We start from the raw sequence: 110,106 nt of genomic DNA, 5'->3' as shown, positions 1-110,106 counted from the left end.
CCAGCGGGCCGACGAAGGACTCGAAGATCTCATCGACCGGCTCGCCGGCCTGCGTCGCCCGGCGGAGGTCGGCGCGGGCCTGCTCGTCGGCGGCGGAACGGGGCCGGTCACCGCACCCGGGCGCGTCGATGGCGGCCACCGCGTAGCCGGACGCCGCGGAGTGCCGGGCCCGGGCCACCAGCCGGGATGCCCCCTTGGGCAGGCCGTTGTTGTGGGCCATCAGGATCAGCGGAGCCGGTGCGGATCCGGGCGTCCACAGGGTGCCGGGGATCTCGCCGAGGGTGAATTCGCGTTCGAGGACGCCGTCGTCGAGGCGCTTTTCAGAAGTGAATTGCATGGTCGTGCCTTTCGGGAGTGCTCAGAGCGGCGCTCCCGGACGACCTATCGCCCGACCGTGACCCCGGAGGGGAGCACCCATGTCGATACTGCGTTCACGGGTACCACCTCCTCGTTCTCTCGCACGGCGTCCGGAAAGGTAGCAGTGGTCGCCGTGGTCCGCCAAACGGGTTTTGCTACCGCATCCCCGGCCGCCGAAACCACCCACCATCAGAGCCTGCATGCCTGGACCCTCCTCAACGAGCACGGCCCGGGCCCCAACCCTGGAGAGCGGCTGACCGCCCGGGTCGACGGCCGTACCACCGGAAACCACCAGGCCCGGGGGCATGCCACCATCCAGCACGTGTTCCCGGGAGGCCATATCGCTCAGGTCGAGATGAGCATCGACTCCTCATCACCGACGGCCCAGCCGTCACCGCGACCCTCCTCCGCGGTGAGCAGCGCCGGCACGGCCAAGGTTGGGCAAGAGCCTCGACCAGCCGCTGCTGCAGCCGGCTACGTCACCCTTGGCGCGAAGGGGGCGGACCGTCAGGCATCAGTGCGCACAAGCCTGTAGGCGGCCCCGCCCAGTGTCAGCACCGTCCAACACAGGAGTACGGTGGCACCGGTCGCAGGCGACAGGGCGGGAGCAGCCGGCGCCAGCGCGTACATCGACTCGCCGGCGTTGCTGGGCAGGTACGGGCCGACGTCCTGCTCCCAGGAGGCCGGCAGCAGCGCGACCAGCCCCGGAACCAGGAGCAGCACGGCGACCAGCACCGCGATACCGCCCGAGGGCGAGCGCAGCAGAGCGCCCAGGGCGATACCGATGACGCTGACCATGGCGAGGTAGAGTCCCGCCCCCAACAGGCTGCGCACCACTCCCGCGCTCGACAACGACAGCGCCAGGGGCGTGCTGGAGAGGAATCCGCCGCCGATCACGAACGCGGCGAATGCGCCGACACTGCCCACGACCAAGGCGGCCAGGCCGCAGACCGCCGCTTTGGACCACAGGACCGGAAGTCGGCGCGGGACCGCGGCCAGCGTCGAACGGATCATGCCCGTGGAGTACTCCCCGGCGGTGACGAGGACACCCAGCACACCCAGCACCAGCTGGCCGAAGTTGATCCCGAACAGGGAAAGGCTGACGGCGGTGGCGCCTGCGAGGCGCCCCGCGGCCGGTTGGCCCCCATCGCTCAGGGCCGCGTAACGGGCCGAGGCGATCAGCCCGAACGCCAGCACGAAGATGAGCGCCAAGCCAAGGGTGATCCAGGTGGACCGCAGGGACCAGAACTTGGACCACTCCGAGCGCAGGACCCGCAGGGTCGTCACCCTGTAGGTCGCGCGCGTACGTCGCTCGGGAGCCTTCGCGGAGGTGGGTGTACGGGTGATGCCGCTCATGCTGCGCTCCCGGTCCTCTCGGTGGCCTCCGGTTCGACGACGGCGCTCTGGGACAGGGGGACGCTGGTGTGGTACTCGACGGCCCCGCTGGTGATATCCATGAACGCCTCCTCCAGGGAGACGTTCGTGGGGGTGAGTTCGAACAGGGCGATCTCGGCCTCGGCGGCCTTGATCCCGATCGTGCGCGCCGGCACGCCCGTGACCCGCAGCTCCTCGGAGCCGGCGCCGCCGGTGATCTCGACGCCTGGACCGGCGAGAAGTTCACCCAGTCGGGCGGGGTCGGAGCTCGCGACCTTCACGGTCTCGCCACCTGCCTGGCGCAGCAGGTCGCGCACAGTGGTGTCAGCGAGCAGCCGGCCTCGTCCGATGATGACGAGGTGATCGGCGACGAGCGAGATCTCGCTCATCAGATGCGACGAGACGAAGACGGTGCGGCCCTCGGCGGCCAGACCAGTGAGCAGATTACGGATCCACAGCACGCCCTCGGGGTCCAGACCGTTGACGGGTTCGTCCAGGACGACCGTGGCCGGGTCGCCGAGAAGCGCGGCGGCGATGCCGAGCCGCTGGCCCATGCCCAGCGAGAACGCGCCCGCCTTCTTCTTCGCCACCGACGACAAGCCCGTCAGCTCGATGAGCTCCTCCACCCGGCGGCGCGGGATGCCGTGGGTGTATGCCTGAGCCATCAGATGCCGGAAGGCTGAGCGGCCGGGATGGATCGATTTCGCCTCAAGCAGCGCACCGACCTCCTGCAGCGGAGCGGGGTGCTGTGCGTACCGGCGGCCGTTGACTCTGACCGTGCCGCCGTCCGGGGCGTCCAGGCCCAGGATCATCCGCATGGTCGTGGACTTGCCCGCGCCGTTGGGGCCGAGGAAGCCGGTGACCGCACCCGGCTTGACGGTGAAGTCCAGGCGGTCGACTGCCGACTTCCGGCCGTACCGTTTGGTCAGCTGCTGCGCTTCGATCATCGAGTCTTCCCTCGGTTCTGACCGCGCGGGCCCTCCCCGGCCGGCGCAGGGGTCCTCCGCGGTCCTGCGGCCGGGGAAGTCCCGGCGGGACTTCCCCGTGAGGTTCCGTTCCGCCGGCTCCGCGGTTTCGCGCCCTTGCTCCCCGCCCCGGCGCGCGGTGCCGACCGGTCGGGTGTGGTCGTCAGCGCCGGTCGAGTACCGATGCGACGGCCTCCCGCAACGCAGCTTCCGGATCCGCCGACGGTCCTTCGGACCGCCACGCGACAAACCCGTCGGGGCGCACGAGCACCGCACCGTCTGCGGTGACGCCGTGGACCTCTGCCCAGTCCATGTCGGTCTCGGGGGTCAGCTCCGCGTCCGCTTCGCTGCCGATCCGGTACGAGTCGAGGGGCACGGACAGCCGTTCCGCCACGGCAGACGCGGCGGCGTGCCATCCCCCGGCGCCGCCCGCGGAGCTCAGGATCACCAGTGACCGCTCATACAGGTCGAGCGTGGAGATCCGGCTGCCGGAGCGGACCAGCCACATGTGGGGCGCCCGGCTCCCGGGCTCGCCCGTCAACCGCACACCGTCGGGCACGACCGGCATGGCCGGGTCGGTGCCAAGGACGGCGCCGTGCGGATAGCGGTAGGCCAGCGCCACGTTGAGGATTCCGCCCTTGTTGCCACCGGGCCGGCCGGCGCTGGGGCCGGGCGTGTATCCGGGGTGGCTGTGCTCCACCGAACGGGCCGAGGCGCGGGCGCTCGTCACCTCCGCCACGGGCCGGCGCTCCTCGTCGTAGGACTTCAGCAGCCCGGGCCCTGCCCAGCCTCCCAGTACCGCGGCCAGCTTCCAGGCGAGATTGTGCGCGTCCTGGATACCGGTGTTGGATCCGAACGCCCCGGTGGGGGACATCTCGTGGGCCGAGTCGCCGGCGAGGAACACCCGGCCGGCCGCGTAGCGTTCGGCTACCCGCTCGGCGGCGTGCCAGGCGGCTCTGCCGGTGATCTCCACATCGAGATCCGGCACTCCGGTGGCCCGCCTGATGTGCTCCGCGCACCGCTCGTCGGTGAACTCCTCGATCGTCTCGCCGTGTTCTGGGTGCCAGGGCGCGTGGAAGACCCACCGTTCCTGGTTGTCGACCGGCAGCAGCGCCCCGTCGGCGTCCGGACTGGTCAGGTAGCACACGATGAAGCGCCGGTCGCCGACAACGCCGGCGAGGCGCCGGGAGGTGAAGGTGATGCTCACGTTGTGGAACAGGTCGCCCGGTCCGCTCTGTCCGATGCCGAGCGCCTCGCGGACAGGGCTGCGCGGACCGTCCGCCGCGACGAGGTAGTCCGCGCGAATCGTGGTGTGCTCACCTGTGTCCCGGTTCTTGACGCGTGCCGTCACCCCTTGCGGGTCCTGCTCGAACGACATCAACTCCGTGGAAAACCGCAGGTCTCCGCCCAGCGCCCGTGCGCTATCCAACAGCACCGGCTCCAGGTCGTTCTGGCTGCACATGCACCATCCGCTGGGGCTGAAGCGCGCGAGCCCACCGCCGGGATCGATCTCCTTGAACAGCCACTCGCCGGCCTCGCCGACGAGGCTGGGCGTCTGCAGGATGCCGTGGTTGTCCGCCAGGACGGCAGCGGCCTCTTCGACCAGCCGCTCGACTCCGGCCACCCGGAACAACTCCATCGTGCGCACGTTGTTTCCGCGCCCGCGTGGATGGACCGAAGTGCCCGCGTGGCGTTCGACCAGCATGTGCCGCACGCCGAGACGCCCCAGGAACAAAGAGGTGGCCAGGCCCACCAGAGAGCCGCCGACGACAAGTACCGGCGTGTGGTGATCGATCTCGTCGGCCTGTTCCGGTCGGGTCATTGATTTCCTCCAGAGCCTCTGCGACGCGAGTGAGCGAGCGGATGCAGGTTCCATGCCCCTTGAGAGCTGGTTCGCGCGCCCGGACACCCGGATGGCGCAGTTCACTCGTCCGCCCCGATGGGCTCGCGGTCACCGGGCCTCGCGTCAACGATCGGCTCATGGCGACCGACTCCCTGAGTTTCGGACACGGCGGTCGTCCCTGGTTCCACGAAGAAAAGGAAGGGTGTACCGGATGACCAACGCGGGACGCGTATCGCAGTCGGCGTTCGACGGCTCCAGGCTTCGGGTGATCCTGCTGCTCGATCTCTACGAAGGGACCCAGCAGCAATTCCTCGACGCGTACCAACTCATGTGCAAGCAGGTCGCGTCGGTCCCGGGCCACATCAGCGACCAGCTCTGCCAGTCGATCGAAAACCCGTCCCAGTGGCTCATCACCAGCGAGTGGGAGAGCGCCCCACCCTTCCTGGCATGGGTCAACAGCGAGGAGCACGTCGAGACCGTCAAGCCGATGCACAGCTGCGTCCGGGACACCCGGTCGATGCGCTACAGCATCCTCCGGGAGACCAGCCCCCATCAGCCGCTCACGCCGGAGACGGCAAGAACCGCCGTACAGGTGCAGCCCCGCGTGGGCGACGGTGTGGCACGCCATGCCCTCACCTTCACCGTCAAGCCCGGCTCCGAGTCGAAGGTCGCCGAGATCCTGGGTGGATACGACTCGCCCGAGGCCCAGGTCGACGACAACACGCGGCTGCGCCGCACGTCGCTCTTCATGCACGGCAATCGCGTCGTGCGCGCCGTTGAAGTGCAGGGTGACCTCCTCGCGGCACTGCGTCACGTCGCGCGTCAGCCCCAGGTGCGGGCGGTCGAGGAGGCCATCAACCCCTACCTGGAACAGGACCGGGACCTGACCGACCCCGACTCGGCGCGGGTCTTCTTCACCCGGGCCGCACTCCCGGCCGTGCACCATGTGGTCTCCGGCCAGCAGGAACCCGCCGAGCTGCGGCGTCACGCGCTGTACTACCCGGCCAAGGAAGGCCGCGGAATGGAGCTGGCCCGGCTGCTGGCGGATCAGGACAAGGCCGCGGCGGACGACCCGGACAGCCCGGTGCACTCCAGCACCGTCTTCCAGCGCGACGACGTCGTGGTGCGGCTCATCGACATCGCCGGCGAGCTCGACGCGGACCCCGCTGCTTCCCTCGGCATCAAGGGCTCCAAGCAGGCCACAGCGCTGGAGCGCCTGCTCGACGGTGGCGCAATCGGTGTCGAGGGCTCTCTGGAGATGGAACGCAACGTCAACCGCCTCCTTTCGCACTCCGACATGCTCCCCATCACCGATCGCACCGCACCGAATTCCTGACGGACGCCAGCGTCCCGCGTAGGCGGCCGTTTCACGCCGCCGTCACTTCGTACGGGAGGTACCTACCATGATCAACCAACGCCCACGCATCGTGGACCTGAGCGAGACGGAACCGAACCGCAGACGAGGAGGCGACCTGCGGGCCATGCTCACGCCCGCCACAGTGGGCTCCACCAGCGGCTTCATGGGGCTGGCGATCGTCCAGCCCGGCGAGCGCATCGGGGAGCACTACCACCCGTACTCCGAGGAGTTCGTGTTCGTCGTCAGCGGCGCGCTCGAGGTGGACCTGGACGGTGAAACGCACGCGCTGCGGGCCGAACAGGGCCTCCTGATCCCGATGCACGTGCGGCACCGCTTCCGCAACGTCGGCGATGTGGAGGCCCGCATGGTCTTCCACCTCGGCCCCCTTGCGCCGCGCCCGAGCCTCGGGCACGTCGACACGGAGGAGAGCGACCGCGCCGAGGCCGCCGGGCTGCATCTGACCGGGCCGGACCACGGACAGGCGTCCGAGCGAAGCGGGGCCATAAAGTGACCCGGCGGGTGGCCGTCACCGGTATCGGCGTGGTCGCCCCGGGAGGCATCGGGGTGCCGGCGTTCTGGGATCTCCTCGTCAACGGCCGTACCGCGACGCGTGGCATCACGCTGTTCGATCCGGCGGGGCTGCGCTCGCGGATCGCCGCCGAATGCGACTTCGATCCGCTCGCGCACGGCCTCGGTCCGGAGCTGAGCGACCGCGCCGACCGGTACATCCAGTTCGCCGTGGTCGCCGCCGGGGAGGCCGTACGCGACTCCGGGCTCGATACCAGCAGCGAGGATCCCTGGCGCATGGGAGTCTCCCTGGGCAGCGCCGTCGGCGGCACCACCCGCCTGGAGCACGACTACGTGCTGGTCAGCGAAGGAGGGCAGCGGTGGGATGTGGACCATCGGGCGGCCGACCCGCACCTGCACATGGCGTTCTCGCCCAGCACCCTCGCCTCGGTCGTCGCCGAGCAGTTCGGAGCCCACGGCCCCGTGCAGACGGTCTCCACCGGCTGCACTTCCGGCCTCGACGCGGTCGGCTATGCCTTCCATGCCATCGAAGACGGCCGGATGGACGTCTGCATCGCCGGCGCGTCGGACTCGCCGATCTCGCCGATCACCATGGCGTGCTTCGACGCCATCAAGGCGACGTCGCCCAACAACGACGACCCTGAGCATGCCTCCCGGCCCTTCGACGCCCATCGCAACGGCTTCGTCATGGGCGAGGGCGCGGCGGTGCTCGTCCTGGAGGAGTACGAGCACGCCCGTGCCCGCGGCGCACACGTGTACTGCGAGATCAGCGGCTACGCCACCTACGGCAACGCCTACCACATGACCGGCTTGACCAGCGAGGGGCTGGAAATGGCCAAAGCGATCGACGCCGCCCTCGGCCAGGCCCGTCTCTCCCCCACGCTCATCGACTACGTCAACGCCCACGGATCGGGCACCAAACAGAACGACCGGCACGAAACCGCCGCCGTGAAACGGTCCCTGGGTGCCCACGCCTACGACACGCCCATGAGCTCCATCAAGTCCATGGTGGGGCATTCGCTCGGCGCGATCGGCGCGATCGAGGTCGTCGCCTGTGTCCTTGCCCTGAAGCACCAGGCAGTGCCACCGACGGCGAACTACGAGACCCCCGACCCCGAGTGCGACCTGGATTACGTGCCACGCACCGCACGCCCACGGAGGCTGAGAAACGTGCTCTCCGTCGGCAGCGGATTCGGCGGCTTCCAGTCGGCGGTGCTTCTGAGCGGGCCCAGCGGGAGGACACCATGAGTGATCAGCGCCCCCGGCGCGCGGCCGTCACGGGTATCGGTGTGGTCGCGCCCAACGGATTGCGGACGGACGCGTACTGGAAGTCGGTCAGCGAAGGCGTCGGCGTTCTGGACCGGATCACTCGCGAGGGGTGCGGCCAAGGGCCCCTCCGCGTCGCGGGCGAAGTCCGGGGCTTCGACGCTTCGGTCCTCATTGAGGAGCGTTTCCTGGTCCAGACCGACCGCTTCAGCCACTTCGCTCTGGCGGCGGCCGCCCTCGCCCTCGATGACGCGGCGCTCGTGAGCGGTGACCCGGCCGAACCGTACTCGATCGGTGTGGTCACCGCCGCCGGCTCCGGAGGCGGCGAATTCGGACAGCGGGAACTTCAGAAGTTGTGGGGGCAGGGGTCCCGATTCGTCGGCCCCTACCAGTCCATCGCCTGGTTCTACGCCGCCAGCACCGGCCAGATCTCCATCAGGAACGGGTTCAAGGGGCCGTGCGCAGTGGTCGCGAGCGACGAGGCCGGCGGCCTGGACGCCGTCGCGCACGCCGCCCGGACCGTAAGACGAGGAACGGGCGCGGTCGTCGTCGGCGCGACGGAGGCCCCGCTCGCCCCCTACTCGATGGTCTGCCAGCTCGGATACCCGGAGCTCAGCACGGTCGACGACCCCGACCGCGCCTACCGCCCCTTCACGACCGGAGCCTGCGGTTTCGTGCCCGCGGAGGGCGGCGCCATGTTCGTCGTGGAGGACGAGAACCGGGCCCGCGATCGCGGAGCGGCCATCCGGGCGACCGTGGCCGGCCACGCCGCCACGTTCACCGGCGCCTCTCGCTGGGACCGGTCCCGGGAGGGACTCGCCCACGCGATCCGCGGCGCCCTCGACGAGGCCGGTTGCGCCCCACAGGAGATCGACGTCGTGTTCGCCGATGCCCTGGGCGTACCGGAGGCGGACCGCGCCGAAGCCCTGGCCATCGCCGACGCCCTGGGGTCGCACGGCACCCGCGTGCCCGTTACGGCACCCAAGACCGCAATAGGAAGGGCCTACTGCGGAGCGGCCGCGCTGGACATCGCGGCCGCGGTACTCGCCATGGAGCACGCCCAGATACCCCCCACGCCCAACGTGTTCGACGTGTGCCATGACCTCGATCTGGTGATGTCTCGTGCTCGAACCGCTGAGCTGCACACGGCCCTGGTCCTCAGCCGAGGACTCATGGGTGCCAACGCGGCGCTGGTACTGCGCCGCGGCGCCGACTCCGCCCGGTAGGACCGGGCGGGAAGGAGAACACACACATGAGCACTGAATTGACCGTCGGTGAACTGGCCACGCTGATGAAGAGCGCCGCGGGCGTCACCGTCGACTCGCAGGAGCTGGAGCGTTTGTCGGAGTCCCCCTTCGACTCCTTCGGCGTCGACTCGCTCGGCCTTCTCGGCATCGTCGGCGAGCTGGAGAACCGGCACGGCCAGCCGCTTCCCACCGACGCGGAGCGCTGCAAGACGCCCCGCGAGTTCCTCGACCTCGTCAACAGCACCCTCAAGGCTGGAGCCTGAAGTGGCAGGGCACACGGAGAACGGCATCACCATCGACGCACCTCTCGAGCTGGTCTGGGACATGACCAACGACATCGAGAACTGGCCGCAGCTCTTCAGCGAGTACGCGTCCGTCGAAGTGCTCTCCCGCGACGGCGACGCGACGACCTTCCGCCTGACCATGCACCCGGACGAGTCCGGCAAAGTCTGGAGCTGGGTCTCGGAACGCGTCCTGGACCGCGAGAGGCGGACCGTCCGGGCGCGCCGCGTCGAGACGGGCCCCTTCGCGCACATGAACATCCGGTGGGACTACAAGGAGACCCCGGACGGCACCTACATGCACTGGGTACAGGACTTCGCGATGAAGCCCGACGCTCCGGTCGACGACGCCTGGATGACGGACAACATCAACCGCAATTCCGGCACACAGCTGGCTCTCATCCGAAACCGGATCGAGCAGGTGGCCCGCGAGCGTCGGACCGCACCCGTCACGCCCGGCTGACGCACAGGCTCAGGAAGGACAGTTGATGCACCACGCACTGATCGTCGCCCGTATGGCGCCAGGTTCCGCGCCGGCGATCGCCGACGTGTTCGCAAGCTCCGACCGGGGAGAACTCCCGCACCTGGTCGGCATCAGCCGGCGAAGCCTCTTCCAGTTCGGCGACGTGTACCTGCACTTCATGGAAGCCGACCAGGACCCCGCACCCGCCATCGCGCAGGTGGCCGGACACCCCGAGTTCCGCAGCGTCAGCGAGAAGCTGTCGGCGTACGTCAGCGCGTACGACCCGCGGACATGGCGCAGCCCCAAGGACGCCATGGCGCAGTGCTTCTACCGCTGGGACCGCGACGCCGGCTCCTGAGTGAGAGCTGAAAACCCGAGGCCGCCGGCTCCGCGACTGTCGCGGAGCCGGCGGCCTCGGGTTTCGTCCCGGTCAGCCCGGGATGGTGCACTCGAAGGCGTGGAGATACGCGTTGACCGGGCGAATCTCGTCGATGACCAGACTCGCCTTCGTCAGCCGTTCGACCATGCTCTGCCGGGTGTGCTTCGCGCCACCGACATTGAGGAGCAGCAGCAGGTCCATCCCCGTCGTGAACTTCATCGACGGCGTGTCGTCCACGAGGTTCTCGATGACGATGACCCGGGCACCGGGCCGCGCCGCCTTCACGATGTTCGCCAGCGCCCTGCTGGTGCTGTCGTCGTCCCACTCCAGGATGTTCTTGACGATGTACACATCAGCCTGGACCGGGATCTCCACGCGGCAGTCCCCCGCCACGATTCGCACCCGCGAGGCAAGTGCGCCTCCGTCCCGCAGGCGCGGGTCAGCATTACCCACCACCCCTGGCAGGTCGAGCAGCACGCCGTTCATCTGAGGATGCTTTTCCAGCAGACTGACCAGCACCTGTCCCTGGCCGCCGCCGATGTCCGCGACCGAGGAAACACCCCGCAGGTCCAGAAGGTCCGCGACGTCCTGCGCCGACTGTCTGCTGGATGTCGTCATGGCCCGGTTGAACACCTGCGCCGACTCGGGGGCTTCCTGGTTCAGATAGTCGAAGAACTCCCTCTCGTGCACGTCCTCGAAGACGTTCCGCCCGGAGCGCACCGCCTCGTCGAGCTTCGGCCAGACATTCCACGTCCACGGCTCGGTGCACCACAAAGCGATGTACCGCAGGCTGTGAGGATCGTCCTCGCGCAGGAGCCGGGACATCTCCGTGTGCGCGAATGTGCCGTCGGGGTGCTCCCTGAAGACGCCCTGGCAACACAGGGCGCGCAGCAACCGCCGTAGTGTCTGGGGCTGGGTCTTCACCGCCGCCGCCAGGTCCTCCACGCTCATGGGCGTGTCGCTCAATGCGTCGGCCACACCAAGTCGCGCGGCCGCGCGTACGGCGGCGGCGCAGGCCGCCCCGAAAACGAGCTCCCTCAGCCGCATGGGCGGCGGGGGAGCCGGATCAACAGCTGTCATGTGCGGCCTCGTCCTTCCTGAGGTGCTGTGCTGGTGGGCTGAGCATGTGAGTGACGGTCAGCACAGTCCGGCGGGTTCGGAGACCGTGCAGGTGTTGCCGTGGAACGTGTTTCCCTTGCCGGTGTCCCGATTGGCCAGATCGGCCGTGCCGTTGTTCACCAGCACGTTGTCGCGGATCTCGTTGCGCTGATTGAGAGCGCCCACGAAGCTCTTGAACAGCACGATGCCGCCCGACAGCGGGGATTTGCCCACGTTGCCCTCCACTCGGTTCTCCGTCACGAGCGTGTCCTCGGTGCCGGTGAGGACGATCCCGGAGCCCTGCAGGAAGGGAAGGCGGGGGGTCTTCGGGCAGTACTTGTTGTTGGCGTGGATGTGGTTGCGACGCACACTCAGGGCCCCGGCGCGCGGCGTGGACTCGTCACCGACCACGAACATCGCGGCGCAGTTGCCGGTTGCTTCGTTGTCTTGGATGCTCAGGTTTCTCAGACGCCTCACTGTGATGCCGATCCGGTTGCCGACGATACGGTTGTGACTGATCACCGTCCCGGCGGTGTCCCGGGCCCCCTCCTCGGTGTCGATGGTGTTGGAGGTGAAGAGCCCTGCGTCGGCATTGTTTGCGGCGGTGTTGTGATGGAACACGCTGCGAACAGACCTCTCTTGGGCGATGCCCCACCGGCCATTCTTCTCGGAGGTCACCCGCTCCACCGTCAGCCGATCGGTCCCCGACGCCCACAGACCGTCCTTGGGGAAGCCTCTGAGAGTCAGTGATCGCAGGGTGACACGCGTGACAGGACGACTCTTGGTCCCCGTCACACAGATGCCATTGCCGGCCTTGGCACACGTGTCTTTGCTGGCGGCGGCCTTGCCAGGGGTGATCACCGTCCCTCGATCGCTCGAGCCCCGCAGGGTGAGGTCCGATGTGGTGATCCGGATGCTCTCGTGGTAGGTGCCCGGGGAAAGGACAATGGTGTCCCCCGGCTTCGCCGCGTCCACGGCCTTCTGGATCGATTCACCCGGACTCACCCGGTGCGTCGTCGGGACATCGGCCATCACAGCAACACCGAGCCCCGACGCCACGACAGCCGCAGTACACGCGAGGTTGGCCATCTGTCGTTTCGTCATAGCTCGAAGCTATGAGTGGGTGATCCCACCCGCCACCTCTGATCACCCAGGCGTGCAGCCCCGGCAGACCTCCGCCTCCCCGGTGCGCTCAGCTGGTGAGGGTCCCCATACGCGCGCCTGCATCTGCACCGGCCCCTACATTTCTGAACGTATTCACATCCCTTCCGTCCCGCACCCCTCCCCGTGCGGGACGGGCCTCTGTGGTCGGGGGCCACGGCGGACGCCGTCACCGTCAGGTGGTCGACCGGATCCTCCGCTGATCGCTTCGATCGGGTATCGCGGTCACCCCGGTAGTATTGCGGGGGCCGCAGCGGCGGCCCGCAGCTCGGAGACCGGTGGCGCATCGACGTGGGGGTGGCCCACGTGGCCGCGCGATGCGATGGCGACCTGGACGAGGAACGGCACGCGGAGAAGTTCGGCCGTCTGCCGGCCGCCAGGCTCCGCGCGTACGTGGGGGAGCGCGGCGCACCGCCCGCGGACGGAATGGTCGGCCGTATCCAGGCGTCACTGGAAGGGTGATCGTGCGCGAGAGCGTCAACTACTACATATCGGCAACGGTGTTGGGGATCACCCTGCTGGCTAAGTTTCCGGCGTTGCTGAGGGGGTGGCGCAGCCCCATGGTCCGGATGGTGAACGCCGCCCTCCTGATGTCCTGGGCGACTTTCTTCCTGTCGGCTCCCCCCACGATCACACGCGTCAACCAGGCCACCGGCATCAGCAACCTCGCGGCCCTGCTCCTGCACTGCAGCTTCTGTGGCTACTCCTGCGCCTGCCTCGTGTTGGTGGAGTACTGGCGAGGAGACTCGCACGGGCAGGCGCGCACGCTGCGACGTGTGCGCGCCTGGATCCTCGGCTACAGCCTGGTGGTCCTGTCCATGGTCGTTTGCTTCGCCCTGGGTGAGACACCGGTCGAGCGGCCCTCGGACTTCGACACGTACTACGCCACCACCCCCTTCATCCGGGAGACGCTCGTCCTCTACCTCCTCGCCTTCGTCGTGGCCGGCTTCGTCACCATGAAGGCGTGCTGGAGGTGGAGCGTCGACATCGGGGGTTCCGGCGGGAACGCCGGTATGTCCACAGGCGGCGGCTCGCTGCGGGTCGGGCTGCTCCTGCTTGCTGTCGTCTCGCTATGTGCCGTCGTGGGCGGGGCGTTCAGGCTCACGGCGATCCTCGCACGCTGGACCGGTCACGACTGGGACCGGCTCAACGAGGGCGTGACGCGGGCCACGTCCCTCATCGGTATGGTGATCAGCTTCGGTTTCCTCGTACCGGCCTTCGGTCCCCGGCTCACCGAGCAATTCTGGCGCCCGCTGCTGACGGTCCTCGCCCTGCGTCCCCTGTGGCGCATCGTGCGCCACCCGGTCACTGGGGCAGGCAACAAGCTGCTCCTGACCACGCCGTGGTACGCAACTCCCGGGCAGCGGTTGGTGTCGCAGATCACCAGCATCCACGACTGGATACTGAAGCTGCGCGCCTACTGCAGCGACGAACTGCGCGCGGCGGCCTACCTGCGGGCCAAGGAGAACGGAGAGCCGGAGCGCGAGGCCGTGGCCATAGGCCTCGCCGTCATGCTCCGGGCCGCGGCGGACGACCGCGCGTGCAAGGCGCCCGCTGGTGAGGAACAGAGCGCCAGGGCTGCCCTGGCGCTCCGCTCGGCCGAGGCCACGTACCCCGACCTCCTCGTACACATCTCCCGCGCGCTGCCCCTCGCACCCGAACCACGCGGCCCGGGCACGGTGCCGGACATGCTCTGCCCCGACCGCCCCCCACCGCCCGCGGCCGCTTCGGCGTGAGAGGGCGGGCGCGGGTCACATCAGCCGCCGGGATGATGGCGCGGCTGAAGTTCGCGTTGCCGTCACCGAGCCACACCCCGAGGCTTCCGGTGGAGTCGCGGGCGTCGAGTGCGCTCCTGCCGTCGCCGGTGAAGACTCCTGCTGCCGCCTGGGTGTAGTTTCAGCCGTCGCTGAGCTGGGGCAGGCCGGGATTTTCGACATCCAGAGCGTCGCCCAGGCCGAGCGGGACACGCGGCGGGACGTAATGGCCCAGGCCGAGACGCTGGAGGGCGCCGAGCGCCTCGCCTCCCACTCCGTCACGGCGATCACCAGCGAGCAGGCCGACCTGTTTCGATTGGTGGCAGGCCCATGTGCGTCGGCGCCGACTGCACGGGCCCGGTACGCCTGCGGCTCAGGGGCCCTGTGCCGCGCGGCCGCCCTGCCCGTCGAAGAAACGGGGCGAGCCGCGCCGGCTCCCGGCTCCTCACGGGAGGCTTGGCACATGCCCAGACACCGTGGGATTCGGTGACGTGGCAATGGCCGCAGCCTGGTTCGTGGCGGTATCGAAGTGCTTCACCAGCATCAGAGCCCTCCACAGTGCCCAGCCACGGGCCACCACCCGCCCTGTTCTGCCGACGGTGAAGACCGGTCCGACAGGACTCGACGATCACTACAGTCCAGTCTCATGACGACGGTTACCACGCGAACGGTCGAGTACCCGGCCGACGGCCTCACGATGATCGGGCACCTCGCGCTCCCGGCCGGTGTCGACCGCCGGCCCGCGGTCCTGATCGGGCCCGAGGGGCCGGGGCTGAACGACTTCCAGCGCCGCCGGGCCGACGCCCTCGCTGAGCAGGGATACGTGGCGCTGGCTTTCGACATCAACGGCGGGCGCTGGTTCACCGACCCCGAGGAGATGCTGGCGCGCGTGACCCCGCTACTCGCCGACCCCGACCGGATGCGGGGCATCGGCCACGCGGCGCTCGACGTGTTGCGCGCCGAACCGCGGACCGACCCCGACCGGATCGCCGCCGTCGGCTACGGCACCGGGGGTGCGATCGTGCTGGAACTCGGGCGCGACGGCGTCAACCTGCGCGCGATCGGGACAGTCAACGCACTGACCACGGGGCGACCGGGAGAGGCGGCGCGCATTCGCTGCCCGGTGTGGGCCGGGGTCGGGTCGGAAGACCCGATCATGCCGCCCGCGCAACGGGAGGCGTTCACCGCCGAGATGCAAGCCGCGGGCGTCGACTGGCGCCTCACGGTCTACGGCGGCGCCTTGCACGCCTTCCACCACCCGCCGGTCGACCAGACCGTGCTCCCCGGCGTCGGCTACCACCCACGGCACGCGCAGCGGGCCTGGCGCGACGTCGTCGACCTGCTCGCCGAGTGCCTGCCCGTAGCGGAGTCGGCCAGAGCGTCGGGACTGCCGTCGTCATGACACGACAGTGGCTGGACGTTCGTCCCGCTGCGCCGGCTGAGGCTCCCCGCTCGCCTTCAAGTCCCGCCTTGAGGACTGCACCACGGCGACGAGGAGCTGTGGCGTGCGCGACTGGACATGCCCGGGCTCACAACATCATCGCTATCCTGCGCAGCCAGGTGGCCGGTATGGCCGGTCAGCTTCCGGGCTTGTGTCCTCCAGAGGGCGGTGGCCGGAACTCGGTGAGCAGGAGAGCGATGTCGTCGGCTCGGTATGAGGAGCCGCGGGCGTTGTGCAGAAGCCGGTCGGCGAGTTCGTCCAGTGAGTCCGCACGGGCGTGGGCCAGGGAGGCTCGTAGACGCTCGATCCTCGCGCCGATGTCGGTGCCGGGTTCCTCGACCAGTCCGTCGGTGTAGAGGGCGAGGACGGATCCCGACGGGAGGGTGATCCGGGTTTCGGGGTAGGCGCTCGTACGCTCTACGCCAAGGAGAGGGCCGACGTCCAGGTCGAGGACGTCGGTCGTCCCGTCGGGGCGGCGGAGCAGAGGTGGGGGGTGGCCGGCGGTGACGCCGTAGGCGTGGTCGCCGTGGGGGGCGATGTGGATACAGCAGCAGCTGGCGAGCAGCCCGGGGTCGAGGTCGATGAGGGTTCGGTTGACGCCTGTCATCACATCGCCGGGCGCGTGACCTACGGCCGCGAAGGCCCGCACCGCACTGCGCAATTGGGCCATGGTGGCTGCGGCGGCGATGCTGTGCCCCTCCACGTCTCCGATGACGAGACAGACCCCGCGGTCGGTGGGGATGATGTCGTACCAGTCGCCGCCGATGTCCATTCCGCCGGTGCCGGGCAGATAGCGTACGACGCTGCGGATGCCCGGGACCACTGGCAGCCGGTGCGGCAGGAGCGCCTGCTGCAGGCCTCGCGCGAGGGCGAACTCCGAGTCGTAGAGCCGCGCTCGTTCCAGTGCCTGGGCGATCAGTCCGGCGAGCGCGGTCAGAACGCCGCGGTCCCTCTCCGTGAACTGATGGACCTCGTCGAAGCCGAGTACGCAGGTGCCGACCGGGCGGCTGGAGGCGATCAGCGGAAGATACGCCCACGAGCTCACCCCGCCGGGGGGAATGCCTGGGTAACCGCGGGAAAGGTCCTTCTGCGACTCGATGAAGAGCGGAGCGCCGGACGTCAGGGTCTCCGTGCCGGGCAGACGGGCGTGCAGCGGTACGCCCTCCAGCCAGTCCAGGAAGTCTTCGTGGTGGCCGGTGTGAAAGAGCAGGTGCATCGTTCCGTCGCGGACCACATAGATCGCCAGCTGCTGACCTCCGAAGGCCGGCAGGAGCTGGTCGGAGACGGCTTCACAGACGTCGTGGGCGGTCACCGCCTCGGTCAGCGCGCTCCCCAGCTGCAGGACGTGGTACATGACCCCCAGGCGCGCCGGCGCGGTGGCGGGCGCCGCAGCTGCCGAGGAGGCAGAAGGCATCGATTCCGGGGGCGGCCGACCGACGGCTACGACCCGGCCGGTCACTCCGTCCGCCTGCGGATGAAGGGAGAAGGAGAGCCATCGGTCGGGCGGGCGGCAGACGAGGAAGGAGGCCGGCGCCTGCGAGATCATCGCGGACCGGTGCCGGTGCTCGACGTCGGGATCGGACAGCCACGGCAGCACATCCCAGAGGAAGTGACCCACCAACTCGTCGCCGGTCGTGCCCAGCAGTCGCAGGGCACTGTGGTTGGCGTAGGTGATCCGTCCGTCGGGGGCGAGGGAGACGATGCCGTCCCGCAGCCGCTCGACCGCTGCGACGGCCATGTGCCCGGCCCGGGAGTCGACGACCGCGCCGAGCATGTGAATACCTGCCCCCGTGTCGTCGGCGTCGGGCACGCGGCCCCACAACTCGACCGTTCGGTACACCTCGCCGCGGTGCCCTTGATCCAGCAGCCGCAGGCGCCTACTGGTGGTCCTGCCGTTCATGGCCGCGTCCCGGGCGCAGGCTCGGAAGGAAGCAAGATCGCCGGGGTGAAGGCGGTTGGCAAGCGTTTCGGCTCTTCCGTCGAAGGCACGAGGGTCGAGACCGAAGATCGCGCAGAGCTCGTCGTCCGCGATGAAGGTGCCGGTGGTGAGGTCCCACTGGAACAAGCCGACCCGCACGGCAGCTCCCGAGGGAGCCGGGATCTCGACGGGGGCCGTTCCCGGGTCGCATTCCACAGGATCGCCGGTACGGGCGCGGAGTGCGGCCAGGGAGTCGCCAAGCCGGTTGGCGACGCTGCGCAGGTGGCGGCGCTGGGCCTTGGTCAGCCCTTGGCTGCCTGGGGACGTCGCCCAGACGATCGCCAGAGAGCCGAAGGTCTCCTCGCCTGTGCCCACGGGCACGGAGCAGGAGCCGAAGGCGTACGGCAGGGCCACGGCGAGCTGGGGATGACGGCGCATCGTCTCTTCCGCGTTGGCCAGGTGAACCGTGCGCCCGGTGCTGTACGCCGTCGCGACCGGGATGGGACTCGTCACCGAGATGAGGCGCCAGCCACCGAGCAGGGAGGGGGTAACGCCGCAGGTCGCGGCGAGCACGATCGACCGGCGGTCGCGGGAGCGCAGAAAGGCACTTGCCGCGTAAGCGCTGGTACTTTCGACGGCTTCGACGACGGCTGCAGCAAGCAGATCCTCACGCTCCGCCGTCGCGCCGGCGGTCATCCCCTGCATGCTTCCAGTGTGCGCAGTTCAGCACAGGTCAGCTCGGCGGCAACCCAGAGTGATGGACTGGTTGCCAGTCGCAGGCTCTGCCCCTGGGTTCCATCGGGGAAGTCCCCGTGCCTTGGAAAGTGCTCCGGCGCACCGGCCGGTCCGAGGTCGGGTGGGGGTGTCGGCTTCACTGTGATCGACGACGTTCAGCAGGTCGACGGTGCTGGTGTGGTTCGTCGAGGGGGTGGACGCGACCGGGCAGGGACCAGGCGCCCGGGCGCACGGTTGCGGCGTCGGCCGGAACGGTGGCGTGAAAGGTGTACGGGGCGGGGGCGGCGAACAGGCGCGCGGCGACGAAGGCAGCGGCACCCGAGGCGGCACCTCGCGCGGGGCACGCGGCGGCCGGTAGGGCGGCGTTCGCCGTCCCCTGCGACCGGTACCGACGGCGAAGGCAATCGAGATCCTCCCACGGTGCACGAGATGCTGAAGCCCAAGAAGAAGTCCGCGGCCAAGAGACGCCGGCGAAGCAGACGGCCGGCAAGAAGACCACGTCGAAGAAGACGCCGGCACGCGAGCACCGCTCGGCCCAGGCGCTCGGCAGACAGGGCGTCCACGCGATCAGTGTCAGGCGGGCCGACGCTCTACCAATCCCTGCAGCGTCGCTCCAGATGGCCCCCGGATGTACCCCGACTACGCGCCGCTGTCACCTGACCGCCCGATCTGGCAAGACAGCCGTTCGTTTCCTCGGGCACGGTGAACTTCCCGGCGGGAGAGGTGGTCATCGGTCCCGCCTCACCTATGGGAGCACCATGCGCGGTTACTTTCTGCGTGCCGTCAGCAAGATCTGTCTGCTCACGGCCCTCCTCGGCCTGGCCCTTCCCACGGCTACCGCCACCGCCCAGAGTGTCCACCGGCGCACCGCAGCGCTGGCGCTCAGCGGCACCCTGTTCAACGGCCCGGAACCACCGCACCCGGTCCGGCCCGTCCGGATTCTCACGACCATCGCCAACGCCCAGGACGGGACCATCAACAGCATCGACGCCGAAGCCTTCGAACCTGCCGGCCCTGAGGTGTCCTCATCGCCTGGCCGAAGCCTCGGCTTGTCGATGCCGAGGCTGCCCCAGGGGGCGCACACGTCACACAGCTCGAGGTCGGGGAACTCCTCGAAGGTGATCTCCACGTGTGCGAGGTCGAGGTAGCCGAGCTGGGTCTTGAAAAAGCCGCAGTGTCCGCGGTGCAGCACGGGCTGGCCCTCCACCGCGCGGGCGGGTTGCTGCTTCCACAGATGCGTGGAGACCTCGATCGACAGCTCCCGCACCAAAGTGCGCAGCCGCTGCGCCTCAGCCCTCTGCTCGGCGGTGTAGCCAGGGCTGATCTCGCGGCCGCCGGTCAGCTCACCGATATGCGGGTGCACCGTGCTGGGCCGGCCCTTACAAGGCTCCGCCCACCAAGGGCAGGGTCCGGCCAAGGGCCTGGTAGTCACCCACGCCCGGTAGAGGCGGAGCTGCGCATGGATCAGATCAGGCGGGAGATTTCAGCCACGCCCGAATGATGTATTTGTTCGAATCCCGGCCGCACGAGGAGGCCGGAACACGCGAAAAGATCCGGCTCGATCCAACTACCTCGAAACGAGAAACGCCGGACCGAAGCTCCGGCCGTACACCTCACGGAGGCCATCATGGACATCCTGGTGCTGATCGGGCGCATCCTCTTCGCCCTGTTGTTCCTCGGCTCGGCCGTCAATCACCTCACCCACACCAAGGCCATGGCCGGGTACGCCACGAGCCGCGGTGTCCCGGCCGCCGCCTCGGCCGGCGTCACCGTGCTCAGCGGCCTGCTGATCCTGGCGGGGGCGGTAATGGTCGCCCTCGGACTCTGGGCGGACCTGGGGGCACTGCTGCTGGCCGTGTTCCTCTTTCCGACAGCCGTGATCATGCATGCGTTCTGGAAGGAGAGCGACACCCAGGACCGCCAGATGGAGATCACGCACTTCATGAAGGACATCGGCCTGGGCGGCGCCGCCCTGGTGCTGCTCGCCTTCTTCGCGTACGCCGGCCACGACCTCGGTCTCACGATCACCGGTCCCCTGTTCCACCTCGCCTGAGCTCGCGTCCTGGATGTCGTTGATGGTGATGGCCCGGGTGAAGCGAAGACCGTCGGCAGCCGCGCGTCAGGGACCAGAGATGACGACGATGATCTTTACGTGCCCCGGTTCACTGTCCTGCGGCGGGTGGATTCGGTAGAGCAGGGTGATCCGGTCGCCGGTGTCGCCGACTGGGCCGGTGGCGATTGGACGAAGGTCAGGGCGTTCAGCAGTCGCGGAGCGCGCGAATGCACCGTGTCCCGGGGTGCGAGTAGCGCTAGTGCTGTGGCAGGGACCGCTCACCGCGTGGACGTTGATCTTGCACTCGGCACGTTGCCGGTAGGGTCCGCGGCTATGAGTGTCGGCGGCTATCGGGAGATCGCCGCCTTGCGCAGCCGCAACACGGAAAGCCGGCGGCTGATTGTCGAGGGGCTGCCGTCAGACGAGTCGTGAACCAGGCCGCGTTGACCAGCGGACCACCACCCCAGCGGACGCCCTTCTCGCGGCGAACGCGCGCACGCTCTCGTCGTTGGGCTGGCGAGGAGGCCGGGGTGGCGGGCGTTGTCGTTGCGCGAGCGCAGGTAGGCGTGCAGAGCCCGGGTCCGTACGGTGGGGTTGCGGTGGTTCGAATGTGGCGACGGTGAACTGCCGCAGTGGCCCGAAGTGGGCCTCGATCGGATTGGCCCAGGACGCGTAGGTCGGGGTGAAGCGCAGCTCGACCCGGTTCTTCTTCGCCCAGCGGCGGATCGTCTCGCCCTTGTGAGCGGACAGGTTGTCCAGGATGACGTGGATCGGGGCGCCGTCCGGGCGGGCCGCACGGACCGACTTCAGCGCGGTCGGGGTGTTGGCGTTCTTGCGGCGGTTGACGCCCCAGAGGGGGTCGTCGCCGACGGAGTAGTAGCCGTGGAAGTACCGCACCCCGCGGGTGCGGTGGTAGGTCGCGGGGTGCCGCTCGGGACGCCCTTGTTCGGCCCACCACGGCTCGGCGGTGTTGCGGATGCCGAGCGCTCCGAACTCCTCGAACGCGCAGACGCGGTCGGGGAAGTGCTCCAGGACCTCCTCGATGCGGTCGGGCTTGGCGTCGCGCTCCGGGTCCGGGGACTCCTCCCAGAGGAGGGCTGGACCGGGCGGTTCAGGCGGTCTCTACGGCGCATTCTGGCAAAACAGCCCCGCCCCCGGCTGCCCGAATGACACCGGCCGCGGCGGCTTCGGCGGCCGGGCACCGCCCCGAACGCCGAACAGGAGGCTGGGCGTGAACGGCGGCCACGGCTGCATCGTGCTGACCTGCACCGCCAAATAGTCGCACCACCGCACGACTAAGGCGTTTCCGGTGGATCACCGCACCGATCCGGCCCCGTGGTGGCGCCACATGCACGGGAAGCGGCCGTCACCGCCTGCTGGCCGGCTCGTTACTGATGCGTGATCCACGGTGATGGCCGGAGAGCGTGAGCGGGTGTGCCATCCGTCGCCGTTCGCGTCCACCACGTCGAATCTCCAAGCGATGTGATGTCTGATCAGGAAGGTCCCCGTGCTGCAGCTGCCCGTCGAGGACATGGAGCTGGCCCCTGGACATGCCGTGGAATGGGCCGTGTCCGCTGCAGGAACCGCTGGGCACGCCGAAAGCTCCGATCTGGGCGCCCTCGCCTCCTACAACCAGAAGGACCACTTCTCGGTCGCCCAGAGCCTCCGCGCGGCGGACATCGGCTACTCCTCGTACATCGGTGGCTCCTTCGAGATCCGCGAAAGTGTCGACCTTGAGGCGCTGGAAGCCGCTCTGCTGCATTTCGTGCGTCGCCACGAGGTGCTGCGCTGCAACTTCAGGGAGACCGGGAAAACCGCGGAGGCACCCGGGCTGGAGGTCGTCCCACCACACGACGTGAAACTCGAACGCGTCGACGTCGGGCGGCTCGAAACCCCGGCCGAGGCCCGCTCCTACGTACAACGCTTTCTCCAGGGCACCGACACACTTCGAGGACCGTGGATCGTCATGGGCGCGATGATGCGGGACGACTCCGCCACCGTCTACCTCGCCTGCGACCACCTGCTGACCGACGGCGTCTCCACTCCCGTCGCGATTCGCGACATCGCCGTGGCCTACGAGGCGTACACCCATGGCCGGGAACCGGTACTTCCCGAGGCGAGCGGCTTCCTCGGCCACGCCGCCGCCGAGCGGCACCGTGGCGCGGCGATGGGCCCCGACGACGCGCTGCTGGATCACTGGAAGGGGTTCGTCGCACGCAACCACGGACAGCTCTTCCCGCGATTCCCGCTGGACCTCGGGATCGAGCCGGGCGTGGTGTATCGCGCCGTGAACGAGGCGGACACGCTGCTTCCGGCCGACCGTCTTGACGCGATGGACGCCCACTGCCGTGCGGTGGGCAGCAGGGCGTCGACTGGCGTTCTGGCCGCTCTCGGCGTCAGCCTGAGAAGGGAAGGCGGGCCGGACGTCTACCGGGCGCTCGTGCCGGTCAGTACGCGCGGCCGTGGACCCGGCGCACACAGCATGGGCTGGTTCGTGAACACGCTCCCGGTGGAGTTCCGGGTGGCCGACGACACGGACTTCGCGGGCGTCATGGCGGGTGCGCAAGCTGCCCTGGACGCGATGCGGCCGTACACCGAAGCCCCGTTCGTCCGCGTCTTCGATCTTCTGACGTGTGATCAGACCGGCCCGCAGGTCTGGCCGTACGCCGTCAGCTTCTTCTCCTACCTGGACTTCAGGAGGACCCCAGGGGCCCACAGCCACGAGGCGTGGAAGGCGCGCAAGTACGTCTCCACGTCGCACAGCAACGGCATCTTCTTCTGGTTCCACCGCAACCACACCGGACTCCACCTGAACTCCATCTTCGTGGACACCCCGCAGGCCCGCCGCACCAAGGCCGCCCTCGTCCGGCACCTCGTGCAGTCGCTGGACAACATCGCGCGTACCGGCCAGCTCTGACGGAAGCTCCGCCCAGGTGACGGGCGGACGCCCACCATCGAAAGGGGGCGCCGACCGGTGCTTCAACTCCCCAGCTCGGAGCTGGTCATCGCACCCGGGCACGCCGTCGAATGGCGCGTGCACACCTCCGCCGCTCGTACCACCGCACTGGGCGCCACAGCCGGACCCAGCGTCCCGGAGTCGTCCGGCCCCCTGCCCTCATACAACCAGGAGTACCACTTCGGCGCGTCCGCGCCTCCAGCCGACGAGGCCGACAACCATGACCGGAGCACGAGCCGCCACACCGACTCCTACGCCGGAACCTTCGAGATCCGCGGCAGGCTCAACCGCCCGGCGCTGGAAGCCGCCTTGCTCCATTGCGTGCGGCGCCACGCGGTACTGCGCTGCGCGTTTCGCCCGTCGCCCAGCGGTCTCAGCATCGAGGTCGCCGCGCCGGAAGACGTCAAACTCGAACCGGTCGACCGCGGACCCGTGGCCTCGCCCGCCGAGGCCCGCGCTCACGTGGAGAGGTTCCTGCGAATCACCGATACCCGCCGCGGCCCCTGGTTCGTCATGGGCGCGATGGTCCGCAAGGAGTCCACGACAGTCCACTTCGCCTGCGACCACCTCGTGACCGACGGCACGTCGATGATGATCGTCCTGAACGACATCGCCACCGCCTACGAATCCTTCTCGTCCGGCCGGCAACCTGACCTCCCCGTGGTGGGCACCTTCCTCGACCACAGCCGCGAGGAACGGCAGCGGACCGTGTCGACAAGACCCGACGACAGCAGGCTGGACTATTGGAAGGGCTACCTGGCCCGTAACGGCGGCCCGTTCCCCAGGTTCCCACTGGACCTCGGAATCGAACCCGGCGCCGGCGGCCCTGCGCGCAACACGACCGACGCGCTGCTGACCCGCTCCGGCGCCGCGGCCCTGGAGGCCCGCTGTCGGGAGGTCGGCGCGAGTCTGACCACCGGCGTCCTCGCCGCCGTCGGCGTCAGCATCAGGAAACAGGGCGGCCCCGACGTGCACCGCACCTTGATGCCCGTCGGCACGCGCGGCCGCAGTCACCACGCCCACAGCGTGGGATGGTTCGTCAACCTGCTCCCGGTCGAGTTCCCGGTAGCTGAAGGGTTGGACTTCGCGCAGACCGTGGCCGCCGCCCGGGACGCATCGACGCGGATGATCCGGGGCAGCCGGATCCCCTTCGTCGTCGTACTGCGGCTGCTGGCCCCCGAGCACTACGCACGCCCCTGGCCCCACGCCGTCAACTTCTTCTCGTACATGGACTTCAGGGACGCCCCCGGCGCAGCACGCCACGCCGCCTGGCATGCCAGCGTGTACACCTCGATCCCATCAGCAAACGGCATGTTCCTGTGGCTGCACCGCACCCACGACGGCATCCACCTCAACACCGTCCACGTGGACAACCCCCGGGCCTGCCACACCAAGACGGCCCTCGTCGGCACCCTGACTCGAACGCTGGAGAACATGGCCCACCACGGAACCCTGTGAGTCGCAGAACCTCCAGGGAGGCCGCCGAGGGCGGGCCAGTGCAGGGCTGGGTCGGCATTCAGCAGGGTGCGCTTGAAGCGTGCGACCTTGCCGTTGGTTTGCGGCCGGTAGGCACGCGCGGGGCGCTGACCTCGGACGGGAACTCCTTGGCCAGACCCTGGTAGCCGGAGTCGACCTCGGCGTGCACATCTGGGTGGAGGCGGAACTGTTCGGCGATGCCCTCGGTAACGCACAGCGGTCTGGTCGTGCATGCGGCCGGACGGACGCCGCCGGAGAACAGGGTGCGGCTCTGGTGGTCGCTGAATGTGGTGGTCTTGATCGTGTTCTGCTGCGTGCGGGCCGCCGCTCAGGGCAGGGCGAGTTCTTCGAGCAACTCCCCGAAAGGTGCGCCGGAGACCCCGGACAGGGCAGGATGCGTACAGGCCGTACGGGCCCAGGTCAGCTTCACACCTCGCCTAATCCGTAAGGCCCTTTGCATGTCACGGCCGACTCACTGCCGTCCTTCCCCCAAGGTCGTTAGGGTCGAGCCCATGGCTTCCATAGATGTCTCCCTGCGTCCTGTGCACCCCAGCGATCTGCCTGTGTTCTTCCGGCACATGAGCGACCCCGAGTCGAATCGGATGGCCGCCTTCACCGCCGAGGACCCGACGGACCGGGCCCACTTCGACGCGCATTGGAAGCGCATCCTCGCCTCGCCCGACGTCGTCACCCGCACCGTGCTCGTGGACGGCGATGTGGTCGGGCACGTGGCCGTGTACGGCGAGCCGGGCGAGCGGGAGGTCACGTATTTCATGGATCGCCACTACTGGGGGCGGGGCATCGCGACCGCGGCGCTGCGGGGGCTGCTCGCCGAGGTCCCCGAACGCCCGCTGCTCGCCCGGGCGGCGGCGGACAACACCGGATCGGTGCGGGTCCTGGAGAAGTGCGGCTTCAAGGTCGTCGGCGAGGACCGGGGCTTCGCGAACGCGCGGGGAGCGGAGATCGACGAGCTGGTGCTGCGGTTGGATGGATAATCTTCCCCACCTCGTAAGTGGCGCAGTTGGCCGGCCTGGCGACCTACGGCGCTCAGCCACGAACTGTGACTTTGCCGTTCAGTTGGCGCCAAAGCCACGCTTCGGATCGGCTGCCGCGGCCCGAAGTCCGCACGTGACGCCCTGCCTGCCCTGCCTTCCCTGCCTGCCCTGCCGATGATCGGGCCCCCCGTCAGGACCGACCGGATCGGGTGTCTCGGTCGGAGGCCGGCCAGACGTAGGGAAGATCGTCGGGCACCCCGGGGAAGAGGGGGAGGTAGATCTCCCGGGCCTTGCGCAGCAACGCTGACTGGTGGCTGCGGTGGAAGGCGGGGTCGCCGAGCCAGGGCGGCAGGTCGCCGTCTTCCCCGAGCCGGCGCTGGTCCCGGACGGTGGCCCCCGGACACCAGGCGAGGAAGTCCACCATGAGCGTGGCCGCACAGGTGTCGGAGCGCCCGTCGGCGGTCCAGACGCCGCATGCGTCGAGGCCATAGCGCACCAGGGCTTCCTCGTACCCGGCCCACATCCGCACCACGGGATGCCGGCGCCAGCCGTATCCGGGCACCGTGAGGCCCCGGAAGACCTGGAGTGCCTCGACGCGCTGCTTACCCAAACGTCTCGGATCCAGCACGGCGGCCGAGTCGATGAAGCCCGGATACGGCAGAAATGTCTGCATGCGGGAGACCTACCCGTCCAGGGCGTCCCTTCCTCCCCCTGCGTCCGCCGTCACCCGCCAGGCCCGCAACTCATAGTGGTTTCCCCACCGCACCGCCCCCTCCGGCGGGCGGCCGGTGATGCCGCCGGAGCACTGCCCTTCACGGCCCCCGCGGTCCGGTGCCTTCGATCTGGCAGTATCAACTCGCCTCGTGAGCAACTCAGTCGGCGCCAGGCGGTGTTGTCCAGGACCCCTGTCGGTGACTTTCCTGATATTGATCATTACTGGCCAGGAAGCGTCACGCGGTTGTCAACGTCCGTGTCTGAACCGGGAGTTACATGGAGACACCATCGCGTTCCCGTCTGCTGCTCAGCGCGGCTTGCAGGACTCGGCCTGATCGTCGGGGCACAGGGACAGGCCCACGCGTCGACGGCGGCCGCCGTGGCCCCGAGCAGCCGCGCCGCCCGGTGGCCACGGCGCGTACTGCGGCGTAGTGATGCACCACCCCTCGCGCGCCGGTGGCCAGGCGGCGGAATTCGCGCGGGAGAGCCCGAGCCGCGGGCAGCGTCACGCCCGCCGGGCACCCGTACGGTCGCTTCCGGGCACATGCGCCCGGGCTGTCGGCAGGTGGCTGATCAGCAGCACGACAACGGCGCCCGCGAGGATCGTCGCGCCGCCCGTACGCAGGACCGCGTCGTAGGCCTCCTCCGGACCCGTCTCGGGGGTGAGTGCGGTGATCGCAGACGCCGTGGCGGCGAGCGCGATCGCGCCGAGGACGACGAGTGCGGTGAGGACGACACCGGAGGCTTCGCCGGCGCGGGCGGGCGCGATGACCTGCTGGGTGGCGACGCTGGAGAAGGTCCAGCCGAGGCCGAGACCGAGGGCGCACCAGGTGAGGAGCGGGACGTAGAGCCACCAGGCCCACACGAGGCTCAGGCCGATCATGCCCGTCCCGGCGACGGCTGCGGCGAGGGCCATGACGGTGGTCGGCCGCATGCGGGACGCGAGCCAGGCACCGAGGGGGCCGGCACCGGCCACCATGAGCGCCGGCGCGAGGAAGACGGTCCCGGCGAGGAGGGCGGACAGGCCGCGCAGCTGCTGGAGTTGCAGGGTGGCGAGGAGGACGGTGACGACGTAGCCCATGTTGCAGACCGACCCCATGACGGTGACCAGGTCGAAGGGGATGTTGCGGAAGAGCCGCAAGTCGACCAGCGGGTGGCGGCAGGTGCGTTCGCGCAGCACGAAGAGGGCGCCGCTCACGACCGCGACGGCGAGCAGGATGAGGGTGCGCGCATGGTCCCACCCCCAGGCGCTGCCGCGTTCGATGGCGATCGTCAGCGCGGCCAGGCAGGTCACGATGGCCAGGCACCCGGGCAGGTCGACCTGGCGCGGAGCGGTGTCGTCGCGGGAGTCGGGGACGTACCACAGGGCGATCAGCAGGGCGATCGTGCTCAGAGGGGCCAGCAGCCAGAAGATCCACCTCCAGCCTGGGCCGTCCGTGAAGCCTCCGCCGACGAATGGCCCGGCGGCGGTGCCCACATTGGCGACGGCGAACATCGCGCCGAGCGCGCGGGCCCGGGTCGCGTCGGGAAAGGCGTTGGTGATCACGGCGACGGAGACCGGGAAGATGAGTGCCGCGCCGACGCCCTGGACGACGCGGGCCGCGACGAGGACGCCCAGGGTGGGGGCGAGGGCGCAGCCCACGGAGGCCGCGCCGAACAGGCCGATGCCGGTGAGCAGAACCGGGCGGCGGCCGAGCAGGTCGCCCAGACGGCCGCCGACCACGAACAGGCAGCCGACGGCGAGCATGTACGCGGACAGGGTCCACTGGGCGGCGGAGACGGTCACGTGCAGCTCTTCGGCGACGCCCGGGATGGCCAGGTTCAGCGCGAAGAAGTCGACCTGGATGCAGAACAGAGCGATCGAGACCGCGGTGAAGGCCCCGACCCGCTGCTTCGAGGCCGCCGGCGGAGCGTCCGCGGTCATCGCTTCCATCCTCCAAGCTGACCTTCAAAGCGGGCGGCCCGCCAGCCGGACCGGTCACCTGCCGGGCCTCGTGCCTCCTGATTTTTCGCCGGTGTCGGCCGCGGCGGCCCCACCGCCCCGGCGGCTCAGGCGTCCAGGGGCCGCCAAGGCGGTTTGCTTCCGCCCTGCCGCACGTGCGCGAACGCCACGCCGGCGAAGTGTGGACGCAAGCACCTCGGCGTCGGCTTCGGTGGTGGCGCGCCAGCCTGTCCGTCCTCCCCTCAGTGTCGTCCACCAGGAGCAGCACGGGGTCGTCGAAGCACACCCTGCGGCGATCGTCGACCGGCGCCCCTGCAACGGCAGCGTCATCGAGACCGGCACCGGCTCCTATCGCCTGGCCGGCAGCCGAGCCCGACCCGAACACGCAGCAGCTCGCTGACCAACCCCGCTTTACCGCCTCGCCGGCACATGTTGAAGGCCGGCCCGGCCGGCATCGTCCGAGCAGGACACGGCCCGCAAGCCGGGGACCCTCGCAGAACGATGTCGTCTGATGATCGCCGAAGAGCAGCTGGCGCCAGAGGTGGCCGCGAACAGGTGTGGCAGAACGAACGAGTCCGAAGTGGAGCGCGTGGCTGCCCAGCTGACGGCAATAGGTGTGCCGGCCCCCGGTGGCCGGCACACTCACCCACCGGCCAGGGGCTCCGACCCAGGCCGGGCCCCATCCAAGCCGTGGGGTTCGCTCAAGACCTCGTGATCGCGGAGCCGGACGCCTGGTACCCGAACCCTTTCGCGCTACGGCCGCGGGCCGACGGCGTTCGTCCGTTTCGGCAGGAGAACGTCCGGCTTCATTCGCTGACTGTCCACATTGCCGCGCTTCCTGACTTTCAAGTAAGAATTCGGTGGCATGAATGGCCGCGGTTTACCGATCTCTTGTTCCGTGCCGGAGTGTTGTGGAAAGCTGACCTCCCTCGCGTTCGAACGCGACGATGTTGCTCAACAGTTCGAATGACTCGGTGCGACCGATCGCCTCAAAAGGGCGTTGCTGACGCCGGTTTCCACATGACCCAAACCGCTGGGTCGCTTTGCGTGAAGCGTCACCCAAAAGGTACGTACCAAACGGGTGGACTCCCCAACTAGCCGCGCTCGTGCGCCTGTTGACCGCCAGGCGGATGACCCGGAAGCCCCCCACGCAGTACCCCGGAAGGAACCGATGCACAGCCCCCGAACCCCCGACTCCGACCCAGTCACCCCTGCCCCGTCGCACGCCCCCTCCGGAGACTCCGACGAAGCCCTCGCCATCAGACTGAAGGCGCACCAAGGGGCCGAGGACACCCTGCCTGTCGCCGTGTTGCTCGCACGCCACCGGCAGGCCGTATTCGACTACGCCTCCATCTGTGCCTCCTCGGCGAATGCCGCGTCGATGCTCACCGCGGCGGCCTTCAGCAAGGTGTTCGAGAGGCTTCGCCGCTCCGGGCCCACCGGCCCCCTGCGGCCCCAACTGCTGCTCACCACAAGGGATATCGCTCGTGCCTGGGCGGTGGACCCCACCATCTCCCAGATGCTGCCCGAACTCCGATGCCCTGACGCCGGTCCTGGCGGCAGGGCGGAGAAGGCTCTGCCCGCCGGCAGTCGGGTGCTTGCCTCCCGCTCTTTCAGGGCATTGCCGACTGCCGCGCAATGTTTGCTCTGGCATGCGGAGGTCGAGGCGGAAGGAATTTCCGTGCCGGCCGGTTTGCTGGCTATTGACCCCAGTGACGCCGCGGCCGAACTCGAAGAAGCTCTCGCGCAGTTCCGGGCAGGCTGCGTTCGGGCTCACCTTGAACTCGCTCCCGATAGGGAATGCCGTCACTACAACCGTCTGCTCGACATATCCCTTCGCCGCGGCGGGACGCTGCTCCCGGACATCCAGCGTCATATGGCGCAGTGCCGGCACTGCGCATTCGCCGCTGATCAGTTCAGTCATGCCGAGGGGCGCGCAGCCGTACTACTGGCTGAAGCGGTGCTCGGCCGCAGTGCCCGGAGCTATCTGAACTCGCGACCGGGCCGCGGCGGTGCCGCAGCGGATGCCGGCGCATCCGCTGTTCGCCGGACCGGCCGCCACTCGAGGGACGGTCGCCCGCGCACGCTGCCTCGGATCGGCGTCCCGTGGGCCACCGGCTCGTCGGTCACCTTCCCGACGGTCCCCGTCCGCCACTGGGCCACGGCCGCGGCCCGCCGGATGGTGTACGCCCGGGGCGGATCGCAAGTCGCCGTCGCCAGTGCGGGAGTGACCGTGGCGGCACTGCTCGTGGTCATGGTCGCGGCGAACCTGTGGGCGAGCGGCAGTGACAGTGACACCCCCGCGGCTCCGAGCGGCACGGTCAGCCGTACGGGTCCCGGCAGCACCTCCGCGGCGCCGAGCGCTCCCGCGACCCCTCCATCGGCCGCCGATGCCGTACTCCCGTCCACACCGCTGCACACGAGACTGCGGAACGTCGATGCCCAGCTCTGTCTGAACGTCCGCGGCCGGGAGTTGGTGCCGGGCTCCGAGGCGACGATGGCCGAGTGTTCCTCCTCGGAGGGACAGCGGTGGTCGTACGAAGAGGACGGGCTCCTGCGCAGCCTCGCCGCACCGGAACTCTGTCTGAACTCACGGGGGGAGGACGGTGTGCTTGTGCTGAGCGAATGCCTGGACGCGGCGACGCCGACCGGCTCGGACGTGCGGTACGACGTGACCATCCAGGGGCATGTGGTGCCGCGCTGGAACGACGTACTGGCCGTCACTCCCACATCCGCGACTCCGGGCGCCGTGGTCGTGGTGAAGGAACGTGACGATTCATCTTCCCAGAAGTGGGTGACCGACCCCTTGGGCGCAGACACCACGTCCGCGCCGGGTTCCCACGCCGAAAAGCCGTCCACGAAAGAGGTGAGCGTCTCCCCGCCGGCCGGCGGGAACTGCTCGGCACCAGCCTGTACTTCGCCGTCTCCCTCCGCGACCGGGAACGCTGAGCCCGATCCGCGGTGGACGGATTCGGCGGACGATCAGGGCAGGCCTCACCGGGGGTCCGACCGGGAGCGGGACAGTGGCCGCCGGTCCGAAGACGACCACCGCGGCACTCATGGCGTGGTGCGGCATGACCGGTGCGGGCGCGATCGCGATGTGCGCGCCGATCGACGGCCGGCCCCGGTCATCGTGCCCGCGGACCTCGTCGTCGTACCCCCGGTTCCCGCCGCCGTGACCGGTCCCGGCCAGGACGAGAGGCTGGTGAAAACGTTGTCAGGAAGGCACTCACAGATCTGAGCAGAGGAACGCGGGGAGGCCCCGGCCGGAGGGATCGGTCGGGCCTCCCGCTATCCGGTGATCAGTGGCGTGCTCTGAGTCGGCAACGCGCCTTGGTCCCAGCGAGGTGGCCTGTTGAACGGTCGCCGTGACGGGCCCGTACTACACGGCAGGCTGAAGGGACTGTCAAGGAGGTCTGCCGCGAATGGCCGCTCACCACATCGCCAGGGTCGCCGTCGCCGGCGTTGTTCCGCTTCTGCTCCTCGCCGCGGGGGCCGGCCCCGCGGAGGCTCACGGAGCACCGGTCGCGCCTGTCAGCCGGGCGGTCGCGTGCGGACCCGAAGGGCAGAACCTGAAGCGGTCGGCAGCCTGCCGGGCAGCTGTGGCCGCGAACGGCGGACGAGGGTTCGACGCCTGGGACAACCTCAGAGTGGCCGGCGTCGAGGGACGGGACCGGGACGTCATTCCGGACGGGCACCTGTGCAGCGCCGGTATCGACGAGTACCGGGGACTGGACATCGCCCGCGCCGACTGGCCCGCGACCCCCCTGAGGGCCGGCGCCGGCTTCACCCTCACCTACAGGTCGACGATCGCGCACCGGGGAACGTTCCGCGTCTACCTCACCAAGGAGGGGTACGACCCGTCCGTGCCGCTGCGGTGGTCCGATCTGGCGCGCGAGCCGTTCATCACTGCCACGGATCCCGAGCTGGAGGGCGGCGCCTACCGGATCTCCGGGCGTCTGCCGGCCGACCGTACCGGACGCCAGGTCCTCTATACCGTGTGGCAGAACTCCGGCAGCCCGGACACCTACTACTCGTGCTCCGACGTGGTCTTCGACGTCGCGTATTCGGAGTCCGGCAATACGCCGGGGCAGCGCTCGCCGAGCCGGCCCTCGGACGGGTGGTCGGAGAACGGGCAGCCGACCCCCGTGCCGACGGGGTCGGCACCGTCCCCGTCCGGACCGGCCGGCACGTCCGGCACCGCGACGGAGCCGGACGACGAGCAGTCCCTGTCTGCCCAGTCCGAGTCCCGGTCCCAGTCCTCCAGTGTTCTGCCCGCGTCGGCTTCCCGCGGTTCCGAGCGTGACGTCGCACCACTGCTCGCCGCCGGGGCCGCCCTCCTCGGGCTGCTCGCCGCGTGCGCCTCCGTGCTGCTTCGGCGGCGTCAACACGCACCGACGGCTGACCGTTCCTGAAGGAGAGTTCTGCCTTGCCCCAGCTCTCCCCGGGCCGACGCGTCTGTCGCGCCGACAGGCCCCCCGGCATACCCCCGCTGCCGCGCTGCCGCCCGGCCGCCCGGCCCCTCAGGACGGGCGGCGGGCGTGGACGTACAGGTGCTGCTCGGGTTCCGCGCCCTCGCCATGCGGGCGGTACAGGGCGGTGTCGTGGTGCACCACTTCGAGGCCGGCATCCTCCAGCACCCGCAGCTGGTCCTCGGTGGACAGGCTACTGACAGTGACCGTGTGGCCCATCCAGGCGATGTCCAGGCCCCTGATGTCGCCGGGCACGGTTGCCATCGCGAACGACCCGCCAGGTGCGACCCAAGAGGCCATCCTCGTCAGCGAAGCCGCCACTTCGGGCTGGTCCATCATCAGCAAGGGGAAGAAGGCGCACACGGCGTCGTACCCGGCGTCGGGGCCAGGGTAGGTCCGGACATCTGCCTGCTCGAAACGGGCGCCGGGCACCCGGTCGCGGGCGAGCCGGACCATTTCGGCCGACACGTCAATGCCGGTGACGGCGAAGCCTGCCCGGGTCAGGGCCTCGGCGGTCGGGCGGCCGGTGCCACTGCCCACGTCCAGGACGCGAGCGCCAGGTGACAGGCGGTCGGCGAGCCAATCCAGGGCCGCAAGTTGGCCGGGGACGTCGGCGAACACCTCCTCGTAGCGCGCGCCCACCTCGTCGAACACCTCGGCGGCAGACGCGCCCTGTGGCAGTGGCGCCTGGCTCACCTCACCAACTCCGTGTCGTAGAAGCAGTAGTGGCCGGCGATCGCGGCCATTTCCGGTTTCGGATCGAGGTAGGCCCAGACCAGATCGTCGGCGCCGGGCACCGACCAGTAGGAGGCGTCTCCCTTGAAGGGACAGTAGGAGGTCTTGGCGGAGCGGGTCAGCAGGTCCGTCCGTACGTCAGCGGGCGCCAGGTAGTACCGAACCGGGCATCCCGTCTCGCGCAGAACCAGGGGCCGCCGGCTCTCGGCGAGCAGCCGACCGTCCCATACGACACGGACATGGTCGGTACCCGGCTCGACCGTGATCCGGTGGCGCCCGTCCTTGCCCTGGGGCGCGTTCCGTGAAGGTGAGGTCATGACTGGATCAGCGTTCGAGCGGGGCCGGTTGTTCCCGTGCCCGCGCCCCGCCGCTCACCTCCGCGCCGGACGATCCGGCGCAGGATGGCCCTGGCCGACCAGGTCCGGACTGCCGGAGGCCCAGCCTTGCCCGGATGGCGTCGGCACGCTCACGACATTCGGGACGGGCCTGGAACCGGGAGGGCGATCGCGCTGGTCCACGCGGGGCGGCGGAACTCTACGAACCGGCCCTTGGCCCCACCAGATGAATTCATACATCCATTCGGCGGTCTCGGTGCTCGGCCGGAATGGAAAGATCTTACGTTTGACCCGGACTCCCGGCGGCCCCGCAACGGAAGGCTCCTCGATGGACGGTCAAATCGTGCAGGTGAAGATCCACCCTGCCATCGGTGTCGCCCGGGTCGGCAACAGCGTCGAAGCACCGTTCATCGGCCCGGAATCACCGGACCAGAAGCCTGCGGACCTTGGCTCCTACAAAGACAATTCCGGGGCGATCCGGAGGCAGGCCGCGCGATTCCGGGTGTACGGCTACAACGCCGCGGGGGAGGTCGTACGGGAGCTGAAGCCGGGTGTCGCGGGCGTGTCCGAGATCCAGTGGACGGTGCACCTGGCCAACAAAAAGGCCGCCTGGTACCAGTTCCTTCTGGCGCTCGACACCCCCGAGGGCCAGACCCTCGCGGCCGGGCGGCGGAACGCGGCCGTGGTGGGCGCCGACCGGAAGAAGCTGGTCAACGACCCCGGAAGCCGCACCGTTCGCGGCTCGATGACCGAGACGAAGAAGTTCGATTCCGGCAAGATCATGGACAAGGCGGTGTACCTCGGGGAGATCTCCACCCGTTCCGACGGCCGCCTGATGGTGCTCGGTGGCAGGGGAAACTCCGCCTCCTACAAGAACAAACCGATCACCGGAGTAGCCAACAACGACACCTGGTACGACGACGTGTCCGACGGCCCGGTGACGGCGAAGGTCCGTATCGACGGCAGAGAATTGACCGCCAGCCCGGCCTGGGTCGTGGTGGGGCCTCCGCACTACGCCCCCGGCGTGAAGTCCATCCGCACCCTCTACGACCTGCTCTTCGATGTCTTCGTCAAGGCCGGTTCACTGACCCGCCCGCAGCAGATTTCCTTCACCGATCACATCGAACCGATGCTGCGCCGGTTCTGCGATCTCCAGTGGGTCAACCATGGTTTCGCTACGCAGTTCGGCTGGAACGGCCCCAACTTCTTCCTCTCCCCCGCGATGCGAAAGCGGCTCGCCGATCCGTCCCAGCGGAACCGGGAACTGCGCCGCCAGACGTACGTCGCCCTGCGCGACTACGAGCGGGACGGAAAGTCCCCGCTGCCGTGGCCATGGGTCTACGGCGACGCCATGGCCAGTCGGCCCGACTCCGTGCGTCAGCACATCACGCTGTCCCCGACCCAGGACTGGATGCTGCAGCGCTGGGCAGACGGCGCGTTCCAGGCGGGACCATTGCGAGAGCCCCGTCCCACGGTGGACGACGCCCCTGTCGCCGAGCAACCGGGACTGCTGGACCGGGCGGCCCTGGAGAACTGTGCCGCCGACGCGTTCCACCCGGGTTACGAGGTCACCTGGCCGATCAGGCACCCGAGCATGTTCACCGAGCCCTTCCGCATCCTGCACCGCGCCCCGGGTACTCCGGACCCCGACTTCGGGCCCACCCTCACCCTGCAGGAGGCGACCGCCAAGAACGGCCCCCTGTACGCGCAGGGCCCCGGAGACCTCACCCGCTGGATGGCCGCCCCATGGCAGGCGGACACCGCGAGCTGCCGTTCCGGCTACGAGGTCCTGGCCGAACTCGGGCCGCGCTACAGCCCGTACCTGCCGACCTTCTGGCCCGCTCAAGTCCCCAACCATGTGCTCAAGCTGGAGGACTTCGAGAAGGTCAACACTCCGCCGACCGGCAGCGACGACAGCGCCCGGGAGGAGGCGTTCGAGCGGCGGGCGACCTGGCTGCGCGGCCTCACCGGCACCACGAACCAGCAGCGCACACAGATGGTCAGGGACTGGCCGAAGCTCGGCATCGTCGAGGTGCGCGACTACACCGTGGGCGACGGGAAGTTCCCCGAACGGATCGGGGTGGAGTCGCGCCCAGGGTCACCGCTCGACCAGGCGCTGGACACCGCGAACCTCGTCAACCTGCACGTGCCCGAGGCGGGTCCGGCCGTGCTGGCCGCCGCAGCCGGCACTTGGCCCGAGGGCAAGCCCAGCCCCGAAACCGTCGAGGCCGAGTACGTGGCACGGGCGATCAGTAGGGCAGTGGAGGTGACCGACTACCGCGAGGAGGAGATCGCCGCCGGATACCTCGAAAAGCTCGACCCCTTCCACGAGGCGCTGTGAGCCCCGCACCGGCCCCCGGCGCGGAAACCTACGACGTCGTGGTGGCGGGCGGCGGCCCGGCCGGCTGCGCCGCCGCGCTCACACTCGCCCGGGCCGGCCGTACGGTTCTGCTGGCGGACGCCGGCACCGGGCCGCCGAAGGTCGGCGAGACGCTCGTGCCCGCCGGGCGGGTCCTGCTCGGCGACCTCGGTGTACTCGACCGCGTTCTCGCTTCCGGGCACCTGCCCTGCTACGGCAATCTTTCGGCGTGGGGCTCGGCCGACCTGCACGCCGTGGACTTCATCAACGATCCGCACGGCCATGGCTGGCACCTCGACCGGCGGCTGTTCGACCGGCACTTGCGCGACGCCTCCCGCGCGGCAGGGGCCGAGGTCGTCGAGGGCACGGCCGTACGCGGAGCGGTGCGACAGCCGGACGGCGGTTGGACTCTGGCCCTGCGCGGCGGCACGAGCCCTGCCGATACCGGGGCCGGTGGCGAACGTACGGTGCGCTGCCGCTGGGTGATCGACGCCACCGGCCGCGCCGCCGCGATCGCCGTCCGGTGCGGCGCCCGGCGGCGGGTCCGGGACCGACTCACAGCCCTCCACGCGCTTCTGGAGGCGGACCCGCGGGACACCGACCGCTGTTCGCTCATCGAGTCCGACGAGGACGGCTGGTGGTACACCGCCCCGCAGCCCGCCGGCGGGCGCCTGGTCGCCTACTTCACCGACGCCGACCTGCCTGCCGCCCCGTACACCGCACGCCACTTCCACCGCCGGATGCTGGCCACCCGGCACGTGTCACGGTGGGCCCACCGGCACGGGCCCACGCGCACGCCACTCGCCGCGCCCCGCCGGGCCGCCGCACACACAGCGCACCTGGACCGGGTGTACGGAGACGGCTGGGCCGCCGCCGGGGACGCGGCGGTCGCCTTCGACCCGCTTTCCTCCCAGGGCGTCCTCACCGCCCTCTACACCGGGATGGGCGCGGGCCGGGCCGTCGACGCCCACCTGAGTCGCGTGCATGACGGTCCGGGTCGCGTGCATCACGGCGAGGACTCGGCCCTCGCCGCCTACGCGCACAAGGTCGCGGCCGCGCACACCGCCTACCTGCGCGGCCACCGTCTCATTCACGCCCAGGAGGCCCGCTGGATCCACCGCTCCTTCTGGGCGCGGCGCCTGGCCGACCTTCCCGACTCCCCCTTCTGACCGCAGGAAAGGCGCAGCACGTCATGAGCTTGGAAATGGAACACGGAGCCGGCTCCGAGAGCGGAGCCCTGCACGGTCTCCACCGGTTTCTGCTGATCGGCAAGAGACGGATCTTCTCCTACCACTTGGCGCTCTACAACGTGGAGGCGCATGCCTTCCAGGCAATCGTGACCCTCAGCCTCGCGGACGCCGTGCGCGACGCGTATCTCGCGGATCTGGAGAAGAACAAGGACAAGAGGGTCTTCTACAGCCTCTTCTCCCCCGACCATTTCCCGCTCGCGGACCTCCAGCAGGGCAAGACCTTCAAGGTCCAGCTGGAACGGGTCATCGTCAAACCTGACGGCTCAAGGGAATTCCAGAAGATGCTGAACGGCCAGCAGACCGACGCGGTCTGCAGGGCGGAGGACGTACGGTACTTCCGAAAGCTCGGAGGCCTGGAATACCCCGCTCACCTCACCTACCTGCTGTTCGGCGAGGACGACGAGGTCCACATCGCGCACCAGCTCGCGAAGAAACCGAACTGGGACGACGTCATCACCGTCACTGAGCCGCGAAACATCGACCCCACGCTCCTGAGCAAGGTCCCGGACATCACCATCGAGTCGATCGAGGACCCGCACGGTGTCGTGCCCGAGAGCCCCTTGAAGAAGGGGCAGAAGTACGACGCCAAGATCAACGGAGCCGGCGCGTCGATCAGCTTCAAGGCCGGCCGGCAGGGCTGGTGGAACCACACCAGCCTCAACAACTGAATCGGCGACGACGGCGGAACGCCGAGCAGCGTGACGGTGGGTAGGCGGCGGTGACGGTGCGGAGATCGCTCGGCCTTGCAGCCGGCCGGCCACGATCCCGACCGTCCCGATGCGAACCGCCCGCCCGGCCACGAAGCGGAACTCCCACCCAGCTGGCAGACCCGCCACCTGGTCCGAGGCCCAGCCCGGAAAGTATGATCAAGCGATGTCTGACATGACAGAGACCACGCCCGGCTGGCTGAGCACGGACGAGCTGGAGACGGCCAGGGCCCGCATGCCAGTCCTGTACGTCGAGGCCGTGCCCGTGCGCGTGGACGACAGCGGCGAGGTCACCAGCATCGGACTTCTCCTGCGGATCGGCGCAGACGGAACGATCAGCCGCACTCTGGTTTCCGGTCGTGTCATGCACCACGAGCGGGTCCGCGACGCGCTGCTACGCCACTTGGAGAAGGACCTTGGCCCGGTGGCCCTGCCCCGCGTCCCTGCCTCCTTGCAGCCCTTCACGGTCGCCGAATACTTCCCCACAGCGGGCATCACCCCGTACCACGACCCGCGCCAGCACGCGGTATCCCTCGCATACGTCGTGCCGGTGGCCGGCGACTGCCGCCCACGGCAGGACGCGCTGGATCTGGTGTGGTTCAGCCCGCAGGAAGCAGCCTCGGCAGCCGTGCAGGGCGAGATGCCGGGCGGCCATAAGGCGCTGCTGAAACAAGCACTCGCGCATGTGGGCTACACGTACTGAGGTCTGACTGCACGGCCGCCAACCAGCAGCACGCCCGCTGCCTTAGCAGACACTCTCATGACGTGTCAGCAGAGCCATCCGGCGAGGTGCTGTGGCTGTGCACCCGCTCGATCACCTCGATCGCCAGGCCGCCATGGCCTGTTGCGAAGCGATGACCGCGCTGCACAACGATGTCTGATTGCCGCCAGCAGGACCCGTCTTTGCTGATCATGCTGGCGGCATGACGATGTCAACCACTGACTCAGTGACAGTCCTCACCGGCATGTACGCGGCTGAGGCGGAGTACCTGGCGGCCGGAGGGCCTGGCGAGGCTTCGTTCGACCTGCTCGCCCCGTTCTTCGCGCCGGATGTCGAGCTGCATCAAGCGGATGCTCTGCCTTATGGCGGCACTTGGTGCGGGCACAGCGGCATGACGCAGTTCTTCCTCAGGATGGGACAAGTGTGGGAGTCGTTCGACATGGTCGAGCAAGAGTTTCTCGCCACCGGTGAGACTGCGGTCGTGCTCACCCAGGTCCGTGCGCGCGCCCGTGCGACCGGCCGTGAACTCAGTTTCCCGATCCTGCAAGCAATCACGGTCAAGAACGGGCGGATCACCGAGGTCCGTCCGTTCTACTGGGACACGCGGACCATCGCCGACGCCTGCGCCATGCCGTCACGGACAGACTGAGTTCGACCGCTGATTCGCTGGCCGCAGCCACTCGTCGAGGTCTGCGACCAGCGTGGTCGCCCCACAACGGACAACAAGCGTGTCGTACTCGCGGCCACGGCCCGGAGGCGCTCCGGTGGCGGCGCGCCCCGCTTTTGGGGTCTTCGAATGTGTGCTCTGCTGGAATTGTCCCCAGGAGAGGCCCATGCCCCACCTACACCTCATCGCACCGGCACCGACTCGACCGGGAGTGCTGCTGCCGAGGCGAGATCTGGCGGTCGCCTGGATCCTGATGGTGCTGATCGCGGTTCCGGCATGGATACTCACGGTCGGCCAGGCCCGCCACATGGGGATGGAGCCCGGCACCATGGGCCTGGCGCTCCCCCTGTTCCTCGGGCTGTGGGTGGTCATGATGGCGGCGATGATGCTGCCGTCGGTGGCGCCCGTCGCCATCACCTGGGTGCGGGGAATCAGCCGCCGCTCGAGCGGTTCCGCCCGCACGCTCCACATCGCCGAGTTCGTCAGTGGCTACCTGCTGGCCTGGGTCGGGTTCGGGATGGTCGCCTACGGGTTGCTGGCAGCAACGGGGCGCGTCGTGAACGACAATCCGCAGGTGGGGCGCTGGATCGGCGCCGGTGCCTTCCTGATCGCGGGACTGCACCAGTTCGGCCCTCTGAAGCGGGCTTGCCTGCGGCACTGCCGTAGCCCCATGTTCCAGCTGCTGCGCTACTCACGCTTCCGGCCGTGGGCGAAGGATCTGCGCGTGGGCGCCCACCATGGCCTCTACTGCGTCGGCTGTTGCTGGGGGCTGATGATCGTCCTCATCCCGCTCGGCTTCATGAACGTGGCGGCCATGGCGGGAGTCGCAGCGGTCATCTTCCTGGAGAAGCTGTGGCGACAGGGGCCCTGGCTCGCCTGGGCCATCGGTGCCCTGTTCCTCGTGCTGGCCGTGCTCGCCCCCTTCCAGGACTGGCTGCTGCCCGGCCTGGAGAACTCGGATCCCTCGATGGAGCACATGGACCACATGACGGGCCGGACGCGCTAGCGACCGTACACCGGGGGTCAGTTCGGGCCGCTCCAGTCGAACGGGAAGTGCTTGCTGGACCTGCCACTGCGGTTCCAGCTGAAACCGAACGCATCGGCGCGGTCAGTGGTGGCGCGACCCCAGGTGGCGACCTGCCCCGGACCCACCTCGGCACCGGGGGCGTTGTGTACCTGGACCCGCGCGCCCTCGGGAGTAGTGGGACCGGCGAGTGCCTCGGCTCGGGCACTGACCCGCCCCGGGATCTCGGCGCTCCACGACCCGAGGTCGTCGTCGATCTCTATGGTGATGGGAGCGACGTCCATTCCTCGCATCTCGGCGCCGAACACCTCGTTGAACTGCTGCGGCCAGCCACCCACCTCGCCCCCGAAGATGGCGCCGAGCGCGGCTCGCTGCTCCTCGTCGGCGCGCTCGTCGAGAAAGACGGCGGCGTACGCGTCCGAGTGCGTTCCGGCCCATACGTTGCCGGTGAATGAGCCCAGTATCAGGACGTTCAGCCCGTCGAGCCGGACTTCCCCGTACTGCCCCTCGCGGATGTGCCAGGCGAGCACACCGTCGCAATCTCCCTCGGTGGGGAGCTGGGCGAAGGTGCAGGGGCAGGGGATCGAGCACTTGCAGGTGTCGAACCAGTCGCCGGTGACATGCCAGCTCGGGCTCGTGGTCGTTTCGGTCATCTCACTCACCTCGTCCTTCCTCGCCGGCGAGGAAGGAGTCGCCTCACCTACCAGCATGCGCCCCCTCAGCGCGTTACGGGCGTCTGCGGCATCGCTCCATGGCCCCGGGGTACTTGCTGCGCGCGGGTGCCGCCTGTCCGCTTCATAGCCGCCGGCCGGGGCAGGTCGGGCGCTGCCGCACGGGCCGTATCGCGGCTTCGCGGGTCTCGGCCTCGGCGATCCTGGCCCCGGACAGGAACCACGAGCCAGGCCTCGAGGGTCCTAAGGGGCGATCAGGCGGCGGCAGGGCGGACCCTCGACCGCCACCCGCCCACCAACGCCTACTCGGGCAGGGGGCGGTCGTCGACGACGTGCTTCATCACGAGGGTGGACGTCAGGCGCTGGACTCCTGGCAGCCGGGCGAGCTGCTGGTCGTAGAGCTGCTGGAAGGCGGCCAGGTCGGTGGTGGCGACGCGCAGCAGGTAGTCGGGTTCGCCGAACAGGCGCTGGGCCTGCATCACGTGAGGAACGGCGGCCACGGCCTCCTCGAAGGCAGTGACCGTGTCGGGGTCCTCCCAGCGCAGGGTGGCGAAGACGAGGGCTTCAAAGTTCAGGCCCACGGCGGCCGGGTCCACAACGGCCCGATAGCCACGGATCGCACCCTCGCGCTCCAGGTCGCGCAGGCGGCGGTGGCAGGGCGAGACGCTCAGCTGCACGCGGGCGGCGAGTTCGGTGACCGTGAGACGGCCGTCCAGCTGCAGCTCGGTAAGAATCTTCCGGTCCAAGGCATCCATGGAGAAGATTCTCCCCCGAAAGCAGCGAGCATGAGGTAAATGGAGAAACACTTTCGGGCATATCTGGCCTAACCTTCCTCACGTATAGAAGCACGTGAGAGGGCTTGATCCATGGACACGACCACCCTGGCGGCATTCCTGACAGTGGACCTGCTGCTGGTGTTCACTCCAGGCGCGGACTGGGCGTACGCGATCTCGGCGGGGCTGCGGGAGCGATCGGTGGTCCCCGCGGTCGCCGGACTGATAGCCGGATACGCGGGCTACACGCTGCTCGCCGTCGCCGGCCTGGTCGTCATCGTGGCGAGCTCGCCGACCGTGCTCACCGCGCTGACCGTCGCCGGGGCCGGGTACCTGGTGTGGCTCGGCGTGGGTGTGTTGCGGCAGCCGACGGTCCTGGCGGCCTCCGAGGACGCCATGGGATCGTCCCGGGTGCAGGTCTTGCTGAAGGGCATGGGGATCAGCGGCCTCAACCCGAAGGCGCTGCTGCTGTACTTCTCGCTGTTCCCGCAGTTCATCGACCCGGCGATGAACTGGCCGGTCGCCGCGCAGACGGGACTGCTGGGCACGCTCCACATGACGGCCTGCGCCGTGGTCTACCTCGGCGTCGGCGTCCTCGCCCGCACCGTCCTGAAGACCCGGCCCTCCGCCGCCGGGGTGATCACCCGCGTCTCCGGTGCCATGATGATCGTCATCGGCGGCTTCCTGCTGGTGGAACGCCTGGCCGGCTGACGCCCCGCCTCCGCCCTGGCTCTTCAGTAGGCGGGGCCACCCAGGAGTACTGGGCGCGGGCGAAACAGGCCACCAGGCCCAGCTCCCATCGCCGAGCACAGACCCCGCGGACCGGGCCCGCACAGCAGCAGCGCCCCCCGATTGGCGCGGCAACGCGTCGGCCGCCCAGGCCAGGCGACCGGATTCGCGACGCGCCGATCTTGTCGGCGGTGGGGACGACGGTGTCAAAGAGAGCCGCACCCGTCTTCCCAGCTGGTCACCGGCTGAGCGTCCCGTTCGGAAGCCTCTGCTTGCGCTGCCCGCCACACGGGTAATATAGGTAGACCTACCTACCTAGTTGGGAGCTGTGGTGAGCGAAGCGCGTGCGAGCGGACGGCGGCGCCCAGCGCGGGAGCGGTTGCTGGCGGCGGCCGCCCGGCGCTTCTACGCCGACGGCGTCGCGGCGACCGGCATCGACACGATCACCGCCGATGCCGGCGTGGCGAAGATGAGCCTCTACAACAACTTCTCCTCCAAGGCCGACCTGGTCCGGGCCTACCTCGACGGCCGGCACGAGGAGTGGCTCGGCCTGTACCGGGCCCGTCTGGAGCACGCCGAGGGCCCGCGTGAGGGGGTGCTGGCGGTGTTCGACGCGTACGCCGACCACGCGGCGTTCGCGTACGAGCACGGGTTCCGCGGCTGCGGGCTGCTCAACGCCGCCGCCGAACTCCCGGCCGGGGACGCGGGTCGGGCGGTGGTGCGAGCCCACAAGGAGGAGGTCGAGCGGCTGATCGCCGGCCACCTGGAGGAGCTGTTGCCCCAGCGTCCTGCCGAGGTGCGGGCGACGGCCGAGCACCTCGCCTTCCTCCTGGAAGGCGCGATGGCCCGCGCCGGCCTGGAAGGCAGCGGCGACTGCCTCCAGCACGCACGCTCCCTCGCGGTCGGCCTGCTGGACCGGCTGTGACGGGCGCCGACAGCGGCCGTTCCGCGGGGATCGGCGCGCTGTGCGTGCTGGCTGCCTCCGTGCTGTGGGGGACGACGGGCACGGCCGCCACCTTCGCCCCGGACGTGGGCCCGCTCGCGATCGGCGCCGTCGCCATGGGCCTCGGCGGACTCCTGCAGGCCCTCCTCGCCGCCCCGCGGATCAGCCGCCACACACCCGAACTGCGCGACCAGCGCGGAACGGTGCTGCTCGGAGCCGTCTCGGTGGGGGTCTACCCACTGGCGTTCTACAGCTCCATGCACCTGGCCGGAGTCGCGGTCGGCACCGTGGTGTCCATCGGCACCGCCCCGCTCGCCTCGGCCCTGATCGAACGGGTCGCGGACGGCCGCCGGCTCACGCGCCGATGGATGCTCGCCGCCTCCCTCGGCCTGCTCGGCACCGTCCTGCTGTGCGTCGCCGAAGCCGCTCACGGCACCGATGGCACCGGCCCGGCTCCCTTGGCCGGCACGCTGCTGGGCATCGGCCTCGGGCTCGTCGCCGCCGTGACCTACGCCCTGTACTCCTGGGCCGCGCACGGTCTCATCACCCGACAGATCCCCTCCCGCGCGGCGATGGGAGCCGTCTTCGGGCTCGGCGGACTGCTCCTGGTGCCCGTCCTCGCGGTCACCGGCGCTCCGCTCCTCGGGTCCTGGTCGAACGCGGCCGTCGGCACCTACATGGCGTTGGTGCCCATGTTCGGCGGGTACGTCCTGTTCGGCTGGGGGCTCGCCCACGTACCCGCCAGCACCGCTACCACCCTCTCCCTGCTCGAACCGGCCGTGGCCGCCGTCCTCGCCGTCCTCGTCGTCGGCGAACGTCTTCCCGCCACCGGCTGGACCGGCATCGTCCTCGTCATCGCCTGCCTCGCCGTCCTCACCACTCCCACGCCCGCTTACCGTCGACCGCGGCGGCGGACTCCTGCGGGCCAGGACCGCGACACTCGTGCAACCCGCCTTGCCAGGCAGGATGGTTGAGCGTACGGGTCGGTCGCCGATTCGCAGCCCTGGCGGCGTCGAGTTCGGCGTTCCGCTCAATGAGCCGGCGCGTCAGCTCGTTGGCGCGTTGCGCGGGGCCGGTGATCGGGAGCTGCGCCTCGGCGATGACGGCCGGGGCGGGGAGGCCGGAGCTGGTGTCCGCCTGGTTGCCGAGGTGCCGGGAGAGACGGCCCCCGAGTTTCTGGACCCGGGCCGTCGGACGAGCGGCCCTGCATGGGCGCTGACGAGGTCAGCCTGCGGCGACGCCGCGGTGATGCACGCCAAGTCCGCCTGCTTCGGCGGCCGCTGAGCGATGAGTCCAGCATGAATTGCGGATGCTTCGGCGCTCAGTACTCGCCGCTCAGCGGCGCAGATGGGACTTTCGGCAGTGTCGGACGGCGCCCGACACCCGCACCCAGCCGGTGTGTCCCCTGACGCGCGTGGTCTCCCGGCCGGTGGCCCGATCCGGAGACGAACGCCCGGCGCCCGGGGCGTAGGACCGCGGACGGCGGGATCTGGGTCTCGGCCCCCCTTCGAGCCGCCGCTCAGGGCCCTCCACCTCGGTCGCGCGGCAGCCCACGCACGGGCGAGCTACTCGGCCCCGATCACGTCTGCCGGGACCTCGAAGACAATCGCGAACCCGTCGCGCTCGTTCCCCTGCTCGCCGACGCGCGTGAAACCGGCGCTCGCGATGGTGGCCAGGGAGGCCTGGTTGTCGGATCGGATCGTGGCCCTCACGGTCCGGACGCGGGGTTCAGCGGCGGCCCTGACGAGCAGTGCCTTCAGTATGGCGCGGGCATAGCCCTGGCGGCGGTACCCCGGCACGACGGTGTAGCCGACCTCGACCGTGCCGGCCTCGTCCGGCGGCCCGTGGAAGCCGGCGTCGCCGACGACGGCCCCGTCCGGCTCGGACACCACGGCCCGCGTGATCCAGGGCGCGGCAGACGGGTCCTCGGCGAGCTGGTCAGCGCGATAGCCGAAGATCCAGCGGGCGCGGTCACAGACGAAGTGTTCGTCAAGGGCGACCCCGGCCTCGGCGCTGCCACGAGCGAGGTCACCATCGGCAAGCGCCCGCAGCGCCTTTGCGCTGAGCTCGACGAAGCGGACGCGTTTGGGGATGGAGCGAAGTTCGTTGTTCATCGCGGAGATGCTCGCCCAGCTCCGGGAGGGTGTCCACCGCTTTACGGCCTCGGTGGGGCATGGTGATCGTCCAGGTGGGGCCACGACATGAGACGGGCGTCGGATTACACCGGAATTTCCTCAGGACGGTACGACTGATGGGGCTCAACTCCCTTGGCCGAGCCAGCATGTCGGCGAAATCGGGAGCGGTGCGACGGGGTGCGGAACACTTCGCCGGGTGGCAGCCGTACCACGGCAGCCGCGGGGACAGAGCCGAGCTCGGCATCGTGTGCGGTGCGGTAAGCACTTCGCGGTTCCTGCCTGAGCACTTCGACATGTACGCCGGCTACGGGCCGTACGGACGCCGCAGGGACCCATGCCGGAGAATGCGGTCAGGGCCCCCGCGTCTCTCAGCCGGTGTGGAGGATCCGGAAGCGATCGGGTTCCGCCGGATCTCGATCAACGACTTGGATGGGCGTCTCAGCCCATTGCCACACGCTGATGCCTGGCACCCGGGAGAACTGGATCTTCCCGCGCGTGCCTTCGACTGCAGTGCGCGGCCAGGCTTCGGCAATACGCGTCCGGTCCGCGCCGTGAGAACGCAGCACATCGGCAAGGACGGCGATCGTGTCGTAGCCCTCGAAGGTGACGAAGGAGGGCGCTTCGGCCAGCCGCTCGCGGAGGACTGTCTCGACGCGTGCACCGAGTGGGCTGAGGTGCTCGGGCAGGTAGCGCAAGAACGGGATCGCGGCGCCGTCGTCGCCCAGCAACGTCGCCCACTCGGCGAACTCCGGTTGCCCGGCCGGAGCACCCATCATGATCTCGGAAAGGCGCGGGTCGCGGCGGACAGACTTGACGATCGGCACTGCCGGCTCAGGGTGGCCGACCAGAAGAAGGAGGGCTGTCGCGCGATTCTCGACGAGTTCGTCGCACACGTCCGTGGGGGCGAGCGCGCGCATGTCGAGTTCGATGACGGTGCCGCCGAGTGGAGTGAGGTAGTCCCGCAGAATGCGGGCCCCAGCTGCCCAGTAGACACTCGGCTCGGCTGCTATGGCGATGCGACGGTGGCCCGCGCCGAGGAGGAAGTCCGCGTAGGTCTGCCAGCCGCGGGACTGCGGCGGGGAGAGGCGCGCGACCCATTCCGTTTGCTGTTCGGTGAGCCCGTCGAGAACCGCTGACGAGCAGAGGAACGGCAGGCCGAGGGCGTCGGCCCTGGCAGCAGCGGCGCGCGCGACGACGCTGTGATACTCCCCCACCAAGGCGACCACGCCCAGGCGAGCCAATTCGTCCACGGCCGCCGCGGCCCTCTGGGGATCAGCCGCGGTGTCTCGGACCACCAGCTCGAGTGGTCTTCCGGCGATCCCGCCGGCTTCATTGACCTCGCGAACGGCCAGCTCGAGTCCAGCCAGCAGGTGTCGGCCTGCCTGGACCCAGCCCGGTCGAGTCAGCGGAACGAGAGCGCCGATCTGAACGGATGATCCGTCAGTCGGTTCCGCTGCAGGGGTCGATGGTGGCGTGTTCATGCGTTGGCGTCTCCCGTGTGACGATGCGGTCGCAGTTTGCCTGGATCGCAGAGCGGCAAGCCCCGGTGGTACGCGTTCATCTCGTCCCGCCGTGGCGGGCGCACCGGGGCGACCATGCCGGACATTGCATCCGTCACATCGCCAACAGGCAACCGATTATTGTTCGCTGAGCTGCCAGGCTTCAAGGCAATCGATCATGTAGCCGTCGGACGTCCTCCGACCTACAGCCCGGCCCGGGGCCATCCCGCCACCCACGACCGTCACCACTCCGGCCGAGCGGGGCGCCGGTGTTCGGCGTGCCGTGACGGCTTCCCCGGCAGGCGGTGGAACCCGACGGTTCAGCTCATTGCCTCCGGCAGGGCGGAAAGCCAGCGGGCAAGCGTCTCGGCGCCCTGGACGAGCGCACGCACCTCGACGTGCTCGTCGCCACTGTGCCAGCGGTCCTCCAGAAGGCCGGTGCCGTAGAACACCACGGGCGCGCCGATGGCTCGGGCGAGTTGGGCGGCCGGAGCCGCGCCTCCGTTGCGCATGTGCACGACGGGGCCGCCGAGGGTGTGGCTGATCGCCTGTTCCAGCGCCTTGAAGGCGGGGTGGTGGGCGGGGGTGGTGTAGGGGTCGGACCGGCTGGAAGACAGATCGAGGTCAAAGGCGAAGCCGGGGCGGACGCGCTCCTCGACCCACTGTCGTACTCGCTGCGCGATGTCGTCCGCCATCTGGTCGGGCACCAGGCGGAACGCCAGTCCGGCCGCGGCCGTGGCCGGGATGACACCCAGCCCGGGAAGGTCGGGGTGGCCACCGAGCAGGCTGGTCACCTCTGCGGCAGGTCGGAGCCATACCCGTTCCAGGATCCCGAAGCCCGCCTCCCCCGGCGTGCCGAAGGTGCCGGTCCGGTCGGCCCATTGCTGCTCGCCGGGGGCGATGGCGTCGAGCTGTTCCCGTTCGTACGCGGACGGCTCCCGCACCCGCTCGTAGAAGCCGGGGACGGTGACTCGGCCGTTCTCGTCGTGGAGCAGGCCGATCACGCGGCACAGCTCGGTGAGCGGATTGCCGGCGGCTCCTGCCGCGGCGCCGTTGTGGATGTCTCGTACCGCCGCCTTCAGGGTGAGCTCCGCGCTGACGGACCCACGGACTCCAGTGCAGACCGCGGGCGCGTCCAACGACCACAGCATCGTGTCGGAGATCATGACGACATCCGCCCGGAGCTCGTCCCGATGCTGTTCCAACAGGCTGCCGAGGTGGACGGAGCCGACCTCTTCCTCTCCCTCGACGAGCAACTTGACCGTGACGGCAGGGTCGTTCCGCCCGGTCGCGGCGAGATGCGCGCGCAGCGCCCACAGATGGCACATCACCTGGCCCTTCGCGTCCGACGCGCCACGCCCGTGCAGTCGCCCCTCGCTCAGTGCGCCGGCGAACGGCCCGGACTCGTGCCACTCCCCGTCGATGACGGCATTGACGTCATGGTGGCTGTAGACGAGCACGGTCGGCGCGTCCGGCTCGGACGAGGGCCAGGACGCGTAGACGGCGGGGAGCCCGGACGTCTCCCACTCCTCGACCACAGGAAATCCCGTCTCTCGCAAGGAGGACATCAACCAGCGGGCCGAACGGGTGACATCCCCCGCCCTGTCGGGGTCGCAGGACAGCGAAGGGATGCGCACCCACTGTGCCAACCGGTCCAGAACGTCCTCCGTCTGCCGCCCGACGGCATCCCGGATCGACAGGCTGTTGTCCACTCCGCTCCCTTCTTCGCCGCCACCGGTCCTTACCGGTCCTCACCGGTCCTTACCGATCCTCACCGGCGATGACCGTCCGGGCGATGCGAGCCGGCGTCACCCCCACGCCCGTATACACGCTCTCCCCACGGGACGAGGGTCGATTCCGCCGTCGGCCGGTTCACCCCAAAGCCGGTTCGGTACGGACCCCACCCGTCCGGCCTGGCGTTGCATCGTTCGGGGCGAGGTGGTGGTGAGGGGGTCGCCGAACCCGATGGAGCTGCTGAACAGCGGGGGGCTTGAGCTGGGCACGGGCGGTGAGAGGGAGACGGTGTATCTGGCGGGCCCGAGCCGATGATGACGACCTCGCGTCTGTCGCCTACGCCGACGGCTCCGGGGCGATCTCGGCGATCAGGCCCTCGACGAGCTGCTTGATCTCGTCGCGGATGGGGCGAACCGATTCGACGCCCTGGCCTGCGGGGTCTTCGAGCTTCCAGTCGAGGTAGCGCGTGCCGGGGAAGACGGGGCAGGTGTCGCCGCAGCCCATGGTGATGCACACGTCAGAGGCCTTGACGGCGTCGACGGTGAGGACCTTGGGGGTTTCGGCGGACATGTCGATGCCGACTTCGCGCATCGCCTCGACGGCGGCGGGGTTCACGCTGTCGGCGGGCGCGGAGCCGGCGGAGCGGACCTCGACGCGGTCCCCGGCCAGATGGGTCAGCCACGCCGCGGCCATCTGGGAGCGGCCGGCGTTGTGGACGCAGACGAAGAGCACGGAGGGCTTGTCGGACATCAGAGGTCTCTCTTGTCTCACGACGGGAATCAGAGGCGATGCCCTCGTCACCCGGTCGTGTCAGTTAGCGCTGATGTGAAAGTATCAGTCCATGATGACGTCAGTCGACACTGATCTGATCAGGGTTCTGGCCGACCCGCTCAGGCTCAAGATCGTGACCCTCCTCGCCCAGGAGACCCTCTGCACCACCCACCTCGTGGAGGAGACGGGCGCGAAGCAGACGAACCTCACCAACCATCTGACGGTGCTGCGCAGGGCCGGGGTCGTCGAAACCGAGCCGTGCGGGAGGTTCACGTACTACCGCCTGCGCGCGGAGGTTCTCGAAAGCATCGCCGATCGGTTCGCCGACCTCGCCCGGACCGCACGCGCCACCGCCGACGCGAACCTCAAGCGGTCCTGCCCATAGCATTCCCCGCTCTGCCTCACCTGCCCGAGGAGCTCCCGTCTTGACCGCCACCGAGTCCGTCACCGCCGCCGTAGCCGAGAACGTCATAGCCGCCGACGCGCCCCGGCCGGCCCCCGGTGCCACCCCGCCTCGCACGCCGCTCATCGCCCGCGCCGCCGCCGAGCTGGTCGGCACCGCGGCCCTGGTCGCGGTCGTGGTCGGCTCCGGAATACAGGCCACCAAGCTCACCAACGACGTGGCCCTCCAGCTGCTGGCCAACTCCACGGCCACCGTCTTCGGCCTCGGCGTCCTCATCACACTGCTCGGGCCGGTCTCCGGCGCCCACTTCAACCCGGCAGTCACCCTCGCCGAGTGGTGGACCGCCCGACGCGGCGGCGCCGGCGTCACCGGCCCCGAATCGGCTGTCTACGTTCCGTCGCAGATCGTCGGCGCCATCACGGGCGCGATCCTGGCGGACGCGATGTTCGGCGAACCGCTGGTCAAGTGGTCCACGCACGACCGGTCCGCCGGGAACCTCCTCCTCAGCGAGGTCGTCGCCACGGCCGGCCTGATCCTGCTGATCTTCGGCCTGGCACGCACCGACCGCCTCCGCTTCGCGCCCGTCGCGGTCGCCTCGTACATCGGTGCCGCGTACTGGTTCACCTCCTCCACCTCCTTCGCCAACCCGGCCGTGACCATCGGCCGGGCATTCACCGACACCTTCGCAGGCATCGCCCCCGGCTCGGTCCCGGCGTTCGTCGCGGCGCAGCTTCTGGGCGCGGTCGTGGGCCTGGCTCTGGTCGCCCTCCTCTTCATGCGCGGCAGGACGGACTCGCAGACACCGGCCGCATGACGCAACGCACGGACATGGTGGTCATGGGAGGCGGCCAGTCCGGGTGCGCCGACGGCTACCACCTGCGCCACCCGGGCATCGAGCACGTCATCCGCGACGCCCAGAGCGCACCGGGCGGAGCCTGGCGGCGGGCCTGGTACTCCTGGCACCTGTTCTCCCTGACCTCGCGCCGGGCGGCGGCCATCCGCCCAACTGCGGCGGCTTCTGGCCGAGAAGGCCGGGCCTTGAACTGTCCTCCGCCTCGGTGTCGGCCCTGTTCACCAAGGAGCCTTGCCAAGGGCTGTCCCGTAACTGGCAGGACGAGAATCGGGCTCAGCCCCCCTCGTGGTCTGCTGCTGCGGCCCAGCGGCGGATGTGTAGGTCGGAATGGAGCCGGGCGGATGCGAGTGTGCTTTCAAACAGTTCGTGCAGGGATGGCGGGTACGCCGCAGGGGAGGTAGGCAGGCCCAGGAGGACCCGGTGGCGCATCTGCAGGTCGGTGGCTTCGGCGAACACCCGCATGGACGCCTCCATCCACCCGGCTCTGATGTCCTGTGACTCGTCCAGAGCGGGATCACGTACCCCACCGGGTCCGTACGCCGGGGAACGATCTGCACGTATGGGCACATGGGCGCTGTACCAGGCCCGCACGGCACCAGCTCGCTCAGCATCCGTGCCGTTCCTCAGGTAGTCGACCAATGCCGCCATCACACGGCGGCGTCCGAACGCGTAGACCGCCGGCTCGACGAACCAGCGGCAGAAACTGGGATCTGGGTCGTACACGGCTGCAGCCATCAGTGGGGCGAACAACTCCTCCGGCAGAGTTGCGCGTTCGAGCAGCGGCTTACGCACCGCATGGGCGAGGCGGCGGGCCTGGTCGTCCGGCTTCATGGCGACGTCTCCGACGCCCAGCTGCCGAGCCACCTCTATCGCGCATGTCAGGAATGAACGCGGTTCTATGCCGCTCTGCTCGTCTTCGACCACGGCAGCATTCTGGACTGGCCGTGTCGGCAGGCACAGCACCGGTGGCCACTGACCTTGCGGAAGGACACTCGCTCGACCTCCGCTGGCTGGAACGATCATGGTGTGGCTGGTGTGATCACGGCGTCGGAGCCGTCCTGGATAACCCCGTTCTCCGGGCTGAGCCCGCCTTCGGGAAGCCGGTGAAGGTTCTGCGGCGCCAGGGCACGGACACGGTCCGCAAGGGCCGGCCGTGGAGCCTTCCTCTGGAGGACCGGACACTGCTGGTCACGGCCTACTGGCGCACGTACCTGACCATGCGCCAGCTCGCCCCAATGTTCGGTGTGTCCAAGTCGGCGGCGGACCGAATCATCGACCACCTCGGGCTCCTGCGCCCTTCGGTCCCGCAAGCGGTTCGCCAAGGACGCTGTGCTCATCGTGGACGGCACCCTGGTCCCCACCCGGGACCACACCATCGCCGAGCGGTCGAAGAACTACCGGTACTCCACCAACCACCAGGTCGTCATCGACGCCGACACCCCACTGATCGTCGTGATCGGCCGGCCGCTCGCCGGGAACCGGAACGACTGCAAGGCGTGGGAGGAGCCGGCGCCAAGGCTGCCGTCGGCAAGACCCTCACGATCGCCGACGGCGGCTACCCGGGCACCGGACTGGTCATTCCGCACCGCCGCGAGCGCGCGGCCAGGCCGAGCTCCCGGCTTGGAAAGAGGAACACAACAAGTCCCACAAGCAGGCCCGAGCCCGCGTTGAGCACGTCTTCGCCCGCATGAAGACCTGGAAGATCCTCCGCGACTGCCGCCTTAAAGGCGACGGGGCACGCTCTAGTGGAGGCGAGCCAGCAAGTGGGCGTCGAGGAAGCCCCGCTCGGAGGCCGGATCGTGGAGCAGCCGGGCGAACGTGACGAGCCCGGCCCCGACCAGCAACTCGGCCAACCGGTCCACCGGCCAGCTATAGGCGGGCGTCACCTTGTGATCGAAGCGGACCGGCTCCGGTCCCTCGGTCCCGAAGAACGAGACCAGGAGCAGGCCCCCTGGCGCCAGGACACGCACCAGCTCGGCGAGCAGCGCGGGCAATTCCCCAGGCGGGGTATGGATCACCGAGTAGTGGGCCAACACGCCGCCGAGCGCGCCGTCCTCGACCGGCAGGGCCTCCATCCGCGCCTCGTCGAACCGCAGCGCCGGATGGGCCCGCCGAGCGTGGTCGACCATGGCCGGGGAGAGGTCGAGCCCGAAAGCGTCCAGCCCCAGGTCGTGCAGCATGGCCGTCAGATGTCCGGGCCCGCACCCGACGTCGGCTGCCCGCGTGTTCCCCGTCCCGCGCACGAGCTCGGCGAAGGTGCCGATCATGTTCCGCGAGAACGGCTGCGTCTCCAGCTGATTAGCGAACATCGACGCATACAGCTCGACGATCCCGTCGTAGGCCGCCCTGGTCTCGTCCTGGTGCTCCACCACGGGAAAAGAAGCTAACACCCGCGCCCGTTCGCAGCTTCTCCGGCCCCGTGCCGACCCCGCTCCCCTAGCGACTGACTGTCCGCCACATGATCATGGGGGCAGGTCCTAACAGCTCTGCACGTTCATCTGTACGCGGTTCTGCACTTCCGCTCGTACGCCGGCATTCGGTCTGTGAGAGGGATTCCAGGCAGCGGAGGACCCTACGGTGCACGGATCACACAACCTGAGCCAGAACCTCTGCCCGTGAACGAGAGCCAGACGCCGTCCACCGCGAGGGCGACTTACTGCGGGTCGAGACCGGAGACGGCGCCTGGCACGCCCGCGACGTGATCGGCGCCACCGGAACCTGGACCCGCGGCCGTTCCTACCCGGCGTCCCAGGCCGCCGCGAGGTGGACCGGTTCGGCCCCGGCCGGTATCGGCCGCCCGGCCCGGGACGCCGCCGTGAGATCGCCGCTGTTCTCGCGCTGAAGTCGGCGCCAGTCCCCGCTGCGCGAGTTCCCGTCACGGGGAAGCCCGGCCGGGCTCCGGTCAGTGACTGCTGAGTTCGCCGCTGAGCTTGCCGTGGAGGTCGGCGCTTGGGTTGTTCAAGCCGGTGATCTCGACGGTCTTGCCGCGCTGGTTGTACTTGGTCTCGATCGCGTCGAGCGCGGCGACGGACGAGGCGTCCCAGATGTGGGCGGAGGAGAGGTCGATGACGACCTTGTCCGGGTCGGTGGCGTAGTTGAACTGGCCGACGAGGTCGTTGGAGGAGGCGAAGAACAGCTCACCGGTGACCGAGTACACGACGGCGGTTCCGTCGGGGTCGGTAACGGAGGTGACGTTGGCCAGGTGCGCGACCCGCTTGGCGAAGATGACCATGGCCGTGATCGAGCCGACGACGACGCCGATGGCGAGATTGTGGGTGGCAACGACGCAGGCCACAGTGACGAACATGACGGCGATCTCACCCGGAGGCATCCGCTTGAGCGTCTGCGGGGCGATGGAATGCCAGTCGAACGTCGCGAACGACACCATGACCATGACGGCGACCAGGGCGGCCATGGGGATGTCGGAGACAACCGGGCCGAAGACGATGCACAGCACCATGAGGAACGCGCCGGCCAGGAAGGTCGAGAGGCGCGTACGGGCGCCGGAGACCTTCACGTTGATCATGGTTTGGCCGATCATGGCGCAGCCGCCCATGCCGCCGAAGAAGCCGGTGACGATGTTGGCGATGCCCTGGCCGATGGACTCGCGGGTTTTGTTCGAGTGGGTGTCGGTGATGTCGTCGACGAGCTTGGCGGTCATCAGGGACTCCATCAGACCGACGAGCGCCATCGCGAAGGCGTACGGGGCGATGGTGGTCAGCGTGTCGAGGGTGAACGGCACGTCGGGCAGGCCGGGCACCGGCAGCGAGGAGGGCAGGGCGCCCTTGTCGCCGACGGTCGGCACCGCGATGGCCGCTCCGACCGTGATGACGGTCAGGATCACGATGGAAACAAGCGGCGCCGGGACCGCGGTGGTGACCTTGGGGAAGAACGCCATCAGCGCCAGCCCGCCGATGATCAGCGGATACACGGCCCACGGCACGTTCCGCATCTCGGGTACCTGGGTCATGAAGATCAGGATGGCCAGGGAGTTCACGAAGCCGACCATCACCGAGCGCGGGATGAACCGCATCAGTTTTGCCACGCCCAGGGCGCCGAGGGCGACCTGGAAGACGCCGGCGAGGATGACGGCGGCGACCAGGTAGCCGAGGCCGTGCTCGCGGTTCAGGGGTGCGATGACGAGCGCGACCGCGCCGGTCGCGGCCGAGATCATCGCGCGGCGTCCGCCGACCAGGGAGATGACGACGGCCATGGTGAAGGAGGCGAACAGGCCGATCGCGGGGTCGACACCGGCGATGATGGAAAACGAGATCGCCTCGGGGATCAGCGCGAGAGCAACCACGAGGCCGGCCAGGACCTCGGTGCGCCAGACCTTCGGGTCGGAGAGCCAGTCGGGGCGCAGGCCGCGCAGCCGCGCGACCGGGGTGAGGGCGGAAGAAGACAAGGAAGCAGGTACCTGTCGCACTCAGGCACGCCCACGTCGGCAGTCGGGGCGTGCGTAAAGACGCGGAAGGGCCGGGCGGCACCCCGCGAGCGGCCCGCAAACTCGGGCCGGAAGTCATGAGGGACGGAGCGGGGTCGGCACGCACTGGGGCCGATGCTCTCGTCACTGGCCAAGCGTCACGGCGGGCAGGCGGCGGTGCCGGGCATCATGGGCTCGCGCACGCACGCTCCTGCAAGAACGGACTTTGGCCGGGGGCGTCATCGGCCCCGGCACGGCTGAAGCAGAGCAGCCGTACACCGCCCTCGCGCCAGCAACTCTACCCTAACGTTAGAGTAGAGATCGCTGAGGCCGCATCGGCCGCAGCCGACCGGGGACGAGAAGGCCAGAGGTCATACGCGTGAACGACAAGCACATGCAGATCGGCGAAGTCGCCGCGCGGACCGAACTGTCCTTGCGCACGATCCGGCACTACGAGGAGACCGGCCTCGTCGCCCCGTCCGCCCGATCCCAAGGTGGCTTCCGCCTCTACACCGAAGCCGACGTGCAGCGGCTCATGGTCATCCGGCGCATGAAGCCGCTCGGCTTCACCCTGGACCAGATGCGCGACCTCCTCGACGCCACCGACCGCCTCGACTCCGCGGAGACCGAGACCCGCGAGCACGCGCAGCTCCTTGAACGGGTGCGGGGCTACGAGCACGCCGCAGTCGCGAAGATCCAGGAGCTTCGAGTGCAACTGGCCCGCGCCGAGGACTTCGCGGCCACCCTCCGCGCCCGACTGGAACAGAACTCCGCCACGCGGGCCTGAGCGGCACTCGACCGCCTGCACCTCGGTCACCGCTTGGATAACGGCGGCCGACCGGCGGACGGTCGCGGAATGAGTCGAGACGCTCCGGTCTCCGCGCCGGCTCAGGCTGGGGGTGCGGCGGTGGTCAGCAGGGCCCCCATGGCGGCGAGTACGGCCGGTTCGACGCGGTAGTAGACCCAGGTCCCGCGCCGTTCGGAGGACAACAGCCCGGCTTCTTTCAGCTTCTTCAGATGATGGGAGACGGTGGGCTGGGAGACGCCGACGTCGGAGATGTCGCACACGCACGCCTCCCCGCCCGCGTGGGAGGCGACGGCGGAGAACAGCCGCAGCCGCACCGGGTCCCCGAGCGCTTTGAACATCTTCGCGGCGGTCTCGGCCTCCTCGGCGTTGAGCGGCCGCTCGTTCAGCGGCGGGCAACACGCCGCCAGGGCGTCCGGCTCCAGAAGCGGCAGCGCCTTCACATTCGACATGCATCTATGTTGACACACATCGAACCAAGGGGCACGGGCCAGCGGCGCACAAGCGTCCCTGCCGGATGCCAGGCTGACGGGGCCGCCCCCCCGGCCCCGATACCTCGCCAGGGAGTTCGACGACGGCCAGGTGGTCGCGGATCGGGAACCTTCGGCCACCCCACCGATCTCCCGCCTCCAGCCAGCTCGACGGTGAAGCCGGGGCCGTCGGCACAGCCTCGCTGACATGCGATCCCATACGGGCGTCGGCGCCCGGGCCGGCGGCGCGGGAGGCGAGGCAGGCCCCACCGTCGTGATGCGGGTACCGGTCCGGATCGCCGGGGAACAGCAGGCCGGGCAGCGCGCCGTACCTGGCCGGCGAGAAGAGCGGCCGCTGCCCTATGAGCGGCCACGACCCCGCCACACGCCACCCGCACCACCCGGCCGTACCCCTCCTCACCACAGGACGTGCGCCGACGGGCCCGGCCGACGACGACTTCGAACAGCTCCACGGATGACCCTCCTCTTCGATGAATGTCTATGTTGACGTCCATCGAATCAGGTGGGACGCTGAACGTGACAGGTCATCGACGAATGTCGAATCAACTTGGGGAGTCACCGTGAACGCGTCCACCACCGCCCTGCCCACCGTGGTAATCGGAGCAGGCCCCATCGGCCTGGCGGCTGCCGCACACCTCGTCGAACGAGGCATCACGCCACTGGTGCTCGAAGTCGGTGACAGTGCAGGCGCCGCGACCCGCCAGTGGGCGCACGTACGCCTCTTCTCCACCTGGGCCGAGGTCATCGACCCGGCCGCCGAGAAGTTGCTCTCCCCCACCGGCTGGACCGCGCCCGAAGGGAGCGCGTACCCCACCGGCGGCGACTGGGCCGAGCGCTACCTCCAGCCCCTCGCCGACGCACTCGGCGACAGCGTTCGCTGTCACACCACCGTCACCGGCGTCTCCCGCGCCGGCCGCGACCGCGTCGTGGACGCCGACCGCCACAGCCGGCCCTTCACCGTTCACGTCACCGGCAGCGACGGGAGCGAGGAGCGGATCCTGGCCTCGGCCGTCATCGACGCCTCCGGCACCTGGTCCACCCCCAGCCCGCTCGGCGGCGACGGGTTGCCCGCCCGCGGCGAGAAGACCGCGGCCGACCGGATCTCCTATCGGGTCCCCGACCTCAAGGACCCCGCGCAGCGCGCCCGCTACGCGGGCAAGCGCACCGCCGTCATCGGCTCCGGCGCCTCCGCCTTCACCGCCCTCGTCCACCTCGCCGAGCTCGCCAAGGAAGAGCCGGACACCCACGCGGTGTGGATCCTGCGCCGCGGCATCAGCGGATCGACCTTCGGCGGCGGCGAATCGGACCAGCTCCCCGCCCGCGGCGCCCTCGGCCTCGCAGCCAAGGCCGCCGTCGAGGGCGGCTACGCGGACGCCGTCACCGGCTTCCGCACCGACGCCGTCGAACGCGACAACCATGGGCGCCTGGTCCTGGTCGGCGAGGACGGCCGCCGCCTCGACGCGGTCGACGAGATCATCGGCCTCACCGGCTTCCGCCCCGACCTCACCTTCCTCGACGAGCTCCGCCTCCGGCTCGACGAGCGCCTCCAAGCCCCCGTCGAACTCGCGCCGCTCATCGACCCGAACCAGCACTCCTGCGGCACCGTCCAGCCCCACGGCGTGAAGGAGCTCTCCCACCCGGAGCAGGGCGTCTACCTGGTCGGGATGAAGTCCTACGGCCGCGCCCCGACCTTCCTCGCCATGACCGGATACGAGCAGGTCCGCTCGATCGCCGCCCACCTCGCCGGCGACCACGAGGCCGCCGAACGCGTCGAACTCACCCTCCCCGAAACCGGAGTCTGCGGCGGCGCCGGTCTCTTCGACCAGCCCGCACCGGCCGAAGAAGCGGGCGGCGGCTGCTGCGCCCCTGCCACGACCGGGCCGCAGATCAGCGTCGGCGCTCCGGCCTCCTCCGGCGGCTGCTGACCACCGTGCCGCACACCCAGGCCGGCGAGGCCGCGACCGGAAAGGGGGGCCGGTCGCGGCCTCGCGCCGTACTCCCCGCCCTGTGCGCCACCCAGATCACCAGTTGGGGGATCGTCTACTACGCCTTCCCCGTGCTCAACCCCACCATCACCGCCGACACCGGCTGGTCCCCGCTCGCCACCACCGCCGCGTTCTCCCTGGCCCTCACCATCTCCGGCCTGGCCGGAATCCCGATTGGCCGCATGCTCGACGCCCGCGGCCCGCGCGCCGTCATGACCGGCGGCTCGATGCTCGCCACCTTCGCCCTCATCGCAGTCGCCTGCACATCCAATCCGTACGCCTTCGCCGCCGCTTGGGCGCTGGCCGGTGTCGCGATGGCGGCCACGTTCTACCACCCGGCTTTCGCGGCCCTCACCCGCTGGTGGGGCCCCGACCGCATCCGCGCACTCACCATCGTCACCCTCGCCGGTGGCCTCGCCTCCACCGTCTTCGCACCGCTGACCGCATGCCTCGCGGAGCACCTTTCCTGGCGCACCACCTACCTCGTACTGGCCGCGATCCTGGCCGTAGTCACGGTGCCGGCACACGCCATCGCTCTCAACGCACCCTGGCCGCCCGCACCGGCCACCTCGCCGCAGCACGCGCCCCTCAATGAAGGCGCGGCGGCGACCCTGCGCAGCCGCCCCTTCCTCCTGCTGGCCATCGCCCTCACCCTGTCCGGCTTCGCCATGTACTCCGTCGTCATGGGCCTCGTCCCGCTCTTGACCGAACGCGGAGCCACCAGCACCCAGGCAGCCTGGGCCCTCGGCCTCGGCGGAGCCGGCCAAACCCTCGGCCGCACCCTCTACTCCACCCTCGCCCGCCGCACTACCGTCACCATCCGAACCGCCACACTCCTGGCCGCAGGCGGCGCCACCACCGCCGCACTCGCTCTCGTGCCCGGCCCCTTCGTCGCACTCACCGTGCTCGCGGTCACCGCAGGACTGATACGCGGCAACCTCACCCTCCTCCAGGCCACCGCGGTCACCGACCGCTGGGGAACCACCCACTACGGACGCCTTTCCGCCCTGCTCGGCGCCCCGACCACCATCGTGGCCGCCCTCGCCCCCTTTGCCGGAGCCGTCCTCGTCGGCCCCTTGGGCGGCTACCCGTCCTTGTTCCTGCTCCTCGCCGCCCTTTCCACTCTGGCGGCGGTCATCGCCTTGGGTACCCGCTGCGATTGACCACCCCGGTCGGCCACCGCGCACGGCAGCGCGGTTCGCACGCGATCGGGACGGGCACGAGGACGCCCCGTCCCCGGCCGGGGCGCCCGGACGGCCTCGGTCGGCCGGAGGCCGAGCGTCGCCCCGGGCTCAGGTCATGTTCATGTACGGGAGGGGGCCAGCCGGTTGGTAGGCGGTCACACGGCGGATGACGATCGCCAGGATGCCAGCACCTCCGCGTTGCAACGACAGCGGTGGAACCAGATCAGGAAGGCGATCCAGCAGGACGCTTGAAGCACGCCGAGGAAGACACCGCCGTCTGCGATCCAGGGGGAATCGGCGCCGCGGGTCAGCATGTCGTAGACGTCAGCCAGGACAGACGTGGCTATCAGTGCCTGAGCGAGAGTGCCGGTCGCTGGGTCGCGGAACCGATAACGGGGCCCGCGTACGGCCGCCGGCCCAACGGGCACGTTGAACGAGTCCATGGACGTCCCCCCCGAGGTGTGGTGCTGCTGCCGAAACCGTCCACGGCGTGACAGTGATCTTAGGCATCGTAGGTGTCCACCAGCGCGGTCTCCAAGAGACCGGTGGATGGGCAAGAGTCCGGGCCGACATCAGCCGGCAGGCCGGCTGCCCGACGCGGTCGGCCCTCGCCCGCGCCGTCGTTGGACGGGCCCCTCCGCTCCTGCCCCTGTTGGAGCGCCGGCCTTTCGCGCTCAAATGGACTGATCGCCTCCACCGGGCGCATCCCGCATGATGTCCGGCATGAGCCACATAACCAAGGGCGCCAACTCCTTCGTGCCGACAGTCGCTCTTCGCGTCGCCGTGCGCCATGAACTCCGCTCCGGAGCCCCACTCGTCGATGTCTCCGCTCTGCTGCTGGACGCGAGCGGCAAGGCGCGCGGAGACGCCGACATGGTGTTCCACGGCCAGGCGGTGCATCCTTCGGGCGCGGTACGGCACGTGGGCGACGCCCACGACGCCTCCACGCAGTGGCTCGAACTTGATCTGCCCCGCGTCGAGGCGGCGGTCGAACGCGTCCTGGTCGTGGGCTCGACGGACAGCGGCACGGTGGGGGCCTTGGCGGAACCGACGGTGGAGGCGTTCGCGCCGGACGGCGTCTCGGTCGTCCGCTACACAGTCGTGGACGCGACGACGGAGACGGCGTTCGTCTTCGGCGAGTTCTACCGACGCGCGGGCGGCTGGAAGTTCCGTGCGGTGGGCCAGGGTTACGCCTCCGGGCTGGCGGGCCTGGCGACGGACTTCGGCATCGAGGTGGCTGCCGAGGAGTCTCCCGCGTCGGCCGTACCGCTGCCGGCTCCGCCGTCGCCGGGCCCGGTTCCGCTCGCGGCGGTGTCGAAGACCACTGGTCCGGCTCCCTTCGCGCCACCCGCGTTCGCCCCGCCCGCAGCCCCCGCCACGTTCGCAACGCCGGCTGTCCCGGCCGCAGTCCCGCCCGCGTTCGCCCCGCCCACAGTTCCCCTCGCAGCGCCCGTATCTCCGACGCATGTCTCGCCCGGCGGCGCCTGGACCTTCGGACCGGTCTTCGAGCCGTACACCGTCGAAGGGAAGGGAAGGCAGGTCGTCACCGCGGACCGTAGTGTTCCGCCGGGTCCCGTCCTGGTCGAGATGACGCGTGAAGGTGACGATTACTTCTGTGTCTACAGCCTGGACAAGCGGAACAAGGAAGACCAGCTCGTCTTCAACTCCACGCTGGAGAACTTCCAAGGCAGTGCGGCTGTCGATTCACTCGGCGGCCGCCCGCTGCGCCTGAGCGTCAAGGCGCACACCCGGTGGAGGCTGACCTTCCGACCACTCGCGCACGCTCGCCGGCTCGAAAGCGAGTTGACTGGTCGCGGTCCTGAAGCGTTGCTCTACATGGGGCCGGTGGCGGACCTCAAGGTGAAGTTCCGCGACCTGACCGGCGGTAGCTACTGCCACATGAGCGGACACGAGGTAGCCGGCCACACGACCATCGCCGCCGCCGACGAGACCATGCTGGTCAACGAGGCCGGCAAGCGCCACAGAGTGAGTGCTCCGCTCCCCGAGGGGCCCCTCCTCCTCCGGTTCGACGCCGCGGAGGGATCGTGGCACATGAAGGTCCGCGCGGTGTGAGAAGAGGCGGTCACAGCGTGCCCCCGGTCCGTCACCGGCCCGTCGGGCCATGGACGGGCCGGGACACACGCTGCGCTGCGGCGAGGTGATCCGAAGGAAACGCCCTAGCCGGCGCTGATGGCCGTCACGTGCGTGGTGCCGTCGCGCAGTGCGGTGATGCGGACCTGCCCCGCGGGGAAGGGGTCCCTCCCGTTCGGGCCGGGTATCCGGGCGAACGGTGTCCAGGCGCCGTCCGGCCTCCTGACGGTGTGCCAGATGCGGCCGTCGAGCCCGACCGCCACGATCTGGGCCGAGCCGTCGGGCGTCCCCGCGATGCCGATGGCGCTGGCCCCCATGGTAGCGGTGGTGACGCCTCGCGGGGGCCGGAATCCGGTCCAGGAGCCGTTGGGCAGCCGCTGCTGGTGGTAGACCATCCCGTCGAGCCCGATCGCGAGGACCTGGGAGGAACCGTCGGGCATGCCGGTGATCGCGAGGGCCGGCCCGGAGAACGACGGGGCACCGTTGTAGCCGGACAGGCGCCCCCAGGCCGTCCACGCACCGTCCCGCCCGTGGACGCAGTGGTACATGGCACCGTCCGTGCCGTAGCTCAGCAGCTGGGCCGACCCGTCGGGCATGGCGGTGATCGACACCTTCGTCGCACCCCAGCGGCTGTTCGGGCCGAACCCGGGCACGGCCCGGAAGCCGGGCAGCCCCCCGTCGGCGCGGCGCTGCTGGTGGAGGGTGGTGCCGTCCATGGCCGTCACCACGATCTGGCAGGTGCCGTCGGGAAAGGCGGCGATGTCCGCCTCCCGGACGGTGAACCCGGTCGAGCCGTCCGGTCCCGCGACGCGCTGCCAGGGCTGGAGGGTGGCCGAACCTCGTACGGTGGTAAGCCACAGTCCGTTGTCGGGGGCGATGCCCAGCACCACGACGGACCCGTCCGGCATACCGGCCGCGGCGCTCTGGACCCCCGCGAACGAAGCGGCGCCGACGGCGCCCGGCAGCGGACGCATGCTGCTCCACGTCCCGTCGGGGTGGCGCACGGAGTGGAAGAGCGCGCGCCTCTCGACGTCGTACGGGGGCAGTTGCGCGGAGTAGAACCACACCGGGTTGGTAATGGCGACCAGTTGGTCCAGGGTGGTGGAGGCGGGCTTGGGCCGGCGTACTTCGGCGCGGGCGAACAGGGAGGCCTTGCCCCAGCCGCGCCAGTGCAGTCGCCCCCTGCCGGTGCCGTCGATGCAGGTCGCGGCCATGATGCCCCACTCGGTGTACAGCGTGGCGATACTGTCCGGGGCGCCGGTCACGTCCAAGGTCACGTCGACGGTGTCGAAGAGCGAGAGGGGCAGTTCCTCGCCGGGTCCCGCGACCGCAGCGCCTGCGCGGGCGGTGAAGTCCAGGGTCACGGCCGCGGATTCGACGGCGTACGACCGGCCCAGGCGCAGTGCGTCCAGTACGGCGGGAGTCGACAGGCTGGTGGCGTGCACGACGTTGTGGGGCCTGCCGACGGCGTCGGCGGGGCTGTGGGCGTCGCTGTTGCCCACGGCGGCGACCCGCTTGCCGAGGCAGAGCATGACGTGCCAGGCGGCGATGTTGGCCGCGTCGTCCAGGGTCCACGGTCCGTTCCACACCTCCAGCGCGTCCACGCGGTCGAGGCCGAACTCCCAGAAGGATCCCGCCGCCGGAGTGAGCGGGTGGGCCGCGATCGTGAGTCCGCCCAGACTGTGCACGCGCCGGGCGTGGCCCTCGAACGCCCCCTGGTCCGCGGGGCCGTAACGCCAGTCCACCCATTCGCCCTGCGGCAGTCCGACGGCCAGCCAGTGGCCGTGGCGCGTGGTGACCTCTTCCGCGTTGATGACCAGGAGGTCGGTCGGGATGTTGCCGTGCCACGTCACCCCGGTGGAGCTGGTGTTGTGGTCGGAGGTGGCGAGGAAGTGCAGCCCCTCCTGGCGGGCGGCAGCGACGATCTCGTCCACGGTTCGCTGCCCGTCGGAGTGCACGCTGTGCAGGTGCAGGTCGCCCCGGTACCAGCCGGCCCCCCGCCCTGCCACCGAGGTCGGCAGGATGTCGTACGGGGTCCGGGGCAGCGGGTCTCCGGAGTGCAGGGTGACGTCGACCTGCCAGGCCATGCCGCCGGCGCTGCCGACCATCGGCCCCAGGATGACGGACCAGCGGCCGGGCTCGACGGGCCCGGGCGCGTAGCCGGGAGTGGCGTCCGCCGCGGAGAGGGTGAACCCGGTGCGTGCGCCGCCCGACCAGCCGCGGAAACCGGACGGGCCGAAGATGCCGAGGTCCAGGATGCCGGCGGCGGCGTCGTGGGTGGTGGAGACGGAGATCCGCTGCACTCCGGCGGGGACGTCGAAGGCGACGTACGCCCACTGGTCGTTGCCGTACGGGGAGCGGCCCTTGTAGGTGGTCGTCACCGCGTCGGTCCCCTGGCCCCGCGTCGCGGCGTGCGCGACCGGTGCGGGAACCAGCGCGGCGGCTCCGCCCGCGGCCAGCAGGGCCCCTAATCGGAGCAGGGATCTGCGCTCGACACCCGGGCCGGGAGACGGGCCGGGCACGGCGGCGTTGGGGAGGTGTTGACTCGGCACAGTCGTGCTCTCCGTTCACGTGAGGTGGCGTGGAAGGCGTTCGGGTGCGAGGGCGTGCGGGAGCGGTGCGACGGCGTTCCCTTTGCGTGGACGTCCGAGGCGTGCGGGTGCCCGTCCGCGGGCGTTCCGGTGCATGGGCGGGAGCGGGGGCGACGGCGTTCCGGTGCATGGGCGTGCGGCAGCGGTGCGACGGCGTTCCCTATGCGTGGACGTCCGAGGCGTGCGGGTGCCCGTCCGCGGGCGTTGCGGTGCATGGGCGGGAGCGGGGGCAGGACGGACCGCGGCAGGGTGAAGGAGACGGTGCGGGCGGGGAGCGGCGGTCCCGCCCGGTGGCGCGAGACCGCGGGCGCCCACCATGTGAGCACGGGCCGTGGTCGCCTCACGGTGTGAGCACGGGCCCGTCGACGGCTAACGGTGTGCGCGCTGGGCCTCGACCATCTGTCGCACCGAGCCGTCGACGCCCGCTCGGGCCTGGACCCGCTCGGCGAACCCGGGGAACTGCCCGGCGATGGCGCTGAGCAGCCGCAGCTCCAGCGGCGCCACGTTGACCTCGCACAGGTCGCGGCGAACGGCTCGTACGACGCCGGCGGCGACCTGTCCGGGGGTCACGGTCCGGATGCCGCTCGGCGGGGCGGCGCCCGTGTCCGCGAACATCCCCGCGTCGCGGACGAAGCCGGGCTGGACCAGGGACACCCCCACCCCCGTGCCCCTGAGTTCCTGGCGCAGCGCGAGGGCGAATCCGCGCAGCCCGAACTTCGTCGCGTTGTAGAGGGAGGTCGACTTGGTCGCCGCCTTGCCGGAGATGGAACCGACCAGCACGATGTGGCCGCGACCGCGGACCACCATGTGCGCCGCGAGCAGCCTGGACAGCAGGACGGGCGCGCGCAGGTTGACGTCGAGGGCGCGGTCGAGCTGCTCCTCGGTGTAGTCGAGGAGGTCGCCGCTGGCGGGCAGGGCGGCGTTCGCGACGAGGACGTCCGCCTCGGCGCAGGTCTCGGCGAGCCGGACCACGTCGGACCGTTCGGCCAGATCGGCGACCACCGTGCGGGCGCCGCAGGCGTCCGCGGTGGCCTTGAGGGCCTCCTCCCGGCGCCCGGTGAGCGTGAGGCGGGCTCCCTGCCCTGCCAGGCTCGCCGCCAGGGCGGAGCCGATGCCTCCGGTGGCCCCGGTCAGCAGAACGTTGGATCCGGATATGTCCACGATGACTCCCCTGCGGCTGCCCTCTACTGTTCGTTCGAACGAACAGTATGGATCCCTCCGCCCCGTGTCCACACCTCAGGCATCCCCAACTCCCCGGCCCTGCCCGGGCGGTCGCGGCGGCCGATGGGGCAGAATGTCGACATGCCCCATGCTTCCGACACCCGCCAGAGCATCATCGACGCCGTACTGCGGATCATCGGGCAGGACGGCATCGCCGCCGTCACCAACCGGCGGATCGCCAAGGAGGCGGGGGTCTCCCTCGGTTCGGTCACCTACCACTTCGCCACCCAGCACGAGCTGCTGCGCGAGAGCCTGCTGCAATTCGTGGCCGAGGAGACCCGGCACTTCACGGCGCTCGCCGACGCGTGCTCCGACGAGCGCTTCGACATCGGGCAGGCGGCCGAGGTGGTGGCGCAGGTCGCGGGCGGAAACGCCTTCGACAGCCGCCACATCGCGCCCTTCGAGCTGTACGTCCAGGCCGGCCGCGACGAACGGCTGCGTGCCGCCGCGGCCGAGTGCTTCGCCGCCTACGACCTGTTGGCCACCCGGATCCTGACCCACCTCGGCGTGCCGGACCCCGCGCGCCTGGCGGGCGCGGCCGTCGCCCTGGTCTTCGGCCAGCAGCTGCGCCGCCTGGCCACCGGCGCCCCGGCCGAGGATCTCGTCGACGCCCTGCTGATCCTCACGGAGTTCACCCCGGCGCCGAACCCGTAGAGGCGGCGGCTCGCGTCCGAGATCTACGGGTCGGCGGCTCGACGCAGGACTCGCTCGCGTCGTGGCCGGCGTCACGCGCGGGCCCGTCAGTCCACGAGTACGCCGGGATTGAGGATGCCCCGGGGATCGAGTGCGCCCTTCGCCGCCCGCAGGGCCAGCGCGAAGGGCTCGGGCCGCTGGCGGTCGTAACCCGGCCGGTGGTCCCGTCCGACGGCGTGGTGGTGGGTGATGGTGGCCCGGTGTCGGTGCAGGACCTCGCCGGCGACGGCCTTGAGGTCGTCCCAGAGGGCGACTTCGTCGCCGGGCCGTCCGGCGGCGAGGACGGTGAAGTAGGGGGCGGCGCCGTCCGGATAGACGTGCGTCAGACGGCAGTTGACGGTAGCGGGGTGTCCGGTGGCTTCGAGCGCCGCCGCACCGACCTCGGTGCGCACCGCGTCGATCAGGCCGGGTATGCGGTCCCAGGTGGCCGCCGTCTCGAAGGTTTCCGCCACGGCGCCCATCCTGACCAGTCCGTCGCGGAGGTAGGGCATGCGCAGGAAGGCCGAGCGCCAGGCGCTCACGGCCGCGTCGCCGCCCGCCGCCTCGCCCGGGCCCGGGCCGGCGGTCCCGCCGTACCGGCCGCCGTGGGAACGGGCCAGCTCGACGGCGCGCGCGAGCCGGTCGGCCACTGGTTCGTGCGCCGACTCGAAGCCGAGGACGAGGACGGAGCAACCGTCCTCGGCGGCGCCGGACAGCGCCGCCTCGCCCGGGTCGAGCAGACGGCAGTTGGCGGGCGAGAGGTCGGACTGCGCGAGGGCCCGCACCGCTCGGAGCGCGGCGTGGAAGTCGGTGAAGGCGACCGCTGCGGAGGCCTTGTGGCGGGGGCGTTCCTGCAGGCGCATCCACGCCTCGGTGATGACGCCGAGCGCCCCTTCGGAACCCAGGAAGAGGCGGTCGGGTGAGGGGCCCGCCCCGGAGGCGGGCAGCCGCCAGGAGTTGCTCGTACCGGACGGGGTGACCACGCGCATCGACTGGACGAAGTCGTCGATGTGCGTGCGCCCGGTGGCGTAGTGGCCGCCGGCGCGGGTGGCGAGCCAGCCGCCGAGGGTGGAGAACTCGAAGCTCTGCGGGAAGTGCCGCAGGGTGAGGCCGTGCGGGCGAAGCTGGTCCTCCAGGCTCGGCCCGAGGGTGCCCGCCTGGATGCGCGCGGCGCGCCCCTCGGTGTCGACCTCCAGGACGCGCCCCATGGCGGTCAGGTCGAGGGACAGCACCGCCCGGTGCGCGTCACCTCGGTACTCCACTCCCCCGCTGACCGAGGAGCCCCCTCCGTACGGGACGACGGCGATCCGACGGTCGCCCGCCCAGTCCAGGAGATCGGCCACGCCCCGCTCGTCCGTCGGGCGGGCAACGAGGTCGGGAATGCGACCCGGCTGCCCGCGCAGGGCGCGCACCACGTCGCGGTAGGCCTTTCCCATGGCGTGGGCGGCGCGGTCCGCCGGGTCGGCGGTGACCAGGTGGGCGAGGCTCGGCGGCGGCTCGACGCCGGGTCCCCCTATACCGAGGTCGTCGACGCGGGGCACGGGCAGCGGACGGCCGAGGGTGCCGGGAATCAGTGCCCCCATCGCGACGCATTCCGCGTCGTCGGGGTGCGCGTCCGTCCAACCCCAGCCCCACCAGGAGCGGGCGCGGTCGGTCGGCCGAGCGGTGGTGCCGTCCATGGAGGTACTCCAGAGGTCGCGGTTCGCATGAATTTACTGTGCGGTAAATTACGTACTGGTAATATCCCTCCATGGCAACCCCTTCCTCGAAACCCGGCACCAAGGGAGTCCCGCGTGAGCGCCGCGCGCGGCAGATGCTGGAGGCCGCCACCGAAGAGTTCGGGACCCGCGGCTACGCGGCCGCGTCGCTGCCCGCGATCGCCGCGCGCGTGGGCGTCACCAAGACGCTGCTGCACCAGTACTTCGGCACCAAGGAAGACCTCTACGTCGCCTGCCTGGTCCCCGTCGGCGACCGGCTCCTGGAAGCCATCCGTACGGCGATGGGACCGGACGGGACCACCCCGCAGACGCCGCTGCGCGTGCTCCGCGGGATCTTCACCGCCCTGGAAGGGCAGCGGGAGGCGTGGTTCGTGCTCTACGACACCACCCTGCCGCCGGGCGGCGAGGCCGCGCGCCGGGCCGCCGAGTACTGGTCGGCCATCGACCGCCTGGCCGCCGCCGGCACCGCCGAACTGCTACGGGGGGCCGGGTCCACCGACCCGCTGGACGCCGACGCGCTCATGTACGTGTGGCGGGACCTGGTCGCCACTCTCGTCCGCTGGTGGGTCAAGCACCCGGAGCAGACCCCGGAGTCCATGACCCAGCGCTGCGCCCGCCTCTTCGCGGCCGCCGCGGCACTCACGCCGGAAGGCGGTCGCTGACGGTCGGGTCCGTACTGAAGAAGGCGCGCCCGAAGGTTCGGACCGCCTTGAACGCAGGCGGAGTCGGCTTGTGTGCGCCACTCTTCAGAGAACCAGCGCCGGAGCCCGTCCTCTCTCCGGAACAGTCGGCTGAGGGAGACACGAGACGAGGCAGTGCCATGTCCTGTGGCGTCTTCGAACGCGCCGGCGGAGAGAGGTGGGTTCCATTCCGCCGTGCCACGGCGATGCGGGCTGCCTCGTCCCGGAGGACGTCACCGACGAGTACGGAGCGGCGGGGAGGAGCACACGACGCGCGCGCGACTGAGCTACTTCGCCGGTCCGACCGCCGGCAAGGCGCTTCCGTGTTCCCTTCGCGATGCTCGCGCCTGCCTGCGATCAGGCCGGCAAGGTGCGCTCACTCGGTGATGACGAGCTCGGCCAACTCCTTGGCGGCGGCCGCGGGGTTGCCCTGGGGCCGGGTCGCTCCGGCTGCGAGCACGCCGTCGATGAGGATCTGGAGCTGCGCGGCGCCGCGGGTGGGCCGCGGATGCCCGAGTGCGGTCAGCTCGCGCTCGAGGAGCTCGTTCACGCGCTTCCGGTAATCACCGGTGACGGCGTGCGCGGGATGCTCCGGGTCGGTGAGAGTGAGGTCGGCGGCCAAGTACCGGCAGCCGTGGAAATCGGTCGCGCCGATGATCTCGCCGAGCCGGTCGAAGACGGCCAGCAGTCGGTCGCGCGACTCCTGCCCCGCCGCCTCCATCGTCCGCTGGTAGTCGGCCTCGTCCTTCGCGGCGCTGCGGCGCAGCACCTCGACGATCAGGCCGTCCTTTCCTCCGAAGTGCTCGTACAGCGAGCGACGTGCCACGTTGGCGGCCTTGAGCAGGGCGTCCACGCCGACGTTCATGCCCTGGCTGTACAGCAGTTGCCCCGCGGCATCCAGCAGACGGTCCCGGGGGCCGGGTTCAGTGCGCACGCTCATGACTCCGAGCCTTTCACGCCTTGACGAGTAGATCAACCGGTCGGTATACCTCATGTAGACCGCCCGTTCTATCTATACCCAAGGAGTGGCCATGTCCTTCCGTTCCACCTCCGAAGTCATCGACCGTTTCAACCGGGCCTTCATCGAGCACGATCCCGGCCTGTTGGGCGATCTGGTCGCCGACGGCTGCGTGATGGAGGCCGTCCAGCCGGCGCCTTCCGGTGAACGTGTCGAGGGCCGCCAGGCCTGTCTGGAGTGGTGGCGCGTACTGATCGAGGACCGCACCAGCCAGTTCGAGCCGCAGGAGGTCGTCCTCTCGGGCGAGCGAGCGACGATCCGCTGGAACTACCGCTTCGGGTCGGGCCCCGCCGACTGGGTCAGCGGCGTGAATCTGATGCGCGTACACGACGGGCAGATCGTCGAAGCCCTCGGCTACAGCAAGACGGCAGGAGAAGTCCCCCTGGCAACCGACGCCGGCAGCGACGCCGGCACCAGCGGCAGCACCGACACCGACACCGACACCGACCACTGAACGCCTTCGCCACCGCAGCGAAAGGGAACCTCTCATGCGCAGTTACCACGTCAACAGTGGCGCCGGCATCGCCGGCCTGGCGCTCAAGGACCATGCGGAGCCCCGGCCCGGCCCCGGGCAGGTACTGATCGCCGTCCGTGCCGTCTCGCTGAGCTACCGCGAACTGATGGTGCTCGCCGGCGACTACGTACTGCCGGTCAAACCCGATGTCGTGCCCGTCTCGGACGGAGCCGGCGAGGTCATGGCCGTCGGCCCCGGAGTCCGTACGACGCGGGTCGGCGACCGCGTCATGGCCACCCTGTTCCCCAGCTGGCAGGACGGCCCGTTCGGCCTCCAGCACCTGCCGCAGCTCGGCGGTTCCCTCGACGGCATGCTCACCGAACTGACCGTGCTCGACGAGGACACGCTCGTGCCGATCCCCCCTCACCTGTCCTACCAGGAGGCCGCGACCCTGCCCTGCGTGGCGGTCACCGCCTGGAACGCCCTGACCGGCGGAGGCCACGGCCTGCGGCCCGGCCAGACCGTTGTCACCCAGGGGTCGGGCGGTGTGTCCCTGTTCGCGCTGCAGTTCGCCAAGGCGCTCGGCGCCCGAGTGATCGCCACCACCAGCAGTCCCGCCAAAGCGGCGCGCCTGGCCGACCTCGGCGCCGACGAGGTCATCGACTACCGGGCCACTCCGGACTGGCCGGCTCGGGTCCGGGAACTGACAGGAGGGCGCGGTGCCGACCATGTCGTCGACGTCGCCGGCGCACTGCAGCAGTCGCTCGATGCCGTTGCCATGGCGGGCCACGTCGCGACCGTGGGGTTCATCGGCGAGACAGCGCCACCGCCCCTGGACCCTCGCGCGATCTTCACCTCCGGCGCCACCGTCCGCGCCGTCGCCGTCGGCAGCCGCGCCCAGTTCCTCGCCATGACCAAAGCCATCGAAACGCACCGGCTCCGCCCGGTGATCGACCGCTCGTTCCCCTTCGACCGGGCACCCGATGCCTACCACCACTACGCCTCAGGGCAGACGTTCGGCAAGGTGATCATCACCGTATGACGGACCACGGCGACGTGGTCGCGCCAGCCCACCCGAGCGGAGACGGGCGTGGCCGGCCCCGAGCAACCTGCACGTCGAAGCCGGCATCCACATCGATCACGCGCCGAGTTCCTACCCTCCAGGCCCGGGCTTCGCCGATCTGGTTCGCCGGCCGGCGGACTCGCCAACGGCCGCCCAATCCCCACATGACAAGCTGCCGATCATGACAAAGGATCAGGTGGGCAGGCTCGTCGGTGCCGGATTCGGGCTCGTCTTCATTCAGGCGAACGCCGGTGTTCTGCCGACGGCCATCGCGGTTCCCCTGCGCGTACTCGCGATCATCGCGTTCATCGGGTTGGTCGCCCTCGGACGGCGCGGCCGAATCCCCGAGAGCGGCAGTGATGAGACTCCGGGCACGGGCTTCGGGCGGCGCTACTGGTACGTGGTGGCAGCCGAAGTACTCGCGCTCGCGGTCGGGCTGTGGCTGATCAGCCACGTACTGCACACACCGAGCGCAACCGTGGGATGGATCGCCTTCGTGGTCGGCCTGCACTTCTTCGGCCTCGCAACCGCCTGGCGACGGCCCTCACTACGCGTACTCGGCTCGTCGATGGCGGCCTGCGGTGCCGCCGGCCTGGTACTGGCCGTCTGCGGTGCCTCCCTGGCAGCCATCGGGGTGGTCGCCGGAATCGCCCCCGGCGCGCTCCTGTTGGGCTCCGTCTGGTGGTCCGGCCGGCCGACGACGGCCTCGACGCCGACGGCTGACCGGGCCGCCACCTGAGACAAGGCCACGCTCAACGGTCGCCGCCGTCCGCGCCGCCGCTACGAGCGCACGGCCGAGCACTTCCTCACCTTCGTCGGCACCGTCCTCATCTGCTACCGCCGCTCCACCAACTGAGGCGACCGCTTAATGGTTTGCCGCCGGCCGGTCCGGCCGGATAGGAAGCTTGCATGCTAAGAGGCGGCAAGGTCGGGCTCAGGGCCCGGCACGAGGACGACATCCCGATCCTGCGGACCGAGCTCTACGACGACGTGGTCAACGCCTCGCGGGCCGAAGGCGGGCCGTGGCGGCCGATCACGCCCGGCTCGAAGGATCCGCGGCTGGTGGTGGACGACAAGGAGCAGGGGCTCGTCCAATTCTCCGTGGTGGAGCTGGACGGCGGCACGCTGGTCGGCGCCGCGACGCTGTGGGGCATCGACAACCACAACCGGTCCGCGCACGTCGGGCTGGGGCTGCTGCCGTCCTGTCGCGGCAAGGGCTACGGCACCGACGTGGTCGCGGTGCTGTGCCACTACGGTTTCGTCGTGCGCGGCCTGCAGCGGCTGCAGATCGAGACGCTGTCGGACAACGCCGCGATGCTGCGCTCCGCCGAGCGCAACGGCTTCGTCCGTGAGGGCGTGCTGCGCTCCTCGGCCTGGGTGATGGGCGAGTTCCTGGACGAGGTGCTGCTCGGGCTCCTCGTCCAGGACTGGAAGCAGGACTCGTAGATCCAGGTTGCCCGTCCGACCGTCAAGGGCGGGCCGCGGAGCAGACCCGGACGGCGGAGGGATGGCTTCCGCCGCCTGCGCAGGCGCAATAAGCGCTTGCCGGAGCCGGAGCACTTCCTGGATGTTCGTCCGGCGTCACCTCACTAATGGAGACGACCTCTCAAGCCAGCGCCCCGCCCTCAATCCAGGCAGAACTCGTTTCCCTCCGGGTCGGTCATCACGATGATCCCCTCGTCCAGGCCATTGGGCTCGAGCCGGTGCAGCCGCTTCGCTCCCAGCTCCTCCAGCCTGGTGGCCTCTTCCTCCAGTGCGGCCATCCGCTCGTCCCCGGTCAGACCGGGTGCTGCGCGCACATCCAGGTGCAAGCGGTTCTTCGCCGTCTTTCCCTCCGGGACCTTCTGGAAGAACACCCGCGGCCCCTTGCCGTCCGGATCCGTGATGGCCGACCGGTCGTTGTGGTGCTCGGGCGGCACGCCCCACGCCGTGAGTGCAGCCGTCCAGTCGGGAAAGCCGTCGGGCGGCGGCTGAACGCGATAGCCCAGCGCCTGAGCCCAGAACGCCGCCTGTGCGCCCGGATCGGCGCAGTCGTAAGTCACCTGGAATTCCTTGGCCATGCCGCCTCCGACCGCTCGAAACCTGTCCACGTCCTCGCCCCGGCCGCTTCCCGGAACACACCGTCATCCTGGCACCGCCCACTGACAACCGCTCACCGACCCCATGTTTTCGCAGCGCGTCTCGACGCCCCCCGCCTGCTTCAACAAGCCGATCCAGCACGCGGCCTTGTGCCTGTGCTCGTACGTCTCGTGGTCGAAACCGGATGGCCTGCCCGCCGCTGCCCTCCGCCGGGCAAAGACAGAGACGGTGTCCAGCCGGTCGGCGAGGGTGCTGGATCATTGCCCAGCGGTGAGTCAGGCCGGCTCTTGTAGAGACCTATGGAGATCCGGTCTCATTCTGAGGATGATTTCAGGTCTTCCATCCCTTAGCCGACTTCACTCGTTGCCTGTGTACTCCTCGCACGAACCGCGATCAGCTGGAAACCACAGGGAGGACAGCGCGTGAGCGTGCAGCAGTACGACGAGATCGGCGGGGCATTCGAGGGGTTCAAGTCCCTGCCACTGATGCGTTACGGCGAGGTGCCGAGCTTCCTGGGGATGGTCGGGGACGTGAGCGGCAAGTCGGTTCTCGATCTGGCGTGCGGCACCGGGTTCTACAGCAGGGAGTTCAAGCGGCGCGGCGCCAAGGATGTCTTCGGTGTCGACATCTCCGTCGAGATGATTTCCGCCGCGCGGGAATTCGAGCGGAGTGAGCCGCTGGGTGTGCGCTACGAGGTCGGTGACGTGGCCGAGCTGCGGCCTCTCGACCGGCACTTCGACATCGCGTTGGGAGTGCAGTGCCTCAACTACGCCGAGGACACTGCGGCGATGGAGCGGATGTGCCGCAACATCCACCGGAGTCTGGTGCCGGGTGGAGAGTTCTTCGTGCTCGCCCAGAAGCCCGACTACCGGTTCGACTGTACGTCCTTGGACGCGTACGGGTTCCGCTGCGAGCCGACGGGCGAGGAAAACGAGACGGGTCCGAGGGTGCGGGTCACGGCTCTCCTCGATCCGCAGCCGATCAGCTTCGTCGTCGCGGCCCCGCGCCGCGAGGTCTACGAGGGGTCTCTGCGGTCGGCCGGGTTCAGTGAGGTGGAGTGGGTTCCGCTGAGGGTGTCCGATGCCGGCACCCGTGAGTTCGGTGCGAACTTCTGGGCGGACCTCCTCGACCATCCCCCGCTGGAGATGCTGCGCTGCCGCGCCTGACGACCCACGGAACACGCCGGTGGCCCGACCTCCGCAGTTTCGTTCGAACGAAGGCCGGGCCGCCGGGCAGCGTCGGCGGATGCCCGCCGTCACCACCCCGGCGTCCGAACCGCTCGTGTTCGGGTCGGAAGAAGCCCGTGGTCGGGGCGGCTCCCGAGGCATCGACCTCGAACTCCTCGATGACCAGGGCCAGTAGGCTCCGCATGCCTTGAGCGGCCCAGGGCAGCGCCCGTGCGCTGGTTCACACCCTCGAGGACGTGAGGGGCTGCGGGCGCGAGGCCGGCTGGGGGTGACGGGAGGCGTGGCGGTCCCGGTTCTCGGTGAGCAGCAGTACGGCGGTCAGAACGACAAGCGCAGCGGCCGAGATGTGGACGCTCAGGGCCGTCGCGATCGTGCCTCCGTGGGTCACCACGGCAAGTGCGTCACCGAGGGGAATCAGGGCGTTGGTGAGGACCACCCAACCGAGCGCCCGTCGCTGTCTCAGGGCGATCAGGATGAAGACGACCGCTGCGGTGGCGACGTCGCGTATGCCCTTGACCATGAAGTAGCCCGAGGCGTTTCCCGTCGGCCAGGGTTCGATGCCGAAGCCGTCCGGCGCTCCGCCCGGGTTGAAGAGGAAGTTCAACCCGAAGAACAGGGGCGCCAGTCCGGTGATGACGGCAAGAACGGTGGTGACGCGCTGCTTTGACACAAGCTCTCCTTCGAAAGGGTTGGGCTCACCGGCAGGGGCACGGTTGTCGCCGGCCGAAAATCGATCAGTACCTGGCCGTCGCCCGCCCACGTGACCGCCGCGTCGGTGTGCGAGCGGGGTGTCGGATGCCCCCGGGTGCCGGGGAGGATCTGCGATGTCCAGCCTCGCCTCAGCACATGCCGGGATCAACGTAGACTTCCCCAACTCACCCATAACCTGGGGGTTATGGGCCGGGAGGGGGGTTAGAGGCGTGGAGCTGCGGGACATCGAGATCTTCCTGGCCCTGTGCGAGGAGCTGCACTTCGGCCGGACGGCCGCTCGTCTGCACGTTTCGCAGGCGCGCGTGAGCCAGGCGATCAAGAAGCAGGAGCGGCGGATCGGTGCCGCTCTGTTCCACCGCACCAGCCGGTCGGTCGAACTCACCGCGGTTGGCCGTCTGTTGCGCGATGACCTCCGTCAGGCCTACGACCTCATCCAAACCGGCATCGAGCGCGCCGGAGCCGCGGCAGGCGCCGTGCACGGCACCGTACGACTGGAGCGGTGTCGACGGCGTCGGGATGGGCGACTCGTACGTCGGTGTCCATGGAGGACCTGGGCGACTGCACGCTTCTCGGCTCGGGCCCCGACATACCCGACTACTGGGCTGACGCGATGGTTCCCGGACGCACGCCGCGTGGCCGTCCGATCCCCCGCAGACCGGCGGCGCAGACGTTTCACGAGGTCCTGACCCTCGTCTCCGCCGGAAAGGTCGCGTGCCCGCTCAACGAGCACGTCACGTGGTACTACACCCACCCCGGGATCGCCTGCCTGCCGATCCACGACGCACCCGCCACCGAGTGGGCGCTCGTCTGGCCGGCCGCACGCGAGAGCCTCCTGATCCAGGCTTTCGCCGAGACCGTACGCGACTGCGGAACCCGGCCCCTGGCGCCGGATGCGCGGCACAGGGCGAACCATACTGCGGCAGGCCCCGAAGGTCCTGGACGGGCCCCTGGCCGGGGCGTTCCGCCTGCGTCAGCCCAGAGACTGGACAGCCGGTCGGTGTCGACGCCGTAGCGCCGGGCGAGGACCGGCCAGCGGTCAGCTGGCCCAAGCCCGCCGCGACGGCCGCTTCCCTGACGGGTGGACACCCTGCGCGAAGTCCGCGCCCCTGCAGCTACCCGCGGGCGTTTCTGCCGGCCAGGCGACTGGGCAAGCCTCAACGGGGCGGGTGGGCAAGCCTCCAATGAGGTGTGACAGAGCCCTCACGTTGGCACCCCGCGCCAACTCAAGGGCTCAGCCCGTCTGCGCCAGATGGCCGGGCCGCCCTCTGGGGCCGGGGAAGCCCCGGCTGGTGGCGCTCGCGGTGGTATTTGAGCCTGGCCGCCTCAGGTCACTGCTCGCCGACTGGGGGCTGTCGGGCCAGGAACTCTTCGAATGCCGCCGCCTGCTCGGGGTCCATGAATCCCTGGCGCGCGTGCATGGCTTTGTCCTCAAGCCATGCCGCCTCGTCGGCAGTCAGCTGCACGGCCACCACCGCCCCGCCCCGGGCAAAGCTCACGCGCCTGCCATCAGGGCGCACGTACCGGGTATAGGGGCCGCACTCCTGCGGTCTGGCCAACGACTCGGCTCGAAGCCGACCCACGTCCCACGTTGTCTCGTTCGCACCGTCCTCGTCGTCGTCCTGCGGTCCCGGTGCGGGCGCGGGGTAGTCAGCGCGGGCCCAGTGCTCCAGCTCGGCCACGACCCCCGCCGGCAACAGCACGCTCATCGGCACGTCGGCCTCCGTGAGCACGACGCGTTCACCAGTGGACTCGACCAGGGAGACAAGGCGCTCGAAATCAATGGGGCCTGGGGCGTAACGACGCTCCACAACGATCTTCACATCCTCCATGGCGCCGAACGCTACCTGCCGAGCCGCGCCCCAAGGAGATGCGAGTGCCAGCCATCGCTCGCGTGGGCATGTCCCGGCCGGCGAGCAGGCGTCGACGCCCGCATCGGGGCATCTGGGAGAAGGGCGCCCACAACGCCGTGTCATGCGGCTTGGGTCTCAGATCCGGCATTTCCTCGACAGGCTGGCAGCCGATGGGCTCATGGTCTGTGCCGCTCATTTGTCGAACCAGACCACGGCTCGGACATGTCGTCTAACATCCGACGCATGATCACGGTTGCCAGCTGGAACGTTCTACACCGCGTCCACGCCGAGAACTGGGACGAGGACGTCCTGAGGCGTTGCCCGGACGAGTCGGAGCGGATCGCCGCGGTCACGGCGTTGCTGGCGGGACGAGACGAGCACGTCATCGCCCTGCAGGAGGTCAGCGGTGACCAACTGGCCAGCCTCCGACTTGCGCTGACCGGCCGGACCATCCACGCGTTGAGGTACCCGCGCGTCCCGGCACCCCGCCACGGCACCTGCTCGCTGCGCGACCCCGAGGAGTACCTCGTGCTCCTGGTCGACGGACCGAGCCGGGAGGTCACTGCCGAGTCCTTCGAGGACGACCCGGGGAAGGGCGCGCTCGCCGTCGAGGCCGCCGGAACGCTGATAGTCGCCACGCACGTGAGCGGCGATCAGCGGCACACGCGCCAGCTGGCACGCCTGGCCGAACTGGCTGCCTCTCCCCCGGGATACGCAGCAGTACTTCTCGGGGACTTCAACACCGACCGTGCCACCGTGGCGTCGGCTCTGGGTACGGGCTTCGCCGTCGCGGACCTCCCGCCAGACGCCCTGCCGACACGGCCGAGCACGTCAGGCTCGAAGTCGCAGTGGATCGACCACGTGGTCGTGCGGAGCGCTGTTGTCAGCAACGCAACGGTCGAGAGCACGGAAGGCCTCTCGGACCACAACCTGGTCCGCGCGACCGTCACCATGTGAGCTACCGGCCCCGCCCCTGGGCAGCGAGTCGGAGAAGAGACGTGACAGCGACTCGCAGTCACTTGCTCGACAGGCAACACGGTCAGGGGACGGCACCCGCACATCGGGGAAGAACGACGAACTCACCCCCGAACGAACGAACTACGTCGCGCCCTGGCCAGCGAGTCTCACGACGACGGCATAAGAGGTCATCTCGTTTGGGGCCGAAACGACGGGAGTTGAGTGCGGTCAGTTCAGTCAGTGGCAGGGAATGTCGTTAGCTAACGGGCGGCGTGGGGCGGTTCAGTCGCCAGATCACGTCGATGCCGGAGTCTGACGGGGCAGCGGGCGGCGTTACCTGCTCACGACGGACTTCGGTGAACCCCAGGCGGCGCGGTATGGCACTGCCGGAGACGTTGGCCGCGTCGTGCGCAATTTCCAGGTATGTCACGTTCGACAGGGTGAATGCTTCGGTCATCATGGCTGCCGTCGCTCTCGTGGCGATGCCACGGCCGATGGCGGCAGGGTGCAGCCAGTAGCCCATGTACCAGCCCTGAGGGTCGGCCCCGCGATGGGTCGAACACATACCGATGAGCGTGCCGTCCTTGGTGATGGCGTAGTTGTACGCGTCACCGCTGTCCCACTTCGCGTCAGACTTCGCGAGAAAGTCACGAGTCTTCTCCTCGCTGTGACTGGCGACCCAGGGCATCCACGGGCGCAAGTGGTCCAAGGACTCCTCGATCAGCCGGAGCGCCGGCACGAAGTCGCTCTGTCCCCGCCAGCGTCGCAGGGCGAAGTCTCCGCACTCGATGATCTGTCTCGGTCGCTCCATAACGGTCATGATCCTGCCGCTGAACGGATCACTGCAACGGCATATAGAGACCCGGTGGGCCGTCTACCTGGAAGGACGGCGGTAACAGATCAGAGCGGCGTTATTGCCGACGAAGGCCAGGAAGTGTTCCGCCGATGTAAGGAGCGACGGCGGCCAGGACCATGCGCTGGAACTCGTCCGGATCGAGCGCCTCGACCTCCCACTCCACTGGATGGCCGGGTTCGAGCCCGTACCGACGCGCGAACCCGGCCCAACGAGGGTCGCCGGCCTTCCCCGCAGCCGTGGGGCAGCTCGTACTCGCGGACCTGGTCGTGCGTGAGCAGGACCTCCACGCGGCTCAAGCACGCCGTACGGGCCGCCCACTCCCGCTCGATGTCGGCGCGCCTCCCCCGTGTGGCGGAGGCGCTCCTCCTGCGAGCCGACGCCTCGTCCGCGCCCCGGCTCGTAGCGTCGAGATCATGCAGTCCGAACCCGGGAAAGCTCTCCTTCGCTGGGCATACGCTGCCGTCGCCTGGTTGGTGGCGAGCTTCGTGTGGCACGTGCAGATGGGTGTCATGTACGAGGACACGGTGGATCCCGACGACGGCACTCCGGTGTGGCTCTTCCTCTCCTACGACGCCCTCATCGTCCTCATGTCGGTCGTCGGTGTGGTGTGCGTGCTGGCCACGGTCAAACCATGGGGCCAACGTGCGCCGGCCTGGCTGGTGCGCGTGCCCTTGTGGATCGGCTGTGCGGTACTGACGATGCGGGGCGTGCCCGGCCTCGTCGAGAACGTCACCACGGCGACGGGACTCACTCCGCACGGCCTGCTCGGGATGGAGAAGGAGGCCGTTGACACAGGGTCAGGGGACTTCTGGAAGACCATGGTGATCAACGGCTACTTCTTCCTCGGCGCGGTGCTTCTCGTTCCGGCCACCGTGCTGTCCCGCCGGAGTCGACGCACGGCGAAGGCGATGCGAACGGTGGATACAGCGGGGTTCGCCACGATGCGCTCCTGAGAGCTGCCGGCCCCGAGCCTCTTGTCGTCTTCAGGGGTTGGCTCGCCTGCGGCGAACGATCTTCTTCACCGTCCTTGCACGGAACGCAGCCTGGAGCGAGCTCCTGCCGGACCAACCCCGGTACACCCGTACCCATCGCGTCAGCAGCGGGTGCCTCCCGAACTCGGGTTCTGGCTCAGCTTGTGTGGTGTGGCCACGCTCGGCAATCAGAGGATGGCTGGGACGCTCCGGGTCGCTGAGTCAGAACGACGGGTCTTCGCCTATCCACCTGTCCAGTCCCCTCCCCGCGGCTGAGTTGAGGCGTCTCGAGTATCAGGACGCGCAGACATTGGCGGTGCTGGGCGGTGCTTCGCTCGGCGGGCTCGCTGAGGTTGTGCCAGAGGTGCCACCTGTCCGCGACCCGCACCGCCTGAGGGACGCCGCGGTCGCGCCCTCGGCGAAGAACGGCGCACGGTCCCGGCAGACCCACCTCGATTCGCGGCCGCTCGGCCAGCCACGCGCCCAGGCTCGATGACTCCCGGTCGGGCAGCATGTCGACAGGCCGGCGCGTCTCGACGTCCACAAGACGGTCCCCTCGTGGCGGCCCTTGCGGGTGGCGTACTCGTCCACGTCGACCGACAGCACCGCGACGTTTGCAATCGACGGGAGCAACAACTCTCCAGCCGGAGCAAGACCTCATTCACAGCACCGAACTGTCGGCCCCACCCACTCCTGCCACCGCCACTTTAAGGCAACTTCCCGAGGCACGCCGCGAGTTCAGCCGTCACTCAAAGTGCATGAATCACACAACCGATGAGTTCAGGAGTCGCTTTCGTCACCCAGGGTGGCGCATTTCGTCACCACCCCATTCCCTGATCCAGGCGGGTCCGCGCTGACATTGCCGAACGCCTGGTCCCATGCACTCTACAAATGTAGAGTGCTGGGTATGAGTGGGCTTGCAGGTACGTTCGTTCCCCGCCCGGACTTCGGCTCCCGGCACCAGACGGTCATCCCGGCCCCGTTGGACGCGGTGTGGTCGGCGTGGCAGGAGATGGAGCAGGCCGGCGGCGAGGGGTGGGGGCCGGTCGTCCGGGCGCTGTTCGCCGTGCGGCGGCAGCTCGGCCGCCTGAAGAGACGGGGCGGAGAGGCACCGGTCCCGGAGAAGGACCTGCGGGACAGCTTCCTGCTGCTGGCCGAAGACCCGCCGCGAGAGACGGTCCGGGGGATCGTGGGGCAGTGGTGGACCATGGGAGCAGCCGACGGACGGCCGGACGTCACAGGCCCTGGCGAGTTCCTGGCATTCGACGAACCCGGCTACGCGAAGGCCACGTTCAGCATGCGATTCGCCGCGGACGCCGCCACCGGCGGCACGCGGGTCGTCACCGAGACGCGGGTCCTGTGCCTTGACGCGGCGGCTCGTCGTGCCATGGGGCGGTACTGGCGGTTCATCGAGCCCTTCAGCGGCCTCGTCCGCCGGATGATGCTCCGCAGGCTCAGGAAGCGGGCCGTCGCATGAGCAGCGCCAGAAGCCCCCGCGTACAGGCGCTGCTCACCGCGGCGGTGGAGGTCATCGCCGATGAGGGCCTGCGAGGGCTCACCCACAGGGCGGTCGACGGGCGGTCGAAGGTGCCTGCCGGGTCGACCAGCTACTACTTCCGTACCCGGCAGGCGCTGCTTGCCGCCGTGGTCGCGTTCATCGCCGAACAGGAGGTGGCGGACATCGAAGCGGCGACCGTCTCCGAAGAGTTGGCCGAGGCGTCGCCGGTACGCCAGATCGCCGACCGCTTCGCGGGCGTACTCGCCCACTGGCTCGGCCCCCAACGCGACCGCACCCGCGCCCGCCTGGAGATCATCCTCCTGACGGCACGCCACCCGGAGGGGGAGCTGGGCACCGAGCTGCTCCGCGCGCGGGAGAGTTTCGTCCGCCAGGCGCGGACGCTGGCGGCGGCTCTCGGCAGCCCGGATCCGGAAGAGGGCGGGCGGATCGTGGTCGCCTTCGCTGAGGGACTCACGTACGACGGGGTGACGCGACCCGGCCCGGACACCACCGACCGGACAGCCCTGCGACAGATGCTGGAGAGGGTCCTGCTCACCCTGGCCCGCTAGCGGGGCGCTGAGGGGACAATCGAGCGGCAGTAGTCCGGGCAGCCGGCCCACCGACCTATCCAGCCCACCGACCTATTTGGAAATCGGCCCGATGTGTCCTTCGTCGTGCCGGGAAGCATCAGCCGAGCACCGATGCTGATCAGTCCCAGGGAGTCGAGAGCCAGGCCGCGACGCACCCACCCTCTGCCTGCCTCCCGGCTCTGCAAAGGGCCGAGAGCCAGCCAACACCAGCTGAGCCGCCGACCGCGTTTCGTCACCGTGGACGACCCAATTCGTCACCACCCCGAAACTCCACCGGGGTGACTCCCTGTGTCAGGCGCTCTATGCTCCGCCTCAACCTGGCCCAGGAACCCCGGCTGCTGGAGATCGAGACCAACACCCGCCAGCGCCTCGGGGAGGCCCAGCGGATGCAGTGGCTCGGCGAGGTCGCCGGCCTGCAGGAGAGCCTGCGGCACGTCGCCGACAAGAAACAGAGGCCGCACGCCTGCGAGCTCATTCTCGGAGGCGGTTAGGAAGATCGGGCGTGCGGAAGCGAGAGGCAACGCGGGAGAGCCGTTCACGAGAAGTGGATGACGACAGGGTGCGAAGAAGCGCACCCTTCCTGCGGCATGCCGCGCCGCACGGTGGTTCCGGTCAGTTGGTGGCCGTCAGTGCCTCGCGTGCGATGGTGAGGATCTCCTCGGAGAGCGGGGAGCCTTTGGTGGCCCGGGACAGGACGAGTGCGCCGAGCATGGTGCACAGCCGGGTGAGGCCGTCCTGGTCCTTGGTGGCCAGCCAGTCGGCGAAGTCGCCCACTCCCTGGGTGTAGACGCGGCGGGCCTCGCTTTCTCCGCCGTCACGGGCCATGTCGGTGGCGAGTGCGGCGACGGGGCACCCCTCTGCCGCGCTGTCGCGGTGCTCGGCGGAGAGGTAGGTGTCGATCAGCGCCCGCTGGGCGGCGTCGCGCTGCCCGGCGTGCTGATCGAGCCCGTCCTTGTGGTGCTGGGCGAGTTCGTCGAAGGCGTGGGCGGTGGCTTCGTCTACGAGTGCCTCCTTGGAGGTGAACTGCTTGTAGAAGCCGCCGTGGGTCATACCGGCCGCCTTCATAAGGTCGGCGACGCTGACGTGGGTCCCCTGTTCCCGGAACAGGCGGGACGCGGTTTCAACGACCCGTCGGCGGTTCTCCTGCGCCTGTGCCTGCGATACGCGGCCCATCGGCCACCTCCCAATTGGATGTCGACTGGCATCTATCCTAGACCAGTGCTTAGATTGGTGTCGTAATCTAATTTTTGCGGGCCGCTTGACGGCGGCCGTGTGCTGGGAGTGGGCATGGAACTGAAGGACGCGGTAGCGGTGGTCACCGGAGCCAACCGGGGGCTCGGGCGGCATCTGGCCGCCCAGCTCGTGCAGCGCGGCGCCAAGGTGTACGCGGCGGCCCGCCGCCCCGAAACGGTGGACCTTCCGGGTGTCATCCCGCTGCGGCTCGACGTGACGGACGCGGAGTCGATCCGAGCGGCGGCCCGCACCGCCTCCGACGCGACGCTGCTGGTCAACAACGCGGGCATCTCCACCGGCACGCCGCTGATCGCGGGCAGCCCGGACGCGGTGCGCCTGGAGATGGAGGTGAACTTCTTCGGGCCGCTCGCCGTGACCCGGGCTTTCGCCCCGGTCATCGAGTCCAACGGCGGTGGCTCCGTGCTCAACGTGCTGTCGGTCCTGTCCTGGCTGCACCCGGCTGACCTCGGCGCCTACGCCGCGGCGAAGGCCGCGGCATGGGCGCTGACCGGCGCGGCCCGGGAGGAGCTGGCGCCCTGCGGCATCACCGTGTCAGGGCTGTACGTCGGATACATGGACACCGATATGGCCGCAGGCGTTCCCGCCGGCCAGAAGGCCGAACCCGCCGAGGTTGCCGCCCAGGCCCTGTCCGGCATCGAGACGGGCCTGCCCGAGATCCTCGCCGACGAGACCACCCGGTACGTGAAGCAGAGCCTGGCCGCATCGCTGAGCGCAGCGTGAGGCGCGGCGACGGCATCGGCGCGGGGCGTTATGAATCATCTGTAACTATCAGAAGGTACGCCGTACCGGGGCAAACCCGGAGCGAGCGGAGGTCCCGTCCCTGTGCGGACGAGACAGGGAGAGGGCGATGAAGACCTATCTGATCGACAAGTACGGTGACCGGTCCGCGGTGCGCGCCGCCGAGATGCCCGATCCGGAGCCGGGCGCCGACGACGTCCTGGTCAAGATCCATGCGGCGAGCGTCAACCCGCTGGACTTCAAGATCCGCGACGGCGACTTCAAGCTGATCCTGCCGTACCACCTCCCTCTCGTGCTGGGTAACGACCTCGCCGGAGTGGTGGTCCGGGTCGGCTCGGCCGTCACCCGGTTCGCGGTGGGTGACGAGGTCTACGCCCGGCCCGACAAGGACCGCATCGGCACCTTCGCCGAACTCATCGCCGTCCACCACAACGACCTGGCCCACAAGCCGGCCACCCTCACCATGGCGGAGGCCGCCTCCCTTCCCCTGGTAGCCCTCACCTCATGGCAGGCGCTGGTCGAGAGGGCACAGGTACAGCCGGGCCAGAAAGTCCTGATCCACGCGGGCTCCGGCGGAGTGGGCACCATCGCCCTCCAACTGGCCAGGCACCTGGGCGCACACGTGGCCACCACCGCGAGCGCGGCCAACGCCGCCCTGGTCAAGGAACTCGGCGCAGACGTCGTCATCGACTACCGCGCCCAGGACTTCGAGGAGCTCCTGGACGGCTACGACGTCGTCCTGGACACCCTCGGCGGCAAGACCCTGGAGAAATCGCTGCGGGTCCTCAAGCCAGGCGGGAAGGTCATCAGCATCGCCGGGCCGCCCGACGCGGACTTCGCCTGCGAGCTCGGCGCGAACCCGGTCCTGCGGCAGGCGATGAACGCGCTGAGCTTCAGGACCCGACGCCACGCCAAGCGCCAGGGCGTGACCTACTCCTTCCTGTTCATGAAGGCCGGCGGCGATCAGCTGCGCGAACTCACCCGGCTCATCGACGCCGGAGAGGTCCGCCCCGTCGTCGACCGTGTCTTCCCCTTCGAGCAGACCCGCGAAGCCATGGAGTATGCCGAGAAGGGCCGCGCCAAGGCCGGCAAGGTCGTCATTGCCATGGCGTGAGGGCCGGCACACGCCACACCACCGACAGGCCCCGGGGAGCGAGAGGATCCCGCCTCCCACCACCCCTACCTTCCACACCCCCAGGAATCGATCATGAGCGCACCGCGCAGTTCCCCCACAGCCGCCCCATCGTCGTACAAGGACGTGCCGACCCGTTCGGTGTCCGTGCGCGGCGTCGACTTCGTCTACCGGCAGCTCGGCCCGGAAGGAGGCGGCGTACCGCTGATCCTGCTCCACCACCTGACCGCGGTCCTGGACAACTGGGACCCCCGCGTCATCGACGGACTCGCCGCCCGGCGCCGGGTGATCACCTTCGGCAACCGCGGAGTCGGCGCGTCGGGCGGTTCTACCCCCGACACCATCGAAGCGATGGCCCGCGATGCGGTGCTGTTCATCCGAACCTTGGGCTTCGAGCAGGTCGACCTGCTCGGCCTGTCGATGGGCGGCTTCATCGCCCAGGTCATCGCAGCCGAGGAACCGCAGCTGGTGCGCAGGGTCGTCCTCGCGGGCACCGGCCCCGCCGGAGGCCCGGGCATCGACAAGGTCACCGCACTCACCCTCCGGGACATCCTGAAGGGCTTCCTGACTCGCAAGGACCCCAAGGAGTTCCTCTTCTTCACCAGCACTGAACACGGCCGACGCGAAGCACGCGCCTTCCTGGAACGGCTGAAGGAGCGCACGGACCACCGCGACAAAGCCATCTCGCTGACGTCGTTCCGCGCCCAGCTGAAGGCCATCCACCGGTGGGGCCTCCAGCCGCCGGCCGACCTGTCCCGCATCCGCCAGCCAGTCCTGGTGGCCAACGGCGAGAGCGACCGGATGGTGCCGAGCGAGAACACCCTCGACCTCGCCGCACGGCTGCCCCGGGGCGAACTCGTCGCCCTCTACCCGGACGCCGGGCACGGCGGAATCTTCCAGTTCCACGACGCGTTCGTGGCCAGGGCCCTCGCATTCCTCGAAGCACGGCCCGACGCCTGACCGCTGATGCCACATCCCCCGCCGTCCCGTCCCGGGCGCGGCCGGGACGAGGCGGGCCCGGGCGAGTCAGCCCGCCCTCGATCAGACGCCCTCCTGCCCGCCGGCAGTCCCAGCGGCACCCCCGAGAACGCCCTCAACACCGCTTCAGATTTCGTCCGTCTGCGGACGATCGTCCTCGGAGGACTGACTGGTGGCCAGCCAGGATCGCGCGGGCTCTGCCGCGTTGGTGGTGTCCACGGTGAGGTGGAGGCGTGTTCCGCCGCTCACCGTGTCGACGGGGTAGCTGCGCTGTTCGGTGGCTGCGAAGCAGCGACGGAGAACCTCCGCGACCTGCCGGGCGGTCTCGGGGGACGAGGCGACGATGCGCACGTCGGCGTACCCGTGAGCGGGCACTTCCGGTGACTTCATGGTGACCTCGTTCATCGGGGAGACGTGCGTGGGGTGGGCGTGACGTCGGCGCGCCACGCCCACCGCCTCCGGTCGTCGCGGCACGCCCAGCCTCTCCGGTCGGGAAGTGCCGAGGTCATCCGCGACCCCCGGCACCTTGCTCGTGATCGTCGACTGGGGGCGATCCGGCGGGTTCTTCCGGTCGTCGGTTCTTTCCGCGCAGTCGGCCGATTCCCGGCAGGGCCTCGCTGTAGCGGAAGGCAGCGATTCTTCCCTCGTGCTGCGCGTTGAGCCGGTGGATGAGGATCATTCCCAGGCCGATCATGGCGATGATCAGGGCCACGGTGATGACGGTTTCCACGTCCTCACCTCCCTCGGGCGGAGTCGAGGAGCCCGGCCGGGCTCCCGCCCGCCGAGCCGGAGCCGCCGTCGGTCTCCCAGCCTTCCTCCCGGCTTCGGGCCGCCGTCCCCTCGCGGTCCGAGTCGTCGCCCAGCAACTTGCTGGCGGTGAGGAGGCCCCCCGGAACGGCAGCGGCGGACATCAGCCGTGCGGCTGTAGCCGTGTCGGTCTCCGGCGGGATCACCAGGAGGTCCATGCGGCCTCTGGTGTAGGAGAGGATGATCAGCTTGTTCGGGTCCTGCTCGTCGGCGAACCAGCCCACGTGCACGGTGTGCCCGGTCACGGGCACCTTGCGCGGGATCACGGGCCAGTGGGAGGGGTTCACCGTGACACGGGTGACCCGGCCCCAAGGCGCGTCCAAGGCGTCCGTGAGGGCGGGGAGTTCACGGGAGAGGTCGCGGGAGCGGGGCCACCAGGCACCGTCCAGGAGTCCGGGAACCGGCCCCGCGGGGACCAGGGAAAGACGGGCCGGTTTAGATGGCACGGGCCGCTCGGTGATGCTTGTACGTTCAATGGTCGCGGTCATTTACGCGAACCCGCCTCCGGGCTCGTCTTCGACGTCCCGGTGTTGTTGCTCACCGGAAACGGCACCAGCATCGGAGCTGGCGTGCGAAGTACTCCCGGTGCCTCAACTCTACTCCGGATGCCGGTCTGCGGCGGGCGTATGACCAGGCATTTTTCCTGGGGAGCCCGCGCCGGGATCCGTCGGCGCCGAGCCTTTGCGCGTCGTCGGCGGAGTACGGTGAGAAGACGAGGTCACCTCGTTCGGCGGACGCGCCGAACTCCCCCAGAGGGGCACACACCATGGCCGACTCCGACGACCTTCGCGACCCCCAGCTGCTGCCGGACGAGATTCACCATGCCGTGAGGCCCGGAACGGTGCTGTTGAGGCTGGAGACGACACATGCCCGCGAGGGAATCCTCGACGGCGCCTGGTGGCCGCGTTCGCGGGACATCGGCACCGAGCTTCCCGGCCTGATCTCCGCGTTGACCGAGCATCTCGGCCCGGTCACGCGCGTCGGCCTGGACACCGGCGCCTGGGAGGAGCTGCCCACCCGTCTGATCGTCGACGACCGCATCGTGCACCTCGACTCCTTCGCCGTCGGTGACGACACCGTCCTCATTACTCGCGGCGACCGGGACCACTTCTCCCTGCTCGTGGTCCCGCCGCACGCGACGGCTGACGCGGCACGCGCCGCGATGGCCCGAGCCGTACGGGCCGACAATGTCACCCAGGCCGAACAGATCCTCATCGAGACCGGAACCCAGCGAGCACACGCGATTCCCGCCGAAGGGCCTCGGACGGGCCAGGAACGCCGCGAAGGGTGAGGAAGCCGTTTGGGCGCTTCGGTCGTGCCGCGACCGCCCGTGGGACGGCTCGCACCGGCCCGCGTGAACGGCTCAGGCCGGCGCGGGCGTGGAGGACAGACCGAGAGGCCCGGGCGCTCAGACGTTCGTCCAGGCGTCGAGGAAGGCTTTCCGCCCATCGAGGTTCGTCGATTTGTGGTCCGCGTGCACGATGCGCCAGGCGGTGAGTTCGAGGTCGCGGAGCCATAGTTCACCGATGACCTGGGTCTTGAGGTCGGGCAGATGGTCGGACTCGGCGAGTGCCTGTCCGATCACCTCCCCGGCCGCCATGCGCTGGGGCGGGGTCATCTCGTCCACGGCCGAGAGGATCTGCCGGGCCAGACCGGCGCCCTCTCCGGCCAGGGAACGCAGGACCAGCGCCTTGATGTTGCCGGGCAGGAGGTAGGCGGTGCCCGAGGACCTCCACAGATCGGACCAGAAGTGTTCGCCTGCCTCGGTGGGGGCGGGGAGCGCCGCGAACAGGCCGAGGAGGTGCGCGGTGGCGGCGTACCCGTCGGAGTGGGCCGCTGCGACCACCGCGATATCGGCGACGCGCCCCACGTCGAGACGGCCTGCTTCGAGGTGCGGACTCAGGCCCAATCCATGTTCCAGCTGATGTGCGAGGGGGGCGGATGCGTGGGAGCGGAACTCGGGAAGCATCGGCGGTCCTTGGGCGTAGGCGAGCGGAGGAGCCAGCTCGGGAGCCTTGATCGTGCCCATGGTGAGCCGGCGTTACACGACGTATCCGGGCCCAATTGGCGGCGGATGACGTGGACCGGAGTTCACGGGGGCGGCGGAACCGGCCATGTCCGGCGATGCCGGCATCGTCTTCCGGGGCCACCTCGTGGGTTCGGCTTCCCCGAGGTCTTCCACGCCTTGACCGTGGCAGCCCAGCAAGGATCCGCGCCGCGCGGGCATGTGGTGTGCGCCAGCTCCGGCGGCCACGCTCACCTCAGGCCGTGGCCGGCGGGTGTGGTTCGGCCGCGGAGCGGCGGTGTTCGGCGTTGATGCGCTGGGCTTCCTCGAGTTGGTCTTCAAGGATGATGATGCGGCAGGCGGCCTCGATGGGGGTGCCCTGGTCGACGAGTTCCCGGGCGCGGGCCGCGATGCGCAACTGGTACCGGGAGTAGCGCCGGTGACCGCCCTCGGATCGGAGGGGGGTGATCAGCCGTGCTTCGCCGAGGGCGCGCAGGAAGCCCGGAGTGGTGCCGAGCATCTCAGCCGCCCGCCCCATCGTGTAGGCGGGGTAGTCGTCGTCTTCGAGACGGCCGATCGGATCGTCTGCTGTCATCTCACCTCTCTGCGGAACGCGTGGAGGGGCCCTGGTGCCGTACGGCACCAGGGCCCCGAAGGAACTGCACCATCTGCCGGCCCACTACTGCGCCGGCCTACTGTGTCCGCACGGCCGCCCCATACGGGGTCGGGGGTGCGGGGATCGCGGATGTGTGACCGGAGACCACCTGCCTCTCGATGTCCTGCGGTACTCGGGGGAAAAGGACTTCCGCCCGGGCGATCCCGATGGTGCTCAACTCCTCCGTTCTTCCTCTGAACCAACTCACTTACTGCGAACTGCCGGTGGCCTGGGAAAGCGCCACCCTCTCGACAGCCGGCCCCTCGCCATCCTGCGTCCGTCCGGCTTGGAACCCCACTGTCGACCCTCAGCACGCGCGCCCGCAGCCCGACGCCTTCACTGAGGAACCACCGCACTGCTGGTACTACGAACTGCACCTACGGAACTGCAACTGCACTTACTCTTCACGGCGGCCCCTGATCACCGCGGGCCACCCGGTCCGGCCGTCAGTCCCGTCGCCTTCCTGCGAAAACCATGGCTTCGGGACTCCACCACCGCACCGTCCTGCGAACTGCTCGTGTACTGCGGCCCGGCAGTTCATCTCTGCCGGGCCTTCCTCGATCTTGGCTACGAGAGAAACCATAACCACACCACAGCTGAATGTCTACTCTGGCCGCTGTAGGTTTTCGTATCTGACGATCAGGCAATACTCTCCCTCCAGTAGGCGAGGGGCGGACATGCGTCGGGCCCGACCGGAACGTTCCGGTCGGGCCCTCACTGCTGTTCAGGTGCGGCTTGCGTCTCCCCGCCGGTCAGACCGGCGCGGGAGTGCCGAGCAGGGCGGACGCCTGCTGCATCGGGCTGACGTACGTGGGCGCCGCCTGGGGCCCCGGTCGGCAGACGAAGCCGAGGAGGGTCATGGCCCGGACGACTTCACCGGCGCTGAAATCACGACGGTCCTGGCGGGTGATGACCGCGCCCACCTGCTTGACGGGGTACTGACGGCGTCCGATGGTCACGGACTCTCCCGTCACCGGTTCTGGTTTCACACCCTTCATCGTTTCCAGCACGCCGCTCTTCGTCAGGTCGAACGGGAAGCGGGCGATGACGCAGCGCATAGGGCCTCACAGGGAGAAGGGGAGGGGTGGAGAGGGGGCCGCCGGGGTTGGGGCGGTTCAGCGGGAGAGGCTCAGGACGCCTGTGGTGCAGGCCTGCCCACCGACCGCGGGCAACGTTGCGAACCGGCTGTGGCGCATCACGTGCTCCGCCCCGGCCGGCCTGGCCACAGGGGAGGTGACCGGTCCGTGGTCGCCGAGGAGGTCGCGCAGGCGGACACGGTCCGTGTACGAGGAGCTCTCGCGGGCGGCGGTGAGCTGGGCCTGGGTGACCAGACCGGTGCACCGGCCGTCCTCGTCGCAGAGGAGCAGGTGCCCGGCGCGGGCACTGGCCATGACGGACAGGGCCACCTCGACGGTCATATCGCCCCAGACCTGCGGTCCGGCCTCGTCCATGGCCTCGACCACGCTCCTGTTCGTTGAGGTGGTGCTCGTGGGGTGGGGCTGCGTTTGAACCGGTGTCACACATGCCTCCAGCAGAGAATGGTCGGTTGTCGATCCGCGTACGAAGGTCCTAGGCGGCCGAGCCGATGGCGGACCGGCGCTGGGCGGTACCGCGCGTCACCTGCGAGGACCGGCCGCGCCGCCGGCGGGAGGCGGCGTCGCGCTTGGGGCGGTCGGCGACGGGTGCGGGGATGACGACCGGGATGCCGGAAGGAGCCTGGGCGCCGGTGATGCGGCTCAGTTCGGCCTCGCCGGACCGGACTTGAGTGATCCGCGGGCGGATGCCCGCATCCGACATGAGGCGCACCATGCCGTGTCGTTGGTTCGGGGTGACGAGGGTGACGACACTGCCGGACTCGCCTGCGCGGGCGGTACGGCCACCACGGTGCAGATAGTCCTTGTGGTCGGTCGGCGGGTCGACGTTGACGACGAGATCGAGGTTGTCGACGTGAATACCGCGGGCGGCGACGTTCGTGGCGACCAGCACGGTGACGTGCCCGGTCTTGAACTGCGCCAGCGTGCGGGTGCGCTGCGGCTGTGACTTGCCGCCGTGCAGCGCGGCGGCTCGTACGCCGCTGCCCAGCAGGTCCCGGGTGAGCCGGTCGACGGCGTGCTTCGTGTCGAGAAACATGATCACGCGGCCGTCACGGGCGGCGATCTCCGTCGTGGTGGCCTGCTTGTCGGCGCCGTGGACATGCAGCACGTGGTGCTCCATCGTCGTGACCGCACCGGCCGAGGGGTCCACGGAGTGCACGACGGGATCGGTCAGGTACCGGCGGACGAGCAGGTCGACGTTGCGGTCCAGAGTGGCGGAGAACAGCATCCGCTGCCCCTCGGGACGCACTTGGTCGAGCAGCGCGGTGACCTGCGGCAGGAAGCCCATGTCCGCCATCTGGTCGGCCTCGTCCAGCACGGTGATGCGCACCTGGTCCAGCCGGCAGTCGCCGCGGTCGATGAGGTCCTTGAGCCGGCCCGGGGTCGCGACGACGACCTCGGCACCACCTCGCAGCGCGCCCGCCTGCCTGCCGATCGACATGCCGCCCACGACCGTGGTCAGCCGCAGCTTCAGCGAGCGGGCGTACGGAGTGAGCGCGTCGGTCACCTGCTGCGCCAGCTCGCGGGTGGGGACGAGGACCAGGGCAAGGGGCTGGCGGGGTTCGGCGCGCCGACCGGCGGTACGGGCCAGCAGCGCCAGCCCGAAGGCGAGCGTCTTGCCGGAGCCGGTGCGGCCGCGGCCCAGAACGTCACGCCCCGCGAGGGTGTTCGGCAGGGTCGCGCCCTGGATCGGGAACGGTACGGTCACGCCCTCGGCCCCGAGCGCGGCGAGCAGCTGCGGGGGCATGTCGAGATCGGCGAACGTCTCGACGGCGGCCAGCGCCGGGGTGATCGTCTCGGGGAGTGCGAACTCACCCTGCACAGTGGCGGTCCGGCGGCCGTAGCCGCCCGAGCGGCCTGCCCCACCGGAGCTGCTGCGGGCCGACGAGCCGAGGCGGCTGCCACCTTGTGCGGAGCCGGTACGGCCATTCCGCGTGCGGGAGAAGCGGTCGTTCGTGCGTGTGCGGTTCATGCGGAACCTTCCTCGATGCGGCGCATATCAAGGAATTTCCCGCAGCGAATGAGCCGCTCGGAGAATTGCAAGAATGGGCCGAATGGAACGCGAAAGCGAATCTGGTCGGCGGGAAACTAGCTCGGCCAGAGGCGCTGGAAATGGGTGACGCAATACGGGTGTGAAGCCCGGGCGTCGACTGCGGTATGGCAGCTCTGAACGGGGTGTCCGCGTGCGGTGAGGGCGCGGACCCCTCAAAATCTTCCCGGAGGCGAAACCACTCCGGGGAATGCGTGCAGCTGGGGCCCGCACCCCGAAGGATGCGGGCCCCAGCTACGTCGTACGCGTCAACGTCAGGCGAGAACGATGTTCTCGGCCGTCGGGCCCTTCTGGCCCTGCGCGATGTCGAAGCTGACCTTCTGGCCTTCCTGGAGCTCACGGAAGCCCTGGGCGGCGATGTTCGAGTAGTGGGCGAACACGTCGGCGCCGCCACCGTCCTGCTCGATGAAGCCGAAGCCCTTTTCTGCGTTGAACCACTTCACGGTGCCAGTACTCATGTCATGTCTCCTTTGGGGCACATCGGGGTCCGCACTGCGCGGACGCCGTGTCGCCGCGATGATTACCCCACCCGGAAAATGACCGGAAATACAAAAGCGCTCCCAGTCGCACAGAAGCCGACCGAAGGCACTTGAAGTTTGGGAACCACAACTGCAACTGAGATCGACAGTAGCACGCCGAAGCTCCCGGAGGGTGTTGAATACTTCCGCTCTTCCGCTGTGCCAAAAACTCTCACTGTGCGGTCCGTTAAACCCTCACTTCGCGGGAACAGATATTTCTTCGGGTCGTCAGGCGGATTTCCTTGCCCACGCTGCCGTCTCGGCAGCCACCTGGCACCGGCCGTGATCCTCCGGGCAGCCCTAACCCTTCAAGTCCTTGCTCCGGTCGACCCATCGAAGCTGGAGGTCGGGGACATCGTCCTCGCCCGTGTCGCCGGGACGGTGTACTTGCACTTGGTGTCGCCCGTGGACCCCGCCAAAAAGCGGGTGCAGATCAGCAGTATCCGTGGCCGCGTCAACGGCTGGACCAGCCACGATCGTGTCTTCGGCATCTGTGTGGCAGTCGAGGGCGTCACCCGGTCAGGCGCCGCAGGTAAGACTCTCGCGGTCGGCCTCGACAACTCCCCCTGAGTCTGGCGCTCCAGAGGCATCGGGCCATCAGCTACGCGGGTGGCAGAACGAGTGCGCGTTCGCGAGATCGATGACGGCGAGGGCCGGCGGCTACCGCGGACGATCAGCAGAGGCACGGGCTCGGTGGCGACCTGACGGCGGGCGCAGATGGTGCTGCTGTAGCCTCACGGCCTCCCCGCCTGAACACCGTTTGCCCGCCGTCTACAGGGTGAGCACCAGCAGGACCACAGCCATCGGCGGCACGGGCGCGGCACGTCCTGCCCAGCGGCACGCCGTGGTGAGGAAGGGGCGGCGGGGAGTGAGCCGGGAAACCACCACGAGGAGCGGGGTGACCGTCCAGGACGCCCACCAGCAGGCCATGACGACGGCCACGGTGTGGGGGCGGGCGTCCGTGGCCATCGGGGCCAACGCGCCGAAGAAGAAGGCCACGGGCATCAGGAGCACCGTCAAGACGGTGCACCACACCGGAACCTCGCGGCTGTCGGCAGTCTCGGCGGCGCTGCCGGCGGTCGGGGCTGAGGTCGTTTCGTGCATGAGAACAGTCAAGCGGTTCCGCAGCGGTTTCCCCTGCGCGGACGTACTCAGAGCAGGCCGGTCCCCGTACTCATCGTGTCCCAGGCGGCTGTCCTGCCGTTGCGACCGCCGGCTCGGTAGCCACCGGCTCAGGGCTGCGAGATCCGCCCCGCGCAGCTCGCACCTGCGCTTCCTCTTGCCCCACCCTCGTGGGCGGCCCAGCCGTTGCCAAGGCGCTCCTGTCAGGTTGGATGCCGACGTTGTGACTGGGGGCGCCTGGCGCGATACCGAGGGAGCGGACCGCTTCGGTCGGCCGTTGGCAGCGTCTCGCTGGTCCGCTGCTGCGCTGTCGCCCCGGCCACAGCCGGGCGGGGTCATCCGCCGAGTGCGATCGGGCCGAGCCCGGGCGGCAACCGGCGCACGGCCAGCGCCACGGCCTCGTGCGCTGTGGCGAACAGGCCGAGATCCGGAGTGAAGCCCCTGCCCACCCCATACGTGCCGTCGCTGCCTGCGGTCAGGCATGGTCCGACGACGGTCAGGCGTGGGCGGGTGGTGGTCGAGAAGCGCAGCGTCCAGTGGCTCGTGAACGGGTAGAGGGCGCGCAGCGCCGGCTCGGCGTGCGCCGCCTCGATCACGAGCCGAAACGTCATCATCTCCCCTGAACGGCAACCATGTCAGGGGCTTGCGGCCACCCCTGGCAGTGAGGGCGGACGGACCCCCGCCGGCCGCCGACATCACGATTCGGTCGAGACGCCGCCCGCGCGTAAGCGACCGCTTAGCATGGCGGTCCCCGGGGTGGGGGCACAGGCGACGTACGCCCGGTGACCGACCCGGTGGTGGAACGTCATCGCACTGCGCGCGGTCAACGGCGGGCCGCGCGCGTGGTGTTCGCGCACGCCCCGTCCGCCTGGAGGCACCATGCACCATCCTTCCGTCCCCGGCAGCGGCCGCAGCCTGGACCGCGGCGCGGCCGTCGGCGCTCCGGATCCCGCTCCCCCTCAGCTCTTCGACCGCGCATGCCGCCGCCTGCTCGCGTACGGCACGGAATTCACGGACACGGTCGTGGACGCGATCCGCGCCGAGGTGCCGTACTACGCCGACCCGGTGCTCGCGCCGCCCGACGTACGCCAGACCGTGGGCGCCGGCGTCCGCCACGCGCTGGAGGCCTGTGTCGATCCGGCCAGGATCGTCGACGTCGAGCGGTACACCAGGGAGCTGGGCATGCGGCGCGCCGAACAGGGCCGCCCCCTCGACGAAGTGCTGCACGCCTTCCGCATCGCCGGGTCCCGGGTCTGGAGCGGGATCATCGACGTCGTGGAGCGCGATGGACTGGGCGACACGCGCCGGCTGGTGCATGTCGCCGAGCTGGTGTGGAAGAGCAACGACCGCGACGCCGTCCTGGTCGCCGACGCCTACCGGCAGGTCGTCGACGGCGTGGCCGGCCGGCACGCCGAACGCGTCCGGCTGGTCCTCGCCGCGTTGCTCGAGACCGGCAAGGACGCCGAGTTCACCCGGACCGCGGCGGAGCTCCTCGAGTTGCCGCTGGACGGACGTTTCGCGGTGGCGGTGGTGGCGGCGACACCGCCGTACGGCCGGGTGCCCGGGACGGCCCCGACCCTGCGCGGCATCCGCGTCCTGCGGCATGCCGGCGGACAGCGGGATGTACTGGTCGCCCACCTGGGTGACCGCCCTCTCGACGCGTTCGTCTCCGGGCTGGCCGCCGGTCCCGGGCTCCGTATCGGGATCAGCCCGGTCGTCCAGGGTCTCGGAAGCCTGGCCCGCGCGTGTGACATGGCCGGCCTCGCCCTTCGTACCTGCCGGGGCGACGGCGAGGTCGCCAGGCTCGACGCCCGCCTGCCCGACGGGCTCCTGATCTCGCGGCCCGACGTGTCGGCAGAGCTGGCACAACGGGTGCTCCGGCCGCTGTACGAGCTGGAACCGGCCGACCGCACCACGCTGTTCGACACCCTCGGAGTCTGGATCGAGAGCGGTGGCTCCGCCGTCCGGACCGCCCGGCACATGCTCTGCCACCGCAACACCGTGCTCAATCGTCTGCGCCGCTTCGAGCAGTTGACCGGCCTCGCGCTGGCCCATCCCCGCGACCTGGTGCACCTGACCCTCGCGCTCGACGCCCACCGCCTGTTCGGGCCGGCCACGGCACTCGGCATCACCGGCGAGCGCCCCCTCCCAGCCGAGTGAGTGTGCAGCGGCACAACCGCACCCCGCCCACGTTGGGAGTGGACAACGGCGTCGGCGCACCGCATGGACGGGACCGGGTCGAGGTGCTCTGGTGAGCCTCGTTCAGAGGCGATCCGCCCCGCACCCATGCCCGCCAGGAGACCTCCAATGGCCCACCCGCACGCCGCTCGGCCGCATCCTCACCCGCGGCATCCCCTCGCTCCTCACCGCCGCCCCGGCATGTCCTTCGCCCTGATCAACGGCTCGGCCTTCGCCCTCCACCTGCTGCTCGCCTGCTCCGCCACCGACTTCATGGCCACCCCCGTCCTGGGTGAGACCACGCTCGGCCTTCCGGCCCTCCTGCTCCAGGGATTCCTGCTGGTGTGGACAGCGGCGCGCTACGACCGCAGTGCGTATGCCGCGCAGGAGCACGGGCAGCACGGGGAGTACTGATGAGACCGGAGATTTCGCTCGCCGCGCCGGGCGCCCTCGACACCGACACACGCGCCCTGATCATCGGGTGCTTCGTGACGTTCGTCGTCCCCATTCTGTTCGTCTGCGTCCTGAGCGGCCCCGCGAGGGACCGGATCAACGACTTCTACGCGGCGGGGCGCACGCTGCGGCCCCTGCGGGGAGCCCTCGTACTGTCCGGCGTCTACCTGTCCACGGCCACGGTTCTCGGCACCACCGGCAGCGTCGCGGTCTTCGGCTACGACGGCCTGTTCATCGCCCTGTGCACCCTGCTTTCCCTCGGTGTGCTCCTCCTGCTGGCCCTCCCCCTGCGCGAACGCACCGGCTACACCCTGGGCGACACGTTCGCCCTGCGGACTCCGGGGCGCGTGGTGAGGATCGCGGTCGCCGTCGTGACGTTGTGCACGTGCGTCCCCTATCTGGTCGTCCAGCTCTCCGGTGCCGGAGTGACCATCGCGGCCCTGCTGGGACTTTCCGGTCCTGGCGTCGAACAGACGGCGATCGTCATGATCGGCGCACTGGTCCTCTGTGCCACCGTCTTCGGCGGCATGCGCGGCACGATCGTGATCCAGGTGATCAAGACGGTGGTGCTGCTGTGCGCGGCCCTGGCCGTGACCGCCGTGCTGTTGCACCGCTTTCACTGGAGCACCGACGCGCTGCTCGACGCCGCCGCGAGGGGCAGCGGCCGGCCCGCCGACTACCTGCGCCCCGGCCTCCGGTTCGCCGGCAGCACCCAACCCGAAGGCACGCTCGACTTCATCGGGCTGATGATCACCATCGTGCTCGGAGCGGCGTGTCTGCCGCACGTCGTCATGCACATCGGCACGGCTCCCGACGCCGCCACCGCGCGCCGCACCGTGCGCCACACCCTCACCATCGTCGGCGGCTTCTGCTTCACCACGGCCCTCATGGGCTTCGCGGCGGCCGCGCTGGTCGGCGCTCCGGCGATCATGGCCGCGGACCCCGGAGGCAACAGCGCCCTGTTGATGCTCACGGGCGAGCTGGCGGGCGGTTCGTCCACCCACACGAACGGTGCTCTTCTCGTCGTCCTCGTCGCCTCCGCGGCGTTCCTCACCACGCTGGCCGTCGTCGCGAGCGTCACCCTGGCCGCGGCCGGAGCCGTCGCCCACGACCTGTACACCCATGTACTGCGCGGTGGGCGCACGACCGAGGGCCGGGAAGTGGCCGCCGCGCGTCTGGCGTCCGCCGGCGTGGGCCTGTTGAGCATCGGACTGGCGGTCTGGGTCCAAGGGTGGAACGTCCTGTTCCTGACGGCCCTCTCCCTCGCGGTGGCGGCCTCCTCCCTCCTTCCCGCACTGGTGTACTCACTCTTCTGGAAGGGCTACACCCGAACCGGGCTCCTGTGGACCTTGTACGGCGGTCTGTGCTGCGCGGTCGGCCTGCAGTTGTCGGGTCCGGTCTTCTCCGGCAATCCCTTGGCACTGTTCCCGGGCTGGCACGTCGACTGGTTCCCGCTCCAGACGGTCGTCCTCGTCTCGATACCGGCTGCCTTCCTGCTCGGCTGGCTGGGCAGCGTCGCGGGGAAGCGACCGGCGGCTCGGGCGGCGCTCACCGAGGACCACGTCCTGCAGGGGAGCCCGAGGGCCCCCGACGCGTAGCGCGTACTACTCCTCGACGTCAGGTGAGCAGAACGGGTTGGGGTCGCAGCTCTGCGGGCACGTGTCCGGTTCGCAGCTCTGCGGACAGCCGTCAGGGACGCAGGCGGGTGTGGGGTCGTCACCGCCCTGCGGGCAATCGCCTGGACCGCAGGGTCCGACGTCCGGTGAGCAATAGGGCTGCGGTTCGCCGGTCTTCGAGGGTCCGCAGGTCTTCGAGCGATCCGCGTGGGACCGCTCCCGGGGAAGCCACACCTCTTCGCGGATCGTCTGACGCATCCGGTCGAGCGGATCGCCCTGGAGGATCTGCGAAAGCTCCTCCTCCATGACGTTGCCGACCGGCCATTGCCTTGCCATGACACAGGGATACGCCGTTCCATCAGGGCTTACGCAGAGCCGCCCCCGCCAGCAGTGACCGCACAGGCCCGAGAGCCGCGCACCCTGCGACATGACGTCCTGCGCTCGACCGAACTCCCTCACGGCGCCCACCCTCACGGAATGGACGCCCATCCTCTTCAGGAAGTCCTTCGTGCGGTCGATCTCGTCCTTGCCCTGGTCGATGGCGATCACGGCGGCACGGACGGTGACTCCGCGCTCGACGAGCCTGCCGAGGTTCCGGACGGTGCGCTCATGGCTCGACCGCACCTTGGTCACGTTGTCGTGCACCGCTGGATCGTGCGAATACACCGACGTCGCAAAGGCAACGTCATTCCGTGCCGCGAAATCGATCGTTTCGTCACTCAGGTGAGTCAGGTTGGAGAAGACCTCGACGAACTCGTACCCGATGTGCTTCGCCTTCTCCAGAAGGTGGCCGAAGTGCGGACTCAGCTGCGGCTCCCCTCCAATGAGCTGCACCTTCCGACAGCCGAGCCCGTAGGCGTCCTCCATGACCCTGTCGTAGTGGTCCCTCGACAGGAGGTCGCGGTAGCCGCTCTGGGGATGCGAGTCCGAATAGCAGTGCACGCACTGCAGGTTGCACCGATTGGTCACTTCGAGCCAGAGGAAGTCCAGCCAGACCGGGTCATCGCAGACTCGACCGCCCATATCAACCCACTCTTCCTGATCCCAGGACCTGACGCCGACACGTGCCACCGTCTCACCCATGGCCCGCCGCGGCCCGCGCAGACGTACCGACTAGACGGGTGTTTCGCGCCGGCAGCGCGCCGCCCGGGCAGACAGGCCGAGTCCACAGAGCTCCGCGCCACCGCCACGCCCAGGCCCAGCTAGCCGTTCGCCGGGATCCGTGCGTCGAGTTCCTTGACCTGCCGCTTGAGGGCGACGGTCCGGTAGCTCTCCTCCACCCACTCGCACAGCAACTCCGCCTTCGGCGCTCCCTTCTCCCCCAGCGGTACGGAGACCCAGCCGGCCCGGCCGAGTCCGTACCCGGTTGGTTCCGCGCCCGGGGTTGTCATCGCGTGCTCGTGCAGCGCCTGGTCCTTCAGCTTGACGGAGATACCGGGGGCCTGGGGCCCGTCCACGTTGCCGAGAAAGACGAAGATCTTCTTGTTGACCTTCACCACACAGTCCTCGGGACCCCAGGGGAACTCCTCCACGGCGCCCGGCAGTCCGAGAGCGAACTTCCGCACCGCCTCCCAGGTGCGTACCGCAGCCTTCATCGACGCCTCCTCGTGTCGTGGACCCCTCTGGTCGACACGCTAGCCGCAGCGAGCGCGAGCATCCGGGAACGTCGGCGGAGCCGCAGGCGTGCTCCCACCTGCGCGGAATCTCCACCGAACCCGTCCGTCCAGTCGGTGGGACCCCTCTTACGCCACCTCGCTACCGATGAGTAACCTTCGCGCACCACCCGGCATACCATCCGCCCGCCCGCCCCCGCGGCGGCAAGGAGCAAGTCGATGTCGTACCACCGCCCCTTCCCCGACCCACCCCCCTCGCGCCACACCGACGACGCGGCCGCGTACTTCTGGGACGCGCCCGCGCCGCCGCAGTACCAGGACCACCACGAGTCGCACCGCCCTCACCGCGACCTCGACGCGCTCCGGTCCGGCTACCGCACGCTGCGCCGCGTCGCGACGCTCACCGCTCTCGGGTACTTCGTCCTCTTCCTCCTCCTCGCGGCTTTCGTGCCCGGGCTGATGACGAGCGAGATCACCGGCGGCCTCAACACGGGCCTGCTGCTCGGCCTCTGTCAGCTGCCGGTGGCGCTCGCGGCGATCGCCCTGTACGAGCGCATCGCACGCCGTCGTATCGACCCGCTCGCGGCGGTCATCCGGGAGCACAGCCCGCAGCGGGCAGAGGAGACGCGCGGACGGGCGGCCCGCGGCGGCTCGCGGACGGACGGTCCGGCGTACCCCGCCGGCCAGGAGCAGTGGCAGTGGCCCGCAGGCCCCAGGGAAGGTGCCCGATCATGACCGAGTTCGGCTCCGACGCCCAGACCATGTCGCTGGTGGCGTTCATCGCCGTCATCACGGTCACCCTGCTGGTGTGCGTGATGACCGGCCCGGACCACGGCGACCTGGGCGAGTTCTACACCGGCTACCGCTCGCTGTCACCGGTACAGAGCGGCCTCGCCATCGCGGGTGACTACATCTCGGCCGGCACGGTGCTCGGCACCATCGGCATCATCGCGCTGCTCGGCTTCGACGGCGTGACGCTCACTCTGAGCACCGTGCTCTCGCTGGTCCTGATGATGTTCCTGCTCGCCGAACCGCTGCGGAACGCCGGCCGGTTCACGATGGGCGACGTCTTCACCCGCCGCGCCTCGGGACCGCTCGTGCGGATCACCGCGGCCATGGTCACGCTGTCCGCGCTGCTTCCCCTGGTGATCTTCCAGCTCGCCGGCGCGGGTGATCTGCTCGCCGTCGTGCTCGGTTTCGACGCCGACGGTTTCAAGACCGGGGCGATCGTGTTCCTCGGTCTGCTGATGATCGCGTACGCGGCGATCGGTGGCATGAAGGGCACCGCGTTCATCCAGATCGTCAAGACCGTCGTCCTGCTTGGCACGGCCACCGCCATCGCGGTGCTGATCCTCAACCGCTTCGACTTCAGCCTGCCGCTCCTGCTGAACGCGGCCAAGGCCGGAAGCGGGGCGGGGGACGCCTATCTCGCCTCCGGGCTGCAGTTCGCGGGCGATGACGTCGACATGATCGCCACCCAGCTGACGATCGTGCTGGGCGCGGCGGTGCTGCCGCACATCACGATGCGCATGTTCAGCTCCCGCAGTACGACCGCCGTGCGGCGCTCGCTGTCCTGGGCCGTTTCGACGGTCGTCGTGACCTGCCTGATGCTCGCGGTCATCGGCTTCGGAGCGGCCGCGATCGTCGGCCACAAGGCGCTCGTCGCCGGAGACCCGCAGGGCCAGACGTCCTTCCTGATGGTGAGCCAGGCCGTCATGGGACCGGACCCGAACGTGCTCGAGACACTTCTCTTCACGGCGGTGGCCACGGCGGTCTTCCTGACCCTGCTCGCCTCGGTCGCCGGGGTCACCCTCGCCTGCGCCAACACGCTGGCGCACGACCTCATCGCCCACGGGCTGCGCAGGACCGCCCTGAAGCACTCCACCGAGATGGCCGTCGCCCGGGCCTCGACGGCGGGTGTCGGGCTGGTCGCGATCGCCGTGGCGGCCGGCGCCCGGCACCTGAACCTCCAGGCACTGCTGACCCTGTCCTTCTGCGTCGGCGCCTCCGCCATCGCCCCGGCGCTCGTCTACAGCCTCTTCTGGCGCCGCTACACCCGCACGGGACTGATCGCCACGCTCATCGTGGGCACCGTCGCCGCCCTCGTCCTGACGACCGGCAGCAATTTGGTGTCCGGGTCGCCCCAGTCCATCTTCCCCGACCAGGACTTCAACTGGTTCCCCTTCACGACGAGCGGCATCGTCTCCATCCCGCTCGGCTTCCTGGCCGGCTGGCTCGCCACCGTGCTCTACGACCAGGACGCGGCCGACCAGCGTCAGCGCTACGAGGAGGTGGAAGCGACGATCCTGGCCGGCAGCCCGGCAACGGCGGGCAGCAACGCCTCCTGACCCCTCCCGGCAGGGACATCGAGGCTGAATCGGCTGCCCTGAGGCCCCCGAGAGGCGCCCGGCCCGTCAGTGGCCCGGGCGCCCGGCGCCCTTCGGTACGCGCGTCATCGGCGCCCGCGAAGCCGGCCGAGCAGCCTGCGGGCCTGGGCGCGCTTGCGCGGGTCGGCGGCGGCGCGGCGGGCCGACGCGATCGTGCGCTGCCCCTGCGGGCTGCGGGTGAACTGCTTGATACGCGTCATCAAACCGGACATGGCTCCTCCTTCGGACTGTGTACGGTCCGCCTACCCCGTGGCTTCCTGGCGATGTCCATGAGGAGCCATCAGGATCGGCATTCGGGCCGACACCTCCTGCGGGGCGCGCCGGCGGCGGTGACGCGCGTCCGGCGCCGGGTGAGCACCGCGTCGACGATCAGGGGGAGGTGCGGCGTCCGCAGGCCCAGTCAGGAGAACCCCGGTTGCTCCGGCTGGCGCCCACCGGCCGGTCGCTCATCTGGCGCCAGGAGTGGCCCCATCCCGAGAGAGGATGGGGCCGGGGGTTCGGTGGAGGGACTCAGGTCAGTCCCACTGCTGGCTCGCGAGGGAAGTGACCGGCTGCGGCTTGCCGATGACGGCCAGGGCGATGAAGAAGTTGATCTGGCCGATCGCGATGGTGAGGGTGGCCAGCGCCTTCTCGTCGTAGTGCTTCGCCACCTCGGCGTAGAGCTCGTCCGTGACCCGCTCCCTGCCGTGCGGCGCGGGCTGCAGGGTGGCCTCCACCAAGGCGAGGGCGGCGCGCTCGGCATCGGTGAAGTACGGGGCGTCCTGCCACGACGACACGGCGGTGATGCGCTCCTCGGTCTCCCCGGCCTTGCGCAGGAAGCCAGTGTTCAGGATCGTCAGGTAGGTGTTGCCGACGATCTGCCCGGCCCGCAGGTGGACCAGGCTCATCGTGGTACGCGGCACCGAACGGTTGCCCGTGGCCCTGAACAGAGCGGCGCTGATGTCGTTCAGCTCCGGCACGAACTCCGCCGGGTTCGGCATCCGGGAAATCGAAGTGTTCGTCATGGCTGCACTCCTTCGCATCGGCCCCCAATGGGCGACTACACACCACTGACCCACCGGGCCACCGATGTGTGACAGGAATCCGAAAAAAAGTTCCTTCCGGCGCACTCCGGAGCCGGTCAGGCGCCATGAGCCGGCGCGCCGGCCCGACGCGCGTGTCTCCGCTCCGAGTTCCTCTAGGGACGGGGCACACGCGAGGCGCGTCAGCGGGATCGATCGCTCCCCTCACCCGGCGAAGTCGTCGTTCCGGCGGGTGTATTCACCGCTTGCCACGGATGGCGCGGATCACCTCGGCGACTGCGGTGAGAACGCGGGCCCTGTGCGCGGAGTCGGTGTCAGCGAGCGCGTAGCGTGCCACGAGCACTGCGGCTGAGCATGATTGTTCCGGATGAGGCGGACGGTGGTTGCGTCGGCGCAGGTTGCGGCGGGTCGGCGGAGCACCGCGTCCGGACGCTCCGGATGCTCCGGACGCCGTCCGGACGGAGCGAGGCGGGAAGCGGGGACATGGCGGGGGCAGAGCACGTGCATCCGGGGCGACAGGCGTTGGCCGATGAGCTGGTCGGCCTGGAGAGGACGGCTCTGCAGCGAAAGCCCTGCTGGTCGCGCGCGAAGGCTTGCGGTGACGCGGATCTGCCGACCACGACGGTGGGCGAGGGGTTCAGGGCCAGGAGCGCCCCGAAGGACTTCGTGTCGTTGTGGCGACTGGTGGCCGTGCTGCTGGACTGGGCCGACGGTCCGCCGCAGGACCTGAAGCGGGCCAGCAACAACGGACGGCTGCCACGGGCCTGCCCCCGCTGAACATCGACGACGCGCGGGGCGTCATCCGACGTGCCGAGTTCGGCTGTGCCCTGGACACCGACCGGCTGCTCCATGCCCTCGGCCTCGTACTGGCGACCTTCCCCCGAGGCAGCGACTTCGCCAGTGACAACGCCGACAGCCGCACGAGGCTCAAACAGGTCGAGGCACACCTGGACGGGATCTTCCGGGGCTGACGGCCGGCACCTGTGCGGTTCGCACCCACACCGCCCGCACGCCTGCGGGGTTGTCCGCCCCGGCGGAGGACGTAGAACCGGCAAGGACCACTGCGGTGTTGAGCGTGTTGACGGCAGCCGGGAGCTGCGCGTGTTTGCCGGACACAACACCTCAGCCATACCGTGGTACTCGGCCCCGGCCTCTCCCCGCCCGCACACCAATCCCCGCAGGAGCACACATGTCGGCCCTGACCAGCGCAACAGGCAGCATCGAAGCCACCACCGCACTGCTGCAGGAAGAACTACCGCGCCTGGAGCAGCACCAGCAGGAGCTCCAGGCGGAACTGGCCGCGGTCACCGACCGGCTCGAATCGGTCCGCAGCGCCCTCACCGCGCTGCAGGCCCTGTCATTGGCATCGCTGCCGAAGCAGCGCGCCGAGAACTCAGCAACCCAGGTCGCGGACGGCGCCCCGGCCGCAGATGTCGAATCTCCCGTTGAGACGGCGTCCGACACGGCAGTCTCCGTGGTCGCCGAGTCGGCCGCCGTGGAAGCTCCTCAGACGCCGAGCATTCCCACGCCGAGCAAGCCCCGCAAGACTGCCCGCGGACGCAGGACAACGTCCAACAAGGCGCCCTCACAGCCCCGTCAGGCCAGGAAGATCAAGCCGGCCGTTCCCCCGCAGACGAAGAAGACGGCACGCAAGGGGCCGGAGGCGGCCCCCGAGACCGCCGGCGGTCTGACCGCCCAGGTCGCTGCCGTCCTGGCCCACAACGCAGACACCGCTCTGCGGGCGAGGGACGTCGCCAAGGCCCTCGGCCGCGACGACTCCACCGCCGCCATCAACACCGTACGCAGCACCCTCGACCGCCTCGTCGCCACCTCACGCGCCAACCGAGCGGGCCGCGGACTGTACCGCAACGCCTGACCGATACCCATCCGCCTCATCGGACGACAATGCGGCGCGCCCTTGCGGGTCAGGACGCGGTGCGTCGACCGAGACCACGACCGGCGGTGGTGTTGACTGCGCCGTGCCGTCGGCGGAGGGTCCGGCGGGCGCCGACGGTTCATCCGGCGAGCGAGTCGATCCAGCGTTCCAGGCGGCGCCCTTCGGTGGCCATCAACTCGGGTGCCCGGAAGGTGTTGGTGAGCAGTGAGATCCCCTGGTACGCGGCGACCAGCGCGACCGCGAGTTCGCGGGAGTCGTCGCGTCCCATCTCCTGGAACTGCTTCGCGGCCCAGTCGATGAGGTCCTGCATGACCCTGCCGACGGCCTCATCGAGGCCGTCGGCCCGCTTGTCGAGCTCCGAGGCGAGGCTGCCGGTGGGACAGCCGTAGCGGGCGGTGAGCTCGCGCTCGTCGATCCAGCCGCTCAGTAGCGCCTTCAGCCTGTCCTGGGCAGTGGGGAGCGCGTCGAGTGTGTCGATCATGGCCCGCAGCTTCTGGGCGTGCGTGTTGATCGCCGACTCGACCAGCTCGTTCTTGGTCTTGAAGTAGTAGTAGACGTTGCCGACCGGGACGTCGGCCGCTCGGGCGATATCGGCGAGCGTGGTCTGCTCGACGCCCTTTTCGTGCAGCACCCGCGCCGCGGCGGCGGCCAGTCGTTCCCGCTTGCCCGGCGCTCGCCGAGCACCCTTTGAGTGAGTCACCCGACTAACTGTAGACGTGACAACGCGGCGTCGGCTAAGTTCACTGCTAAGTCAGCCAACTAACTCACAACCGGGGGTTCTTGTGATTGCTGTGACGGGTGCGACCGGTAACGTCGGCCAGGAGCTTGTGCGGATCCTTGTCGGGGCGGGTGAGCGGGTGACCGCCGTCTCCAGGCACCCGGCGCAACTGCCCGACGGCGTGCGGCACCTGCAGGCCGACCTCGCCGACCCGCGTAGTCTGCGCCCCGCCCTCGACAGGGCCGAGGCCCTGTTCCTGCTCGTCGCAGGCGAGGACCCGCAGGGCATCCTCGATGTCGCCCGTGCGGGCGGCGTGCGGCGCGTGGTCCTGCTCTCCTCGCAGGGCGCCGGGACGCGACCGGAGGTCTACCGCCACCCCGCGGCTTTCGAGGACGCAGTACGCCGCTCGGGCCTCGAATGGACGATCCTGAGGTCCGGGGGACTCAACTCCAACGCCTTCACGTGGGCCGAGACGATCCGTCAGCAGCGAACAGCTGTCGCGCCGTTCGGCGATGTCGGGCTGCCCACCGTCGACCCGGCGGACGTCGCTGAGGTCGCGGCCGCGGTCCTGCGCCAGAGCGGCCATGCGGGCAGCACCTACGACCTCACCGGACCCGCCGCGGTCACCCCGCGGGAGCGGGCCGGGGCGATCGGCGCCGCCCTGGGCACTCCCGTGCGGTTCATCGAGCAATCCCCCGCCGAAGCCCGCGCTCAGATGCTGGCGTTCATGCCCGAGCCGGTGGTCGAGGGAACCCTCGCCATCCTCGGCCGCCCTCTGCCCGCCGAACAGGAAACGAGCCCCGCCGTCCAGCGGATCCTCGGCCGCGCGCCGCGCACCTTCGCCGACTGGGCCGCACGCACCGCCCCCGCCTTCCGGTGAAATCCCCGGCCCGGCTCGGGCGTTCCCCTGCCGGCCGGACACAGCCGCCCCACCTTCCTCACGGTGGGCGACCAATGAAATTCCCTACCCGACAGGAATAGATGTCGTGCCCGTTCGGTCCGTACTCGACTCCACCATGTTCCACCGGGAGAGCGGCGCCGGTGCGCCGATGGTCTTCCTCCACGGCAACCCCACCTCATCCCACCTGTGGCGGGACGTCCTGCCTGCCGTCGGCGAACCGGGCCGGCTCCTGGCACCGGACCTGATCGGCATGGGCGAGTCGGGCAAGCCCGACATCGCCTACACGTTCGCCGACCAGGCGCGCTACCTGGATGCCTGGTTCGACGTGCTCGGCCTCGACGAGGTGGTGCTGGTCGGACACGACTGGGGCGGTGCGCTCGCCTTCGACTGGGCAGCCCGGCATCCCGGACGGGTGCGTGGCATCGCCTTCACCGAGACCATCGTCAAGCCGATGGCCTGGGAGGAGTTCCCCGAGGGCGGCCACGCGCTGTTCCGGGCGATCAAGACACCCGAGGTCGGCGAGGCCATGGTCCTCGTCGACAACCTCTTCATCGAGCAGGCGCTGCCGGGCACCGTCGCCACCCCTCTCGACCCGGCCGACCTGGACGTCTACCGCCGCCCCTACCCCACCGAGGAAAGCCGCCGACCGCTGCTGCAATGGCCGCGCTCGATGCCGCTGGGAGGCGAACCCGCCGACGTCGTGGCCAGGATCCAGGCCTACGACACGTGGCTGGCGACCAGTGAGGACGTGCCCAAACTCCTCCTCACCTTCGCGCCCGGACCCGGCGCCATGATGGGCCCGACGATCGTCGACTGGTGCGCGCAGAACATCGCCGGCCTTGAGATCGCGCACAACGACGCGGTCGCCGGACACCACACCCCGGAGGACCAGCCCCACGCGATCGCCGGGGCCATCGCCGACTGGGCCGACCGCCACAAGCTCCGCTGACACCGACGACCGCACGTGGATCAGCTGACCGGCGGGCGGGGGGCAGGGCCCGGCTCCGGCCCTCGAGCCAGGTCGGGGCTCAGGTGGCAACCGCAGTGCTCGTCGCACAGGGTGGTGCGACTGAGCACTGCGGTTGTCCCCTCCGGCCGTGTTGCCGCTGGTGCCGGAGTCGGGGGCGTACGGGCCCACGGTGCCGTCGCCAGTACTGAGTGGCGCCGGCCGTACGGCCTGGCTGGGTGGGCTACGGTGCGGTCACCCGCACGGTCGCGGACAGCGCACTGGTGTTGCCCGCCGCGTCGCTCGCGGTCACCCGGTAGGTGTAGGACTGGCCTGCCTTGACCGTGGTGTCGTTCCAGGCCGCCTGCGGACGATCCCACTCGAGGGAATTGGCGAAGACGGTGGCGACCGGTGTGGCGGCGCCGTTGCGGTAGATCTTGTAGGTGAGCTTGCTGTCGTCGGGGTCGTAGCTGGTGCGCCAGCTGACCTTCACCTCACCGCGCCTGACGGAGGTGGCCGTGACGACCGGCACGGTCGGGGCGCCGACGTCGCCGGTGGAGGCGAAGCGGGTCAGGCTCTGCTGCGGCTTGCCGTTGATGCGAGTGAACTCACCACCGACCCACATGTAGCTGACGTTGTTCTTCGCCGCGACGGCCATGACGCGCGGTCCGATGCCCTCACCGATGCCGTCGTTCGCGGTGGGGTGCCAGCCGAGCTTGCGCGGCGCGCGGACATAACCGCCCACCGGCGCGGGGGCCGTACCGCTGTGGTCGGTGAGCTGGGCCAGCAGGAAGTGCCGCTTGCCGTTGGGGAACTCACCCTGCAGCGAGCAGTCGTGTGCGTGGGAGGCGACGTAGAGAACACCCTGGTAGGGCAGGACGTACTGAGTGGCGCCCAGGCAGCGGTCGCGCCACTTCTCCCGGAAGTCGCTCAGGTTGAGTCCGATGCGGCCGTCGAAGGCACCCCCGCCGGTGCCCTCGTTGCCGGTGTAGAAGCCGGTGGCGTCGGTCGCGATGTCCTTGACCACGGAGTTCGACGGGATGTACCCCGTCGGATACGCCCTGGTGAGCGCACCGGTGGTGGCGTTCACGACGGCCAGGGCGTGACTGTTGGTGCCGTTGACCGTGAAGAAGTCACCGCCCAGGAGCACGTTCTTGCCGTCCGGGGTGACCTCGATCGCGCGGCCCGGCTCGTCCGCGTTCGCGCTGAACGGCTTCAGCGAGCCGGTGGCGGCATCGACGGCGGCGAACCGCCGATGTGCCTGACCGTTGACAGTGGAGAAGTCGCCCGCCACGTACAGGGTGCCGTCGGTGACGGCCAGCGCGCGCACGGTGGCCGGGAAGGCGGGACGGAAGGCGGCCTTGGGAGTGCAGGAAGCGATGTCGATGGCGGCCAGGCTCGAGACCGGCGTGCCGTTCACCGCACGGAAGTAGCCGCCGGCGTACAACGTCTTCTTGTCCTTCGAGACCACCAGCGCCCGCACCGTCGCGGTGCCCGTTCCGATGGTGAAGGACAGCTTGCAGGACTTCGGAGCACCGGTCGCGGCGTCCAGCGCGACGAAGTTCACCGCCTGCTGCGGGTTGCCCGCCGCGCCCTCGGGCGGGCGGACGGCGGAGAACGTACCGCCCGCGAACACAGTGCCGCCCGCCTCGGCCATCGACCACACGATGCCGTTGGGCTGCCACGTCGGCAGCGCGTCCGCCGTGAACGCCACAGGCGGTGTGACAGCCGACGCCTGCGGCGCCAGCACGAAGCCGGCACCGGCGACGGGAACTATTAGGGCAGCAGCCAGCCCTCTGAATGTACGCATGAGCCCCTCACGGCAGAGCATGGAGGAGTGGCT

The 110,106-nt window shown here is 69.7% G+C and carries 109 protein-coding genes and 3 pseudogenes (1 of these 112 cut by a window edge); 60 read left to right on the top strand and 52 right to left on the bottom strand.

Annotated features, from left to right (window positions below; all coding sequences use genetic code 11):
* The 4 genes from ACZ7J0_RS23615 to ACZ7J0_RS23600 form a co-directional block, all read right to left on the bottom strand.
* Positions 1–337, bottom strand: the beginning of a protein-coding gene (locus ACZ7J0_RS23615; RefSeq protein WP_470890389.1) for a dienelactone hydrolase family protein. The gene continues 383 nt to the left of window position 1, outside the view; 337 of the gene's 720 nt are visible here — the first part of the coding sequence; its start codon is at positions 335–337; the stop codon falls past the left edge of the window.
* A 527-nt stretch (positions 338–864) separates the two neighbouring features.
* Positions 865–1,713 carry an ABC transporter permease gene (locus ACZ7J0_RS23610; protein WP_470890387.1) on the bottom strand — a complete coding sequence of 283 codons (849 nt, stop codon included), beginning with the start codon at positions 1,711–1,713 and terminating at the stop codon, positions 865–867.
* Entirely contained in the window at positions 1,710–2,678 is a 969-nt protein-coding gene (locus ACZ7J0_RS23605) for an ABC transporter ATP-binding protein (protein WP_470890385.1), read from the bottom strand. Before ACZ7J0_RS23605 ends, ACZ7J0_RS23610 begins: the two co-directional genes overlap by 4 nt.
* Before the next feature lie 181 nt (positions 2,679–2,859).
* Positions 2,860–4,518, bottom strand: a complete 1,659-nt coding sequence (locus ACZ7J0_RS23600; protein ID WP_470890383.1) for an FAD-dependent oxidoreductase — start codon at positions 4,516–4,518, stop codon at positions 2,860–2,862.
* 232 nt (positions 4,519–4,750) lie between these two features.
* Between ACZ7J0_RS23600 and ACZ7J0_RS23595 the strand changes: the two genes are divergently transcribed.
* The 7 genes from ACZ7J0_RS23595 (at position 4,751) to ACZ7J0_RS23565 (ending at position 10,039) form a co-directional block, all read left to right on the top strand.
* Entirely contained in the window at positions 4,751–5,875 is a 1,125-nt protein-coding gene (locus ACZ7J0_RS23595) for a SchA/CurD-like domain-containing protein (protein WP_470890381.1), read from the top strand.
* A 67-nt stretch (positions 5,876–5,942) separates the two neighbouring features.
* The gene (locus ACZ7J0_RS23590) at positions 5,943–6,407 is read left to right on the top strand and encodes a cupin domain-containing protein (protein ID WP_470890379.1); all 465 of its coding nucleotides are present in this window, start codon (positions 5,943–5,945) and stop codon (positions 6,405–6,407) included.
* Positions 6,404–7,672: a beta-ketoacyl-[acyl-carrier-protein] synthase family protein gene (locus ACZ7J0_RS23585; protein ID WP_470890377.1), complete on the top strand. Its 1,269-nt coding sequence runs from the start codon at positions 6,404–6,406 to the stop codon at positions 7,670–7,672. Before ACZ7J0_RS23590 ends, ACZ7J0_RS23585 begins: the two co-directional genes overlap by 4 nt.
* On the top strand, positions 7,669–8,916 hold the full coding sequence (locus ACZ7J0_RS23580; protein WP_470890375.1) for a beta-ketoacyl synthase N-terminal-like domain-containing protein: 1,248 nt from the start codon (positions 7,669–7,671) through the stop codon (positions 8,914–8,916). The genes ACZ7J0_RS23585 and ACZ7J0_RS23580 overlap by 4 nt, the downstream gene beginning before the upstream one ends.
* A 26-nt stretch (positions 8,917–8,942) precedes the next feature.
* Entirely contained in the window at positions 8,943–9,200 is a 258-nt protein-coding gene (locus ACZ7J0_RS23575) for an acyl carrier protein (RefSeq protein ID WP_470890373.1), read from the top strand.
* 1 nt (position 9,201) lies between these two features.
* Positions 9,202–9,681, top strand: coding sequence for an SRPBCC family protein (locus ACZ7J0_RS23570; RefSeq protein WP_470890371.1), 480 nt, complete (start codon positions 9,202–9,204; stop codon positions 9,679–9,681).
* 25 nt (positions 9,682–9,706) lie between these two features.
* A complete protein-coding gene (locus ACZ7J0_RS23565; protein ID WP_470890370.1) occupies positions 9,707–10,039 on the top strand; it encodes a TcmI family type II polyketide cyclase in 333 nt (110 codons plus the stop codon).
* 72 nt (positions 10,040–10,111) lie between these two features.
* Here ACZ7J0_RS23565 and ACZ7J0_RS23560 read toward each other — a convergent pair whose 3' ends face one another.
* The gene (locus ACZ7J0_RS23560) at positions 10,112–11,140 is read right to left on the bottom strand and encodes a methyltransferase (protein WP_470890368.1); all 1,029 of its coding nucleotides are present in this window, start codon (positions 11,138–11,140) and stop codon (positions 10,112–10,114) included.
* 57 nt (positions 11,141–11,197) lie between these two features.
* Complete coding sequence (locus ACZ7J0_RS23555; RefSeq protein ID WP_470890366.1) at positions 11,198–12,262, bottom strand: right-handed parallel beta-helix repeat-containing protein; 1,065 nt, start codon at positions 12,260–12,262, stop codon at positions 11,198–11,200.
* A gap of 363 nt (positions 12,263–12,625) precedes the next feature.
* On the opposite strand from ACZ7J0_RS23555, the gene ACZ7J0_RS23550 reads away from it, so the two are divergent.
* The 3 genes from ACZ7J0_RS23550 to ACZ7J0_RS23540 all read left to right on the top strand — a co-directional run bounded on the left by ACZ7J0_RS23550 (position 12,626) and on the right by ACZ7J0_RS23540 (position 15,475).
* The gene (locus ACZ7J0_RS23550) at positions 12,626–12,781 is read left to right on the top strand and encodes a hypothetical protein (protein ID WP_470890364.1); all 156 of its coding nucleotides are present in this window, start codon (positions 12,626–12,628) and stop codon (positions 12,779–12,781) included.
* 2 nt (positions 12,782–12,783) lie between these two features.
* Positions 12,784–14,055: a DUF6545 domain-containing protein gene (locus ACZ7J0_RS23545; protein WP_470890363.1), complete on the top strand. Its 1,272-nt coding sequence runs from the start codon at positions 12,784–12,786 to the stop codon at positions 14,053–14,055.
* A 664-nt stretch (positions 14,056–14,719) separates the two neighbouring features.
* Positions 14,720–15,475, top strand: a complete 756-nt coding sequence (locus tag ACZ7J0_RS23540; protein ID WP_470890361.1) for a dienelactone hydrolase family protein — start codon at positions 14,720–14,722, stop codon at positions 15,473–15,475.
* Positions 15,476–15,650: 175 nt separating this feature from the next.
* Here the strand turns inward: ACZ7J0_RS23540 and ACZ7J0_RS23535 are convergent, their stop codons facing one another.
* Together ACZ7J0_RS23535 and ACZ7J0_RS23530 are read right to left on the bottom strand one after the other, a co-directional pair.
* On the bottom strand, positions 15,651–18,137 hold the full coding sequence (locus ACZ7J0_RS23535) for a SpoIIE family protein phosphatase (RefSeq protein WP_470890359.1): 2,487 nt from the start codon (positions 18,135–18,137) through the stop codon (positions 15,651–15,653).
* Positions 18,138–18,933: 796 nt separating this feature from the next.
* Entirely contained in the window at positions 18,934–19,530 is a 597-nt protein-coding gene (locus ACZ7J0_RS23530) for a hypothetical protein (RefSeq protein ID WP_470890357.1), read from the bottom strand.
* 264 nt (positions 19,531–19,794) lie between these two features.
* Here ACZ7J0_RS23530 and ACZ7J0_RS23525 point away from each other — a divergent pair, with 264 nt between their 5' ends.
* Positions 19,795–20,220 (top strand): DoxX family protein, encoded by a 426-nt coding sequence (locus ACZ7J0_RS23525; RefSeq protein ID WP_470890355.1) that lies wholly within the window; start codon positions 19,795–19,797, stop codon positions 20,218–20,220.
* 436 nt (positions 20,221–20,656) lie between these two features.
* Here ACZ7J0_RS23525 and ACZ7J0_RS23520 read toward each other — a convergent pair.
* Positions 20,657–21,309, bottom strand: a pseudogene (locus ACZ7J0_RS23520) (transposase); the annotation flags it as partial.
* A 418-nt stretch (positions 21,310–21,727) separates the two neighbouring features.
* Here ACZ7J0_RS23520 and ACZ7J0_RS23515 point away from each other — a divergent pair.
* The 3 genes from ACZ7J0_RS23515 to ACZ7J0_RS23505 all read left to right on the top strand — a co-directional run bounded on the left by ACZ7J0_RS23515 (position 21,728) and on the right by ACZ7J0_RS23505 (position 25,647).
* Positions 21,728–23,137 (top strand): condensation domain-containing protein, encoded by a 1,410-nt coding sequence (locus ACZ7J0_RS23515; protein WP_470890353.1) that lies wholly within the window; start codon positions 21,728–21,730, stop codon positions 23,135–23,137.
* A gap of 57 nt (positions 23,138–23,194) precedes the next feature.
* On the top strand, positions 23,195–24,634 hold the full coding sequence (locus ACZ7J0_RS23510) for a condensation domain-containing protein (protein ID WP_470890351.1): 1,440 nt from the start codon (positions 23,195–23,197) through the stop codon (positions 24,632–24,634).
* Positions 24,635–25,173: 539 nt separating this feature from the next.
* The gene (locus ACZ7J0_RS23505) at positions 25,174–25,647 is read left to right on the top strand and encodes a GNAT family N-acetyltransferase (RefSeq protein ID WP_470890460.1); all 474 of its coding nucleotides are present in this window, start codon (positions 25,174–25,176) and stop codon (positions 25,645–25,647) included.
* Positions 25,648–25,837: 190 nt separating this feature from the next.
* Here the strand turns inward: ACZ7J0_RS23505 and ACZ7J0_RS23500 are convergent, their stop codons facing one another.
* Both ACZ7J0_RS23500 and ACZ7J0_RS23495 read right to left on the bottom strand, forming a co-directional pair.
* The gene (locus tag ACZ7J0_RS23500; RefSeq protein WP_470890350.1) at positions 25,838–26,320 is read right to left on the bottom strand and encodes an MSMEG_6728 family protein; all 483 of its coding nucleotides are present in this window, start codon (positions 26,318–26,320) and stop codon (positions 25,838–25,840) included.
* Between the two features lie 546 nt (positions 26,321–26,866).
* A complete protein-coding gene (locus tag ACZ7J0_RS23495) occupies positions 26,867–28,285 on the bottom strand; it encodes an MFS transporter (protein ID WP_470890348.1) in 1,419 nt (472 codons plus the stop codon).
* 307 nt (positions 28,286–28,592) lie between these two features.
* Between ACZ7J0_RS23495 and ACZ7J0_RS23490 the strand changes: the two are divergent.
* A pseudogene (locus tag ACZ7J0_RS23490) lies at positions 28,593–28,703 on the top strand (IS21-like element helper ATPase IstB); the annotation flags it as partial.
* 941 nt (positions 28,704–29,644) lie between these two features.
* On the opposite strand, the gene ACZ7J0_RS23485 reads toward ACZ7J0_RS23490, so the two are convergent.
* The gene (locus tag ACZ7J0_RS23485) at positions 29,645–29,815 is read right to left on the bottom strand and encodes a hypothetical protein (RefSeq protein ID WP_470890346.1); all 171 of its coding nucleotides are present in this window, start codon (positions 29,813–29,815) and stop codon (positions 29,645–29,647) included.
* Positions 29,816–30,536: 721 nt separating this feature from the next.
* Here ACZ7J0_RS23485 and ACZ7J0_RS23480 point away from each other — a divergent pair.
* Together ACZ7J0_RS23480 and ACZ7J0_RS23475 are read left to right on the top strand one after the other, a co-directional pair.
* Entirely contained in the window at positions 30,537–31,544 is a 1,008-nt protein-coding gene (locus tag ACZ7J0_RS23480) for an RICIN domain-containing protein (protein WP_470890344.1), read from the top strand.
* Between the two features lie 184 nt (positions 31,545–31,728).
* Positions 31,729–32,718 (top strand): lytic polysaccharide monooxygenase auxiliary activity family 9 protein, encoded by a 990-nt coding sequence (locus tag ACZ7J0_RS23475; RefSeq protein ID WP_470890343.1) that lies wholly within the window; start codon positions 31,729–31,731, stop codon positions 32,716–32,718.
* 108 nt (positions 32,719–32,826) lie between these two features.
* On the opposite strand, the gene ACZ7J0_RS23470 is transcribed toward ACZ7J0_RS23475, so the two are convergent.
* Together ACZ7J0_RS23470 and ACZ7J0_RS23465 are read right to left on the bottom strand one after the other, a co-directional pair.
* A complete protein-coding gene (locus ACZ7J0_RS23470) occupies positions 32,827–33,471 on the bottom strand; it encodes a class I SAM-dependent methyltransferase (protein WP_470890341.1) in 645 nt (214 codons plus the stop codon).
* Positions 33,468–33,827, bottom strand: coding sequence for a DUF427 domain-containing protein (locus ACZ7J0_RS23465; RefSeq protein WP_470890339.1), 360 nt, complete (start codon positions 33,825–33,827; stop codon positions 33,468–33,470). Before ACZ7J0_RS23465 ends, ACZ7J0_RS23470 begins: the two co-directional genes overlap by 4 nt.
* A gap of 346 nt (positions 33,828–34,173) precedes the next feature.
* On the opposite strand from ACZ7J0_RS23465, the gene ACZ7J0_RS23460 reads away from it, so the two are divergent.
* From ACZ7J0_RS23460 to ACZ7J0_RS23445, 4 genes are all read left to right on the top strand, one after another.
* The gene (locus tag ACZ7J0_RS23460; protein WP_470890337.1) at positions 34,174–36,186 is read left to right on the top strand and encodes a LodA/GoxA family CTQ-dependent oxidase; all 2,013 of its coding nucleotides are present in this window, start codon (positions 34,174–34,176) and stop codon (positions 36,184–36,186) included.
* Positions 36,183–37,373 carry an NAD(P)/FAD-dependent oxidoreductase gene (locus ACZ7J0_RS23455; protein ID WP_470890335.1) on the top strand — a complete coding sequence of 397 codons (1,191 nt, stop codon included), beginning with the start codon at positions 36,183–36,185 and terminating at the stop codon, positions 37,371–37,373. The genes ACZ7J0_RS23460 and ACZ7J0_RS23455 overlap by 4 nt, the downstream gene beginning before the upstream one ends.
* Positions 37,374–37,396: 23 nt before the next feature.
* Positions 37,397–38,122 carry a hypothetical protein gene (locus ACZ7J0_RS23450; RefSeq protein WP_470890333.1) on the top strand — a complete coding sequence of 242 codons (726 nt, stop codon included), beginning with the start codon at positions 37,397–37,399 and terminating at the stop codon, positions 38,120–38,122.
* Between the two features lie 214 nt (positions 38,123–38,336).
* Entirely contained in the window at positions 38,337–38,864 is a 528-nt protein-coding gene (locus tag ACZ7J0_RS23445) for an NUDIX hydrolase family protein (protein WP_470890459.1), read from the top strand.
* Positions 38,865–38,919: 55 nt separating this feature from the next.
* Here the strand turns inward: ACZ7J0_RS23445 and ACZ7J0_RS23440 are convergent, their stop codons facing one another.
* Positions 38,920–39,075 (bottom strand): hypothetical protein, encoded by a 156-nt coding sequence (locus ACZ7J0_RS23440; RefSeq protein WP_470890331.1) that lies wholly within the window; start codon positions 39,073–39,075, stop codon positions 38,920–38,922.
* Between the two features lie 9 nt (positions 39,076–39,084).
* On the opposite strand from ACZ7J0_RS23440, the gene ACZ7J0_RS23435 reads away from it, so the two are divergent.
* Positions 39,085–39,531 carry a nuclear transport factor 2 family protein gene (locus ACZ7J0_RS23435; RefSeq protein ID WP_470890329.1) on the top strand — a complete coding sequence of 149 codons (447 nt, stop codon included), beginning with the start codon at positions 39,085–39,087 and terminating at the stop codon, positions 39,529–39,531.
* Between the two features lie 184 nt (positions 39,532–39,715).
* The gene (locus tag ACZ7J0_RS23430) at positions 39,716–40,555 is read left to right on the top strand and encodes a DUF2182 domain-containing protein (protein WP_470890327.1); all 840 of its coding nucleotides are present in this window, start codon (positions 39,716–39,718) and stop codon (positions 40,553–40,555) included.
* A gap of 17 nt (positions 40,556–40,572) precedes the next feature.
* Here the strand turns inward: ACZ7J0_RS23430 and ACZ7J0_RS23425 are convergent, their stop codons facing one another.
* Together ACZ7J0_RS23425 and ACZ7J0_RS23420 are read right to left on the bottom strand one after the other, a co-directional pair.
* On the bottom strand, positions 40,573–41,226 hold the full coding sequence (locus ACZ7J0_RS23425) for a DUF1326 domain-containing protein (protein WP_470890325.1): 654 nt from the start codon (positions 41,224–41,226) through the stop codon (positions 40,573–40,575).
* 320 nt (positions 41,227–41,546) lie between these two features.
* Positions 41,547–41,999, bottom strand: a complete 453-nt coding sequence (locus tag ACZ7J0_RS23420) for an Lrp/AsnC family transcriptional regulator (RefSeq protein WP_470890323.1) — start codon at positions 41,997–41,999, stop codon at positions 41,547–41,549.
* A gap of 111 nt (positions 42,000–42,110) precedes the next feature.
* On the opposite strand from ACZ7J0_RS23420, the gene ACZ7J0_RS23415 reads away from it, so the two are divergent.
* The 3 genes from ACZ7J0_RS23415 (at position 42,111) to ACZ7J0_RS23405 (ending at position 44,663) form a co-directional block, all read left to right on the top strand.
* Complete coding sequence (locus ACZ7J0_RS23415) at positions 42,111–42,728, top strand: LysE family translocator (RefSeq protein ID WP_470890321.1); 618 nt, start codon at positions 42,111–42,113, stop codon at positions 42,726–42,728.
* Positions 42,729–43,077: 349 nt separating this feature from the next.
* Positions 43,078–43,671, top strand: coding sequence for a TetR/AcrR family transcriptional regulator (locus ACZ7J0_RS23410; RefSeq protein WP_470890319.1), 594 nt, complete (start codon positions 43,078–43,080; stop codon positions 43,669–43,671).
* Positions 43,668–44,663 (top strand): DMT family transporter, encoded by a 996-nt coding sequence (locus tag ACZ7J0_RS23405; RefSeq protein WP_470890317.1) that lies wholly within the window; start codon positions 43,668–43,670, stop codon positions 44,661–44,663. The genes ACZ7J0_RS23410 and ACZ7J0_RS23405 overlap by 4 nt, the downstream gene beginning before the upstream one ends.
* Positions 44,664–45,254: 591 nt before the next feature.
* Here the strand turns inward: ACZ7J0_RS23405 and ACZ7J0_RS23400 are convergent.
* From ACZ7J0_RS23400 to ACZ7J0_RS23385, 4 genes are all read right to left on the bottom strand, one after another.
* Entirely contained in the window at positions 45,255–45,803 is a 549-nt protein-coding gene (locus ACZ7J0_RS23400; protein ID WP_470890315.1) for a GNAT family N-acetyltransferase, read from the bottom strand.
* Between the two features lie 389 nt (positions 45,804–46,192).
* Positions 46,193–47,305: an ABC transporter substrate-binding protein gene (locus ACZ7J0_RS23395; RefSeq protein ID WP_470890313.1), complete on the bottom strand. Its 1,113-nt coding sequence runs from the start codon at positions 47,303–47,305 to the stop codon at positions 46,193–46,195.
* A 338-nt stretch (positions 47,306–47,643) separates the two neighbouring features.
* A complete protein-coding gene (locus ACZ7J0_RS23390) occupies positions 47,644–49,035 on the bottom strand; it encodes a M20/M25/M40 family metallo-hydrolase (protein WP_470890311.1) in 1,392 nt (463 codons plus the stop codon).
* 358 nt (positions 49,036–49,393) lie between these two features.
* Positions 49,394–49,807, bottom strand: a complete 414-nt coding sequence (locus ACZ7J0_RS23385) for an arsenate reductase ArsC (RefSeq protein ID WP_470890309.1) — start codon at positions 49,805–49,807, stop codon at positions 49,394–49,396.
* A gap of 91 nt (positions 49,808–49,898) precedes the next feature.
* Here ACZ7J0_RS23385 and ACZ7J0_RS23380 point away from each other — a divergent pair, with 91 nt between their 5' ends.
* Complete coding sequence (locus ACZ7J0_RS23380; protein ID WP_470890307.1) at positions 49,899–50,213, top strand: ArsR/SmtB family transcription factor; 315 nt, start codon at positions 49,899–49,901, stop codon at positions 50,211–50,213.
* 40 nt (positions 50,214–50,253) lie between these two features.
* Entirely contained in the window at positions 50,254–51,045 is a 792-nt protein-coding gene (locus ACZ7J0_RS23375) for an aquaporin (protein ID WP_470890305.1), read from the top strand.
* A gap of 312 nt (positions 51,046–51,357) precedes the next feature.
* Here the strand turns inward: ACZ7J0_RS23375 and ACZ7J0_RS23370 are convergent, their stop codons facing one another.
* Positions 51,358–52,008 carry a hypothetical protein gene (locus ACZ7J0_RS23370; protein WP_470890303.1) on the bottom strand — a complete coding sequence of 217 codons (651 nt, stop codon included), beginning with the start codon at positions 52,006–52,008 and terminating at the stop codon, positions 51,358–51,360.
* Positions 52,009–52,110: 102 nt separating this feature from the next.
* On the opposite strand from ACZ7J0_RS23370, the pseudogene ACZ7J0_RS23365 reads away from it, so the two are divergent.
* Positions 52,111–52,906 (top strand): annotated as a pseudogene (locus tag ACZ7J0_RS23365) (transposase).
* Here the strand turns inward: ACZ7J0_RS23365 and ACZ7J0_RS23360 are convergent.
* A complete protein-coding gene (locus ACZ7J0_RS23360) occupies positions 52,827–53,456 on the bottom strand; it encodes a class I SAM-dependent methyltransferase (protein ID WP_470890301.1) in 630 nt (209 codons plus the stop codon). The pseudogene ACZ7J0_RS23365 and the gene ACZ7J0_RS23360 overlap by 80 nt on opposite strands.
* A 530-nt stretch (positions 53,457–53,986) precedes the next feature.
* On the bottom strand, positions 53,987–55,489 hold the full coding sequence (locus ACZ7J0_RS23355; RefSeq protein WP_470890299.1) for a SulP family inorganic anion transporter: 1,503 nt from the start codon (positions 55,487–55,489) through the stop codon (positions 53,987–53,989).
* Positions 55,490–55,901: 412 nt separating this feature from the next.
* On the opposite strand from ACZ7J0_RS23355, the gene ACZ7J0_RS23350 reads away from it, so the two are divergent.
* Positions 55,902–56,294, top strand: a complete 393-nt coding sequence (locus ACZ7J0_RS23350) for a MerR family transcriptional regulator (RefSeq protein WP_470890457.1) — start codon at positions 55,902–55,904, stop codon at positions 56,292–56,294.
* 101 nt (positions 56,295–56,395) lie between these two features.
* Here ACZ7J0_RS23350 and ACZ7J0_RS23345 read toward each other — a convergent pair whose 3' ends face one another.
* A complete protein-coding gene (locus ACZ7J0_RS23345) occupies positions 56,396–56,764 on the bottom strand; it encodes an ArsR/SmtB family transcription factor (RefSeq protein ID WP_470890297.1) in 369 nt (122 codons plus the stop codon).
* Between the two features lie 599 nt (positions 56,765–57,363).
* On the opposite strand from ACZ7J0_RS23345, the gene ACZ7J0_RS23340 reads away from it, so the two are divergent.
* Together ACZ7J0_RS23340 and ACZ7J0_RS23335 are read left to right on the top strand one after the other, a co-directional pair.
* The gene (locus ACZ7J0_RS23340) at positions 57,364–58,728 is read left to right on the top strand and encodes an NAD(P)-binding domain-containing protein (RefSeq protein ID WP_470890295.1); all 1,365 of its coding nucleotides are present in this window, start codon (positions 57,364–57,366) and stop codon (positions 58,726–58,728) included.
* Positions 58,725–59,951: an MFS transporter gene (locus ACZ7J0_RS23335; RefSeq protein WP_470890456.1), complete on the top strand. Its 1,227-nt coding sequence runs from the start codon at positions 58,725–58,727 to the stop codon at positions 59,949–59,951. The genes ACZ7J0_RS23340 and ACZ7J0_RS23335 overlap by 4 nt, the downstream gene beginning before the upstream one ends.
* Positions 59,952–60,127: 176 nt before the next feature.
* Here the strand turns inward: ACZ7J0_RS23335 and ACZ7J0_RS23330 are convergent, their stop codons facing one another.
* A complete protein-coding gene (locus ACZ7J0_RS23330) occupies positions 60,128–60,415 on the bottom strand; it encodes a hypothetical protein (protein WP_470890293.1) in 288 nt (95 codons plus the stop codon).
* A 280-nt stretch (positions 60,416–60,695) separates the two neighbouring features.
* Here ACZ7J0_RS23330 and ACZ7J0_RS23325 point away from each other — a divergent pair, with 280 nt between their 5' ends.
* Entirely contained in the window at positions 60,696–62,045 is a 1,350-nt protein-coding gene (locus ACZ7J0_RS23325; protein ID WP_470890291.1) for a TerD family protein, read from the top strand.
* 104 nt (positions 62,046–62,149) lie between these two features.
* Here ACZ7J0_RS23325 and ACZ7J0_RS23320 read toward each other — a convergent pair whose 3' ends face one another.
* Positions 62,150–64,444, bottom strand: coding sequence for a CehA/McbA family metallohydrolase (locus ACZ7J0_RS23320; protein WP_470890289.1), 2,295 nt, complete (start codon positions 64,442–64,444; stop codon positions 62,150–62,152).
* 579 nt (positions 64,445–65,023) lie between these two features.
* Entirely contained in the window at positions 65,024–65,815 is a 792-nt protein-coding gene (locus tag ACZ7J0_RS23315) for an SDR family NAD(P)-dependent oxidoreductase (RefSeq protein ID WP_470890287.1), read from the bottom strand.
* A 141-nt stretch (positions 65,816–65,956) separates the two neighbouring features.
* Between ACZ7J0_RS23315 and ACZ7J0_RS23310 the strand changes: the two genes are divergently transcribed.
* A complete protein-coding gene (locus tag ACZ7J0_RS23310; RefSeq protein ID WP_470890285.1) occupies positions 65,957–66,529 on the top strand; it encodes a TetR/AcrR family transcriptional regulator in 573 nt (190 codons plus the stop codon).
* Between the two features lie 86 nt (positions 66,530–66,615).
* Here the strand turns inward: ACZ7J0_RS23310 and ACZ7J0_RS23305 are convergent, their stop codons facing one another.
* A complete protein-coding gene (locus tag ACZ7J0_RS23305; RefSeq protein WP_470890283.1) occupies positions 66,616–68,226 on the bottom strand; it encodes an FAD-binding oxidoreductase in 1,611 nt (536 codons plus the stop codon).
* Positions 68,227–68,297: 71 nt separating this feature from the next.
* Here ACZ7J0_RS23305 and ACZ7J0_RS23300 point away from each other — a divergent pair, with 71 nt between their 5' ends.
* Positions 68,298–68,927, top strand: coding sequence for a TetR/AcrR family transcriptional regulator (locus tag ACZ7J0_RS23300; protein ID WP_470890281.1), 630 nt, complete (start codon positions 68,298–68,300; stop codon positions 68,925–68,927).
* A gap of 394 nt (positions 68,928–69,321) precedes the next feature.
* On the opposite strand, the gene ACZ7J0_RS23295 is transcribed toward ACZ7J0_RS23300, so the two are convergent.
* Positions 69,322–69,885 (bottom strand): TetR/AcrR family transcriptional regulator, encoded by a 564-nt coding sequence (locus ACZ7J0_RS23295; RefSeq protein WP_470890279.1) that lies wholly within the window; start codon positions 69,883–69,885, stop codon positions 69,322–69,324.
* A gap of 91 nt (positions 69,886–69,976) precedes the next feature.
* Here ACZ7J0_RS23295 and ACZ7J0_RS23290 point away from each other — a divergent pair, with 91 nt between their 5' ends.
* The 4 genes from ACZ7J0_RS23290 to ACZ7J0_RS23275 all read left to right on the top strand — a co-directional run bounded on the left by ACZ7J0_RS23290 (position 69,977) and on the right by ACZ7J0_RS23275 (position 72,926).
* Positions 69,977–70,417, top strand: a complete 441-nt coding sequence (locus ACZ7J0_RS23290; protein WP_470890277.1) for a nuclear transport factor 2 family protein — start codon at positions 69,977–69,979, stop codon at positions 70,415–70,417.
* 34 nt (positions 70,418–70,451) lie between these two features.
* The gene (locus ACZ7J0_RS23285; RefSeq protein ID WP_470890275.1) at positions 70,452–71,459 is read left to right on the top strand and encodes a zinc-dependent alcohol dehydrogenase family protein; all 1,008 of its coding nucleotides are present in this window, start codon (positions 70,452–70,454) and stop codon (positions 71,457–71,459) included.
* 202 nt (positions 71,460–71,661) lie between these two features.
* Positions 71,662–72,219: a hypothetical protein gene (locus ACZ7J0_RS23280; protein WP_470890273.1), complete on the top strand. Its 558-nt coding sequence runs from the start codon at positions 71,662–71,664 to the stop codon at positions 72,217–72,219.
* Between the two features lie 170 nt (positions 72,220–72,389).
* Positions 72,390–72,926, top strand: coding sequence for a GNAT family N-acetyltransferase (locus ACZ7J0_RS23275; protein ID WP_470890271.1), 537 nt, complete (start codon positions 72,390–72,392; stop codon positions 72,924–72,926).
* 179 nt (positions 72,927–73,105) lie between these two features.
* Here the strand turns inward: ACZ7J0_RS23275 and ACZ7J0_RS23270 are convergent, their stop codons facing one another.
* On the bottom strand, positions 73,106–73,540 hold the full coding sequence (locus tag ACZ7J0_RS23270; protein WP_470890270.1) for a VOC family protein: 435 nt from the start codon (positions 73,538–73,540) through the stop codon (positions 73,106–73,108).
* 441 nt (positions 73,541–73,981) lie between these two features.
* On the opposite strand from ACZ7J0_RS23270, the gene ACZ7J0_RS23265 reads away from it, so the two are divergent.
* The gene (locus ACZ7J0_RS23265) at positions 73,982–74,725 is read left to right on the top strand and encodes a class I SAM-dependent methyltransferase (protein WP_470890268.1); all 744 of its coding nucleotides are present in this window, start codon (positions 73,982–73,984) and stop codon (positions 74,723–74,725) included.
* Positions 74,726–74,966: 241 nt separating this feature from the next.
* Here ACZ7J0_RS23265 and ACZ7J0_RS23260 read toward each other — a convergent pair whose 3' ends face one another.
* Positions 74,967–75,416 carry a DUF4267 domain-containing protein gene (locus ACZ7J0_RS23260; RefSeq protein ID WP_470890266.1) on the bottom strand — a complete coding sequence of 150 codons (450 nt, stop codon included), beginning with the start codon at positions 75,414–75,416 and terminating at the stop codon, positions 74,967–74,969.
* A gap of 154 nt (positions 75,417–75,570) precedes the next feature.
* Here ACZ7J0_RS23260 and ACZ7J0_RS23255 point away from each other — a divergent pair, with 154 nt between their 5' ends.
* Entirely contained in the window at positions 75,571–76,143 is a 573-nt protein-coding gene (locus ACZ7J0_RS23255; protein ID WP_470890264.1) for a LysR family transcriptional regulator, read from the top strand.
* A 642-nt stretch (positions 76,144–76,785) separates the two neighbouring features.
* On the opposite strand, the gene ACZ7J0_RS23250 is transcribed toward ACZ7J0_RS23255, so the two are convergent.
* On the bottom strand, positions 76,786–77,286 hold the full coding sequence (locus ACZ7J0_RS23250) for a type II toxin-antitoxin system Phd/YefM family antitoxin (RefSeq protein WP_470890262.1): 501 nt from the start codon (positions 77,284–77,286) through the stop codon (positions 76,786–76,788).
* Between the two features lie 264 nt (positions 77,287–77,550).
* Between ACZ7J0_RS23250 and ACZ7J0_RS23245 the strand changes: the two genes are divergently transcribed.
* A complete protein-coding gene (locus tag ACZ7J0_RS23245; RefSeq protein ID WP_470890260.1) occupies positions 77,551–78,264 on the top strand; it encodes an endonuclease/exonuclease/phosphatase family protein in 714 nt (237 codons plus the stop codon).
* Positions 78,265–78,520: 256 nt separating this feature from the next.
* On the opposite strand, the gene ACZ7J0_RS23240 is transcribed toward ACZ7J0_RS23245, so the two are convergent.
* Positions 78,521–79,075: a GNAT family N-acetyltransferase gene (locus ACZ7J0_RS23240; RefSeq protein ID WP_470890258.1), complete on the bottom strand. Its 555-nt coding sequence runs from the start codon at positions 79,073–79,075 to the stop codon at positions 78,521–78,523.
* A 458-nt stretch (positions 79,076–79,533) separates the two neighbouring features.
* Between ACZ7J0_RS23240 and ACZ7J0_RS23235 the strand changes: the two genes are divergently transcribed.
* The 4 genes from ACZ7J0_RS23235 (at position 79,534) to ACZ7J0_RS23220 (ending at position 82,670) form a co-directional block, all read left to right on the top strand.
* Entirely contained in the window at positions 79,534–80,073 is a 540-nt protein-coding gene (locus ACZ7J0_RS23235) for a hypothetical protein (protein ID WP_470890256.1), read from the top strand.
* 925 nt (positions 80,074–80,998) lie between these two features.
* Positions 80,999–81,568: a hypothetical protein gene (locus tag ACZ7J0_RS23230; RefSeq protein ID WP_470890254.1), complete on the top strand. Its 570-nt coding sequence runs from the start codon at positions 80,999–81,001 to the stop codon at positions 81,566–81,568.
* Entirely contained in the window at positions 81,565–82,158 is a 594-nt protein-coding gene (locus ACZ7J0_RS23225; RefSeq protein ID WP_470890252.1) for a TetR/AcrR family transcriptional regulator, read from the top strand. The genes ACZ7J0_RS23230 and ACZ7J0_RS23225 overlap by 4 nt, the downstream gene beginning before the upstream one ends.
* 323 nt (positions 82,159–82,481) lie before the next feature.
* The gene (locus ACZ7J0_RS23220; RefSeq protein WP_470890250.1) at positions 82,482–82,670 is read left to right on the top strand and encodes a hypothetical protein; all 189 of its coding nucleotides are present in this window, start codon (positions 82,482–82,484) and stop codon (positions 82,668–82,670) included.
* A gap of 121 nt (positions 82,671–82,791) precedes the next feature.
* Here the strand turns inward: ACZ7J0_RS23220 and ACZ7J0_RS23215 are convergent, their stop codons facing one another.
* Positions 82,792–83,352, bottom strand: a complete 561-nt coding sequence (locus tag ACZ7J0_RS23215) for a TetR/AcrR family transcriptional regulator (protein ID WP_470890248.1) — start codon at positions 83,350–83,352, stop codon at positions 82,792–82,794.
* Between the two features lie 114 nt (positions 83,353–83,466).
* Between ACZ7J0_RS23215 and ACZ7J0_RS23210 the strand changes: the two genes are divergently transcribed.
* The 3 genes from ACZ7J0_RS23210 to ACZ7J0_RS23200 all read left to right on the top strand — a co-directional run bounded on the left by ACZ7J0_RS23210 (position 83,467) and on the right by ACZ7J0_RS23200 (position 86,263).
* A complete protein-coding gene (locus ACZ7J0_RS23210) occupies positions 83,467–84,153 on the top strand; it encodes an SDR family oxidoreductase (RefSeq protein WP_470890246.1) in 687 nt (228 codons plus the stop codon).
* 127 nt (positions 84,154–84,280) lie between these two features.
* Positions 84,281–85,285, top strand: a complete 1,005-nt coding sequence (locus ACZ7J0_RS23205) for an NADP-dependent oxidoreductase (RefSeq protein WP_470890244.1) — start codon at positions 84,281–84,283, stop codon at positions 85,283–85,285.
* 93 nt (positions 85,286–85,378) lie between these two features.
* Positions 85,379–86,263: an alpha/beta fold hydrolase gene (locus ACZ7J0_RS23200; protein ID WP_470890242.1), complete on the top strand. Its 885-nt coding sequence runs from the start codon at positions 85,379–85,381 to the stop codon at positions 86,261–86,263.
* Positions 86,264–86,407: 144 nt separating this feature from the next.
* On the opposite strand, the gene ACZ7J0_RS23195 is transcribed toward ACZ7J0_RS23200, so the two are convergent.
* From ACZ7J0_RS23195 to ACZ7J0_RS23185, 3 genes are all read right to left on the bottom strand, one after another.
* Positions 86,408–86,671: a hypothetical protein gene (locus ACZ7J0_RS23195; RefSeq protein ID WP_470890454.1), complete on the bottom strand. Its 264-nt coding sequence runs from the start codon at positions 86,669–86,671 to the stop codon at positions 86,408–86,410.
* 115 nt (positions 86,672–86,786) lie between these two features.
* A complete protein-coding gene (locus ACZ7J0_RS23190; protein WP_470890240.1) occupies positions 86,787–87,011 on the bottom strand; it encodes a hypothetical protein in 225 nt (74 codons plus the stop codon).
* Between the two features lie 4 nt (positions 87,012–87,015).
* The gene (locus ACZ7J0_RS23185) at positions 87,016–87,576 is read right to left on the bottom strand and encodes a DUF5994 family protein (RefSeq protein ID WP_470890238.1); all 561 of its coding nucleotides are present in this window, start codon (positions 87,574–87,576) and stop codon (positions 87,016–87,018) included.
* A 278-nt stretch (positions 87,577–87,854) separates the two neighbouring features.
* Between ACZ7J0_RS23185 and ACZ7J0_RS23180 the strand changes: the two genes are divergently transcribed.
* Positions 87,855–88,379, top strand: coding sequence for a DUF5994 family protein (locus ACZ7J0_RS23180; protein WP_470890236.1), 525 nt, complete (start codon positions 87,855–87,857; stop codon positions 88,377–88,379).
* Positions 88,380–88,496: 117 nt separating this feature from the next.
* On the opposite strand, the gene ACZ7J0_RS23175 is transcribed toward ACZ7J0_RS23180, so the two are convergent.
* The 6 genes from ACZ7J0_RS23175 to ACZ7J0_RS23150 form a co-directional block, all read right to left on the bottom strand.
* Positions 88,497–89,117: a hypothetical protein gene (locus ACZ7J0_RS23175; protein ID WP_470890234.1), complete on the bottom strand. Its 621-nt coding sequence runs from the start codon at positions 89,115–89,117 to the stop codon at positions 88,497–88,499.
* 232 nt (positions 89,118–89,349) lie between these two features.
* Positions 89,350–89,688, bottom strand: coding sequence for a helix-turn-helix domain-containing protein (locus tag ACZ7J0_RS23170; protein ID WP_469120579.1), 339 nt, complete (start codon positions 89,686–89,688; stop codon positions 89,350–89,352).
* Positions 89,689–90,500: 812 nt separating this feature from the next.
* The gene (locus ACZ7J0_RS23165; protein ID WP_469120580.1) at positions 90,501–90,806 is read right to left on the bottom strand and encodes an SCO5918 family protein; all 306 of its coding nucleotides are present in this window, start codon (positions 90,804–90,806) and stop codon (positions 90,501–90,503) included.
* 57 nt (positions 90,807–90,863) lie between these two features.
* Positions 90,864–91,268, bottom strand: a complete 405-nt coding sequence (locus ACZ7J0_RS23160) for a CBS domain-containing protein (RefSeq protein ID WP_470890232.1) — start codon at positions 91,266–91,268, stop codon at positions 90,864–90,866.
* Between the two features lie 49 nt (positions 91,269–91,317).
* On the bottom strand, positions 91,318–92,814 hold the full coding sequence (locus tag ACZ7J0_RS23155) for a DEAD/DEAH box helicase (protein ID WP_470890230.1): 1,497 nt from the start codon (positions 92,812–92,814) through the stop codon (positions 91,318–91,320).
* Between the two features lie 332 nt (positions 92,815–93,146).
* Positions 93,147–93,350 carry a cold-shock protein gene (locus ACZ7J0_RS23150; protein WP_469120583.1) on the bottom strand — a complete coding sequence of 68 codons (204 nt, stop codon included), beginning with the start codon at positions 93,348–93,350 and terminating at the stop codon, positions 93,147–93,149.
* A 465-nt stretch (positions 93,351–93,815) separates the two neighbouring features.
* Between ACZ7J0_RS23150 and ACZ7J0_RS23145 the strand changes: the two genes are divergently transcribed.
* The gene (locus ACZ7J0_RS23145) at positions 93,816–93,980 is read left to right on the top strand and encodes a hypothetical protein (RefSeq protein ID WP_470890228.1); all 165 of its coding nucleotides are present in this window, start codon (positions 93,816–93,818) and stop codon (positions 93,978–93,980) included.
* A gap of 201 nt (positions 93,981–94,181) precedes the next feature.
* On the opposite strand, the gene ACZ7J0_RS23140 is transcribed toward ACZ7J0_RS23145, so the two are convergent.
* Positions 94,182–94,514 carry a hypothetical protein gene (locus ACZ7J0_RS23140; protein ID WP_470890226.1) on the bottom strand — a complete coding sequence of 111 codons (333 nt, stop codon included), beginning with the start codon at positions 94,512–94,514 and terminating at the stop codon, positions 94,182–94,184.
* 353 nt (positions 94,515–94,867) lie between these two features.
* Positions 94,868–95,143: a DUF6193 family natural product biosynthesis protein gene (locus tag ACZ7J0_RS23135; RefSeq protein WP_470890224.1), complete on the bottom strand. Its 276-nt coding sequence runs from the start codon at positions 95,141–95,143 to the stop codon at positions 94,868–94,870.
* Between the two features lie 268 nt (positions 95,144–95,411).
* On the opposite strand from ACZ7J0_RS23135, the gene ACZ7J0_RS23130 reads away from it, so the two are divergent.
* The 3 genes from ACZ7J0_RS23130 to ACZ7J0_RS23120 all read left to right on the top strand — a co-directional run bounded on the left by ACZ7J0_RS23130 (position 95,412) and on the right by ACZ7J0_RS23120 (position 98,761).
* Positions 95,412–96,692, top strand: a complete 1,281-nt coding sequence (locus ACZ7J0_RS23130) for a PucR family transcriptional regulator (RefSeq protein ID WP_470890222.1) — start codon at positions 95,412–95,414, stop codon at positions 96,690–96,692.
* A 219-nt stretch (positions 96,693–96,911) separates the two neighbouring features.
* Complete coding sequence (locus ACZ7J0_RS23125) at positions 96,912–97,124, top strand: DUF485 domain-containing protein (RefSeq protein ID WP_470890220.1); 213 nt, start codon at positions 96,912–96,914, stop codon at positions 97,122–97,124.
* Positions 97,124–98,761 (top strand): sodium/solute symporter, encoded by a 1,638-nt coding sequence (locus ACZ7J0_RS23120; RefSeq protein WP_470890218.1) that lies wholly within the window; start codon positions 97,124–97,126, stop codon positions 98,759–98,761. The genes ACZ7J0_RS23125 and ACZ7J0_RS23120 overlap by 1 nt, the downstream gene beginning before the upstream one ends.
* 6 nt (positions 98,762–98,767) lie before the next feature.
* On the opposite strand, the gene ACZ7J0_RS23115 is transcribed toward ACZ7J0_RS23120, so the two are convergent.
* Positions 98,768–99,850: a radical SAM protein gene (locus tag ACZ7J0_RS23115; protein WP_470890216.1), complete on the bottom strand. Its 1,083-nt coding sequence runs from the start codon at positions 99,848–99,850 to the stop codon at positions 98,768–98,770.
* A 131-nt stretch (positions 99,851–99,981) separates the two neighbouring features.
* Complete coding sequence (locus ACZ7J0_RS23110) at positions 99,982–100,374, bottom strand: MmcQ/YjbR family DNA-binding protein (protein ID WP_470890214.1); 393 nt, start codon at positions 100,372–100,374, stop codon at positions 99,982–99,984.
* Positions 100,375–100,611: 237 nt separating this feature from the next.
* Here ACZ7J0_RS23110 and ACZ7J0_RS23105 point away from each other — a divergent pair, with 237 nt between their 5' ends.
* Positions 100,612–101,127, top strand: coding sequence for a DUF485 domain-containing protein (locus ACZ7J0_RS23105; RefSeq protein WP_470890212.1), 516 nt, complete (start codon positions 100,612–100,614; stop codon positions 101,125–101,127).
* On the top strand, positions 101,124–102,740 hold the full coding sequence (locus tag ACZ7J0_RS23100) for a sodium/solute symporter (RefSeq protein ID WP_470890210.1): 1,617 nt from the start codon (positions 101,124–101,126) through the stop codon (positions 102,738–102,740). Before ACZ7J0_RS23105 ends, ACZ7J0_RS23100 begins: the two co-directional genes overlap by 4 nt.
* 104 nt (positions 102,741–102,844) lie before the next feature.
* On the opposite strand, the gene ACZ7J0_RS23095 is transcribed toward ACZ7J0_RS23100, so the two are convergent.
* Entirely contained in the window at positions 102,845–102,991 is a 147-nt protein-coding gene (locus tag ACZ7J0_RS23095; RefSeq protein WP_468711701.1) for a hypothetical protein, read from the bottom strand.
* A 303-nt stretch (positions 102,992–103,294) separates the two neighbouring features.
* Positions 103,295–103,783, bottom strand: coding sequence for a carboxymuconolactone decarboxylase family protein (locus ACZ7J0_RS23090; protein ID WP_470890208.1), 489 nt, complete (start codon positions 103,781–103,783; stop codon positions 103,295–103,297).
* 501 nt (positions 103,784–104,284) lie between these two features.
* Here ACZ7J0_RS23090 and ACZ7J0_RS23085 point away from each other — a divergent pair.
* Positions 104,285–104,578 carry a hypothetical protein gene (locus ACZ7J0_RS23085; RefSeq protein ID WP_470890206.1) on the top strand — a complete coding sequence of 98 codons (294 nt, stop codon included), beginning with the start codon at positions 104,285–104,287 and terminating at the stop codon, positions 104,576–104,578.
* Between the two features lie 412 nt (positions 104,579–104,990).
* Complete coding sequence (locus ACZ7J0_RS23080) at positions 104,991–105,677, top strand: hypothetical protein (protein WP_470890204.1); 687 nt, start codon at positions 104,991–104,993, stop codon at positions 105,675–105,677.
* 139 nt (positions 105,678–105,816) lie between these two features.
* Here ACZ7J0_RS23080 and ACZ7J0_RS23075 read toward each other — a convergent pair whose 3' ends face one another.
* Positions 105,817–106,398 (bottom strand): TetR/AcrR family transcriptional regulator, encoded by a 582-nt coding sequence (locus ACZ7J0_RS23075; RefSeq protein ID WP_470890202.1) that lies wholly within the window; start codon positions 106,396–106,398, stop codon positions 105,817–105,819.
* An 82-nt stretch (positions 106,399–106,480) separates the two neighbouring features.
* On the opposite strand from ACZ7J0_RS23075, the gene ACZ7J0_RS23070 reads away from it, so the two are divergent.
* Entirely contained in the window at positions 106,481–107,296 is an 816-nt protein-coding gene (locus ACZ7J0_RS23070) for an SDR family oxidoreductase (protein ID WP_470890200.1), read from the top strand.
* Between the two features lie 106 nt (positions 107,297–107,402).
* Complete coding sequence (locus ACZ7J0_RS23065; protein WP_470890198.1) at positions 107,403–108,266, top strand: haloalkane dehalogenase; 864 nt, start codon at positions 107,403–107,405, stop codon at positions 108,264–108,266.
* A gap of 241 nt (positions 108,267–108,507) precedes the next feature.
* Here the strand turns inward: ACZ7J0_RS23065 and ACZ7J0_RS23060 are convergent, their stop codons facing one another.
* Complete coding sequence (locus ACZ7J0_RS23060; RefSeq protein ID WP_470890197.1) at positions 108,508–110,073, bottom strand: hypothetical protein; 1,566 nt, start codon at positions 110,071–110,073, stop codon at positions 108,508–108,510.
* Positions 110,074–110,106: the final 33 nt, after the last annotated feature.

The organism is Streptomyces sp. NPDC038280 (assembly GCF_055600045.1).
Note: the sequence above shows the minus strand (reverse complement) of the source record. Positions and strands in the feature narration are given on the sequence as shown.

Excerpts from the sequence above, each read along its gene's own strand:
- ACZ7J0_RS23450 (WP_470890333.1), top strand. The coding sequence starts at position 37,397 with ATGAGCTTGGAAATGGAACACGGAGCCGGCTCCGAGAGCGGAGCCCTG.
- ACZ7J0_RS23280 (WP_470890273.1), top strand. The coding sequence starts at position 71,662 with ATGACAAAGGATCAGGTGGGCAGGCTCGTCGGTGCCGGATTCGGGCTC.
- ACZ7J0_RS23230 (WP_470890254.1), top strand. The coding sequence starts at position 80,999 with ATGAGTGGGCTTGCAGGTACGTTCGTTCCCCGCCCGGACTTCGGCTCC.
- ACZ7J0_RS23500 (WP_470890350.1), bottom strand. The coding sequence starts at position 26,320 with ATGCAGACATTTCTGCCGTATCCGGGCTTCATCGACTCGGCCGCCGTG.
- ACZ7J0_RS23140 (WP_470890226.1), bottom strand. The coding sequence starts at position 94,514 with ATGCACGAAACGACCTCAGCCCCGACCGCCGGCAGCGCCGCCGAGACT.
- ACZ7J0_RS23195 (WP_470890454.1), bottom strand. The coding sequence starts at position 86,671 with ATGAAGTCACCGGAAGTGCCCGCTCACGGGTACGCCGACGTGCGCATC.
- ACZ7J0_RS23600 (WP_470890383.1), bottom strand. The coding sequence starts at position 4,518 with ATGACCCGACCGGAACAGGCCGACGAGATCGATCACCACACGCCGGTA.
- ACZ7J0_RS23300 (WP_470890281.1), top strand. The coding sequence starts at position 68,298 with ATGGCAACCCCTTCCTCGAAACCCGGCACCAAGGGAGTCCCGCGTGAG.
- ACZ7J0_RS23090 (WP_470890208.1), bottom strand. The coding sequence starts at position 103,783 with ATGACGAACACTTCGATTTCCCGGATGCCGAACCCGGCGGAGTTCGTG.
- ACZ7J0_RS23420 (WP_470890323.1), bottom strand. The coding sequence starts at position 41,999 with ATGGATGCCTTGGACCGGAAGATTCTTACCGAGCTGCAGCTGGACGGC.
- ACZ7J0_RS23120 (WP_470890218.1), top strand. The coding sequence starts at position 97,124 with ATGAGACCGGAGATTTCGCTCGCCGCGCCGGGCGCCCTCGACACCGAC.
- ACZ7J0_RS23435 (WP_470890329.1), top strand. The coding sequence starts at position 39,085 with ATGACGATGTCAACCACTGACTCAGTGACAGTCCTCACCGGCATGTAC.
- ACZ7J0_RS23270 (WP_470890270.1), bottom strand. The coding sequence starts at position 73,540 with ATGGCCAAGGAATTCCAGGTGACTTACGACTGCGCCGATCCGGGCGCA.
- ACZ7J0_RS23555 (WP_470890366.1), bottom strand. The coding sequence starts at position 12,262 with ATGACGAAACGACAGATGGCCAACCTCGCGTGTACTGCGGCTGTCGTG.
- ACZ7J0_RS23465 (WP_470890339.1), bottom strand. The coding sequence starts at position 33,827 with ATGACCTCACCTTCACGGAACGCGCCCCAGGGCAAGGACGGGCGCCAC.
- ACZ7J0_RS23610 (WP_470890387.1), bottom strand. The coding sequence starts at position 1,713 with ATGAGCGGCATCACCCGTACACCCACCTCCGCGAAGGCTCCCGAGCGA.
- ACZ7J0_RS23540 (WP_470890361.1), top strand. The coding sequence starts at position 14,720 with ATGACGACGGTTACCACGCGAACGGTCGAGTACCCGGCCGACGGCCTC.
- ACZ7J0_RS23590 (WP_470890379.1), top strand. The coding sequence starts at position 5,943 with ATGATCAACCAACGCCCACGCATCGTGGACCTGAGCGAGACGGAACCG.
- ACZ7J0_RS23535 (WP_470890359.1), bottom strand. The coding sequence starts at position 18,137 with ATGCAGGGGATGACCGCCGGCGCGACGGCGGAGCGTGAGGATCTGCTT.
- ACZ7J0_RS23350 (WP_470890457.1), top strand. The coding sequence starts at position 55,902 with ATGCAGATCGGCGAAGTCGCCGCGCGGACCGAACTGTCCTTGCGCACG.
- ACZ7J0_RS23385 (WP_470890309.1), bottom strand. The coding sequence starts at position 49,807 with ATGTCCGACAAGCCCTCCGTGCTCTTCGTCTGCGTCCACAACGCCGGC.
- ACZ7J0_RS23200 (WP_470890242.1), top strand. The coding sequence starts at position 85,379 with ATGAGCGCACCGCGCAGTTCCCCCACAGCCGCCCCATCGTCGTACAAG.
- ACZ7J0_RS23400 (WP_470890315.1), bottom strand. The coding sequence starts at position 45,803 with ATGAACAACGAACTTCGCTCCATCCCCAAACGCGTCCGCTTCGTCGAG.
- ACZ7J0_RS23305 (WP_470890283.1), bottom strand. The coding sequence starts at position 68,226 with ATGGACGGCACCACCGCTCGGCCGACCGACCGCGCCCGCTCCTGGTGG.
- ACZ7J0_RS23080 (WP_470890204.1), top strand. The coding sequence starts at position 104,991 with ATGTCGGCCCTGACCAGCGCAACAGGCAGCATCGAAGCCACCACCGCA.
- ACZ7J0_RS23415 (WP_470890321.1), top strand. The coding sequence starts at position 42,111 with ATGGACACGACCACCCTGGCGGCATTCCTGACAGTGGACCTGCTGCTG.
- ACZ7J0_RS23240 (WP_470890258.1), bottom strand. The coding sequence starts at position 79,075 with ATGGAGCGACCGAGACAGATCATCGAGTGCGGAGACTTCGCCCTGCGA.
- ACZ7J0_RS23250 (WP_470890262.1), bottom strand. The coding sequence starts at position 77,286 with ATGGAGGATGTGAAGATCGTTGTGGAGCGTCGTTACGCCCCAGGCCCC.
- ACZ7J0_RS23135 (WP_470890224.1), bottom strand. The coding sequence starts at position 95,143 with ATGACGTTTCGGCTCGTGATCGAGGCGGCGCACGCCGAGCCGGCGCTG.
- ACZ7J0_RS23495 (WP_470890348.1), bottom strand. The coding sequence starts at position 28,285 with ATGACCGCGGACGCTCCGCCGGCGGCCTCGAAGCAGCGGGTCGGGGCC.
- ACZ7J0_RS23565 (WP_470890370.1), top strand. The coding sequence starts at position 9,707 with ATGCACCACGCACTGATCGTCGCCCGTATGGCGCCAGGTTCCGCGCCG.
- ACZ7J0_RS23235 (WP_470890256.1), top strand. The coding sequence starts at position 79,534 with ATGCAGTCCGAACCCGGGAAAGCTCTCCTTCGCTGGGCATACGCTGCC.
- ACZ7J0_RS23220 (WP_470890250.1), top strand. The coding sequence starts at position 82,482 with ATGCTCCGCCTCAACCTGGCCCAGGAACCCCGGCTGCTGGAGATCGAG.
- ACZ7J0_RS23275 (WP_470890271.1), top strand. The coding sequence starts at position 72,390 with ATGCTAAGAGGCGGCAAGGTCGGGCTCAGGGCCCGGCACGAGGACGAC.
- ACZ7J0_RS23215 (WP_470890248.1), bottom strand. The coding sequence starts at position 83,352 with ATGGGCCGCGTATCGCAGGCACAGGCGCAGGAGAACCGCCGACGGGTC.
- ACZ7J0_RS23475 (WP_470890343.1), top strand. The coding sequence starts at position 31,729 with ATGGCCGCTCACCACATCGCCAGGGTCGCCGTCGCCGGCGTTGTTCCG.
- ACZ7J0_RS23525 (WP_470890355.1), top strand. The coding sequence starts at position 19,795 with ATGGACATCCTGGTGCTGATCGGGCGCATCCTCTTCGCCCTGTTGTTC.
- ACZ7J0_RS23150 (WP_469120583.1), bottom strand. The coding sequence starts at position 93,350 with ATGAGTACTGGCACCGTGAAGTGGTTCAACGCAGAAAAGGGCTTCGGC.
- ACZ7J0_RS23130 (WP_470890222.1), top strand. The coding sequence starts at position 95,412 with ATGCACCATCCTTCCGTCCCCGGCAGCGGCCGCAGCCTGGACCGCGGC.
- ACZ7J0_RS23460 (WP_470890337.1), top strand. The coding sequence starts at position 34,174 with ATGGACGGTCAAATCGTGCAGGTGAAGATCCACCCTGCCATCGGTGTC.
- ACZ7J0_RS23380 (WP_470890307.1), top strand. The coding sequence starts at position 49,899 with ATGATGACGTCAGTCGACACTGATCTGATCAGGGTTCTGGCCGACCCG.
- ACZ7J0_RS23170 (WP_469120579.1), bottom strand. The coding sequence starts at position 89,688 with ATGACAGCAGACGATCCGATCGGCCGTCTCGAAGACGACGACTACCCC.
- ACZ7J0_RS23105 (WP_470890212.1), top strand. The coding sequence starts at position 100,612 with ATGTCGTACCACCGCCCCTTCCCCGACCCACCCCCCTCGCGCCACACC.
- ACZ7J0_RS23210 (WP_470890246.1), top strand. The coding sequence starts at position 83,467 with ATGGAACTGAAGGACGCGGTAGCGGTGGTCACCGGAGCCAACCGGGGG.
- ACZ7J0_RS23430 (WP_470890327.1), top strand. The coding sequence starts at position 39,716 with ATGCCCCACCTACACCTCATCGCACCGGCACCGACTCGACCGGGAGTG.
- ACZ7J0_RS23125 (WP_470890220.1), top strand. The coding sequence starts at position 96,912 with ATGTCCTTCGCCCTGATCAACGGCTCGGCCTTCGCCCTCCACCTGCTG.
- ACZ7J0_RS23575 (WP_470890373.1), top strand. The coding sequence starts at position 8,943 with ATGAGCACTGAATTGACCGTCGGTGAACTGGCCACGCTGATGAAGAGC.
- ACZ7J0_RS23445 (WP_470890459.1), top strand. The coding sequence starts at position 38,337 with ATGACAGAGACCACGCCCGGCTGGCTGAGCACGGACGAGCTGGAGACG.
- ACZ7J0_RS23255 (WP_470890264.1), top strand. The coding sequence starts at position 75,571 with ATGTCCAGCCTCGCCTCAGCACATGCCGGGATCAACGTAGACTTCCCC.
- ACZ7J0_RS23485 (WP_470890346.1), bottom strand. The coding sequence starts at position 29,815 with ATGGTGGGGTCCACCGCCCAGGCACGAGCGATATCCCTTGTGGTGAGC.
- ACZ7J0_RS23345 (WP_470890297.1), bottom strand. The coding sequence starts at position 56,764 with ATGTCGAATGTGAAGGCGCTGCCGCTTCTGGAGCCGGACGCCCTGGCG.
- ACZ7J0_RS23205 (WP_470890244.1), top strand. The coding sequence starts at position 84,281 with ATGAAGACCTATCTGATCGACAAGTACGGTGACCGGTCCGCGGTGCGC.
- ACZ7J0_RS23330 (WP_470890293.1), bottom strand. The coding sequence starts at position 60,415 with ATGGACTCGTTCAACGTGCCCGTTGGGCCGGCGGCCGTACGCGGGCCC.
- ACZ7J0_RS23155 (WP_470890230.1), bottom strand. The coding sequence starts at position 92,814 with ATGAACCGCACACGCACGAACGACCGCTTCTCCCGCACGCGGAATGGC.
- ACZ7J0_RS23425 (WP_470890325.1), bottom strand. The coding sequence starts at position 41,226 with ATGACCGAAACGACCACGAGCCCGAGCTGGCATGTCACCGGCGACTGG.
- ACZ7J0_RS23310 (WP_470890285.1), top strand. The coding sequence starts at position 65,957 with ATGCCCCATGCTTCCGACACCCGCCAGAGCATCATCGACGCCGTACTG.
- ACZ7J0_RS23085 (WP_470890206.1), top strand. The coding sequence starts at position 104,285 with ATGGCGGGGGCAGAGCACGTGCATCCGGGGCGACAGGCGTTGGCCGAT.
- ACZ7J0_RS23440 (WP_470890331.1), bottom strand. The coding sequence starts at position 39,075 with ATGATCAGCAAAGACGGGTCCTGCTGGCGGCAATCAGACATCGTTGTG.
- ACZ7J0_RS23185 (WP_470890238.1), bottom strand. The coding sequence starts at position 87,576 with ATGACCGCGACCATTGAACGTACAAGCATCACCGAGCGGCCCGTGCCA.
- ACZ7J0_RS23295 (WP_470890279.1), bottom strand. The coding sequence starts at position 69,885 with ATGAGCGTGCGCACTGAACCCGGCCCCCGGGACCGTCTGCTGGATGCC.
- ACZ7J0_RS23285 (WP_470890275.1), top strand. The coding sequence starts at position 70,452 with ATGCGCAGTTACCACGTCAACAGTGGCGCCGGCATCGCCGGCCTGGCG.
- ACZ7J0_RS23325 (WP_470890291.1), top strand. The coding sequence starts at position 60,696 with ATGAGCCACATAACCAAGGGCGCCAACTCCTTCGTGCCGACAGTCGCT.
- ACZ7J0_RS23245 (WP_470890260.1), top strand. The coding sequence starts at position 77,551 with ATGATCACGGTTGCCAGCTGGAACGTTCTACACCGCGTCCACGCCGAG.
- ACZ7J0_RS23560 (WP_470890368.1), bottom strand. The coding sequence starts at position 11,140 with ATGACAGCTGTTGATCCGGCTCCCCCGCCGCCCATGCGGCTGAGGGAG.
- ACZ7J0_RS23605 (WP_470890385.1), bottom strand. The coding sequence starts at position 2,678 with ATGATCGAAGCGCAGCAGCTGACCAAACGGTACGGCCGGAAGTCGGCA.
- ACZ7J0_RS23225 (WP_470890252.1), top strand. The coding sequence starts at position 81,565 with ATGAGCAGCGCCAGAAGCCCCCGCGTACAGGCGCTGCTCACCGCGGCG.
- ACZ7J0_RS23395 (WP_470890313.1), bottom strand. The coding sequence starts at position 47,305 with ATGAACACGCCACCATCGACCCCTGCAGCGGAACCGACTGACGGATCA.
- ACZ7J0_RS23290 (WP_470890277.1), top strand. The coding sequence starts at position 69,977 with ATGTCCTTCCGTTCCACCTCCGAAGTCATCGACCGTTTCAACCGGGCC.
- ACZ7J0_RS23595 (WP_470890381.1), top strand. The coding sequence starts at position 4,751 with ATGACCAACGCGGGACGCGTATCGCAGTCGGCGTTCGACGGCTCCAGG.
- ACZ7J0_RS23165 (WP_469120580.1), bottom strand. The coding sequence starts at position 90,806 with ATGCGCTGCGTCATCGCCCGCTTCCCGTTCGACCTGACGAAGAGCGGC.
- ACZ7J0_RS23175 (WP_470890234.1), bottom strand. The coding sequence starts at position 89,117 with ATGGGCACGATCAAGGCTCCCGAGCTGGCTCCTCCGCTCGCCTACGCC.
- ACZ7J0_RS23060 (WP_470890197.1), bottom strand. The coding sequence starts at position 110,073 with ATGCGTACATTCAGAGGGCTGGCTGCTGCCCTAATAGTTCCCGTCGCC.
- ACZ7J0_RS23580 (WP_470890375.1), top strand. The coding sequence starts at position 7,669 with ATGAGTGATCAGCGCCCCCGGCGCGCGGCCGTCACGGGTATCGGTGTG.
- ACZ7J0_RS23110 (WP_470890214.1), bottom strand. The coding sequence starts at position 100,374 with ATGAAGGCTGCGGTACGCACCTGGGAGGCGGTGCGGAAGTTCGCTCTC.
- ACZ7J0_RS23095 (WP_468711701.1), bottom strand. The coding sequence starts at position 102,991 with ATGTCCGGTTTGATGACGCGTATCAAGCAGTTCACCCGCAGCCCGCAG.
- ACZ7J0_RS23100 (WP_470890210.1), top strand. The coding sequence starts at position 101,124 with ATGACCGAGTTCGGCTCCGACGCCCAGACCATGTCGCTGGTGGCGTTC.
- ACZ7J0_RS23180 (WP_470890236.1), top strand. The coding sequence starts at position 87,855 with ATGGCCGACTCCGACGACCTTCGCGACCCCCAGCTGCTGCCGGACGAG.